The following is a 115,343-nucleotide window of genomic DNA, read 5'->3' as shown; positions in this document are numbered from 1 at the left end:
CCGGCCTGGACATCAGCATCATGGGCTACAACGAAGCCATCCGCGCCAGCATGGAGCGCCAGATTCGCGGCCAGGACACCATCTCGGTGACCGGCAACGTCCTGCGTGACTACCTGACCGACCTGTTCCCGATCATGGAGCTGGGCACCTCGGCCAAGATGCTGTCCATCGTTCCGCTGATGGCGGGCGGCGGCATGTACGAAACCGGCGCCGGCGGCTCGGCACCCAAGCATGTGCAGCAGCTGGTCGAAGAGAACTACTTGCGCTGGGATTCGCTTGGCGAATTCCTGGCCTTGGCCGTGTCCCTGGAAGAAACCGGGATCAAGACCAGCAACGCCAAGGCCAAGGTTCTCGGCAAGACCCTGGACCAGGCCACCGGCAAGCTGCTGGACAACAACAAGTCCCCGGCGCGCAAGGTCGGTGAAATCGACAACCGCGGCAGCCACTTCTACCTGGCCCTGTACTGGGCCCAGGCCCTGGCTGCCCAGGACGAAGACGCAGCCCTGAAGGCTCACTTCGCACCGCTGGCCAAGCAGCTCACCGAGCAGGAAGCCACCATCGTTGCCGAACTGGCTGCCGTACAGGGCAAGCCGGCCGACATCGGCGGCTACTACCGCTCCAACCCCGAGCTGACCAGCAAGGTGATGCGCCCCAGCAACACCTTCAACGCCGCTCTGGCCTCGCTGAACGCCTGATAAGGCTTGAGCGTGAAAAGAACCCCGGCCCCGTGCCGGGGTTCTTTTTTACAGCGCCCCCCTGCCCCTCAACACTTCCCTGTGGAGCCAACGACATGCAGTGGCAACCCCATATCACCGTGGCCACGGTCATCGAAGACCAGGGCCGCTTCCTCTTCGTCGAAGAGTTCAAGGCCGGGCGCCTGGTGCTCAACCAGCCTGCCGGACACCTGGAAGCCAACGAATCGCTGCGCGAAGCCGCGCTGCGTGAAACGCTCGAGGAAACCGGCTGGGACGTTGAGCTGACCGGCCTTCTGGGCATCTACCTCTATACCGCGCCAAGCAACGGCGTGACCTACCAGCGCGTGTGCTTCAGCGCCCGTCCGCTACACCATGACCCCGCGCGCGAACTGGACAGCGACATCAGCGGCATCACCTGGCTGAGCCGTGACGAACTGGCCGCACAACCCGAACGCTGGCGCAGCGAGCTGGTACTGCGCTGCGTGGACGATTATCTGCAGGGTGTCAGCGGTTCACTGGAGCTGCTGCGCGACTGACCGTCGCGGCGGCAACGCCAATCCCGCGCACGCGGCGCGTCGTCGTGTGGGGCGGACCAAGGCTTTCTGGTAGACTCGGCAGCTTTTCAGGCTTCACTCGCAGATTCCCATGCAAGCACCTAGCACCCAACGCGTGATCGTCGGCATGTCCGGCGGCGTCGATTCGTCCGTTTCCGCCCTGCTGCTGATGGAACAGGGCTACCAGGTCGAAGGCCTGTTCATGAAGAACTGGGACGAAGACGACGGTACCGAGTACTGCACCGCCATGGACGACCTGGCCGACGCCCAGGCCGTATGCGACCGCATCGGCATCAAGCTGCACACCGCCAACTTCGCCGCCGAGTACTGGGACAACGTGTTCGAGCATTTCCTCGCCGAATACAAGGCCGGACGCACGCCGAACCCGGACATCCTGTGCAACCGCGAGATCAAGTTCAAGGCCTTCCTCGACTACGCCCTGTCGCTCGGCGCCGACCTGATCGCCACCGGGCACTATGTGCGCCGCCGCGATATCGACGGCCGCACCGAGCTGCTCAAGGGACTGGACCCGAACAAGGACCAGAGCTATTTCCTGCATGCCGTCGGCGGCGAGCAGATCGCCAAGACCCTGTTCCCGGTTGGCGAGCTGGAAAAACCGCAGGTACGCGCCATTGCCGAGAAGTACGAACTGGCCACGGCGAAGAAAAAGGATTCCACCGGCATCTGCTTCATCGGTGAGCGCCGTTTCAGCGACTTCCTCAAGCAGTACCTGCCTGCCCAGCCGGGCGACATCGAAACCACCGACGGCCAGGTGATCGGGCGCCATCACGGCCTGATGTACCACACCATCGGCCAGCGCCAGGGCCTCGGCATCGGCGGCATGAAGGACGCCGGCGATGATCCCTGGTACGTGCTGCGCAAGGACCTGACGCGCAACGTACTGATCGTCGGACAGGGCAACGAACACCCCTGGCTGTTCTCCCGCGCCCTGCTCGCCTCGGAAATCTACTGGGTCAACCCGGTGGACCTGAGCAGTCCGCGTCGCCTGACCGCCAAGGTGCGCTATCGCCAGCGCGACCAGCTCTGCACCCTGGAGCAGAGCGAGAACGGCTACCGCGCCGTCTTCGACGAGCCGCAGCGCGCCGTCACCCCGGGGCAGTCCGTGGTGTTCTACGACGGCGAGGTGTGCCTCGGCGGCGGCGTGATCGAAAGCGCAGAAGCCTGGCACGAGGACGCCCGATGACCCCGCTTCAGGAGCAACTGGTTGCACTCGGCGCCGTGTTCGAAGCGGCCGTGCTGGCGGACAAGATCGCCCGCACCGGCCAGGTCAGCGAAGCCTCGATGAGCTGCATGCTCGGCAGCCTGCTGGTACGCGACCCGAAGAGCACGCTGGACGTGTATGGCGGCGACGACCTCAACCTGCGTGACGGCTATCGCGCCCTGATCAGCTCGCTGGAGCGCAATCCGGCCGCCTTGCAGCGCGAGCCGCTGCGCTATTCCCTGGCCCTCATCGGCCTGGAGCGGCAACTCGACAAGCGCGACGACATGCTGCAGATCATGGGCAGCCGTCTCGATCAGATCCAGCAGCAGGTGGAGCATTTCGGCCTGGTGCACGACAACGTCATCGCGGCCTGCGGTGGCCTGTATCAGGACACCATCAGCACCTTCCGCCAGCGCATTCAGGTGCATGGTGACATGCGCTTCCTGCAGCAGCCGAACAATGCCGCGAAGATTCGCTCCCTGCTGCTGGCCGGCATCCGCTCGGCACGCCTGTGGAGACAGCTGGGCGGACACCGCTGGCAGCTGGTATTCAGCCGCGGCAAGCTGCTCAAAGAACTCTATGAACTGATGCGCACCTGACCATGAGCCCAGCCAGCCGCAGCGTCAAACCCCTCCAGGGTGCCCTGCTGCTGGCGCTCTCGGCCCTGCTGTTCGCCTTTACCGGCGTCGGCATTCGCGAGATATCCGTCAGCGTCAACAACGAGTCGGTGGTGTTCTTCCGCAACCTGGTCGGCGTGCTGTTCTTCCTGCCCCTGGTCCTGGTCCGCGGCGTCACGCCGATGCGCACCACTCGCCTCAAGTCGCACCTGTGGCGCACCACCTACGGCCTGGCGGCGATGTACTGCTTCTTCTACGCCATCGCCCACCTGCCCCTGGCTGACGCCATGCTGTTCACCTACTCGGCGCCGGTCTTCACCCCGCTGATCGCCCATCTCTGGCTCAAGGAGCCGCTGACCCGGCGCATGCTGGTCAGCAGCCTCGTCGGCCTGTGCGGCGTGCTGCTGGTGGCCAAACCCAGTGCCGCGCTGTTCGAGGGTGCCGCCCTGATCGGCCTGGCCGCCAGCCTGCTGGCAGCCTTCGCCTTCGTTTCCATCCGTGAAATGAGCGACAGCGAGCCGGCCACCCGCATCGTTTTCTACTTCTCGCTGTTCAGCGCACTGTTTTCCGCCATTCCGCTGACCTGGAGCTGGCAGCCGCTGGACGCCACCCAGCTGGGCTGGCTCGTCGGCATCGGCCTGCTGGCCACCGCCAGCCAGATCATCATGTCCCGCGCCTACGGCCTCGCGCCGCCGGGACTGATCGGCCCCTTCGCCTACCTGGCCATCGTCTTCGGCGGCATCATCGCCTGGCTGCTCTGGGACGAGACGCCGGACACTCTGTCGCTGCTCGGCGCGGCGCTGATTTTCGCCGCCAGCCTGCTATCGGTCGCCAGACGCAGCACATAGGCGGCGAAGCGTTGGTTTTCATGTATGATATGCGCCCTTTTCTTCAGAGGTCGTCCTGGCGCACGAGCCAAGGCCCGTTTCACCCAAACAGGCCCGACGCAACGCGGCACCCGGACGGCTGATCAGCCCGACAGCCCGAGAACGCCCACATGCAGCTTTCCTCGCTCACCGCGGTTTCCCCCGTCGACGGCCGCTACGCCGGCAAAACCAGCGCCCTGCGCCCCATCTTCAGCGAGTACGGCCTGATCCGTAGCCGCGTACTGGTCGAAGTGCGCTGGCTGCAGCGCCTCGCCGCGCACGAAGGCATTCCGGAAGTGGCGCCCTTCTCCGCCGAAGCCAACACCCTGCTCAACGAGCTGGCGGAAAACTTCGCCGTCGAGCACGCCGAGCGTGTGAAGGAAATCGAGCGCACCACCAACCACGACGTCAAGGCCGTGGAATACCTGCTCAAGGAGCAGGCCGCCAAGCTGCCGGAGCTGGACAAGGTCAGCGAATTCATCCACTTCGCCTGCACCAGTGAGGACATCAACAACCTGTCCCACGCGCTGATGCTGCGTGAAGGTCGCGACGACGTGCTGCTGCCGCTGATGAAGCAACTGGCCGGCGCCATTCGCGAGCTGTCGGTGAAGTTTGCCGACGTGCCGATGCTGTCGCGCACCCACGGCCAGCCGGCCTCGCCGACCACCCTGGGCAAGGAACTGGCCAACGTCGTCTACCGCCTCGAGCGGCAGATCGCGCAAGTCGCCGCCGTACCGCTGCTGGGCAAGATCAATGGCGCCGTGGGCAACTACAACGCGCACCTGTCGGCCTACCCGAGCATCGACTGGGAAGCCAACGCCCGTCAGTTCATCGAAGGTGACCTGGGCCTGACCTGGAACCCCTACACCACCCAGATCGAGCCGCACGACTACATCGCCGAACTGTTCGACGCCATTGCCCGCTTCAACACCATCCTGATCGACTTCGATCGCGACGTGTGGGGCTACATCTCCCTCGGCTACTTCAAGCAGAAGACCATCGCGGGCGAGATCGGCTCCTCGACCATGCCGCACAAGGTCAACCCGATCGACTTCGAGAACTCCGAAGGCAACCTGGGCATCGCCAATGCGATCTTCCAGCACCTGGCCAGCAAGCTGCCGATCTCCCGCTGGCAGCGTGACCTGACCGACTCCACCGTGCTGCGCAACCTCGGCGTCGGTTTCGCCCACAGCGTCATCGCCTATGAAGCAAGCCTCAAAGGAATCAGCAAGTTGGAGCTCAATGCTCAACGTATTGCTGAAGACTTGGATGCCTGCTGGGAAGTGCTCGCCGAGCCGATCCAGACCGTGATGCGCCGTTACGCCATCGAGAACCCCTACGAGAAGCTCAAGGAGCTGACCCGCGGCAAGGGCATCAGCCCCGAGGCCCTGCTGGCCTTCATCGACGGCCTGGACATGCCGACCGCCGCCAAGGAAGAGCTCAAGCAACTGACCCCGGCGCGCTACATCGGTAACGCCGTGGCCCAGGCCAAGCGCATCTGAGCGACACCAGCCTCGAGGACGCCCGGCTGAGCCGGGCGTTTTTGTTTAAAGGTTTTTATCCATTTCAAGGGCTTACCGATGAATCCTGATACTCCGCTGCAATTGCTGGGTGGCCTCACAGCCCGCGAGTTCCTGCGCGACTACTGGCAGAAGAAACCGCTGCTGGTGCGCCAGGCCATCCCCGATTTCGAGAGTCCGATCAGCCCGGACGAACTGGCGGGGCTGGCGCTGGAAGAGGAAGTCGAATCGCGCCTGGTGATCGAGCATGGCGAGCGCCCCTGGGAACTGCAGCGCGGCCCGTTCAACGAAGACACCTTCCAGGACCTGCCGGAACGCGACTGGACCCTGCTGATTCAGGCGGTCGACCAGTTCGTGCCCGAGGTTGCCGAGCTGCTGGAGGACTTCAAGTTCCTGCCCAAGTGGCGCATCGACGACCTGATGATCAGCTTCGCCGCCCCCGGTGGTGGCGTCGGCCCGCATTTCGACAACTACGACGTATTCCTGCTGCAGGCCCATGGCCATCGCCGCTGGCAAGTGGGCCAGATGTGCGATTCCGACAGCCCGCTGCTCCCCCACGCCGATCTGAAGATCCTGGCCGAATTCGAACCAACTGAAGAGTGGGTGCTGGAGCCCGGCGATATGCTCTATCTGCCGCCGTGCCTGGCCCACAACGGCATTGCCGAGGATGATTGCATGACCTATTCCGTGGGCTTCCGCGCGCCAAGCGCTGCCGAAGTACTGACCCATTTCACCGATTTCCTCGGCCAGTTCCTGCCCGACGAAGAGCGCTACAGCGACGCCGACATCCAGCCGAGCGAAGATCCGAACCAGATCCAGCGCGACGCCCTGGAGCGCCTCAAGGCCCTGCTCAACGAGCACATGAGTGACGAGCGCCTGCTGATGACCTGGTTCGGCCAGTTCATGACCGAGCCCAAGTACCCCGAGCTGGTCGCAGGCATCGAGATCGGCGAAGAGGATTTCCTCGGCGCCCTGGAAGATGGCGCGATCATCATCCGCAACCCCAGCGCACGCATGGCCTGGTCGGAAGTCGGCGAAGACCTGGTGCTGTTCGCCAGCGGCCAGAGCCGCCTGGTCACGGCTCGCCTGCGCGAACTGCTGAAGCTGATCTGCAGCGCCGACGCGCTGCATGTCGAGAACCTCGGCGCCTGGCTGGCCGACGACGAAGGGCGTACCCTGCTCTGGGAACTGGTCAAACAGGGAAGCCTGGGGTTCGCCGATGAGTGAGATCACTGTCCGCGTGGCGGACTGGCATAAGGACAATGCCGAGCTGCGGCGGATTCGGGACACCGTTTTCGTCGCCGAACAGTCCGTTCCGCCGGAACTGGAGTGGGACGCCGAGGACGCCGATGCCGTGCATTTTCTCGTCGAGGAAGGCGACTACGCGGTCGGCACGGCGCGCCTGCTGCCCGACGGCCATATCGGCCGCGTCTCGGTGCTCAAGGACTGGCGCGGCCTCAAGGTGGGCGAGACGCTGATGCAAGCGGTGATCGCCGAGGCGGAAAAGCGCGGCCTGCGTCAGCAAATGCTCACCGCTCAGGTGCATGCCACGCCGTTCTATGAAAGGCTAGGCTTCAGGATAGTCAGCGACGAATATCTCGACGCCGGCATCCCGCACGTGGACATGGTGCGCACCAGCCAGTAGAGGAAGCGATGGACAACGAAGACGCCCCGGTCGATACGGACGATACGCAAGCGCCCAGCGAGCTGGCGGCTATCGAATTCGAGTCGCCGGGGCGTTTTGCCGTGCACAATCCCGAGCCCGTCACGCCAGATGCCGCGCAGTGGGAGCCGGCGCCCTTCATCCTCGGCCAGCACGAGCGCCTGGAGCGCTTCAGCCAGCCGCAGGAGGCCCGCGCCCACGTCCTGGCGCTGATCCAGCAGGCGCAGCGCAGCCTGTGCCTGTACAGCGACGATCTGGAGCCATGGCTGTATCACCACAGCAGCGTGCAGCAGGCCTGCACCCGCTTTCTGCTCTCCAGTCCGCGCGCTCGCCTGCGCATCCTGTTGCGCGACCCGACACGCGCGGTGAAGGATGGCCATCGCCTGCTCACCCTGTCTCGGCGGCTGTCGTCCAATCTGCATATCCGCAAGCTCAACCCCGACTACCCCAGTGATGAACTGGCCTACCTGATCGCCGACGACCGAGGCCTGCTCCTGCGCCCTGAGCTCGACCAGCAGGCCGGCTACGCGCTGTATGCCGACCCGGCACGCGTGCGCCAGCGCCAGGCCCAGTTCGATCAGGCCTGGGATACCAGCATCACCGATCCTGACCTGCGGAGCTTTCTGCTATGACCCTGCGCACGCTGCTCGCCACCCTGCTCCTTGGTCTGTGCCTGCCCCTGCATGCGGCGACGGAAGTGATCCCACTGAACTACCGCACCGCCGACGACGTGCTCGGCGTGGTGCAGTCGATGCTGGGCAACGAAGGCCGGGTCAGCGCCTATGGCAATCAGCTGATCGTCAACGCATCGCCGGGCAAGATCGGCGAAGTTCGCCTGCTTCTGCAGCAGCTCGACACCCAGCCTCGCCGGCTGCTGATTACCGTGGAGAGCAGCGACAGCAATTACCAGAATGATCGCGGCTACCGTGTCGACGGCACGCTCAGCGCCGGCAACGCCGAGGTCCAGGTGGGGCGCGGCGAGGTGAATGGTCGCGACCAGGTGCGCATCATCCGCCGCAGCACCGACAGCCGTGGCGGCGGCACCCAGCAGGTGCAGGCGACCGAAGGCTATCCGGCACTGATCCAGGTGGGCCAGAGCGTGCCGCTGACCACCACCAGCACCGGCCCCTACGGCCAGGTCTATCAGGACACCCAGTATCGCGACGTGACGCGCGGCTTCTACGTGACGGCCAGCCTGTCCGGCGAACTGGTGCACGTGACCATCAGCAGCCAGCGTGACCGTGTCAGTAGCAACCGCTCCAACGTGATCGACGTACAGAGCACCGACACCCGCGTCAGCGGTCGGCTCGGTGAGTGGATCACCCTGGGTGGCGTCAGCGAGGAAACCAGCTCCGACGGCCGCGACGTGCTGCGCCGTCACACCACGCAAGGCCGCGAAGACATGTCGCTGCGCCTCAAGGTCGAAGCCCTCGACTGACCCCCGACCAAAGTCGCATGCCCCTTTCGCCCTGCGTGGCATGGACAGTGCGCGCAGCCCGCGAAATGCCTGAAACGCCCGGCCCATGGGCTGCCATCAATGACCAGCCGGTCATCTACTGAATATGTAGTAGTTTTAAAAAACCACTACAAAACGTTTGACGAAGCATTTCACCAGAGGCATGATGGCCTCGCTCCCGCTAGCCAGGGGTCCTGAAAAGGATCTCCAGATCGCCCGCGAAGTACTTCGCGACGATCCGTGTCCCAACAGCCCACAAGGCCGTACGACGAGGTTGCGACTGGAACGTAGTTGTCCTGAGGGACGGGGAAGCGTTTAGCGTCAGACAGATCGAAAGCCCAGCAGGTGCCCAAGGTTTCCACGAGCCGACCCGCACTGGCGACGTCACCGAACTGTTAGCTGCATCTCCCCTCCTCGCGGTACATCCTCGCCCCAGCCGTTTTCTCGCCGTTCAAGTGGAAGCCTCCCGCAGCCGCTGCATCCGTGCGCGCATTGAGTGGGTAGTCGGTGCTCAACCAACACATTTTCTGAAGGATTGACCATGTCCGCATATCAAAACGACATCAAGGCTGTAGCCGCTCTGAAAGAGAAATTCGGCAGCAGCTGGAGCGCTATCAACCCAGAGTCCGTCGCCCGTATGCGCGCTCAGAACCGCTTCAAGACCGGTCTGGAAATCGCTCAGTACACCGCTGACATCATGCGCAAGGACATGGCCGAGTACGACGCCGATTCGTCCGTCTACACCCAGTCCCTGGGCTGCTGGCACGGCTTCATCGGTCAGCAGAAGCTGATCTCGATCAAGAAGCACCTGAAGACCACCAACAAGCGCTACCTGTACCTGTCCGGCTGGATGGTCGCGGCCCTGCGTTCCGACTTCGGCCCGCTGCCGGACCAGTCGATGCACGAGAAGACTGCCGTCTCCGACCTGATCGAAGAGCTGTACACCTTCCTGCGCCAGGCTGACAGCCGCGAGCTGGACCTGCTGTTCACCGCCCTGGACGCCGCCCGTGACGCTGGCGACCACGCCAAGGCTGCCGAGATTCAGGCGCAGATCGACAACCACGAGACCCACATCGTCCCGATCATCGCCGACATCGACGCTGGCTTCGGTAACCCGGAAGCCACCTACCTGCTGGCCAAGCGCATGATCGAAGCCGGTGCCTGCTGCATCCAGATCGAGAACCAGGTTTCCGACGAGAAGCAGTGCGGCCACCAGGACGGCAAAGTGACCGTTCCGCACGCCGACTTCCTCGCCAAGATCGCTGCCGTTCGCTACGCGTTCCTCGAGCTGGGCATCGACAACGGCGTGATCGTCGCTCGCACCGACTCCCTGGGTGCCGGCCTGACCAAGCAGATCGCCGTGACCAAAGAGCCGGGCGACCTGGGCGACCTGTACAACTCCTTCCTCGACTGCGACGAAATCTCCGACGCCGAGCTGGGCAACGGTGATGTCGTGATCAAGCGCGAAGGCAAGCTGCTGCGTCCGAAGCGCCTGCCGTCCAACCTGTTCCAGTTCCGCAAGGGCACTGGCGAAGACCGCTGCGTACTGGACTGCATCACCAGCCTGCAGAACGGCGCCGACATGCTGTGGATCGAAACCGAGAAGCCGCACGTTGGCCAGATCAAGGGCATGGTTGACCGCATCCGCGAAGTCATCCCGAACGCCAAGCTGGTTTACAACAACAGCCCGTCCTTCAACTGGACCCTGAACTTCCGCCAGCAGGTGTTCGACGCCATGGCCGCCGAAGGCAAGGATGTTTCCGCCTACGACCGCGCCAAGCTGATGAGCGTCGAGTACGACGAGACCGAACTGGCTCAGGTTGCCGACGAGAAGATCCGCACCTTCCAGCGCGATGGTTCCGCTCAGGCTGGCATCTTCCACCACCTGATCACCCTGCCGACCTACCACACCGCCGCGCTGTCCACCGACAACCTGGCCAAGGGCTACTTCGCCGACCAGGGCATGCTGGCCTACGTGAAAGGCGTTCAGCGTCAGGAACTGCGTCAGGGCATCGCCTGCGTCAAGCACCAGAACATGGCTGGCTCCGACATCGGCGACAACCACAAGGAGTACTTCGCTGGCGAAGCTGCTCTGAAGGCAAGCGGTAAAGACAACACCATGAACCAGTTCCACTAAGAACGGTTCTCTGCTGCGGACCACGCATCCGCAGCAGTTCTTTTGCCTAATCCGCCCCGGCCCTGCCGGGGCTTTTTTTATCCCCTGCGTTCAACCTGCCGGGCAGGCGCATGAGCGCCCTCTTCTGGCAGATTTGTGCGGCAGTGCGCAGGCACTGTCACGATTCCGTCGTTTTCCTTTATTAGCGTCATAGCTCCGTCGATCAGCCCAATCAAGGAGCCCACCGTGCGTATCGAACAAGAGCAAGACGTGCTATTCGGCAATGGCGATGAACCCCTCAGCAACGCCTCCAGCAACCCCCATATCAATGACCTGATCGAGGCCGGACTGAGCCGCCGCCAGGTGGTTGCAGGCGGTGCGGCACTCGGTGTCATGGGCTTCCTCGGCGTCGCCCTGCCCGGCAGTGCCGAAGCCGCCGGGAATCCGCTCAAGGACCTGCTCGAACGCCTGAAGAAACGCGGCAAGCGTCTGCCGTTCACGGCGGTGGCGGCCAACCGTGCCGATACCATCAGCGTACCGGCCGGCTACAAGGCCACGCCCTTCATTCCCTGGGGCACGCCCATTCGCGGCAGCTTCCCGGCATTCCTCGACAATGCCGGCAACAGCGCCGCCGATCAGGCCGATCAGGTGGGCATGCACCACGACGGCATGCACTTCTTCCCCATCGATGGTCAGCGCGGCGGCGGCCACAAGAGCGACCACGGCCTGCTGGTCCTCAACCACGAGTACATCGACGCCCCGCTGCTGCACCCCAACGGCCCGACGCTGGTCGACGGCAAGCGCAGCAGCGCCGACGAGGTCCGCAAGGAAATCAACGCCCACGGGGTTTCGGTGGTGGAAGTTCGTCGCAACCGCGGCCAGTGGGAGGTACTGCCCAGTGCCCGCAATCGCCGCATCACCGGCGCGACACCGATGCAGATCAGCGGCCCGGCGCGCGGCCACGCCCTGCTCAGCACCCGCTACAGCCCGGACGGCACCGCCACGCGCGGCACGCTGAACAACTGCTCCAACGGCTTCACCCCCTGGGGCACCTACCTGACCTGCGAGGAAAACTGGGCCGGCTACTTCGCCAGCGGCGACGCCGAGCGTCCGCGCGAAATGACGCGCTACGGGGTCGGCAGTGCCAGCCGCTATGGCTGGGATCACCTGGCCGGTGACGAATTTCAGCGTTTCAATGCCACCCGCCTGGCCGCCAACGCCAGTGGCGACTATCGCAACGAGCCCAACCACTTCGGCTGGATCGTCGAGATCGATCCCTTCGCCCCCGAAGCCGCACCGGTCAAACGCACCGCCCTGGGCCGCTTCGCCCACGAGGGCCTGGTGTTCGCCCCGACCAAGCCGGGGCGCCCGGTGGTCTGCTACTCCGGCGACGACTCGCAGAACGAGTACATCTACAAGTTCGTCAGCCGTGGCAAGTACGTTCCGGGGCGCAGCAACGGCAGCCTGCTCGACGAGGGCACGCTCTACGTGGCGCGCTTCAAGGCCAATGGCAAGGGCGAATGGCTGGCGCTGGACGTCCGCAACAAGGCCTTCCAGGCCGCCTGCAGGGCCGCCGGGGTCAGCTTCGCCGACCAGGGCGAGGTGCTGATCAACACCCGCCTGGCGGCCGACATCGTGGGCGCCACCAAGATGGACCGGCCGGAATGGGGGGCGATGAACCCGCAGAACGGCGACATCTATTTCACCCTGACCAACAACACCTCGCGCACCGTCGTGGACGCCGCCAACCCGCGCCCGGCCAACGCCTTTGGTCACATCATCCGCTGGCGCGAGCAGAGCCGCGACCATGCCGGCCGCGAGTTCGTCTGGAGCCTGTTCCTGCTGGCCGGGCCGGAAGACGACAGCCTCGACCCCAACGGCAGGCCGCTGACCGCCGACAATCGCCTGGCCAGCCCGGACGGCCTCTGGTTCGATAACGACGGTCGCCTGTGGATCCAGACCGACATGAGCGGCAGCCAGCTGGCCAGCGGCCCGTTCGGCAACAACCAGATGCTGGTGGCCGAGCCCGTCACCGGCGAGGTCAAGCGCTTCCTGGTCGGCCCGGTTGGCTGCGAGGTCACCGGCATCACCGCCACGCCGGACTTCCGCACGCTGTTCGTCAACATCCAGCACCCGGGTGAAGGCTCGACCTCGACGAACTTCCGCAGTACCTGGCCGGACGGTGCCGGTCGCCGTCCACGCTCGGCCACCGTGATCGTCACCCGCGACGACGGCAAGCCGCTGCTCTGACCCAGGCGCGCCCCTCTCGCGCCACCGCGCGAGGGGCGGCGCATGCAATCGACGCATGGAACAGGCAAGGCGCAGCCGCGGCTTCTAAGCTGGAACACACTCGACTCGCGCAAGGACCGCCCATGCCTCGCTCTTCCCTGCTGTTCGGCAGCTGCCTCGTATTGGGCAGCGTGACGCTCGCCTGGTACTGGCAGCGTCCTGATACCCCGCATTCCGCCACCCCGCAGCCCGCGCAGGTGCCCACAGCGCAATTCGCGCAAGCCGCGCAAGGCAGCCCCGCGCCAGCCCCTGCCGACCTCAGCGAGGAGCAGCTGCAACTGCTGGCGAAACCCGAAGTTCAGCAGCAGGAACGGCGTCTGGAGTTCCATCGGCGTTACCGAGGCTTCATCGAGCACGCCAGTGAACTCGACGCTGACGGCCGCGAGGCGCAAGCGCAGCAACTGAGTGAAGGCGTCGACTCACTGGAGCGCCGGGGCGAGCTGGCGCTGAGCGAAGCCTTGCTGCTGCAGATCGGCCTGATCAGGGCCGTCAGCACAGACGAGCAGGAACAGAAGCGCCGCGCCGAAGCCCTGATCAGGCGTTACCAGGCCCTCAGTGCAGAGCGCGAGGCCAGGCAGGCACAACGGGTCGACCCGAACTTCGCACGCTACAAGGCCGAGGAGAAGCGCATCGTCGAGGAAGTGCTGGCCCTGCAGAGCATTCCCGACGGCCTGTCCCGCGACCAGTACCTGCGCCAGCGCCTGCAGGAAGCGCGCGAACGCAACTATCGACAGCGCCCGGACAGCTAGCGCTGCGGCAGAGACGCCGCCGCAGCACTAGCCGATCATCCGTTCAGAGCAGTTGGTCGAGCAGGTAATACAGCAGATTGAACGGCTTGTTGCGGTCGGCCACGTCACTGCTTTCCGATGCCTCCAGCACTTGCCCGCTGCCGTCGAGCACGCTGCTGACGAAGTTGTCCAGTTGCAGGTTCTGCTCCTGGATATCGGCATTGGCGAACTCGATGATGCTGGTGCAGTGGCTTTCGTTGACGTCGCGAAACTGCGGGAAGTAGCCCCCGACATTCCCCAGGCTGGCCAACTGGCTGCGCAGGCGCGACGTATCGGTCGCCCAGCGTTGCTTGATCAGCGCTTCCTTGGTCGCCTGGTCCGGCGCGTTGACGATCTCCGGATAGAAGCGCTCGTAGGAATAGGCGGAGTAGTTCAGGTCCTGCCAGAAGTGCGTATGGCCCATGCGATCACCCGGCAGGTTGCTCGAGAGCGCCGGGTAGAGGCTGCCCAGGTCGCTCCTGTCGAAGCCGGGCAGGCGCGCCTGCAGGTACTGCAGTGGTCCCTGCTCGGCATCCAGGCCCCAGGCCTGACGAATGAAGGCTTGCAGCGGATAGGACGGGTAGCGCTGGTTGTCCCCCGCCAGGGCGGTGTAGACCGGCCCGGAGTCGTTGATCAGGTAGCCGCGACTGGGCGCCATGTCCTGGCGCAGGTTGGCATAGTTGGTCAGGCTGCCGGCGCCGCCGGCACTGCACCCCGTGGTCAGCATCTGCGTGGGGCGCGGCAGGTTGTCCTTGAGCCACCCCACCACGGCGCGCATGTTGCGCAGGCCGTTGTGATGCCAGACCAGGGGCTGCTGCTGCCCCTGCGGGTCGTCATACACCGCCACCTTGTCGCCGGAATAGATGTCGCCGGTGCAGTACGGCACGTAGACCATGTTCCAGTTCTGCGTCTTCACCCGCGTCCAGGGATGCAGGCGCACCACGAACGGGCTGACCAGGCTCGCCCCCGGGTTGAGCAGCGACATGTAGTCGTCGGCGATCCCGTCGGGGTTGCGCGCACCGCGAATGCCGGCCTGCCCGCTGCAGCTGGCGTAGTCCCAGCAGGCACCGCCGCCCTCCAGGTAGACGATGGTGTTGCGGGTATTCGGAACCCGGTTGATGAAGAACTTGTAGGGCGAGCCATTGCCACACACCGCGCCGGTTTCGGGCGCCATCTGGATGGTCTGCCAACCGTAGTAGTTGCCAGCATTGAAGCCACTGTTGAAGCCGCTCGGATTGGCCAGCAGCGGATAAGGCCCGACGCGCTGCGCCGGCGTGACCGGATTGTCGGCCCCAGGTGGGGAAACCAGATTGCTCAAGGTCTGCCAGAAGCTGTAGTCGCCCTGCTCGGCGCTGGCAGGCGCACTCAGGGCGAGTAGCAGAACGACAGGAACGATACGCGACAGGGACTGGGCGACAGGCATGGCAAAACCCCTCATCTTGTTATTCGTACGAAGGGTCGGCATACCCAGGCAGGGGCAACAGCGCAGACCCAGCGGTTGGTGGGCACTGCTCGATCAATGATGCATCGCGCTCCGGCGATTCATGCACGCTAGTACAAGATCGCGGGCGCAACACCCGAGAAGGCATATCGTTTAGTGATAATCGCGGCTTCTGCTTATACCTTTGCCCATGACACAGGCCTGCACCTGCTGCTTTCGCCCCAACACCAAAGTGGCAATGAATTGCTCATTTCGCGGCGGCTCATCCGGGACGGAAATAAGGCAGATTAGTCAGCTGAATTTGCTGCGCAAAGTTGCCAGCGAGGGGTTGCCAGCTATAGTTGCGGGGACGACGGGACGAGCGAAAGGCTCAAGAACGGCACTGCGGGCGCCTGTCAATCACAAGCTCGACAGAAATGATCAAACTGCGAGAATAATTTTTCTCTGAAAAATTTACTTACAGTTGGCGTGCACATAGTATTGTATACACACTTTGCGTCAGCGCCCTTGATGGCGTTAGGCGACTACTAAATTAAAAGCCGTTCCTTAATTTCAAGGAGTACCGGCATGCCTGATGCGGTAACGACCATGTCCCAGAACTGGGCTTTCGCTGTTTTCTTGCTGGGTGTCTGCGGGCTCATCGCCTTCATGCTCGGCGTCTCCAGCCTGCTTGGCAGCAAGGCGTGGGGCCGCAGCAAGAACGAGCCGTTCGAGTCGGGCATGCTTCCCACCGGCAGCGCGCGTCTGCGCCTGTCAGCCAAGTTCTATCTGGTCGCGATGCTCTTCGTGATCTTCGACGTTGAAGCCCTCTATCTCTTCGCTTGGGCTGTCTCGGTGCGCGAAAGCGGCTGGGCGGGCCTGATCGAAGCTACAGTTTTCATAGCAATTCTGTTGGCAGGTCTTGTCTATCTTTGGCGTATCGGCGCGCTCGATTGGGCACCGCAGGGACGTCGTGAACGGCAGGCGAAGCTAAAACAATGAGGCTTTGGCGATGCAATACAAACTTACTCGGGTCGACCCGGATGCGCCCAATGAGGCGTATCCGATCGGCCAGCGGGAGGTCGTCTCCGACCCGCTGCTAGAGGACCAGGTTCACAAGAACATCTACATGGGCAAGCTCTCGGACGTGCTGAACGGCGCGGTCAACTGGGGGCGCAAGAATTCCCTGTGGCCGTACAACTTCGGCCTCTCTTGCTGCTATGTGGAAATGACCACCGCCTTCACCGCACCGCACGACGTCGCACGCTTCGGCGCCGAAGTCATTCGTGCGTCACCGCGTCAGGCCGACTTCATGGTCATCGCCGGCACCTGCTTCATCAAGATGGCGCCGGTCATCCAGCGTCTCTACGAGCAGATGCTGGAGCCCAAGTGGGTCATCTCCATGGGTTCATGCGCCAACTCCGGCGGCATGTACGACATCTACTCGGTCGTTCAGGGCGTGGACAAGTTCCTCCCCGTGGACGTCTACATTCCCGGCTGCCCGCCCCGCCCGGAGGCGTTCCTGCAAGGCTTGATGCTGCTGCAGGAATCCATCGGCCAGGAGCGCCGCCCGCTATCCTGGGTCGTAGGCGACCAAGGCATCTACCGTGCCGAAATGCCTTCGCAAAAGGAACAGCGCCGCGAGCAGCGAATCGCCGTTACCAACCTGCGTAGCCCTGACGAAGTCTGAGCCGATGCTTGCCTGCGCAAGCCTCACGCCCACTTTCTACGTTGTTCGATAGCGACCGAGACCATGACTGCAGACACCGTTGTGTCCATACCGCCATACAAGGCTGACGACCAGGACGTCGTCGCCGAACTGCGCGCCCAATTCGGCGACGACAGTTTCACCCTGCAAAGCACCCGCACCGGCATGCCGGTTCTCTGGGTCGCCCGCGAGCGTCTGATCGAGGTGCTCACCTGCCTGCGCAAGCTGCCGCGCCCCTACGTGATGCTCTATGACCTGCACGGCGTCGACGAGCGCCTGCGCACCCAGCGTCGCGGCCTGCCGGATGCCGACTTCACCGTGTTCTACCACCTGATGTCGCTGGAGCGTAACAGTGACGTGATGATCAAGGTGGCACTGCGCGAGGGCGATCTCAACCTGCCGAGCGCCACCGGCATCTGGCCCAACGCCAACTGGTACGAGCGTGAGGTCTGGGACCTGTACGGCATCACCTTCACCGGCCACCCGCATCTGAGCCGCATCATGATGCCGCCGACCTGGGAAGGCCACCCGCTGCGCAAGGACTATCCGGCGCGCGCCACCGAGTTCGACCCCTTCAGCCTGACCCTGGCCAAGCAGCAGCTCGAGGAAGAAGCCGCGCGCTTCCGCCCGGAGGACTGGGGCATGAAGCGCGGCGGCGAGCACGAGGACTACATGTTCCTCAACCTCGGCCCCAACCACCCTTCCGCGCACGGTGCCTTCCGCATCATCCTGCAGCTCGACGGTGAAGAGATCGTCGACTGCGTGCCGGAAATCGGCTACCACCACCGTGGCGCCGAGAAGATGGCCGAGCGCCAGAGCTGGCACAGCTTCATCCCCTACACCGACCGCATCGACTACCTCGGCGGGGTGATGAACAACCTGCCCTACGTGCTGGCCGTGGAGAAGCTGGCCGGCATCAAGGTGCCGCAGAAGGTCGACACCATCCGCGTGATGCTCGCCGAGTTCTTCCGCATCACCAGCCACCTGCTGTTCCTGGGGACCTACATTCAGGACGTCGGCGCCATGACCCCGGTGTTCTTCACCTTCACCGACCGCCAGCGCGCCTACAAGGTGATCGAGGCCATCACCGGCTTCCGCCTGCATCCGGCCTGGTACCGCATCGGCGGCGTCGCCCACGACCTGCCTCGTGGCTGGGACAAGCTGGTCAAGGAGTTCGTCGACTGGCTGCCCAAGCGCCTCGACGAGTACGAGAAGGCGGCACTGAAGAACAGCATCCTCAAGGCCCGCACCATCGGCGTGGCGCAGTACAACACCAGGGAAGCGCTGGAATGGGGCACCACCGGTGCCGGTCTGCGCGCCACCGGCTGCGACTTCGACCTGCGCAAGGCGCGCCCCTACTCCGGCTACGAGAACTTCGAGTTCGAGGTGCCGCTGGCCGCCAACGGCGACGCTTACGACCGCTGCATGGTCCGCGTGGAAGAGATGCGTCAGAGCATCCGCATCATCGACCAGTGCCTGAAGAACATGCCGGAAGGCCCGTACAAGGCGGACCATCCGCTGACCACGCCGCCACCGAAAGAGCGCACGCTGCAGCACATCGAGACCCTGATCACGCACTTCCTGCAGGTTTCCTGGGGCCCGGTCATGCCGGCCAACGAAGCCTTCCAGATGATCGAGGCGACCAAGGGCATCAACAGCTATTACCTGACGAGCGACGGCAGCACCATGAGCTACCGCACCCGGATTCGCACCCCCAGCTTCGCCCACCTGCAGCAGATCCCCGCAGTGATTCGCGGCAGCATGGTGGCGGACCTGATTGCCTATCTGGGCAGTATCGACTTCGTCATGGCCGACGTGGACCGCTGATCATGAGCACGCTAATCCAGACAGACCGTTTCGTCCTCAGCGAAACCGAACGCTCGGCCATCGAGCACGAGATGCATCACTACGAAGACCCGCGCGCCGCCAGCATCGAGGCGCTGAAGATCGTGCAGAAGGAGCGCGGCTGGGTGCCGGACGGCGCCGCCGATGCCATTGGCGCGATCCTCGGCATCCCCGCCAGCGACGTCGAGGGCGTTGCCACCTTCTACAGCCAGATCTTCCGTCAACCGGTCGGCCGCCATGTCATCCGCGTATGCGACAGCATGACCTGCTACATCGGCGGCCATGAGTCGGTGCTCGCCGAGATGCAGCAACAGCTCGGCATCGGCCTCGGCCAGACCACCGCCGACGAGCGTTTCACCCTGCTGCCGGTGTGCTGCCTGGGCAATTGCGACAAGGCCCCGGCCGTGATGATCGACGACGACACCTTCGGCGACGTTCGAGCGGACGGCGTAGCCAAGCTGCTGGAGGACTACAAATGAAGACCCTCACCTCCATCGGCCCGGCCAACCGCATCGCCCGCAGCGAAGAGACCCACCCGCTGACCTGGCGCCTGCGCGACGACGCCCAGCCGGTATGGCTGGCCGAATACCAGGCGAAGAACGGCTATGCCGCCGCACGCAAGGCGCTGACCGAGATGGCCCAGGCCGACATCGTGCAGACCGTCAAGGAATCCGGCCTCAAGGGCCGCGGCGGCGCAGGCTTCCCCACGGGCGTGAAGTGGGGCCTGATGCCGGCCGACGAATCCCTGAACATCCGCTACCTGCTGTGCAACGCGGACGAGATGGAGCCCAACACCTGGAAGGACCGCATGCTCATGGAGCAGCTGCCGCACCTGCTGGTGGAAGGCATGCTGATCTCGGCTCGCGCGCTCAAGGCCTACCGTGGCTACATCTTCCTGCGCGGCGAATACGTCGACGCCGCCGCCAACCTCAACCGCGCCATCGAGGAAGCCAAGGCTGCCGGTCTGCTGGGCAAGAACATCTTCGGCTGCGGTTTCGACTTCGAGCTGTTCGTGCATACCGGCGCCGGACGCTACATCTGTGGCGAAGAAACCGCGCTGATCAACTCGCTCGAAGGCCGCCGCGCCAACCCGCGCGCCAAGCCACCCTTCCCCGCTGCCGTCGGCGTGTGGGGCAAGCCGACCTGCGTCAACAACGTCGAAACCCTGTGCAACGTGCCCGCCATCGTTTCTGGCGGTGTCGACTGGTACAAGAGCCTCGCCCGTCCGGGCAGCGAAGACCACGGCACCAAGCTGATGGGCTTCTCCGGCAAGGTGAAGAACCCCGGCCTGTGGGAGCTGCCGTTCGGCGTCAGCGCGCGCGAACTCTTCGAGGAGCATGCCGGCGGCATGCGCGACGGCTACCGGCTCAAGTGCTGGCAGCCGGGCGGCGCCGGTACCGGCTTCCTGCTGCCCGAGCACCTCGAGGCGCAGATGTACGCCGGCGGCATCGCCAAGGTCGGCACGCGCATGGGCACCGGCCTGGCGCTGGCGGTGGACGACTCGATCAACATGGTCTCCCTGCTGCGCAACATGGAAGAGTTCTTCGCCCGCGAGTCCTGTGGCTGGTGCACGCCGTGCCGCGATGGCCTGCCGTGGAGCGTGAAGATTCTCCGCGCCCTGGAGCGCAAGCAGGGTACCGCCGAAGACATCCAGACCCTGCTCGGGCTGGTCAACTTCCTCGGCCCGGGCAAGACCTTCTGCGCCCACGCACCCGGTGCGGTGGAGCCGCTGGGCAGCGCCATCAAGTATTTCCGTGAAGAGTTCGAGGCCGGTGTGGCCCAGGTGGCGAGCACGCCCCGCACGCCGGCGACCGCGAGCTGAACAGACGAATTCCCTTAGCCAGCCGCTTTAGCAAGCGGGTAAACGAAGACTCAAAGAAATGGCCACTATCCACGTAGACGGCAAAGATTTCGAAGTCGATGGAGCGGACAACCTGCTGCAGGCCTGCCTGTCCCTCGGCCTCGATATCCCCTACTTCTGCTGGCACCCCGCGCTTGGCAGCGTCGGGGCCTGCCGGCAGTGTGCGGTCAAGCAGTACAACGACGAGAACGACACCCGTGGTCGTATCGTCATGTCCTGCATGACGCCTGCCACCGACAACACCTGGATCAGCATCGACGACGAGGAATCCAAGGCGTTCCGCGCCAGCGTCGTCGAGTGGCTGATGACCAACCACCCGCACGACTGTCCGGTGTGCGAGGAAGGCGGTCACTGCCACCTGCAGGACATGACGGTGATGACCGGGCACAACGCCCGTCGCTATCGTTTCACCAAGCGCACCCACCAGAACCAGGAGCTTGGCCCGTTCATCGCCCATGAGATGAACCGCTGCATCGCCTGCTACCGCTGCGTGCGCTACTACAAGGACTACGCCGGCGGCACCGACCTGGGCGTGTATGGCGCGCACGACAACGTGTACTTCGGTCGCGTCGAGGACGGCACGCTGGAAAGCGAGTTCTCCGGCAACCTGGTCGAGGTCTGCCCGACCGGCGTGTTCACCGACAAGACCCATTCCGAGCGCTACAACCGCAAGTGGGACATGCAGTTCGCCCCGAGCATCTGCCATGGCTGCTCCAGCGGCTGCAACATCAGCCCTGGTGAGCGCTACGGCGAACTGCGCCGGATCGAGAACCGCTTCAACGGCTCGGTCAACCAGTACTTCCTCTGCGACCGCGGCCGTTTCGGCTACGGCTACGTCAACCGCGAGGATCGCCCGCGCCAGCCACTGCTCGGGAGCCAGCCGCTGGGCATCGATGCCGCGCTGGACAAGGCCGCCGAGCTGCTCAAGGGCAAGCGCGTGATCGGCATCGGCTCGCCGCGCGCCGGCCTCGAAGCCAACTTCGCCCTGCGCGAACTGGTCGGTGCCGAGCACTACTACAGTGGCATCGCGGCCGCCGAACTGGACAACATTCGCCTGATCCGCGACATCCTGCGCAACGGCCCGCTGCCGACGCCGACGCTGCGCGATGTCGAGCTGCACGACGCCATCTTCGTCCTCGGCGAAGACCTGACCCAGACCGCTGCGCGCCTGGCCCTGGCCCTGCGCCAGGCCGTCAAGGGCAAGGCCACCGAGATCGCCGCTGGCGCACGCATCCAGGACTGGCACATGGCAGCCGTGCAGAACGTCGCCCAGCACGCCCGGCATCCCCTGTTCATCGCCAGCGTCGGTGAGACCCGCCTGGATGACGTCGCCGCCGAGAGCGTGCATGCCGCGCCGGCCGATCTGGCCCGTATCGGTTTCGCCGTGGCCCACGCCATCGACCCCAGCGCCCCGGCCGTGGACGGCCTGGAAACGGAGGCGCGCGAGCTGGTACAGCGCATCGCCGCTGCGCTGACCAACGCCAGTCGCCCGCTGATCGTGTCCGGCGCCTCGCTGGGCGACAAGGCCCTGATCGAAGCGGCCGCCAACATCGCCAGCGCCCTGAAGAACCGTGAGAAGAACGGCTCGCTGAGCCTGGTGGTGCCCGAGGCCAACAGCCTGGGCCTGGCCCTGCTCGGCGGCGAATCCGTCGACGCCGCGCTGCAGGCCCTGAGCAGCGGCCAGGCCGATGCCGTGATCGTGCTGGAGAACGATCTGTACCGCCGCGCCGATGCCGCCAAGGTCGATGCCGCGCTGGCTGCCGCGCAGAGCGTGATCGTCGCCGACCACCAGCGCACCGCGACCAGCGAACGCGCTCACCTGCTGCTGCCGGTGGCCAGCTTCGCCGAGGGCGACGGCACCCTGGTCAGCCTCGAGGGCCGCGCCCAGCGTTTCTTCCAGGTCTATGAGCCGAGCTACTACGACAGCAACATCCTGATCCGCGAGGGCTGGCGCTGGCTGCACGCGCTGCACAGCACCCTGCAGGGCAAGGCTGTGGACTGGACGCAGCTGGACCAGGTCACCGACGCCTGCGCCGCCAGCAACCCGCTGCTGGCCGGCATCAGGGACGCCGCGCCGAGCGCCGCGTTCCGCATCAAGGGCCTCAAGCTGGCGCGCGAACCGCATCGCTACAGCGGTCGCACCGCCATGCGCGCCAACATCAGCGTGCACGAGCCGCGTCAGCCGCAGGATCAGGATTCGGCCTTCGCCTTCTCCATGGAAGGCTACGCCGGCAGCAAGGAAGACCGGCAGCAGATTCCGTTCGCCTGGTCGCCGGGCTGGAACTCGCCGCAGGCCTGGAACAAGTTCCAGGACGAGGTCGGTGGTCACCTGCGCGCCGGCGACCCCGGCGTGCGTCTGCTCGAGGCCGCTGGCAACGCGCTGCCCTGGTTCGCGGTGAACGCTGCGTTCAACCCGGCGGCTGGCACCTGGCAGGTAGCGCCGCTGCACCACCTGTTCGGCAGCGAGGAAAACTCCGCGCGCGCCAAACCCATCCAGGAACGCATGCCCGAGCCCTATGTGGCCCTGGCCCGCGACGAGGCGGCTCGCCTGGGGGTGAACGACGGTGCGCTGCTGGCTCTGCGCGTCAACGGCCAGGCCCTGCGCCTGCCGCTGCAGGTGCGTGACGACCTGGGCGTCGGCCTGGTCGGCCTGCCGGTCGGCTTGCCGGGCATTCCGGCGACGCTCGCCGGTGCCAGCGTGACCCTGCTGCAGGAGGCCGCACAATGAGCTGGTTGACGCCCGAACTGATCGAGATCGTCATCGCCGTACTCAAGGCCATCGTCATCCTGCTGGTGGTGGTGGTCTGCGGTGCGCTGCTGAGCTTCATCGAGCGGCGCCTGCTCGGCTGGTGGCAGGACCGCTACGGCCCCAACCGCGTCGGGCCGTTCGGCATGTTCCAGATCGCCGCCGACATGATCAAGATGTTCTTCAAGGAGGACTGGACGCCGCCGTTCGCCGACAGGTTCATCTTCATCCTGGCACCGATGATCGCCTTCTCGGCGATGCTGATGGCCTTCGCCATCATCCCCATCACCCCGACCTGGGGGGTGGCGGACCTGAACATCGGCATCCTGTTCTTCTTCGCCATGGCCGGCCTTTCGGTCTACGCGGTGCTGTTCGCCGGCTGGTCGAGCAACAACAAGTTCGCCCTGCTCGGCAGCCTGCGCGCGTCGGCCCAGACCATCTCCTACGAGGTGTTCCTGGCCCTGGCACTGATGGGCGTGGTGGCGCAGGTCGGCTCGTTCAACATGCGCGACATCGTCGATTACCAGGCGCAGAACCTGTGGTTCATCATTCCGCAGTTCTTCGGCTTCTGTACCTTCTTCATCGCTGCCGTCGCCGTGACCCACCGTCACCCGTTCGACCAGCCGGAAGCCGAACAGGAGCTGGCCGACGGTTACCACATCGAATATGCCGGGATGAAGTGGGGCATGTTCTTCGTTGGCGAGTACGTCGCCATCGTCACCGTCTCGGCCCTGCTGGTGACACTGTTCTTCGGTGGCTGGCACGGCCCGTTCGGCATCCTGCCGCAGATCCCGTTCTTCTGGTTCGCGCTGAAGACGGCCTTCTTCATCATGATCTTCATCCTGCTGCGCGCGTCGATCCCACGCCCGCGCTATGACCAGGTCATGGCCTTCAGCTGGAAGTTCTGCCTGCCGCTGACCCTGATCAACCTGCTGGTGACCGGCGCATTCGTGCTGGCCGCGGCCCAGTAAGGAGAAACGCAATGTTCAAATACATCTGGGACGTGCTGGTCGGCACCGCCACCCAGCTACGCAGCCTGGCCATGGTCTTCAGCCATGGTTTTCGCAAGCGTGACACCCTGCAATACCCGGAAGAGCCGGTCTACCTGCCGCCGCGCTACCGTGGCCGCATCGTCCTCACCCGCGACCCCGACGGCGAAGAGCGCTGCGTGGCGTGCAACCTGTGCGCCGTGGCCTGCCCTGTAGGCTGCATCTCGCTGCAGAAGGCCGAGACCGATGACGGTCGCTGGTACCCGGAGTTCTTCCGCATCAACTTCTCGCGCTGCATCTTCTGTGGCCTGTGCGAGGAAGCCTGCCCGACCACGGCGATCCAGCTCACCCCCGACTTCGAGATGGGCGAGTTCAAGCGCCAGGATCTGGTGTACGAGAAGGAAGACCTGCTGATCAGCGGCCCCGGCAAGAACCCGGACTACAACTTCTACCGCGTCGCCGGCATGGCCATCGCCGGCAAGCCCAAGGGCGCCGCGCAGGACGAGGCCGAGCCGATCAACGTCAAGGGACTGCTGCCATGATGCTGATGACACTCTCCCTGCCCCTCGCCCGCCACCGTGCGCGGGCTACCGTGAGGAGCCTGTAATGGAATTCGCGTTCTACTTCGCCGCCGGCGTGGCGGTGGCATCGACGGTGGGGGTGATCACCAACACCAATCCGGTGCATGCCCTGCTCTACCTGATCGTCTCGCTGCTGGCGGTGTCGATGGTGTTCTTCGCCCTTGGCGCGCCCTTCGCCGGCGCGCTGGAAATCATCGTCTACGCCGGCGCCATCATGGTGCTGTTCGTCTTCGTGGTGATGATGCTCAACCTCGGCCCGGCCGCTGCCGATCAGGAACGCAGGTGGCTGACGCCCAGCATCTGGATCGGCCCGGCCATTCTCAGCGCCCTGCTGCTCGGGCAGTTGCTCTACGTGCTGCTCAGCCATGTCAGCGATGCCCAGATCGGCCATACCACGGTCGAAGCCAAGGCCGTCGGCATCAGCCTGTTCGGCCCCTACCTGCTGGTGGTGGAGCTGGCCTCGATGCTGCTGCTCGCCGCCCTGGTCGCCGCCTACCACCTGGGCCGCCATGACGCCAAGGAGCCCACAGCATGACCGGTATACCCCTGGAGCACGGCCTGGCCCTGGCCGGCGTGCTGTTCTGCATCGGCCTGGTCGGGCTGATGGTGCGGCGCAACATCCTGTTCATCCTGATGAGCCTGGAAGTGATGATGAACGCCGCAGCGCTCGCCTTCATCGTCGCCGGCGCCCGCTGGGGTGCGGCTGACGGCCAGGTGATGTTCATTCTGGTGATCACCCTGGCAGCCGCCGAGGCCAGTATCGGCCTGGCGATCCTGCTGCAGCTGTATCGCCGCTTCAACACCCTGGATATCGACGCTGCCAGCGAGATGCGCGGATGAACCTTCTAGCCCTGACTCTATTCTTTCCGCTGCTCGGCTGGCTGCTGCTGGCCTTCTCGCGCGGACGCCTGTCGGAAAACACCAGCGCAGTGATCGGCGTCGGCTCCATCGGCCTGGCGGCTGCCAGCGCCGCCTGGGTGATCGCCGCCTTCCTCGGCAACCCACCGGCTTCAGGCGCCTACAGCCTGACCCTGTGGCAGTGGATGAGCGTCGAAGGCCTGGCGCCGAGCTTCACCCTGTACCTGGACGGCCTGTCCGTGACCATGCTCGGCGTGGTCACCGGCGTGGGTTTTCTGATCCACCTGTTCGCCAGCTGGTACATGCGTGGCGAAGAAGGCTACTCGCGCTTCTTCGCCTACACCAACCTGTTCATCTTCAGCATGTTGCTGCTGGTGCTCGGCGACAACCTGCTGGTGCTGTTCTTCGGCTGGGAAGGCGTGGGTCTGTGCTCGTACCTGCTGATCGGCTTCTACTACAAGCACGTGCCCAACGGTAACGCCGCGCTCAAGGCCTTCATCGTCACCCGCATCGGCGACGTGTTCCTGATGATCGGCCTGTTCCTGCTGTTCCTCAACCTCGGCACCCTGAACATCCAGGAGCTGATGGTGCTGGCACCGCAGCGCTACGTCGCGGGCGACACCTGGCTGTGGCTGGCCACGCTGATGTTGCTCGGCGGCGCGGTGGGCAAATCGGCGCAGTTGCCGCTGCAGACCTGGCTGGCCGACGCCATGGCCGGTCCGACCCCGGTGTCGGCGCTGATTCACGCGGCGACCATGGTCACCGCCGGCGTCTACCTGATCGCGCGCACCCACGGCCTGTTCCTGCTGACCCCGGAGATTCTCGAACTGGTCGGCATCGTCGGCGGCGTGACCCTGGTGCTGGCCGGTTTCGCCGCGCTGGTGCAGACCGACATCAAGCGCATCCTCGCCTACTCGACCATGAGCCAGATCGGCTACATGTTCCTCGCCCTGGGCGTCGGTGCCTGGGATGCGGCGATCTTCCACCTGATGACCCATGCCTTCTTCAAGGCCCTGCTGTTCCTGGCGTCCGGTGCGGTGATCCATGCCTGCCACCACGAGCAGAACATCTTCAGGATGGGCGGCCTGTGGAAGAAACTGCCACTGGCCTACGCCAGCTTCGTCGTTGGCGGCGCAGCCCTGGCCGCGCTGCCGCTGCTGACGGCCGGTTTCTACTCCAAGGACGAGATACTCTGGGAAGCCTTCGCCAGTGGCCACGGCGGCCTGCTCTACGCGGGGCTGACCGGCGCCTTCCTGACCTCGATCTACACCTTCCGCCTGATCTTCATCGCCTTCCACGGCGAGCAGAAGACCGAGGCCCATGCCGGCCATGGCATCGCCCACAACCTGCCGCTGCTGATGCTGATCGTGCTGTCGACCTTCATCGGCGCCTGGATCACCCCGCCGCTGGCCGGCGTTCTGCCGGAAAGCGCCGGGCATGCCGGTGGCGAGGCCAAGCACAGCCTGGAGCTGCTGTCCGGGCTGATCGCGGTCAGCGGCATCGTCATCGCCGCCCTGCTCTTCCTCGGCCAGCGTCGCTTCGCCAGTGCCGTGGCGCAGAGCGCGCCGGGCCGCCTGCTGAGCGCCTGGTGGTTCGCCGCCTGGGGCTTCGACTGGCTCTACGACAAGCTGTTCGTGCGTCCCTACCTGCTGCTCTGCCACCTGCTGCGCCGCGACCCGATCGACCGCAGCATCGGCCTGATCCCGCTGCTCGCGCGCGGCGGCAATGCCGCGCTGGTACGCAGCGAAACCGGTCAGGTGCGCTGGTACGCCGCCTCGATCGCCGGGGGCGCCGTGCTGGTGCTCGCCGCCATCCTTTTTTTGAGTTAAGGAAAACAGCCTGATGATTCTGCCCTGGCTAATCCTGATCCCCTTCATCGGCGGCCTGCTGTGCTGGCAAGGCGAGCGCTTCGGCCACGTCCTGCCGCGCTGGATCGCCCTGATCACCATGGGCCTGCTGTTCGGCCTGAGCCTGTGGCTGTGGGTCAGCGGTGATTTCACCCTGGCGCCAGCCCCGGACGGCGGCCCGCGCTGGGCCCACGAATTCGTCATCGACTGGATCCCGCGCCTGGGGATAACCATCCACCTGGCGATGGACGGCCTGTCGGTGCTGATGGTGACGCTCACCGGTCTGCTCGGTGTGCTCTCGGTGCTCTGCTCGTGGAACGAGATCCAGAACCGCGTCGGCTTCTTCCACCTCAACCTGATGTGGATTCTCGGCGGCGTGGTCGGCGTGTTCCTCGCCGTCGACCTGTTCCTGTTCTTCTTCTTCTGGGAAATGATGCTGGTGCCGATGTACTTCCTCATCGCGCTCTGGGGTCACAGCGGCAGCGACGGCCGCACCCGCATCACCGCCGCCACCAAGTTCTTCATCTTCACCCAGGCCAGCGGCCTGGTCATGCTGGTGTCGATCCTCGCCCTGGTGTTCGTGCACTTCAACCAGACCGGCGTGCTCAGCTTCAACTACGCCGACCTGCTGAAGACCGAACTGGCGCCAGGCCCCGAATACCTGCTGATGCTCGGCTTCTTCGTCGCCTTCGCGGTGAAGTTCCCGGTGGTACCGGTGCATTCCTGGCTGCCCGACGCCCACGCCCAGGCGCCGACCGCAGGCTCCGTGGACCTCGCCGGCATCCTGCTGAAAACCGCCGCCTACGGCCTGCTGCGCTTCGCCCTGCCGCTGTTCCCCAATGCCTCGGCGGAGTTCGCGCCGATCGCTCAGTGGCTCGGCGTGTTCGCCATCGTCTACGGCGCCCTGCTGTCCTTCGCGCAGACCGACATCAAGCGCCTGGTGGCCTACTCCAGCGTCTCGCACATGGGCTTCGTGCTCATCGCCATCTACTCCGGCAGCCAGATCGCGCTGCAGGGCGCGGTGGTGCAGATGGTCGCTCACGGCCTGTCCGCCGCGGCACTGTTCATCCTCTGCGGCCAGCTCTACGAGCGCCTGCATACCCGTGACCTGAGCCAGATGGGCGGTATCTGGGCGCGCATGCCCTGGCTTCCGGCCATCAGCCTGTTCTTCGCCGCCGCGGCGCTGGGCCTGCCGGGCACCGGCAACTTCGTCGGCGAGTTCCTCATCCTCATCGGCAGTTTCCCGAGTGCGCCCTGGGTCGTGGTACTGGCCGCCTGCGGCCTGGTGCTCGGCTCGGTGTATGCCCTGGCGATGATTCACCGCGCGTACTTCGGCCCGGTGCGGCAGGAGGCGGCATTGCCCGGTCTGAAAGCCCGCGAGCTGTCCATGGTGCTTGGCCTCGGGGCACTGCTGATTCTGCTTGGCGTCTACCCGCAACCGGTGCTCGACACCTCCGCTGCCAGCATGCATGGCGTGCAGCAGTGGCTGGCTGGCGCCCTCGATCAACTCGCCTCGGGCCGGTAGGGTAAGGATTAGAGACTCATGGAACATCACGCTGTCGAATTCACCCTGCAACACCTGATTGCCCTGCTGCCGCTGCTGGTGACCAGCCTCACCGTGGTGGTGGTGATGCTGGCCATCGCCGCCAAGCGCAATCACACCCTGACCTTCATCCTCTCGGTGGCGGGCCTGAACCTGGCGCTGCTGTCGCTGATTCCGACCCTGGAAGTCACACCGCTGGCGGTCACTCCCCTGCTGCTGGTCGACAACTTCGCCTGCTACTACATGGCGCTGGTGCTGGCCGCCAGCCTGGCCTGCATCACGCTGATCCACGCCTACCTGGGCGGCGAGTCGGGCAAGGGTTACCCGGGCAACCGCGAGGAGCTGTACCTGCTGGTGCTGCTGTCCGCTGCCGGCGGCCTGGTGCTGGTCAGCGCGCAACACCTGGCCGGGCTGTTCATCGGCCTGGAGCTGTTGTCGGTGCCGACCTACGGCATGATCGCCTACGCCTTCTTCAACAAGCGCTCGCTGGAAGCCGGGATCAAGTACATGGTGCTGTCGGCGGCAGGCAGCGCCTTCCTGCTGTTCGGCATGGCACTGCTTTACGCCGAGTCCGGCAACCTGGCCTTCGCCGACCTCGGCGTCAGCCTGGCACGGGAAAGCACCCTGCTGGTCCAGATCGGCATCGGCATGATGCTCATCGGCCTGGCGTTCAAGCTGTCGCTGGTGCCCTTCCACCTGTGGACGCCGGACGTCTACGAAGGCGCTCCGGCACCGGTTGCGGCGTTCCTCGCCACCGCCAGCAAGGTGGCGGTGTTCGCCGTGCTGCTGCGCCTGTACCAGATCTCGCCGGCCACCGCTGGCGGCTGGCTGAACGAGCTGCTGACGCTGATCGCCATCGCCTCGATCCTGTTCGGCAACCTGCTGGCGCTGCTGCAGAACAACCTCAAGCGTCTGCTCGGTTATTCCTCCATCGCGCACTTCGGCTACCTGCTGGTGGCGCTGGTCGCCAGCCAGGGCCTGGCCGTGGAAGCCATCGGCGTGTACCTGGCCACCTACGTGCTGACCAGCCTCGGCGCGTTCGGCGTGATCACCCTGATGTCCACGCCCTACAGCGGCCGCGATGCCGATGCCCTGTACGAGTACCGGGGCCTGTTCTGGCGCCGTCCGTACCTGACCGCCGTGCTCACGGTGATGATGCTGTCGCTGGCCGGCATTCCGCTGACCGCCGGCTTCATCGGCAAATTCTACGTGATCGCCGCCGGTGTCGAGGCGCAGCTGTGGTGGCTGCTCGGTGCCATGGTGCTGGGCAGTGCCATCGGCGTGTTCTACTACCTGCGGGTGATGGTCACGCTGTTCATGCGCGAACCCAACCTGCATCGCCACGACGCCCCATTCAACTGGGGCCAGCGCGCCGGCGGCATCATGCTGCTGGTGGTCGCCCTGCTCGCCTTCTTCCTCGGCGTGTATCCGCAGCCGTTGCTGGAACTGGTGCAACAGGCCGGCCTGGTCGCCCTGGCGCAGTAAGCCAAAGCCCCGCAGATGCGGGGTTTTTTCTTCTCAGGCTCGCAGGTAAACGTCACTGCGGCACTGCGGGCTTAGCCGCGACAGTCTGTAGCGCTAGCGCCGGGCCACCAGGAACAGACGCGGGAACGGCAACAGCACGCGCCCATCGGCCTGCTGCGGGTAGGCGTCGGCAATCGCCGCCTGGTAACGCTGCAGGAAGGCGGCCTGCTGCTCGGCATCCAGCGGCTGCAGGAACGGCCGCAGCGCAGTGGACTTGAACCACTCGACCACCGCGCTGGCGTCGTCCAGCACATGGAAGTAGGTGGTGCGCCAGATATCCAGCTCGCTGGCATGCGCGCCGAGGATGTCGTAATAGGCCTGCGCAGTGTGCCGCTCGGGGTGCTGCACATGACCGATACGCGCCGCCCATGGACCGTCGGCCGCCACTTCCCTGGCCAGGCGATGCGCCGGCTCCTGCAGGTTGTCCGGCGTCTGGATCGCCAGCCAGCCGCCCGGCGCCAGCTGGGCCAGCAGACGCGGGTAGAGCTGCGCGTGATCGTCCAGCCACTGCAGCGAGGCGTTGGCCAGGATCAGCTGCGGCGCGATGTCGGCCTGCCAGTGCTGGATATCCGCCAGCTGCACGCTGACCTGCGGCAGCCGTTCACGCGCTGCGCGCAGCATGTCCTCGCTGCTGTCGATGGCGACGATGCGCGCCTCGGGGGCATGCGCCTGCAGCACCGCGGTGGAATTGCCAGGGCCGCAGCCCAGATCCACGGCCTGCTCGATGCCCTCGCGGGGCACAGCCGCCAGGAGATCCTGAACAGGACGGGTACGCTGGCGTTCGAACAGGGAATACTGCGTGGCGGACCAACTCATCGGGACGCTCCTGGATGACAGAGGGAGCGGCAGAGAATAGCAGGGCTGCTCGACGCGTTGCGCACCGGCAAGTTTCCGCTGTGTCTTCCCGAGTACATGGCGGTTATCCGCCACATAATGTGCGCTGGATCACAGCCTTTTCACCATCCCAGGCACTCTGGCGGATATTCGCCACACTGGCATAAGCCTTGCCATGCAGGACTTCAACTCTGGTCGGGTATCGGGTACTGCCGCACCCCTTGCCGTCATTGCGTGCCAGAGTCGACCAACACAGGGCTGCCGAAACGAGCGCCCAAACCGACAAGAAGAAAAGGAAGCAGTATGTTCAATCCAGTCCGCGCCCTGGCCACCTGCGCCCTGGCGTTAGCCGCCTTCAGTGCCAACCCGGCACTGGCCGATGAACCTATCCTGATCAAGTTCTCCCACGTCGTTGCCGATGGCACGCCCAAAGGCCAGGGCGCACTGCTGTTCAAGCAACTGGTCGAGGAACGCCTGGCTGGCAAGGTAACGGTCGAGGTCTACCCCAATTCCAGCCTCTATGGAGACGCCAACGAGCTCGAAGCCCTGCAGAAGGACGAAGTCCAGCTGCTGGCACCGTCACTGGCCAAGTTCGAGCAATACACCAAGCAGCTGCAGGTTTTCGACCTGCCGTTCCTGTTCGACGACATCGAGGCGGTCAACCGCTTCCAGAAGCGCTCCAAGGGCCGCCAACTACTGCGCTCCATGGAAGATCACAACATCGTCGGCCTCGCCTACTGGCACAACGGCATGAAGCAGCTCTCGGCAACCCGCGCACTGCACTCGCCAGGCGATGCCAACGGCCTGAGCTTCCGCATTCAGCCTTCGGCGGTGCTGGAGGCGCAATTCCGCCAGATCGGCGCGAGCAGCCAGAAACTGCCCTTCGCCGAAGTCTTCAACGCGCTCAAGAGTGGCCAGGTACAAGGCGCCGAGAACCCCTGGTCGAACATCTACAGCAAGCAGCTGCACGAGGTGCAACCCTTCATCAGCGAAACCAACCATGGCGTGCTGGACTACATGCTGGTGAGCAACTCGCGCTTCTGGTACAGCATTCCGCACCACATCCGCACCGAACTGGAAGCCATCATCGACGAAGTGACCTACGTGGTGAACCAGCAGGCGGAGGCCGCCAACCAGACCGATCGCCAGCGCATCATCGACTCCGGCCGCAGCCAGGTGATCACCCTCACCGGCGAGGAACGCGAAGCCTGGCGCAACGCCATGCGCCCGGTGTGGCAGCAGTTCGAATCGGTGATCGGCAGCGACGTGATCAAGGCCGCACAGACCGTGAATCGCAAGCAGCACAAGTGATGCGAAAGTGGCGTGGCGGGTTTCCGCCACGCCTATTGGCAAACAGCCGCGCCATAAGAATGCAACATCATGGCAACGGCAGCGTCTCGCTCTTCGCAGTCACCGTCCGCCTCTGACTATGCAGGGGCAGAGCCATTCCAAGAAATAGATGACACAAAAAGGCGCCCGCTCTCGGCCGAGAACGGGCGCCTTCACATGCAGCAGCTGTTGCTGCCAGTTGGCCGCAATCACCGCATTCAACTGATCACGCTGTGTCTGCGTCAGTTCGATCTCGCCACCTGCTGGTGCACCGAAAGCAGCCATGGCGTTAACCAGGCTATCCACCTGATTCGCATACAGCGACGACCCACCAGCCTGGATCAGGTCAAGCTGCTGGGCTGGGTTGGTATACCAGTCCTGGATAGTGATGCTGTCCTCCGAACCCGACACATCGATCACCAGGTCGCTGCCATTACGTGACAGCCACAGATCCTCGCGGGCGATATCTTCGATGCTCAGTACATCAGTGTCGGTATCCGGGGTGTTGGACAGATTGTTGATCACATCCTGACCGTCCCCGAGAGCAAACATGTAGGTGTCGCTCCCGGCTCTACCGATCAGGTAATCGCTACCAGTGTTGCCACGCAGGATATCGTTGCCTGCACCGCCGTCGATCATGTCGTCATCGGATGAGCCGAGAACACGCTGGTCACCAGATTGCCCGGCCAACACGGTGCCGAACGCACGTTCGTCGGGCAGGTTCTGGTAAGCCGGCGAGCCAACTGGATCGGGGTTACTTAGGCCGAAAGCACCGAACAGCTGGGCAGCAGTGAGCTGTCCTCCCGAGGCAAAGGTGATCGTGTCCACTACATAGTCGCCACCAAGGAACCAGTTGCGGATCGTCACCTTGTCGCTACCGCCACTGACGTTGAGCACCAGGTCGTTGCCGGACTTCATCAGGCCGGAGGCCACCTGGTTGAAGGTGATGCCACCGGCGAACACCAGGGTGTCGGCACCACCGATCTCCTCGATCACATCCTGACCAGCGGTGTAGACATAGGTGTCGTCACCGATACCGCCGATCAGGGTGTCGTTGCCCGCCGCACCGTTCAAGGTGTCGTTGCCGGCGCCACCGAGCAGGATGTCGTTGCCTGCAGTACCAACCAGCAGGTCATCGCCACCCATACCCGCCACGGGCGGCTCTCCCGGCCCTCCCGGGTTGCCCGGATCGGTCGGTTCCCCTGGCCCTCCGGGCTCGCCTGGTTCCTCGCTGCCGCTACCATCGGGCAGCGCCGTGAGCTGGGCAGCGATCTGGGCGGTGGTCAGGTAGTTGCTACCATCCGGTTGCACGTAATCGATGGCGTAATCACTGCCCAGGAAGTGGTTGGTCACACGCATTTGCTGGCCGAGGTCACTGTCGACCAGGATCAGCAGATCATCGCCATCGCGGTGGAAGCTTAAGCGGCTGCGCGGCACGTCCAGGAAGAACACACCATCGAAGCCGCCACCGCTGTTGTCGACGATATCTACCTCACCATTCGCGCGGTAGTAGTAGGCATCGTCGCCGGCACCGCCGATCAGGGTATCGTCGCCATCCTCGCCGGCCAGGGTGTCGTTGCCCGCGCAGCCGATCAGCAGGTCGTTGCCCGAGCCGTTGTGCTGGCCGTTGCCACCCGACAGGTAGTCGTTGCCGTCACCCCTTCGATCTGGTCATCACCGCCCATGCCGAACAATGTGTCGTTGCCCGCCAGGCCACGCAGCAGGTCACGGCCGTCGTAGCCAGCCAATTGCTCGCCGGCGGCCGTGCCTTCGATCAACGCCTCGAAATCGCCCGCCACGCCTTGTGCAGCGACGATATGGGCGATGCGCTCGGCGGTCAGCAGGTAGCCGCCAAAGGGCTGCACGTAACTGATAGCCTTGTCGCCGCCCAGGAAGTGATCGAGCACGTGCACCGATTGGGCCGGGTCGCCATCGACCAGAATCAACAGATCGTCGCCGTCGCGACCGAAGGTGAGGCGATCCTGACCGATACCGTTGGTGAAGAACACACTATCGTAGCCACCGCCGCTGTTGTCGATGACATCTGCGCCGCCGTCCGGCGCATAGATGTACTTGTCGTCGCCCGTGCCGCCGACCAGCAGATCATTGCCAGCACCACCGTCGAGCTGGTCGTTGCCGCTGCCACCGAACAAGGTGTCGTTGCCGGCTTCGCCTTCCAGATAGTCGTTGCCACCTTCGCCATGGATCAGATCATTGCCAGCACGCCCCCAGGCCTTGTCATCGCCATCGCCCAGACGGATATGATCGTCGAGGTCGCGGTAGCCGATGAAACTGTCGACTCCGGAGGTGCCCTGCCAGATCACCCGATTCTCCACGTCAGCCTGACTCAGCTCACTGCCGTCGGCGAACAGGAAATGCTCCAGCTTGAAGTGGTCGGTGGGCTCCTGGAACCAGTTCTGCACTGTGATCGAGTCGCTGCCATTGGCATGCTCGATGATCAGGTCGTTGCCACGACGCACGAAACCCAGGTCGCCTGCGGCAATGCCGGCGCCGAAACTCAGGGTATCGGTGCTCGGTTCGATGTTGCTGTAGGCCTCTCCAGGTCGGCGCTCGATCAGCAGGTCGTGGCCGTCGCCCAGGTTGAAGATGTAGGTGTCGTCGCCGAACGAGCCATAGAGCGTATCGTTGCCGGTGCCACCTTCCAAGATATTGCTGCCCTGATTCCAGGCGTTGCTGTAGGCCTCCAGCACGTCGTCGCCGGCACCACCACGCAAAGTGTCGAAGCCCTGACCGAGCAGCGTGTCGTTGCCGGCACCGCCGAGCAGTTCGCCACTGCCTTCGAGCAGGTCGTCGCCATCACCACCGTCGAGCAGACCATGCCCCTGGAGGGTATCGTTGCCCGCACCACCATACAGCTCGTCAAAGCCACCGCCACCGATCAGCAGGTCGTGTCCTTCACCACCCTGCAGGGTGTCGTTGCCCCAGCCACCGTCGAGCTGGTCGTCACCAGCGCCGCCATCGATCAGGTCATCACCGTCGCCGCCGTAGAGCGTATCGGCGCCATCGCCGCCGTGAATCTCGTCGTTGCCATCCTGACCGTACACGAGGTCATTGCCAGCCTGCGCAGTGATCAGGTCATCGTCAGCGTGACCGTAGATGATGTCGTCCTGCCCAGTGCCTTCCAGCGCCTTGAGCTTGATCGCCTCGTAGTCCCAAGTGGTGCCACCGTCGAACACGAACTGCTCGATGGCCGTCGCCCCGGCCACACCGGCCAGGTAGGAGAACTGGCCCTGGATGCGCAACTGGTCGCCGCTGGTCTGGTTGAGCACCACCAGATCGACGCCATCGCGGCGCAGCAGCATATCGGCCGGCGCCACGCCGGTGAACTGCACGCTGTCGCTGCCTGCGCTGTCGATGATGAGGTCGCTACCCCAGCCTGCGGTGAAGTGGTACTGGTCGTTGCCTGCGCCACCCTCCAGCCGATCATTGCCGGTACCACCATCAAGCACATCGTCGCCACCACCTGCTTGCAGCGTGTCGTTACCGGCACCACCGTACAGGCTGTCGTCGCCCAGACCACCATCGAGCAAATCGTCTCCAGTGCCTCCGGCCAACAGGTCGTTTCCGTTACCGCCGTAGAGCGTATCGGCCCCCTCTCCGCCATGAATTTCGTCGTTGCCATCCTGGCCGTACACGAGATCGTTCCCGACTCCGGCCTCTATCGTGTCGTCGTCGGCGTGACCGTAGATGGTGTCGTGCTGCGCAGTGCCTTCCAGCGCCTTGAGCTTGATCGCCTCGTAGTCCCAAGTGGTGCCACCGTCGAACACGAACTGCTCGATGGCCGTCGCCCCGGCCACACCGGCCAGGTAGGAGAACTGGCCCTGAATGCGCAACTGGTCGCCGCTGGTCTGGTTGAGCACCACCACAAAAAAGAAAAAAGGGGACAGATTTATTTTCTAGACTAAAAATAGACCAAAAATAAATCTGCCCCCTTCTCCTTAAATACCCAAATAGGTCGTGTAGGCAATCTCCCAATCCTCATGAATGCGAACAGCTTGCAACTCTGCCGCATACCACTCCCGCCAGGCATCAGCAGAGTCAGGCCCCATCTTTATCGCAAACCATAGTTTTTGCCACGCATCCGACCCCACGGCCACTGCAGAAAGCGCGTATTGGTCGAGCGTGTCAACGCGCCATGAGCGCCGGTAATAGCTGTCCGCCTCCTCCGCCATAGCTCCCGCAATAGCGGTTGCGGAAATACCGAGGATACTAGCGACAGTATTGATCCCCGAAGAAACGCCTTGCCCGGAAATATACGCAAGCGTATCGGGACGGTATGTATCACCTTCACCGCTCAACACATAAGAAACTTGAAGTCCATTACCAAGCCCTTTTATATTAGCGAATAACTCTGCACATCCGAACAAACCATTGCGACTCAATTTGGCGCAAGGCACAGGTATCGCGCTCCACATCCGACGGCTCGTTGTTTAGCGTGGAAAATATGCGAGAGAGGTGATTTCTACCTAAATGATCAATAGGCCCAATCAGTTTGCCGTTTTCTATGCGCGGAACTACGGGCATAAAAACCAGATCCTTCCACACAATATTTTGGTAAAATCTCATATCAAGTGGCTGAATAGAAAGAGTGCGATACTGTGCCGATTCACGCCAATTGCTCAGCATACCCCTATCACGCTGCCGCGCCTCCAAAGAGTATGGCTCAGGCAGCCATGTTGGATATATCGGCGTAATATATCGCACTCCAGCTTGCTTCAAGAGATCAGGCGTATTGCCCAACTTCTCCCACTCACCATGCTCCTTACCAGGTGGCGGGACATAGTCTCTGTATCGACGCACCAACTCTTCTATATCTGCTCGACGCTGGTAGAAATAAGAAATTAATTCTTCATCAGGCGGTAAGGTATTGGTGCGAACAGGTGGAGGAGTAACGAATAGGAAACGCGAACCCCACAAAAACCAAAGTACTGACAAAACAATGCACAGAGCTACACCTACAAGCAGAAGATACTTACAAAGCCCCCCATAAGAGCTTGAAAAAAATTTCATTTGTCTTCCTCGTACCGCCCTACAGACAGCTGCTTCTATATATAAATAAGAGAACAAAATGGCATAAATCAGTACATATCCAACTCATCATTAGCCATCTCGAACAAAGCACAACCTCGAATACCCCAGAACTTCCTGAGAGTAATTACGGACAACATAACCAGTAGAGTAGGACTGCACAGCTATATAAGCAGCATCACGCAACCTCTTACTCCCTATATTACCTAGCCCCGACAGAATTAGCCTTGCAATCTCGTCTGGCTTGAAAAAAACCACTAGAAATTCGTTTCTATCATTGCGAATCACCTCGCGTACCGGCGCGCTATCGACAAAAAATGGGACCGACAAGAACAGATTTATTTTCTAGATCAAAAATAGACCAAAAATAAATCTGTCCCCTTTTCTTCTCCGCGGTTTTCGCCCATAGCTTCAGTTATCTCCCTAGCGCCCGACCGGACTGTTCAAAGTACAAAATCTCCAGCATCAATTGCTCTGTCAAATCCAGCCAATCTAGCTGTAATTTTTTTTCAAAAACAATATACAGTGTTAAGTTATCCGAATACGCAACGAACACCCTACATATGCGAACACTACAGCGAAGCATACGTAAAACTCTATTATCCTTTATCAAAAAGGAACGTCCGCCACTTGACTCTATTTCCCCACCGCCTTGCTTACCAGTCTTCTCCCAGGCGGATAGTCGCGGCCTGAAATACTGATAAACATTTCTATACCAGTACTTTTCGATCGCTTCCTTCGACCTCCGATCTGCACTGACAATTACTTCTGCCTCGCCACGCCCCTTTAATACGCGCAATCGAATAACAAAGCTATTCAACGCCCCATCAGATGCAACCCCATAGCTTTGAACATATCTCCCAGGCACTAAAAAAATTTTATCAGAGATAACAAACCTGTGACTCCCCAGAATATTTTCAGCGACAGGCAGCTTGTTGCCCGCGCCAGAAAATGCACCCAAATAGCAAGAATAACCAGCCAAAGTCACCACAGAAATAACAACAACCACAAGAGCTAAACGTATACCCCCCCGCAAAGAAACATTCATATCCAACTACCCCGGCCACATAATTAACAAAACACTCGCAGCCAACTATGACACCTGCCCCACCAGCAACCCATCCCCTCACTTGAGGTCAACTCCTTCCTTTCAGCTTATCAAGCTGCGATTTCTGCCTGAAACCCTAACCCCCCTGAATTACTTGTGCATAGACTCTACTTCGAATAAAAAAGGGGACATAAAAAAGCAAAAAAAGGGGACAGATTTATTTTCTAGATCAAAAATAAATCTGCCCCCTTTTCCTCTGAAGCCCATCCATAGCGAACTGGAAACAGTTCCTCCATGCCTAGAGATTGCCACGTCTCATAATCAGAAATCTGCATTTCAAGCTTATCAAGGACACCATCATCATCGCGAGCGATAGCACCCAAAGTGCCCGCAATAATTAGCGTGGAAAACTTATCTAGTGTTACATCATAATTTTCTTGATCAGTCAGCTTGGCGAGATAGTTTCCAACCATGGCCATTCCACCCCAAGTACCGCTATAGGTGGTAATTTGCCCTTGAATTAAAGCCTGGTATTCACCAGTCAGCCTGTAGCACTCCCAATAGAACCCACCTCGATCCCCATCGGCAAGTTTCTGTGCCAACCCGGCAACATCATCCAGTGAAAGTGCCATATCTTCGCCCTCATCTAATCACAAATAGAATGTTCCATGAATTCACGCACACGCGACTCAATACTCCCAACAATCTCAAGTACTGACTCGTCAAAATCAACTTTGTACCAAATGGCATCGCTATAGCGGGACTCCAACCTACACCTAGCCCCTTGGTTACACCCAATTACATGAGAGTAATCCGCGCGCCCCTCAGGCATTAAATAATATTCGTAATTCGCAGCCAATGGACTATCTGACACTAACCTAACGTATCCCCCCTCTTTACTTTCTTTCGCCCCTTTCATTCGCTCCCTCCAGAGCATATCGACAACCTCTCCTTTGTCCCGCAAGTAACCAATTTCCATATCGATTCTTTTTCTATTTACCTCCTTAACCTCCTTTTTTGATAAATTTTTTTTATTCTCATAAAAATCGATGCGTTCCAAGTAAACATTCCATGGCTCAAGACCTTCAAGTTCTGCAGCCAAAATAAGCCCAACATTCGAGCCAGGATGAAGAGAATTGGAAAAAACGAAATAGGATTTTGCAACACAGAAACCCGTGTCACCAACAGAGACTCTATGCTCACGCATACTCGTCGAGTGATTGAACACCAATCCCCCGCCATAAAAAGAGATCACAACCCGGTCACCATAGAACAGCACCAAACCCACCATTAATGCCACAATAGCCAGTACAAATAACCCTAACTTCTTGCCATTCTTCATCGCCACTTATTTCTCCAAGCTATCGCCTAATTTCAATATACAGCCAATTCACCATCAGCCATCTCGACCAAAGTACAAACTCGAATGTTTTCCAGGACTGTATGAACGTAATGACGGGTTCCATACTCAGTGGAGTAGGACTGCGCAGCGATATAAGCAGCCTCACGCAACCTCTTACCCCCCCCTGAATTACCCAGCCCCGACAGAACTCGACTAGCAATCTCGTCTGGTTTGAAAAAATCCACTAGAAAGCCGTTTTTCTCATCACGAATCACCTCGCGTACCGGTGCGGTATCGGAAGCGACGATCAAACAACCACTAGCCATGGCTTCCAGTAGCGACCAAGACAGCACAAAGGGATAAGTGAGGTAGAGATGCACGGCAGAAATCTGCAGCACTTTCTTATAGGTGGCGTAAGGCACTTTTCCAAGAAAATGCACCCGACTCAAATCCACCTGATTCTCGCGCAACATCTTGGTACGCCAATTAGGGGCATCTTTGGGTTTACTGCCGTAGCTCACGTCATCGCCACCGATGACCACCACCTGACAAGTGGGATGCGCCGCAAGAACACCAGGATGCGGTTGGCGTCGCGCACCGCACTCAGGCGGTGAGCGATGATGATCACCGTGCGACCCTTGCAGATGGCCTGCATGTTCTGCTGGATGATGCGTTCGGACTCGTAGTCCAGGGCGCTGGTAGCCTCGTCGAAGATCAGGATGCGCGGGTTGCCCATCAGTGCGCGGGCGATGGCGATACGTTGGCGTTGCCCCCCGGACAGCGAGGCGCCGTGTTCACCGACCACGGTGTCGTAGCCCTCCGACAGCTCCAGGATGAATTCATGGGCGCCGGCCATCTTCGCCGCCTGCATCACCTGCTCGATCGGCGCACCGGGGTCGGTCAGCGCAATGTTCTCGCGGATGCTGCGGGCGAACAGCATGTTGTCCTGCAGCACCACACCGATCTGTCGGCGCAGGGAAGAGACATCGGCCAGGGCCAGGTCCATGCCGTCGACCAGCACCCGGCCGCGTTCAGGCGTATAAAGGCGCTGCAGCAGGCGAGTCAGGGTGCTCTTGCCCGAGCCGGAGCGACCGACCACGCCGATGACTTCGCCAGCCTGAATGTGCAAGCTGATGCCGCGCAGAATCTCCGAGCCATCCGGGCGGTAGCGGAAGTGCACCTGATCGAACTCGATCTGCCCTTTCAGCGGTGGCAGCGCGCTACGGGTGGCCTGGGACAGCTCGGTACGGGTATTGAGGATGTCGCCCAGGCGCTGCACCGAGACGCCGGTCTGCTGGAAGTTGGTCCACAGCTGGGCCAGGCGCATGATCGGCTGTGAGACCCGCCCGGCCAGCATGTTGAAAGCGATCAACTGGCCGACCGTCAGGTCGCCCTCGATCACCAGGCGCGCGCCCAGCCAGAGGGTGGCCACGGTGACCAGCTTGCCGATGAAACCAACACTTTCATTGGCCAACATGGAAAGGTTCTGCGTCTTGAAACTCGCAGCTACGTAGCCCGCGAGCTGGTTGTCCCACTTGCGGTTGATCTGCGGCTCGACCGCCATGGCCTTGAGGGTATCGATGCCGTTGACCGTTTCCACCAGAAAGGCCTGGTTCTCCGCGCCCCGAGAGAAACTCTCGTTGAGGCGCGCGCGCAGGACCGGGGTGATCAGCAGAGACACCAGGAAATACAGCGGCAGCGACAGAATCACCACCAGGGTCAGCCAGCCGCTGTAGTAGAACATCACCGCGATGAACACCACGGAGAACAGCACGTCGAGGATCAGCGTGATGGCATTGCCGGTGAGAAAGCTGCGGATGTTCTCCAGTTCACGCACCCGCGCCACCGAATCCCCCACCCGACGGGCCTGGAAATACGCCAGCGGCAGGGTCACCAGATGGCGGAACAGCTTCGACCCCAGCTCCACATCGATGCGGCTCGCGGTATGCGCGAACACATAGCTGCGCAAGCCCGACAGCAGAGTCTCGAAGATCATGATGCCGAGCAGGCCGATGGCGATCACATCCAGAGTCGACAGGCCACGGTGCACCAGCACCTTGTCCATCACCACCTGAAAGAACAGCGGCGTGAGCAGCGCGAAGATCTGCAGCACGAACGACACCAGCAGCACTTCGCCCAGCAGTTTGCGGTACTTGACGATGGCGGGAATGAACCAGGTGAAGTCGAAACGCGACAGCTCGCCCGCCAGGGAGGCTTCGGAGCGAATCAGGACCAGCTCGCCCGCCCAGCGCGCCTGCAACTGTTCGAACGAAAGGACCTCGGGGCGCTGCGCCTGCGGGTCGTGAATCAGAACCTGGCTCTTGCCTTCATCGATACGGGCGATGATGAAGTAGCGGCCATCCTGATCAGCCGCGATTGCAGGCAACGGGACATGCGGCAGGCGCTCGATGGAACTGCGTGCGGACTTGGCCTTGAGGCCGAGCTTCTTCGCCGCGAGCAACAACTCGGCACGACCGAAAGCACGGCCATCTTCGGCGAATTCATGAGCAAGTTGCTCCGGGGAGGCCGCTACATTGTGGAAGCGTGCCAGCATGACCAGGCTCGCAAGCCCTGAGTCCAGCTCACTGTCAGCCTTGGAGTTCGAATCGTCACTGGCCATGGTTTCATCCCTGAAACGGCTGTAGACATGACCAGCGTCTGCATGGCCAAGATTTTCTACTTAGAGCAGCATTTGCGATCTCGTCAACCTTTCCATCGAAGAATGTGACCCAGATAACGCAAATAAATGACCTGAGCAGGTCGACTGAACGCTGATCAAGCACCGCGCCCTGCCTACATGCGAAGCAGGAACATGGCCTAACGCAGCGCCTCTCCGCGGGAGCTGATGGGCGCAGGACTATCTAGCTGCTCGACCTGCCAGCCGCCGCCCAGTGCCGCGATCAGTTGCACGCTGGCCAGCAGGCGATTGCCCAGTAGCGTGAGGTTCGAGCGTTCGTTGCTCAATGCCGTCGCCTGCACGGTGACCACGCTGTTGTAGTCCACGGTACCGGCACGGTACTGGTTCTCGATCAGGCGCAGCGCTTCGCGCGCGGCATCCAGCGCCTCCTGTTGCACCCCGCTCTCCTGCTCCAGCACGCGCAGCTGCACCAGGTAGTCCTCCACTTCGCGGAAGCTGTCCAGCACGGCCTGGCGGTACTCGGCCACGGTCTGGTCGTAGGCGGCCTCGGTGCGTTCCAGCTCGGCCTGCCGTGCGCCGCCGTCGAACAGGGTCAGTGCCAGCTGTGGACCAAGCGACCAGAAGCGGTTGGGTACCTCGATCCAGTCGGCGAAGCTGCTACCGCGATAACCGCCCGTGGCGGAGAGGCTGAGATCGGGAAACCAGGCTGCTTCGGCCACGCCGATCTGTGCGTTGGCGGCCATCACCCGGCGCTCGGCGGCCGCCACGTCCGGACGACGCTCCAGCAGTTGCGAGGGCAGCGCCAGCGGTATCGCCGGCAAGGCCGGCAGGCTTTCGCGCGGCGCGATCGACAACTGCGCCGGGCTGACACCCACCAGCACGGCGATCGCATGCTCCAGCTGCGCGCGTTGCCATTGCAGGTCGATGGCCTGGGCCTGGGTACTCTTGAGCTGGGTGGTGGCCTGGCTCACGTCGGATTTCGGCACGATGCCGGCGCGGTACTGGTTCTCGGTCAGGCGCAACGAGCGTGCATAGGCGGCGACCGTGGCATCGAGCAGGCGCGACTGCTCGTCGAGCACCCGCAGTTGCAGGTAGTTCTGCACCAGCTCGCTCTGCAGGCTCAGGCGCGCGGCGGCGAGATCTGCGGCACTGGCCTCGAACTCGGCACGACTGGCCTCCAGGCCACGGCGCAGCTTGCCCCAGACGTCCAGTTCCCACGCCGCGCTGAGGCTCAGGTCATAGCTCTTGCTGATGCCCGATGCGCTGGTGCTGCTGTTCGTTCCCGAGGCGCCCTGCCCCGAACGCGTCACCCCGGCGCTACCGGACAGTGTCGGGTAGAAGCTGGCCCGGGCGCCGCGCACCAGTGCGCGCGCCTGGCGGTACTGAGCCTCGGCTGCCGCCAGGTTCTGGTTGGACAGCTGCAGGCGCTCGACCAGCGCGTTCAGCTCGGCATCGCCGTACAGGGCCCACCAGTTGCCGCGCGCCAGGGCATCGGCCGGGGCCGCCGAGGTCCAGCCCTCGACCTGCTTGAACTGTACCGGCGTGCTCAGTTCGGGGCGCTGATAGTCCGGGCCGAGGGCGCAGCCCGCCAGCAGCCCGAGCAGCAGGATCAGGCTGCAGGAACGCGGCAGGCGCCCGGCCCGGAGCGCACGAGCAGGAGGAAAAACATCTGGGAACTGGACGGGTTTCATAGCGGATTATCCAACGAAGCATCGGTACGCACGCCGCGCCAGCGATTGACGCGATGGCGCAGGCGGTCGAAATAGAGGTAAACCACCGGGGTGGTGTAGAGCGTCAGCAGCTGGCTGAGAACCAGGCCGCCGACGATGGTGATGCCCAGCGGCTGGCGCATCTCCGCGCCTTCGGCGCTGCCGAGCACCAGGGGCAAGGCACCGAGAATGGCGGCGAGCGTGGTCATCAGGATCGGCCTGAAGCGCAGCAGGCAGGCCTGGCGGATGGACTCCTGCGGGCCGAGCCGTTCGCCGCGCTCGAGCTGCAGCGCCAGGTCGACCATCAGAATGGCATTCTTCTTGACGATACCGATCAGCAGGAACAGCCCCAGCAGGGAGATCAGGCTGAATTCCATCCCCACCAGCTGCAACGCCAGCAAGGCCCCGACACCGGCGGAAGGCAGCGTGGAGAGGATGGTCAGCGGATGCACGTAGCTCTCGTAGAGCACGCCGAGGACGATGTACACCACCACCAGCGCCAGCAGGATCATCAACGGCTGATTGCCCTGGGTCTGCTGGAAGGCGGCGCCCGTACCGCCCATGGTGCCCTGCACCTCGGTGGGCAGGCCGAGCCGCGCCACCGCATCGTCGATCGCCCGGCTGGCCTGGTCCAGGCTCACGCCTTCGCTCAGGGCGAAACCGATGTTCTCGGAGGCGAACTGGCCCTGGTGGTTGACCCGGTCTTCCTCCAGGCTGCGTTCCCAGTGGGCGAAGGTGGACAACGGCACGCGCGCGCCGTCGGCGGTGATCAGCTGGATCTGATCCAGCGCCTCGGGGTACTGCGCATAGCGCGGGTCGATTTCCATGACCACGCTGTACTGGTTGAGCGCTTCGTAGATGGTCGACACCTGGCGCTGGCTGAAGGCATTGTTGAGCACCGAGGTGATCATGACCATGTTCACGCCCAGGCGTTTAGCCGTCTCACGGTCGACTACCAGGCGGATCTGCTGCGCGCCGTCATTCTCGCTGGCATCGATGTCAGTCAGCTCGGGCAGCGCCCGCAACGCATCGCGCACCTTGGGCAACCACTCGCGCAGCGCATCGAGGTCATCGGAGAGGAGCATGTACTCGGTCTCCGAACTGCGCCCTTCCCGACCGCCGATCTGCAGATCCTGATCCGACATGAGGAACATGCGGCCACCCGGCACCTTGGGCACTTCCCTGCGCAGACGGTTGATCACCTCCTGCGACGACAGCCCGCGTTCACCGATGGCCTTGAGCCGCACGATCATGAAGGCATTGTTGATGCCACCGCTGCCGCCGATGAAGCCGGCCACGCTGTCCACCGCCGGGTCGGCCAGCACGGCCTTGCGGAAGGCCTCCATCTTCGGCTGCATGACCTGGAACGACAGGCCGTCGTCGCCACGGATGAAACCGATCAGTTGGCCGGTGTCCTGCTGCGGCATGAAGGTCTTGGGAATGCTGACGAACAGGTAGACGTTGAGCGCGATGGTGGCGATGAAGCTCAGCAGCATCAGCAGCGAATGGCGCAGGGCCCAGTCCAGCGTACGCCCGTAGACAGCCAGCACCCGGCTCTGCACGCGGTCGCCCCATTGCTGCAGGCGGCTGCGCGACTGTTCGTCTTCGGCCCTGAGCCAGCGCGCGCAGAGCATCGGCGTCAGGGTCAGCGACACCAGCAGGGAGATCACCACCGCCACCGCGAGGGTGATGGAGAACTCACGGAACAGGCGCTCGACGATGCCGCCCATGAACAGGATGGAAATGAACACCGCCACCAGCGACAGGTTCATCGACAGCAGGGTGAAACCGACCTCGCGCGTGCCCTTCAGGGCCGCCGCCATGGGTGTTTCGCCATCGTGGATGTGGCGGGCGATGTTCTCCAGCACCACGATGGCATCGTCCACCACCAGGCCGGTGGCGATGATCAGCGCCATCAGCGACAGGTTGTTGAGCGAAAACCCCAGCAGGTACATCGCGGCGAAACTGCCGATCAGCGAAACCGGTACCGCCAGCGCCGGGATCAGCGCCGCCCGCCAGCGCCCGAGAAACGCCAGCACCACCAGGATCACCAGGCCGACGGCGATCAGCAGGGTCTGCTCGGCTTCATGCAGGGTCGCGCGAATCACCGGCGAACGGTCCATCGCCACCTGCAGCTCGACACTGGCGGGGATCACCTCGCGCAACGCCGGCAGTTGCTCGCGGATATCGCTGATGGTCTGCAGGATGTTCGCCCCGCTCTGCCGGTTGATCACCAGCAGCACGGACTCGCGGTTGTTGTAGAAGCCGCTGTTGTAGCGGTCCTCGACGCCATCGGTCACCGTGGCCACGTCGCCGAGGCGCACGGCGGCGCCATCCTGATAGCGAATGATCATCGGGATGTAGTCGGCGGCCTTGGCCAGCTGGTCGCTGGCCTGCACCTGCCAGCGACGCTGCTCGTCCTCCACCGCCCCCTTGGGGCGCAGCGCGTTGCTGGAGGCGATGGTCTGGCGCACTTCGTCGAGGGCGATGCCGTAGTGATCGAGCAGGCGCGGCTCCAGCGACACGCGCACGGCAGGCAGAGAGCTGCCGCCGACCTGGACTTCGCCCACGCCACCGACCTGCGCCAGCTTCTGCGCGAGGATGGTCGAGGCCACATCGTACAGCTGGCCCTTGTCGAGGTTCGGGCTGGTCAGCGAAAGCACCATGATCGGTGCCTGCGACGGGTTGATCTTGCGGTAGGTGGGCATGGTACGCATGCCGCTGGGCAGCAGGTCGCGGGCCGCGTTGATCGCTGCCTGCACTTCGCGGGCCGCGGTATTGATGTCCTTGTCCAGGTCGAACTGCACCATGATCCGCGTGCTGCCCTGGCTGCTGCGGCTGTTCATCTGGCTGATGCCGGAAATGCTGCCGAGCGAGCGCTCCAGCGGCGTGGCCACGGTGGAAGCCATGATCTGCGGGCTGGCGCCAGGCAGGCTGGCCTGCACGGTGATGGTCGGAAAGTCCATCTGCGGCAGTGGCGCCACCGGCAGCAGGCCGAAGCTGACACCACCGAGCAGCATGATCGCCAGGCTCAGCAGCAAGGTCGCCACCGGGCGACGGATGAAGGGGGCAGAAAGATTCATAGCACGAAGCCACACGCTTCAAGCTGCAAGCGAGAAGCAAACGCCTGGCAGCGGACCGTCTTCAACGTGCGGCTTGCCGCTTGAGGCTTGTCGCTCATACCGACACCCCGGCACCGCTGCGCCCGCTGACGCGGCGCGACAGCCGATCGAAGTACAGATAGATCACCGGCGTGGTGAACAGCGTCAGCACCTGGCTGAGCAGCAGACCGCCGACCATCACCAGGCCCAGCGGCTGGCGCAGCTCGGCACCGGAGCCCGAGGCCAGCATCAGCGGAATGGCACCGAACAGCGCCGCCAGGGTAGTCATCAGGATCGGCCGGAAACGCAGCAGGGCCGCCTGGTAGATGGCGTCCTGCGGCGCCATGCCCTGGTTGCGCTCGGCCTCCAGGGCGAAGTCGATCATCATGATCGCGTTCTTCTTGACGATGCCGATCAGCAGGATGATGCCGATGATCGCGATCAGCCCCAGGTCGTTGCCGGTGAGCAGCAGGGCCAGCAAGGCGCCGACCCCGGCCGACGGCAGCGTGGAGAGAATGGTGATCGGGTGGATGTAGCTCTCGTAGAGCACGCCGAGCACGATGTACATGGTGACGATGGCCGCCAGGATCAGCAGCAGGGTCGATGACAGCGACGCACGGAACGCCTCGGCCGCCCCCTGGAACTGGGTGTTGATGCCGCCTGGCAGGCCGATGTCCTGCTCGACGCGCTCGATCACCGCCACGGCTTCGCCGAGCGAAACGCCGGGCGCCAGGTTGAACGACAGGGTCACGGCGGGGAACTGACCGATGTGGTTGACCAGCAGGCTGGCCGGACGCTCCTCGATGTGCGCCAGGGACGACAGCGGCACCTGCAGGCCATCCGTGGTGGGCACATGGATCTGGCGCAGCGCGGCCAGGCCGATACGCCCGCCGTCACGGCTTTCCAGGACCACGCGGTACTGGCTGGCCTGGGTATAGATGGTGCTGATCTGGCGCTGGCCGAAGGCGTCGTACAGCGCATCGTCGATATCGCCGACGCTGATGCCGAGGCGCGCGGCGGCGTCGCGGTCGATATCCAGGTATACCTGCAGGCCACGGTTCTGCAGGTCGCTGGCGACGTCGGTCAGCGCTTCCTCTTCACGCAGCGCCTCGACCAGGCGCGGTGTCCAGGTTTCCAGCAGGTCGTTGTCCGGCGACTCCAGGGTGAACTGGAACTGGGTCCGGCTGATGCGATCCTCGATGGTCAGGTCCTGCACCGGCTGCATGTACAGCTCGATACCGGGGACCTTCGCCAGCTCCGGACGCAGCCGCTCGATCACCTCGCTGGCGGTGACATCGCGCTCGGCATGGGTCTTCAGGTTGATCAGCAGGCGCCCGCTGTTGAGCGTCGGGTTGTCGCCGTCCACGCCGATCGACGACGACAGGCTGGCCACCGCCGGATCACGCAGGATCACATCGGCCAGGCGCTGTTGGCGCTCGCTCATGGCAGTGAAGGACACCGACTGCGGCGCCTCGGAGATGCCCTGGATCACGCCGGTGTCCTGCACCGGGAAGAAGCCCTTGGGCACCGCCAGGTAGAGCAGCACGGTCAGGCCCAGGGTCGCCACGGCCACCAGCAGGGTCAGCGCCTGATGCCGCAAGACCCAGGACAGGCCCACCCCGTAGCGTTCGATCATGGCATCGATGAAGCCGCCCGCCAGGTGGTAGAAGCGCCCTTCCTGCTCGGGCCGTTCCACCTTGAGCAGGCGCGCGCACATCATCGGCGTCAGGGTCAGCGACACCACCAGGGAAATCAGGATCGCCACCGCCAGGGTGATGGCGAACTCGCGGAACAGGCGGCCGACGACATCGGCCATGAACAGCAGCGGAATCAGCACGGCGATCAGCGACAGGGTCAGCGAGACCAGGGTGAAACCGATCTGCCGGGCCCCCTTGAGCGCGGCGTTCAGTGGCGTCTCGCCCTCCTCCAGATGGCGGGCGATGTTCTCCAGCATGACGATGGCATCGTCGACCACGAAACCGGTGGCGATGGTCAGTGCCATCAGCGTCAGGTTGTTGATGGTGAAACCGGCCAGGTACATCACCGCGAAGGTGCCGATCAGCGACAGCGGCACGACGATGGACGGGATGATGGTCGCCGACAGCTTGCGCAGGAACAGGAAGGTCACCATCACCACCAGAGCGATGGCCAGCAGCAGTTCGTGCTGCACGTCGCGCACGGCGGCGCGGATGGTTTGCGTGCGGTCGGTGAGCACCTTGACTTCGACGCTCGCCGGCAGGCCTTCGGTGAGGTGTGGCAGCAGCGTCTGGATGCGGTCGACCACGTCGATCACGTTCGCGCCGGGCTGGCGCTGGACGTTGACCAGCACCGCCTGGTTGCGATTTGCCCAGGCCGCCAGGCGCTCGTTCTCGGCGCCATCGACGATCTCGGCGACGTCCTTCAGGCGCAGCGCGGCGCCGTCCTGGTAGGTGAGGATCAGCTCGCGGTACTCGTCCACCGACTTCAACTGGTCGTTGGCGTCGAGCTGCGAAACCCGCGTCGGCCCGTCGAAGTTGCCCTTGGGCTGGTTGACGTTGCTGGCGGTGATCAGCGTGCGCACGTCGGCCAGGCTCAGGCCATAGGCCGCCAGCGCCTCGGGATTGACCCGGATGCGCACCGCCGGACGCTGCCCGCCGGCCAGGGTCACCAGGCCCACGCCGCTGGTCTGCGCCAGTTTCTGCGCCAGGCGGGTATCGACCAGGTCGTTGATCTGCGGCAGCGGCAGCGTGGTCGAACTGACCGCCAGGGTCAGCACCGGGGTATCGGCGGGGTTGACCTTGTTGTACACCGGAGGCGCCGGCAGGTCGCTGGGCAGCAGGTTGCTCGCCGCGTTGATCGCCGCCTGCACCTCCTGCTCCGCCACCGCCAGCGACACTTCCAGGTTGAAGCGCAGGGTGATCACCGAGGCGCCGCCGGAGCTGGTCGAGGACATCTGCTTGAGGCCGGCCATCTGCCCGAACTGGCGCTCCAGCGGCGCCGTCACCGCGCTGGTCATCACGTCCGGGCTGGCGCCTGGATAGAGGGTCAGTACGCGGATGGTCGGGTAGTCCACTTCCGGCAGGGCCGACACCGGCAACAGGCGATAGGCGATCAGGCCGCTGAGGAAGATCGCCACCATCAGCAGCGTGGTGGCGACCGGCCGCAGGATGAACGGGCGCGAGATGTTCATGCGTCGTTCCGCGCTGCGGCCTTGCCCGGTTTGCCCTTGCCTGCCCCGTCGCCGGCCTGCGTGGCGCTGGCGTCGATCACCTCGACCTGGCTGCCGTCGCGCAGGCGGTCGGTACCCTCGAGCACCAGGCGCTCGCCGGGCTGAACGCCTCCAGCCACCATGCTGCGCTCGGCATCGCTGGCGGCGATCGTCACCTGGCGCACACTGACCTTGCTGTCGCTGTCGACCACGTAGACGAAGGTGCCCTGGGTACCGAACTGCACGGCAGCCGACGGAATGATGGTGGCGGCCTCGCGGGTCTCCACGCGCAGGCGCACGTTGACGAACTGGTTGGGGAACAGCATCTGCTCGGCGTTGGCGAAACGCGCCTTGAGCTTGACCGTACCGGTGGCGGTGTCGATCTGGTTGTCCAGGCTCTCCAGCACGCCCTCGGCCAGGCGCAGGCGCTCACCGCGATCCCAGGCTTCGACGGCCAGGGTCGCGCCTTCGTTGCGACGCTTGAGCACCGCCGGCAGACCCCCTTCGGGAATGGTGAAGATCACCGCGATCGGGTCGGCCTGGGTGATCACCACCAGCGGCGTGGTATCGCCGCTGCTGACCAGGTTGCCGAGGTCCAGCTGGCGCAACCCCAGGCGTCCAGCGATGGGCGCGCGGATCTGGGTGAAATCCAGGTTCAACCTGGCCGTGGCCACGTCGGCCTGGTTACTCTGCAGGCTGCCACGATACTGGTTGACCAGCGCCTGCTGGGTATCGAGGGTCTGCTTGGCGATGCTGTCTTCGGCGTAGAGCCCCTTGTAGCGCTGCAGGTCCAGTTCGGCATTCTTCAGTTGCGCCTGGTTTTCCTGCAACGCGCCTTGTGCCTGCTGCAACGCCACCTGATAAGGACGCGGGTCGATCACTGCCAGCAGGTCGCCAGCCTTGACCTGCTGGCCCTCCTCGAACAGCACCTTGACCAGCTCGCCGTCGACGCGCGAACGCACGTTGACCGTGTTGTAGGAGGTCACCGTGCCGAGCGCCTTGAGCTCGATGGCGAAGTCACCCTGCACCACCGGCGCCACCCGCACCGGGACCGGTCCCGTGTCACCGAAGCGGCCCCGCCCCATCTGCTGCTTCTGTGGCTCGCTCGGCCAGAACCACCACAGCAGCACGAGCGACAAAGCGAGCAGTGCCAGGCCGATCAGCCACTGGCGAGAGGTATTCGAGGAGGATGGAGAAACGTTCGACATGGCAGGCGTGGGATCACTTTTTCTGGGAGTCGGAACGATAAGCACTCGCCCGCGTCAAGCAAAGCCCATTTACCGGCTATTTACGCTGCGCTTACGTAACCAACTGTTTGCGCCCGGCCCTGCTGGAGATTGGCCAGCACGGCGGACACCTTTTGCGGCAGCAACGAAAACGGCCTGCAGAGCAGGCCGTTTTCAGGTGACGCCTGGCGACTTACTTCAGCACGGCCAGGGCAGCGGCATAGTTCGGCTCGTCGGCGATCTCGCCAACCAGCTCGCTGTGCAGCACCTTGTCGTTCTCGTCGAGCACCACCACGGCGCGCGCGGCCAGGCCGGTCAGCGGACCGCTGGCGATGGCCACGCCGTAATCCTTGAGGAAGCCGGCACCGCGCAGGGTGGACAGGTTGACCACGCTTTCCAGGCCTTCTGCACCGCAGAAACGCGCCTGGGCGAACGGCAGGTCAGCGGAGATGCACAGCACCACGGTGTTGTTCAGCTGGCTGGCTTCGGCGTTGAAGGTGCGCACGGAGGTCGCACAGGTCGGCGTGTCGACACTCGGGAAGATGTTCAGCACCTTGCGTTTCCCGGCCAGGCTGGCCAGGGTGACGTCGCTCAGGTCGCCTGCGACCAGGCTGAAGGCCGGAGCCTGTTGGCCCGCTTGCGGCAGCTGACCGTCGACCTGCACCGGGTTGCCTTTGAGAGTGACTTGCGCCATGGGAATTTTCCTTATCGTTCAGGGAGTTGAAGGGCGGATAGGTGACTTGGGCGGCACGCTGACGAGCGCCCTGTCGAATGGCAGGTCACGGCCCGACCATCCGTCCAGACTAGCGCAGAAGCGCGGCCGATACACCTGCGAGCATGTAGGGATATAGCAAAAATCAGAAGTCTCGCCGGTAGAACAGGTCCAGCGAGCTGGCCAGGCCACTGGCCGCCTCGAGATACAGGCGGCGGGTCAGCTCGTAGCGCAGCGCGATGGTGTTGGCCGGCTCGAACACCCCCACGCCATAGCGCAGGCTGAGGCGGTCGGTGAGGTTGCCGCTGGCCACCACGCTGGTGGTCAGGCCGCTGCCCTCGGTATCCAGCTGGAAGTCCTTGATGCCCAGGCTGCCTGCCAGGCTGGTGGTCAGCGAACTGCTACCCGCCAGGCCCAGCGCCAGGGCCGCCTGACCAAGCATGTTGTTGTCGCCGCTGCCCTGCCCCATCGGCCGCCCCAGCACCAGATAGGACAACGCCTGCTCCTGGCTCATGGCCGGCTCGGCGAATACCGTGGTGCTGGGTTGTTCGGCACTGCCGGACAGGCGAATGCCGGCCACCACGTTGTCCACGCGGCGAATCGCCTCGACATCGAGGAACGGCTGGTCGATCGGCCCGGTGAACAGCAGGCGCGCGCGGCGGATGGTCAGGCGCTGGCCGTAGGCGCGGTAGCGACCATTGACCAGGTCCAGTTCTCCACGGGTGTCGAGGTCGTCGCCGATGTGCACGCGGCCGCGCAGATCGGCACTCAGGCCAAAGCCGCTGAAGGCCAGTCTGTCCTGGCCGACCTCGACGTCGACGTCCATGGCGATGCCCAGGCCCTGCTCGGCCAGCGGTTCCTCGCGACCGACCACCCGGGCATCGCCGGACAGCTTCACCGTGGACGGCGGCAGTTCACGCACGCTGATCAGGCCACGCGGCACGCCCACCTTGCCGCTGACCGCCAGATGCTGCTCGCGCAACTGCAGGCGCAAGTCGGGCTCGACCTCCAGCTCGGCGTAGGGCTCCACCTTGACCGGCAGGCGCTGGCCCTGCAGGGTCAGCTCTGCGCTCAGCCCGGCGGCCCAGTTCAGTTGCCCGTTGAGCTGGCCACTGCCCTGCTCCCCACTGCGCCAGTTGCCGGACAGCTGCACCTGCTCGCCGGCAATCAGCGCCTGCACCTGTAGCGCCTCGAGGCTCACCGGCAACGCGCTGCCGGACAGCGCACCGCCCTCCAGACGCAACTGGCCATCGATCTGCGGCGCCAGCAATCCGCCCGCCAGCCTGCCAGCGCCCTGCAGGCGGCCTTCGAGTGTTTCCGCCATCGGCACGAAGGGGCGCAGCACGGCCAGGTCGAAGCCGCTCAGGCGGAACTCGCCGCTGATCGGCTTGCTCTGCGGCCGTGGGTCGATCCGCGCCTGCAGCGACAGCTCACCCAGGCGCTCGCTGAGGAAACGCAGCTGGCTGTCGACCCGTTGCGGGCGCAGGCTGCTCTCCAGACGCAGGCTGTCATAGGGGAAATCCAGCCACTGCTCCTGCTCCGGCTGCCGGATACGCAGGGTGCCGGCACCGGCGTCGAGGGTGATCTCGCCATTGGGGCCGCTTTCGCGCAGATCGACCTTGAGCCGGCCGTCCAGCTGCCCTTGCCAGGCAAAATCCTCGGGCAGCCAGGGTTGCAGGCTGGCCAGTGGGAAGTCCTGCAGGCGCCAGTCGAGACTGGGCTGCGGCATCAGCCGCTGCTGACCACCACACAGGCTGGCCGCACCGGACTGCCAGCAGTGTGCACCCAGGTTCAGCCGGCCACTGGCCAGGCGCTCCAGGCTGGCGGCCTGTTGCAGCTGCCAGTCCTGGCCACCGCTCTGGACACGGCCGCTGGCGATACGCCCTCGCCAGTCGCCCTGTTCACCGAGTCGGCCGTCCAGCGCCAGCGCCAGTGTCAGCAGCGGCCCTTGCAGGTCCACCTGCAGCGCCTGGCGTTGCAGGTCGCCACGCGCTTCGGCCTGCAAGCGCCCAAGCAAGGTGTCGCCAATGCGGATACCCCGCAGGTTCAAGGCGATGTCCGCCTGCTGCCGGGCATCCAGCGTCGCATCCAGTTGCAGGCGACGCACGCTGGGCTCGCCGAATGCCAGCCGTTCCCCGGTCAAGGCCAACTGCCCCTGTGCAGCCTGCCGGCTGCCGGCCAGCGCCAGGCGCCCCTGCAACTGCCCCTGCAGGCCGGGCCAGAGCTGCCCGAGACGTGGCAGCGCCAGGTCCAGCTGGCCACGCAAGCGCTGCTCGAGCGCGCCCTGGCCGCTGATGCGGTTGTCGCCCACGCGCACCGACAGCCGATCCAGCTGCCAGTGTTCGCCCCCCCCTGCACCCTGCACCTGGAGCTGCGCAGGCTGGCCGCGCAGACGGCCATTGAGGTCGATATCGGCGCGCGCCTGCAATACGTCCGCGGCGAAGCGCCCCGAGGTGTTCAGCGGGCCAGCCAGCGTGCCCGGCATCTCCGCCAGCCAGTAGCCAGGGTCTAAATCGCTGAGCTGCAGCATCGCCTGCCAGTCGATGCCCGTGGCGAAGCCAAGCCTGACCACACCTTCCGCTCGTCCCTGCCCGGCCACCAGCTGCAACTGAGGCAGACTGACCTGGCCAAGATCGCCGCTGACCGGGCTGCTCAGGCTGAACTCACCGGCCGGCCCCTGCAGCTGTGCGCTGAAGTTACCCAGGTAGTTGCCCTCGCTGAAACTCATCTCGGCCTGCAGGCGGTGCAGCGCCACCGGTGGCGGCTGGTCCAGCGGGTAGAGGCGCTGCCAGGGAAAGTCCTGCCAGTCCAGCCGCGCATCGATGCTGAACACGTCGCTCCAGTCCAGTGTGCCGTCGAGCTGCACATGCTGCTCCTCGGCCTGGATGCGCAGCACGTCGATCTTCGCCCCCCGGGCATCGACGCGGCCGCTGAGCTGCACCGGCATGGGCGCCTGCTCGGCCGGCAGGCTGGCCGTGCCGTCGATGCGATAGCCGGCAGCCAGGTCGCCCCTGGCCTGCAGGTCCAGGTCGCGCAGCTGCAGGGTCGCCGGCAAGGCGCTGCTGGCCTGGAACTCGCGACTGCTCAGATGCAGTTCCGCCGGCAGCTGCTCGGCCAGCGCCTGCACCTTGCCCTGAATGCGCGCATCCAGGTAGCCGCTGCTGTCCGCGCTGAGTTGCAGGGTGCCCTGCAGCTCGCCCGCCACCTGCAAGGCGACCTGCCAGGGCCTGTCATCGATCTGCGGCAGTTGCAGACGACCACTCAGGGTCAGCGGCCAGTCGCCCTGTGGCGTCAGTTGACCGCTGACCTCCAGCTGCAGGTCGTCACGCTGCAAGGTCAGGCGCTGCAGATCGACGCCCTGCTCGTTCCAGTTGCCGATCAGTTGCACGTCCGTCAATTGCGACTGCCCGTCCAGGCGCAGCTCACCCAGACGGATATCTCCGAGCTGCAGGCGCAGGGGCAACTTCAGGCTCGGCAGGCGCAGCGGCGCGTCGCTCGCCTCGCTCGGCGGCACGCTCAGCGCGGCCTGCTCGAGATACACGCGGTCGAGGCACAGGGTCAGGCGCAGCAGGCAGGAAGGTGACCAGGCGAAGTCCACTCGCTGCAACTGCAGCTGCGTATCCGCCTGTTGCCAGCGCACACGTTCAGCCTGCCAGGCGCCACCCAGACGACCGCTGAAGTGCTCGACCTCTAGCCCCGGCACCTGGGCCAGCAGCCAGCGACTGCCTCCCTGCGTACCGAGCAGCCCCGCCAGCGTGGCGCCCAGTACCAGCAGCAGCCCCAGTGAAGCGGCCAGCAGGCCTTTCAGCAGGCGCCGCGTCATAACTCGGGCCCCATGGAGAAATGCAGGCGGATGCCGCCATCGTCATCCAGGGCGTGGGCCAGGTCCAGGCGCAGCGGCCCGACCGGCGACACCCAGCGCACGCCGAAGCCGACCCCGGTTTTCAGCGTTGGCAGTTCCAGTGAATTGAAGGCATTGCCCTGGTCGATGAAGGTCGCCAGGCGCCATTTGTCCGTGAGGCTGTACTGGTACTCGGCGCTGACGGCGAACAGGTAGCGGCCGCCGATCTTGTCGCCCTGGTTGTTCTCCGGCGACAGGGTCTGGTAGTCGTAGCCCCGCACGCTCTGGTCGCCGCCGGCGAAGAAGCGCAAGGACGGCGGCACGGCGGTGAAGCCGTCGGTTTCGGTGCCGCCGAACTGCACGCGACCGAGCAGGCGATGGTTGTCGAACAGCGTGGTCAGCCCCTTGAGCATGACGTTGCCGTGCAGCACATTGGCGTCGGACAGCACCCCGTCCACGGCACCACGCAGATCGAACTGCAGGCGATAGCCCTGGTTCGGATCGAGCCGGTTGTCGCTGCGCAGCAACGAATAGCTGGCGCCCGGCATCAGCAGGGTACTGAGGCCGGAATCGTCGCCCAGGCGATACTCCTCGCGCTGCCACTTGACCGAGAGCACCCGCTGCCAGCCTCCGGAGCGCTGGCTGTGCCATTCCGGCCCCAGGGTGAGCAGGCGGCTGAGGCTGTCCTTGCTGGCCAGCTCCTCGTACTGATAGCCACCCGCCAGGCGCAGCTTGTCCGTCAGCGGCGGATCGCCCGGTATGTCGTACCACAGCCCGACGTTCTGCCGTGGCGCCGACAGCTCGCTCTCTATGCCATAGCTATGCCCTTGCGGGTTGCGCCAGTGGCGTGTCCAGTTGGCCCGCAGGCGCGGCCCGACGTCGGTGGAGAAACCCAGGCCCAGCCCCATGGTGCGCGGCTCGCGCACCTGCAGCGCCACCGTGACGGGAATGCGCTGCTGATCGGCCTGCGTAGGGATGGCATCGACCCGTACCGACTCGAAGTAGCCGCTGGATTGCAACGCCTGGTACAGCTCGGCGATCAGTTCGGAGTCGTAGGGCGTGTCCGCCTCGAACGGCGCCATGCGCCGCAGCAGCGCTTCGTCGAAGGGGACATCGCCGGTGAAGCTGAGATCACCCAGGCGGTAGCGCGGGCCGCTGACGAACACCAGCTCGATATCGGCCACCCCGGCGTCCGGGTCGATCAGCAGGCTCTGCCGGGAAAAACGGCCATCGAAGAAGCCATAGCGCGAGGCCTGGTTCTGGATCAGGCGCTTGGCATCCTCGTAGCGCCCATGGTTGAGCACGGCGCCCGGCTGCAGACGGCTGGCGCTGGGCACGCGAAAGGCCGCCAGGTCACTCGCCGGGCCCTCGATTCGGATATCGACGGTGCGCAGGCGTACACGCTCGCCGGGCTCGACCTCCAGCACCAGGCGCGGCGGCTCACCTTCGTCAACATGGCTGCGGATACGAGCCTGGTAGTAGCCCAGCGCCTGGGCGGCCTTGTCGGCCTCGCCCTCGACGATGCGCCGCAGACGGCGCAATGCCTGCCGGTCGCGCCCGTCCAGGCTGCCGACATAACCTTCGATATTGGCTTTCAGAGCGGCGTTGCTCGGGGTAATCCGTACGTCCAGTTCGTTCGCGGCGAAAGCCCCCGAACTGATCAGCAACAGCGCCAGGCTGCGCCTGATATGTCCATATACACTCATGGCGGGGGATGCTACCACGGAGCAGAGCCCCAGCCAGAGCCGTCGCGCACCGGGCAGACAGCCGGGGTTCAGGCGCTGGCGCGCACCACCGGCTGCGGGTTGGGATGAAAGAACACGTGCTCCACCACCGGGCCGAGCGCCAGTTCACCGATTTCCTCGTAGCCCTGGCGGCGATAGAACTCCAGGTGCCTGGCGTTCCCGGTATCCAGCACGACGCCCTGCGACCCGCTGTCCTGCGCGCACCAGTCATGCAGCGCCTCGAGTAGTTGCTCACCACGGTGCTGGCCCTGGAACTCGGGATGAACGCCGAGCAATGGCAATACGTGGTAGGGACCCGGCGGCAGGCAGGCGAGCACGGCATCGTGGTAGTCGAGATAGCGACGGGTGCAGCTGAAGCCGGTGGTCAGCAGCATGCGCAGGCGCCAACTCCAGCTTTCGGTGATGTCCAGCCGCCGCTGCGGCGGTGCGATCAGGGCCGCGCCGATCAGGCGATCGTCGATCAGCAGGCCGATGGCCGGCAGGTCCTCGGCAAAGTGCTGCTGCACCAGCTCGCGAATCGTTGCGCGAACACGCTGATCGAACCCCGGCCGATCCGCGTCGAACAGATAGCCGAAGGTGGGTTCGTGGCGGTAGGCATGGTAGAGCAGCGAGCGCACCTCACGGGCGTAACCACCATCGAGCATGCGCACTTCTGCAGGAGCGTTGTGGGGCATGGCGGACCTCTGTTGTTATAGGTTGTGGGCCAGATGGTTCTCGGATGACTCAGGCGCTGTCCGTTCCGGCCTGTTGATGCACGGCTCGGACTTCGCCCGCTGACTTTTCGTACAGACCCTAGCACCGCCATGCCATGCTCGCCAGGCGCTGGCCGCAGCCGTTAAGGATCGGCTAGCATCGCCTTTTGCCCAGGACCCGCTGCCCATGAAAATCGTTTCTTTCAATATCAATGGCCTGCGCGCGCGCCCTCACCAACTGCAGGCGCTGATCGAGAAACACCAGCCAGACGTGATCGGCCTGCAGGAAACCAAGGTGTCCGATGAACAGTTCCCGGAGGCCGAGATCCGTCAGCTCGGCTATCACGTGCACTACCACGGGCAAAAGGGCCACTACGGCGTCGCCCTGCTCTCGCGCCAGGAGCCGCTGAGCCTGCACAAGGGTTTCCCGGGCGATGACGAGGAGGCCCAGCGACGTTTCATCTACGGCACCTTCGCCGACGCCGCAGGCAAACCGGTCACGGTGATGAACGGCTACTTCCCCCAGGGCGAAAGCCGCGACCACCCCGTGAAGTTCCCGGCCAAACAACGCTTCTACGCCGACCTGCAGCAGCTGCTGACGGAAGGTTTCGATCCGCAGCAGGCGCTGGTGGTGATGGGTGACATCAACATCAGCCCCGAGGATTGCGACATCGGCATCGGCGAACCCAATCGCCTGCGCTGGCTGAAGACCGGCAAGTGCAGCTTCCTGCCGGAAGAGCGCGAGTGGCTGGCAACCCTGAAGAACTGGGGACTGGTGGACAGCTTCCGCCACCTCAACCCCGAGGTGAACGACCGTTTCAGCTGGTTCGACTATCGCAGCCGCGGTTTCGAGGACGAGCCCAAGCGCGGCCTGCGCATCGACGTGATTCTCGCCAGCCAGGCGCTGCAACCACGCCTGCTCGACGCCGGTATCGACTACGAGCTGCGTGGCATGGAGAAGCCTTCGGATCACGCGCCGATCTGGCTGCAGATTGCTGAATGATCCACGCAGGCTAGGCTAATTCGGTAACGCCATCATTTTCTCCGGTGGCGATCTCGAGGGTCCGGCCATGAGCAGTTCCGCCACCTCACCTCCCGACGCCCGCCACTGCGCAGCGGGCGTTGCAGCCCTGGTTTGCCTGCTGGTACTCGGTGCTTGCCTGCTGGGTATCCTCACCCGCCCGATCGGCCACCTGGCGGCGCTGTGGCCGGCCAACGCCGTGCTGCTCGGTGCCCTGGTCCGGTTTCCCCGCCTGGCTCGTCCGGCAGGCTGGTGCGGCGCGCTGTGCGCCTATCTGCTGGCCGATCTGCTGGCCGGCAGCAGCCTGCAGCAGACCCTGCTGCTGAGCGCCGGCAACCTGTCGGGGGTGATCGTCGGCTTCCTCCTGCTCAGGCGCCTGCACGCCGGTCATCGCAGCCTGCGCACGCCCGCCTCGGTGCCTTACCTGGTGCTGGCCATCGTCGCGGCGGCCTCTGCCTCCGGCTGCTTCGGCGCAATCACCGACCCGCTGCTGTATGGCGGCAAGCCGATGGGCGGCTGGGTGTTCTGGTTCATGACCGAGCTGGTCAACTACATGCTGTTCCTGCCGGTCATGCTCACCCTGCCCGCATGCCGGGCCGTGCGCACCGAGCGGCGCCGCCGCCCGCTGTGGACGGCCGAACAGGCGCGCAAGCTCCTGCCACTGCTCGGGCTGCTGGTCTCCGCGGCGCTGTGCCTGCTGATCGGCGGCCCCGGCGTGGTCGCCTTCCCGGTGCCGGCGTTGCTGTGGTGCGCCCTGAGCTACCGACTGTTCAGCACCGCCTTGCTGACGTTCCTGGCCAGTGGCTGGGTGCTGGTGTCGATCGCCCTGAACGGCCTGTCGCTGGCGCCGCTGGACGTCAACTCACGGCCGGTGCTGCTGTCGCTGCGCCTGGGCGTGTCGCTGATCGCCCTGGCACCGCTGACCGTGGCCAGCGTGATGTCGGCGCGCAACGAGCTGCTGCAACGCATGCGCTACCTGGCCAGCCATGACCAGCTGAGCAGCCTGCTCAACCGCTGGGCCTTTCGTGAGCAGGCCAGCGAACAACTGAGTCTGCTGGCTCAGCAACAGCGCCCCCTGGCCTTGCTGATGCTGGACATCGACCATTTCAAGCGCATCAACGACAACCATGGCCATGCCGCCGGCGACCAGGTCCTCAAGGCCTTCGCCAACCTGGCGGGCAGCGGCCTGCGCAAGGACGAACTGCTGGCGCGCATCGGTGGCGAGGAATTCGCCCTGCTGCTGCCCGGCTGCGACCTCGAACAGGCACGAGAAATCGCCGAACGCATTCGCCAGCGCTTCGGCGACACCCAGGTGCAGCTGGACACGCAGACGATCAGTTGCACCCTGAGCATCGGGGCAGTGGTCGCCTGGCCCCCCTTCGGCGACCTGGACGGCCTGCTGCTGGCGGCCGACCGCATGCTCTACCAGGCCAAGGCGCTTGGCCGCAACCGCTGCGAGATCACCTTTCTCGGCGGCGCCTCGGAGCCCGGTGCAGAGCCACCCGGCAGCCCGCTGTAACCTGACTGTCATTCAATCGACTTATTCTGCGCGACACTTTCTCCCACCCACTAGAAGGTGCCTGCCGCATGCCGCGCGCCCTGTCCTACGCTGATCGCGACCTCTGGGGTCGTACCCTGTCCCTGCTGCTCATCGGTTTCATCTGCTACGCCCTGCCCCTGTCGGTGTTCGCCGCCCTGCCCGCTTCCCAGGGCAACCAGCCGGTCCTGCGCATCCAGGGCTCCAACACCATCGGTGCCAAGCTCGGTCCGGAACTGGTCAAGGGCCTGTTCGAGGCCCAGGGTCTGCGCGACATCCGCAGCGAAGCCGGCGCCCGGGAAAACGAGCAGCGCATCGTCGGCCGTCAGGCCAACGGCCGCAGCGTGATCGTCGAGGTGGCGGCCCATGGTTCCGGCACCGGCTTCGCCTCGCTGCAGAACGGCAGTACCGACCTGGCCGCCTCGTCCCGCCCGATCAAGGACAGCGAAGCCGCCAGCCTGGCGAGCCTGGGCGACCTGCACAGCCCGCAGAGCGAACAGATCATCGCCATCGACGGCCTGGCGATCATCGTCCACCCCGGCAACCCGATCAGCGCCCTCAGCGTCGAGCAGATCGCCCAGCTGTTCTCCGGCGAGATCAGCGACTGGGCCGCCCTCGGCGGCAAGCCGGGCAAGGTGCAGGCCTATGCGCGTGACGACAACTCCGGCACCTACGACACCTTCAAGGAACTGGTCCTGGCGCCAGGTGGCCGGACGCTGGCCGCCAGCGCCCGGCGCTTCGAGTCCAGCAACCAGCTCTCCGACCTGGTCAGCGGCGATCCCAACGGCATCGGCTTCATCGGCCTGCCCTACGTTCGCCAGGCCAAGGCCATCGCCGTGGCCGCGGGCGAATCGCATCCGATGCTGCCGAGCACCTCGCTGATCGCCACCGAGGACTACCCGCTCGCACGCCGCCTGTTCATCTACAACGATCCGCAACTGGAAAACCCCTGGGCCCGCGCACTGATCGACTTCGCGCACAGCCCTCGCGGCCAGGCGATCGTCGACAGCGCCGGCTTCATCGCCCAGACCGTGCAGGCGATCAAGGTCGCCCCGGAAACGCAGATGCCGAGCGACTACCGCCAGCTCGCCGAGCAGGCGCAGCGCCTGTCGGTGAACTTCCGTTTCCAGGAAGGCAGCGCGACCCTGGACAACAAGGCCTACCGTGACCTGCAGCGGGTAATGGACTACCTCAAGCAGCACGACAAGCTGCGGAACAAGGTGGTGCTGGTCGGCTTCGGCGACCCCAAGAGCGACCCGGAGCGCGCCGCACTGCTCTCCAAGCTGCGGGCGATGGCCGTACGTCGGGAACTGGCCAAGCAGGGCGTACTGTTCCGCGAGATCACCGGCCTGGGCAGCGAACTGCCGGTAGCGGCCAACGACCAGGACAGCGGGCGCATCCGCAATCGCCGCGTCGAGGTGTGGGTCTACTGACCACGCCAACAATCCTCGTCAGGGGGCTTGGCAGTTTCTCGGCGCAGCGTTAGCCTTTGCTCCGCGTGACGCCGGGCCCCTCTGGCGGTGAGCTGCTCACCGTGATGTCGGAGTCACTGAGTCGATTTCTTTCAACTCAGGCAGACACAGGGAGGGCTCATGGACGCTCTACTCGCCTTTTTGACATCCCCACTCTTCGGCACACCTGGCTGGTTCTGGCTGGCCTTCCTGCTGCTGATCATCGCCCTACTGGTACTCGACCTCGGCGTGCTGCACCGCGACCAGCATGAAATCGAGGTGCGTGAAAGCCTGCTGCTGTACGCCGGCTACTTCAGCGTCGGCGTCGCCTTCGGCGGCTGGATCTGGTGGCAGCTCGGCGGCACCAAGGCCATGGAGTACTACACCGGCTTCCTGGTGGAGCAGTCGCTGTCGATGGACAACGTCTTCGTCATGGCGATGATCCTCGGCTACTTCAACATTCCCCGCCGCTACCAGCACCGCGTGCTGTTCTGGGGCATCCTCGGCGTCATCGTGCTGCGCGCGCTGATGATCGGCCTGGGCACGGCGCTGGTGCAGCAGTTCGACTGGATTCTCTACCTGTTCGGCGCCTTCCTGCTGTTCAGTGGCGTGAAGATGCTGCGCAGCAACGATGAAGAGGCGCACCCGGACCTGGCGCAGAACCCGCTGCTGCGCTTCGTGCGCACGCGCATCCGCGTCACCGACGACCTGCACGGCGGCCGCTTCCTGGTGCGCCTGAAGGATCAGGCCAGCGGCAGAGCCCTGCTCTACGCCACGCCACTGCTGCTGGCGCTGGTGCTGATCGAACTGGCCGACCTGGTGTTCGCTGTCGACAGCGTGCCCGCCGTCCTGGCCATCTCGCAGGACCCGTTCATCGTCTACACCTCGAACATCTTCGCCATCCTCGGCCTGCGCGCGCTGTACTTTGCCCTGGCCGCACTGATGCACCGCTTCATCTATCTGAAGTACGCCCTGGCGCTGGTGCTGATGTACATCGGCGGCAAGATCTTCCTGCATGACCTGGTCAAGGTTCCCGCCCTGCTCTCACTTGGCGTAACCTTGGGCTTGCTGGCCGGCGGCGTGTTGCTTTCCCTGCTCAAGACACGCGACCGGAAGGCCATCGACTAGCCAGGAGTCGCGATGCCCGACGTCTGCATAGAACTCATCGAACGCCAGGGCCAACGCCTCTGGCAGGTACGCCTCGGCCGTCGCGCGCTGACGTTCCAGGACGAGCTGGCAGCCCGTCATTTCGCCGCGCAACTGCACATGCGCCTCGGCTGGCTGGGCCAGCCCCAGCCAGCCGAAGACCGTCTGCCCTGAGGCGCAAACGCAGAGGCCCGCAGGATGCGGGCCTCTTCATCTACAGCGGCTGATTCAGCGGCTGGCTTTCATCATCTCGCGCGGCACGTACTTGCCGATCTCGTACTTGCCGATCGCCGCACGGTGCACTTCATCCGGACCGTCCGCCAGGCGCAGGGTACGCTGCATGGCGTACCAGTAAGCCAGCGGGAAGTCGTTGGAGACCCCGGCGCCACCGTGCATCTGGATCGCCCGGTCGATCACCTTGAGCGCCACGTTGGGTGCGACCACCTTGATCTGGGCGATCTCGCTGGCGGCGATCTTGTTGCCCACCGTGTCCATCATGTAGGCCGCGTTCAGCGTCAGCAGGCGCGCCTGGTTGATCTCCATACGCGAATCGGCGATGTGATCGATGTTGCCACCCAGGCGGGCCAGCGGCTTGCCGAACGCCGTACGGCTCACGGCGCGCTTGCACATCAGTTCCAGGGCGCGCTCGGCCATGCCGATCGAACGCATGCAATGGTGGATACGGCCCGGGCCGAGGCGGCCCTGAGCGATCTCGAAGCCGCGCCCCTCGCCCAGCAGCACGCTGTCGTAAGGCACCCGCACGTTCTCGAACAGCACCTCGGCATGGCCGTGCGGGGCGTCGTCATAGCCGAACACCGGCAGCGGCCGCAGTACCGTCACGCCGGGCGCGTCCATCGGCACCAGGATCATCGAGTGCTGCTGGTGGCGCGGCGCGTCCGGGTTGGTCAGGCCCATGAAGATCATCACCTTGCAGCGTGGGTCGCAGGCGCCGGACGTCCACCACTTGCGCCCGTTGATGACCCACTCGTCGCCCTCGCGACGCGCATTGGCCTGCATGTTGGTGGCGTCCGACGAGGCCACCCCCGGCTCGGTCATGGCGAACGCCGAGCGGATCTCGCCGGAAAGCAGCGGCTCCAGCCATTGCCGCTTCTGCGCCTCGCTGCCGTAGCGCACCAGGACTTCCATGTTGCCGGTGTCCGGCGCCGCGCAGTTGAAGGGCTCCGGGCCGATCAGCGAACGGCCCATGATTTCCGCCAGCGGTGCGTATTCGGTGTTGGTCAGGCCGGCGCCGTAGTCCGACTCGGGCAGGAACAAGTTCCACAATCCCTCGGCCTTGGCCTTGTTCTTCAGCTCTTCCATGATCGCGGTCGGCTGCCAGCGGTCACCTTCGGCCACCTGCTGCTCGAATACCGCTTCGGCCGGATAGACGTGCGCTTCCATGAATGCGCTGACGCGCTCACGCAGCTCTTGAACCTTCGGGGAATAGGCGAAATCCATGGGCAATACCTTCTGGCGGATCGGGTGTGATGTCGGTGTGGAAATGATGCTAGAACAGCGCTTAAGATTTATCTAACCTATTTTCAGCGTGTATGAACATTCATAACCGATATATGATCGATTGATATCGACAGCCCTGGAGTGCTTGCGGCATGAACTTGACCAAGGTGGATCTCAACCTCTTCATCGTCTTCGACGCCATCTACACCGAGGCCAATCTGACACGTGCCGGACAGATCGTCGGCATCACCCAGCCGGCGGTTTCCAACGCCCTCGCCCGCCTGCGCGAAACCTTCAACGACCCGCTGTTCGTGCGCACCGCCCAGGGCATGGTGCCCACGCCGATGGCGCAGAACATCATCGGTCCGGTGCGCAACGCCCTGCAGCTGCTGCGCGTGTCGGTGCAGGAGAGCCGCACCTTCAACCCGCAGCAGGCCGGCAAGACCTACCGCATCAGCATGACCGATCTCTCCGAGCAGATTCTCCTGCCGCCGCTGTTCCAGCGCCTGCGTCGCCTGGCGCCGAGCGTGTGCATCGAGAGTTTCCTGGCCAAGCGCCGCGAAACCACCAAAGAGCTGGCCGCCGGGCGCCTGGACTTCGCCGTCGACGCCCCGCTCAACACCGACCCGCAGGTGCGCCACGTCAAGCTGCTGGATGACCGCTACGTCTGCGCCATGCGCCCTGGCCACCCGCTGGCCAAGGAGAAGATCAGCCTCGACGAATACCTGTCGCTGACCCACATCCACATCTCCAGCCGCCGCAGCGGCCTCGGCTATGTCGACCTGGCCCTGGGCAAGATGGGGATTCAGCGCAAGATCGCCCTGCGCTCGCAGCACTACCTGATGGCCAGCAGCGTGATGCAGCAGACCGACATGGTGATGACGGTGCCGGAGCGCTTCGCCCGCCGCCACAACCTGCACCATGTGACCTTGCCAGTGGGCGACGTGCCGGCACTGGAAACGCACCTGTACTGGCACGAAAGCACCGACCAGGACCCGGCCAACCGCTGGATGCGCGAGCAGATGATCGAGCTGGCGCAGCAGGTCGCCGCGCAGGAGAAGAAGGCCGAGCAAGCGCCGGCAGCATGATCGCCCGGCGCTGAACGCAAGAAGGCCCGCATTGGCGGGCCTTCCTGTTGCTGCGGAAGCGAATCAGCCAGCGATCTTGCCGTCGACCGACAGCTTGCCGGCACCTTCGAACACCAACGCGATGCTGATTGCCAGCAGCGCCAGGGCGAACTCGTAGCCGTTGTTGCTCATGAAGAAGCCGTTGGCCAGGTGCACGCTGAAGATCGCCACCAGCATGGTCACCGCCAGCACCGCAGCCGCCGGACGCACCAGCAGGCCGATGATCAGTGCCACACCGCCGAAGAATTCGGCGCTACCGGCCATCAGCGCCATCAGGTAGCCCGGCGCCAGACCGATGCTTTCCATCCACTGCGCGACACCGGCCAGACCATAGCCGCCGAACCAGCCGAACAGCTTCTGCGAACCATGCGCGGCGAAGGTGAGGCCAGCGATCACGCGCAGAATGGTGATACCCATGCCGGCCTGGCTGGCGGTGATGCTCTTGATCAGGTTGTTCATTGCAAGGCTTCCTTTGATGTGTGAGGTAGATGGCGCACAGAATATCCAATTTATTCGATTTAAAAATCGCAAAATACCGCTAACGATAATCGAAAAAATAGATACCTATTTAACCGTCAGACGCTGTCCTTGCGGTTCGAGCAAATAGCGCTCGCGGTCATAAGCAAGGTAGTACTTATTCACCGAGTTCACATAGCTCACGACCCCCATCCCCATCTGTTCCATGGCCACCCGCTCGACCTGGAAGAACCACTGATTGGGATTGAGGCCACGCCGACGCGCCTCCGCCCGCAGACTCTGCACCCGTTGCGGCCCGAGGTTGTATCCCGCCAGGACGAAGGCCATGCGCTCACGCTCGTTGAGCTGCGGGCTGTTGAAGAAGTTGCGCCGGATCATCGCCAGGTACTTGCTGCTGGCCTGGACGTTGGCGTCGACCTGCGTGATGTTGCTGACGCCGACGCTGCGCGCCGCCGCCGGCGTGATCTGCATCAGCCCGGTCGCCCCGCTGGCACCGCGTGCCGCAGGATTGAGGGTCGACTCCTTGAACGCCAGCGCCGCCAGCAGCAGCCAGTCGAAGCCCTGCTGCTCGGCGTGTTTCTGCAATACCGGGCGCACCTTCTCCAGACGCTGGCGCTCGGTTCGCCCCAGGGGTGAATGCACCTTGTAGAGGCGCCGATAGACGCGCTGGAAGGCACTGTCCTGATCGGCCGGGGCCTGATAGCTGCTGAAGAAGCGGTCGATGCTGGCGCGCAGCATCGGCGCGTCGGGGCGCACGAACCACTTCATCTCGCCGTCACGCGCCAGCACCAGGTGCTTGTCGACGCGCAGCCTGGGCATCACCTTGACCCAACGCTCGGCGATCGGCAGCTCCACCGCCGTGCGTTCGAAGATGCCGGCCTGGACCATTTCCAGAACGTCCTCGACCGCCAGGCTGGGGTCGACCCATTCGACCACGATGGGCGGCAGCTTGCGCTCCGCCAGCTGCTGATTGATCCGCCGCAGTGCCTCGCCGACCGCGCTGCCCGCTGGCAGCGAAAGACTGCGCCCGGCCAGTTGCTCGAGGCTGCGGTAGTGCCGGTTGCCCTGCTTGGACACCAGCACCAGCGGTACCTGACGGCGAATCGCGGCACTGGCGCTGACGTCATGACCGGCGCGCACACTGAGCAGCTCCCCGGGGGCGACGAGATCGCCCTCGCCGCGCTGCAGGGCGCCGAGCAACTGGTCCTTGGCCTTGGGGATGATCTTCAGGGTGATGCTGCGCCCGTCGCGGGCGTTGCGATTGAGGTACTGCTCGAACGCGCGCAGACGGTGGTACTCGACACCGATGCTCTGCCCTTTCACCAGGCCCGAGCTGTTGCGGCTCTGATTGACCAGGACGCGCAGCTCGCCGCTGGCGCGAATCGCCGACAGATCACGGGCGCTGCGCGTCTGGCTGCCAACCTCGGGCGGGCCTGCCAGGCGTGCGCTGACCGGCAGCGGCAGCGCGACCAGCAGGCACAGGATCAGCAGCAATCGCGACATCGACTCTCCAACAATGGCAGCAGGCCGGCGAAGCCTCGCGGGGGTGCTTGATCTGCTGCTCGCGGATGCGCGCCAGACGGCAACTGACTGCGAAGCTGCCAAACAAGTTCCCTGGGCCGACACGGGGGCGCGGAGATTGGCACAGGCGAGCCCCGCCACGCCAGCCCATGCCCCTCCGCCGGTCCTGAAAACAACTACCAAGCCGTTGTTTTCAATCGACTTCCTGACGAACGGATGGCGTCTGCTATTCTGCCCCCCTCGCGCTAACCAGGTGGCACCATGCAACTCGTCGACATCGCCGTCAATCTCACACACCCCAGCCTGGCCGCCCAGGCCGAGGCGCTGCTCGAGCGCGCCTATGCAGCCGGCGTCTGCCAGATGGTGCTGACCGGCACCAGTCTGAACGAAAGCGAGACCAGCCTGGCGCTTTGCCGACAGCTGGACGCCAGCGGCCAGCGACTGTTCAGCACGGCCGGCATCCACCCGCACGATGCCAGCAGCTGGGGCACGGCCAGCAGCACCGCCCTGAAAGCACTGCTGAACGAGCCCGAGGTCCGTGCCGTCGGCGAATGCGGCCTGGATTTCGACCGCGACTTTTCACCCCGCCCCATCCAGGAAAAGGCCCTGGAAGAACAGCTGGCGCTGGCGGTGGAACTGCAGATGCCGGTGTTCCTGCACGAGCGCGAGGCCAGCCAGCGCCTGCTGGATATCCTGCGCGGCTATCGTGACCAGTTGCCCGCTGCGGTGGTGCACTGCTTCACCGGCGAGCGCCGTGCCCTCTATGCCTATCTCGACCTCGACCTGCACATCGGCATCACCGGCTGGGTCTGCGACGAACGCCGTGGCACCCATCTGCATCCATTGCTCAAGGACATCCCTGCCGAGCGCCTGATGCTGGAGACCGATGCCCCCTTCCTGCTGCCACGCAGTCTGCGGCCCAAGCCCAGGAGCGGGCGCAACGAGCCGGCCTACCTCGGCGAGGTCCTGCGCGAAGTGGCACTGCATCGTGGCCAGAGCGAACAGCAGCTGGCGGCACAGTCGACGGCATGCGCACGGGCATTCTTCGCCATGCCGACCATACTGGAGAGTGGCAGCACGGACTCTTGATTGACGTCAAGACTCTGACCTTGCCCCAAGGCATACTACTGGCACATAGCCAATAGTGAACGCAGCGAAACGGATAACGACAGCATGGGCGCCTGGATCAGCGATCTTTCTCTCAAGTACAAATTCTGGGCGGTCAACGCCGTCGCATTCGTCATCAGCCTGATGCTGGTGCTGTTCGCCCTGCACACCGAGCAGGCGGCCCGCAGCCTCGATGCGCGCCAGGCAGCCAGCGCCCAGGCACGCCTGCTTCAGCAGTGGCCGCAGCAGGCGACACTGCCCAGCTCCGGCAATGTCCAGGTACTGCAAGGCGATGCCTCCCTGGCGAATGCCCAGGGTGCGGCCGATGCCAGCGGCTGGCAGGTGCTGAAACACGACGCCTGGTTCGACAGCATGCCGGCGGTTGGCGCGCAGCGGGTTTCGCTCGCCGACGGACGCAACCTCGCCGTCGTGGCGCGGGCACCGAGCCTGTTCGACCTGTTCACCGAGCACGCGCTGTCCTATGCCCTGGCGGTGGCGGTGCTCATGCTGCTGTTGCTGGCGGCCTCGCAGTTGCTGATCCGCTTCCTGCTCAGCCACCTCAACACCCTCAAGGACGTGATGCTGCAGGCAGAACGCAGCGGCGACCTGTCATTGCGCGTACCGCTGGACAGCCGCGACGAGGTCGGCCAGATGGCTGCCGCCTTCAACGCCATGCAGGCCGGCTACCAGCGTGTGGTCGGCACCGTCGGCCAGGTCGCCAGCGAACTCGACAGCGGCACGCGCAACATGGCCCAGCGCATGGGCGCGGTGCGCCAGGGCATGCTCAGCCAGCAGAGCGAGACCGACCAGGCCGCCACGGCGATCAACGAGATGTCGGCGACCGTGCAGCACATCGCCGATCACGCCGGCACGACCCGCGACCAGTCGCTCAGCGCCGACCAGCTGGCACGCGCCGGCCAGCAGGTGGTCGAACGCGTGGAGCAGTCCATCGCCGCCCTCTCCCAGGGCGTGCGCCAGAGCGCCGGCAGCATCGAGCGCCTGGCCGAGGACAGCCAGCACATCAGTCGCGTGGTCGGCGTCATCCATGGCATCGCCGAACAGACCAACCTGCTCGCCCTCAATGCGGCCATCGAGGCCGCCCGCGCTGGCGAAATGGGTCGCGGCTTCGCCGTGGTCGCCGACGAGGTGCGCAACCTGGCCAAGCGCGTGCAGGACTCCACCGACGAGATCACCCAGATGATCGGCAACCTGCAAGGCGGCACCCGTGACGCCGTGGAATTCATGCGCGAGAGCTCGGAGAACGCCAACCAGTGCGTGCAGCTGGCACAGGAAGCCGGAGAATCACTGGAAGCGATCACCGCCGCCGTGGCCCTGATGCGTGACAGCAACACGCAGATCGCCGTGGCAGCTGCGCAGCAGAGCCAGGTGGCCGAGGAAATGAGCCGCTCGGTCGTCGGCATCCGCGACGTCACCGAGCAGACCGTTGGCCAGACGCTGGAATCGGCAGCCACCAGTCAGCAGCTGGCCACATTGGCGGCCCAGCTCAACCAGGCGATCCGCCAGCTCAAGCTGTAGGGTCGCTGGAGGCTATGCCGGTCATAGCCAGAAACGATTCGTCGCCCGTGCCGGTGCGCTCATAGACTGGTTGCAACCCTCCGAGGAATGCAACATGAGCGCCCTTCTGCTTGACCCGTACAGCACCGCCCGCGCCATTCAGCAATTGGCGGCGTGCCTGCTGCTGCTCGCCGTGGCCCTGCTGGTGACGGCCGCCTGCCAGCCCAGCGCGCTGGCCCTGGTCCTGGCCGGCATCGGCCTGCGCGCCGCCTTCGTCCTGCGTCGCCATGCCGGCGCGAGCCACGCAACGCCCTGAATCCGCGCGCCTCCGTTCGTCGGGCCAATTCAGGCGCCCAGGCTAAACCACGATAGCATCGACAATATATTGACCGATGGCAGCCGTATGTCGATGTCACGACATTTTATTGTCATGTATTGCGTGACGTTTTTCTGTCTGACCGCGGTCAAGGCAGAGCCTGTTCCCTATCCGCAGGACCGGACGGCGCTGCGCCTGTACCTGGCCGACGGCCGCCAGCAGAGTTTCACCCTGCACCAGTTGCAGCGTTTCCCGCAAAGCACGATCCGCCTGCGTGACGCCACGGGCAAGGAACAGGTGTGGGTGGGCGTGTCCCTGCCGTGGCTGCTGCAATCCATGGATGAAGAAACGCACGACAGGCCGGTGTACACCCGCTCGCTCAATCACTATTCGGTGGTGATCCCGGCGGTCGACATCCGGCGCTACCAGCCGTTGATCGCCTACCAGCGCGACGGCCAGTTCCTCTCCATCCGCGACCACGGGCCGCTGTACCTCATCTATCCGCTCGACGACTACCCCGAACTGCACCAACAGGTGTTCTACAACCGCTCCATCTGGCAGCTCAGCGAGATTCACGTCGAATGAGTTCGATTGCAACGCCCCCCGTTTCGCCCTCCCGTCACCGCCTGAAACTGTCCGCCCTGATCACCCTGGTGCTGGCCATGGCGCTGGTCACGCTCGGCTCGCTCTGGCTGGTGCAGGAGCAGGCACGCCAACTCGCCCTGCCGACGCTGCACAACGAGCTCTGGCAGGCGTACCAGATCGACAACGAGATGAACCACTTGCTCGACGCGGCGCACAGCCTGCGCAAGGGCGAGCTGGACAGCGACGATCTGGTGGTGCGCATCCAGGTGCTGCGCAGCCTGACCCAGTCATTGGAACGCCACCATCTGTTCGACTTCCTGCCCGAGTCGCAGTCGATCACCCAGGGCACGCTCGACCAGATCATCGGCCTGAGCCGCGACTGGGATGCACGCGCGCGCTGGGGTGACCCGCAGGGTGTCCGGCAACTGGCCGAAGAAATCCATCAACGCCTGCCGCAGCTGCTCAAGCCGATGCACGAGGTGATGGTGGCCAGCAAGATTTCCCTGGCCAACAAGATCGACGCCAAGCGCCAGCTCCTGCACCGCTGCTTCATCGGCCTGGGCTGGACACTGCTCGGTCTTCTGCTCGGCGGCGCCCTGCTGGTGTCGCGCCTGGTCAGCGACTACCGCAAGGCGCGCATGCTGTCGCACAACCTGGCCGAGCTGAACCAGCACCTGGAACAACGCGTCAGCGAACGCACCGCCGAGCTCAGCGAGGGCCAGGCGCTGCTGCGGCAGATCCTCGACGCCAGCCCCAGTGACGTGGCGCTGATCAGCGACGACGGCAAGCAGGTGCATTTCGTCAACCAGCGGCTGCGCCAGCGCCTGGAACTCGATGCCAGCAGCGACTTCTCGCTGAGTCGCCTGTTCAGCAACGCCCGCGAGGCCCTGCACTTCAGCGAGGCCTTGCAGGCCCGCCAGCGTCTGGACGGCTGGGAGACCCAGCTGGCCGGAACCGAACCCTACTGGGGCGTGGTCTCGGGACGCGTGCTGGAGTATCACGGCAGGCCTGCGCTGCTGATCTGGAGCTACGACATCAGCCTGCGCAAGCAGATGGAACAGGAGCTGCTGGTGCTGGCCACCACCGATGCGCTCACCGGTCTGAACAACCGCCACGCGTTCCTGCAGCGCGCCGGCGAGCTGTTCAAGAGCGCCGAACGCTTCGACCAGCCCTGCACCCTGCTGATGCTCGACATCGACCATTTCAAGGCGATCAACGATAACCACGGCCACCAGAGCGGCGACGAGGTCCTCGCCCGCCTGGGCGAGTTGCTGCGCCAGGTACTGCGTGAAGTGGACATCATCGGCCGTCTCGGCGGCGAGGAGTTCGCCGCCCTGCTGACCCAGACCGACCGTTGCGATGCCCTGCAGGTGGCCGAGCGTCTGCGCCTGAGTGCCGAGGCCCTGGCGCTGAACGGCGCCGACGGCCAGCAACTGGGCATCACGCTGAGCATCGGCCTGGCCGAGCGCCGCCCGGCGGAGCCCCTGGAAGGCGTGCTCGCGCGCGCCGACAGCGCGCTGTACCGGGCCAAGGCGGAGGGCCGTAACCGCACCGCCCAGGCCGCCGACTGAGGCCGCTCAGCCGAACACCGTCACCGTCTGCCGGCTCAGCGCCAGCAGGTCGCCCGCCGGGCTCCACATGGCTGCGGCGACATGCCCATAGCCATCGCGTGCATGCTCGATCTCGGCGCGGTACAGGCACCACTGCTCGGTAGTCAGCGCCTGCAAAGGCTGGACGAACTCGATCGTCCAGGTCAGCGAGCTACCGGGCGCCGGGCTGCTCAGGTGTGGCAGCACCGCCGGCGGCCAGGCGTCGACCAGCGCCAGCAGGTAGGCCTCGTCCAGCGGCTGGGCCGCCTGCTCGCCGCGCAGGCGCACCCAGCCGCCCATCTGCCGCGAAGGATTGTTGCTGAACGGCATGCCGCCAATGCCCCAGCGCATGGCCAGGTAACGGGTGAACTCCGGCGTCACGCCCGGCACGTAAGGCAACTCCTGGCACTGCTCGACCGGCGTGATTTCCGGGGCTGCCAGCGCCGCCACGTCGACCGCGGAGGCACGCGACGCACCAAAGCTGCCCTGCACCACCGTCACCACCTGGCCATCCTGGACCGCGCGCAGGAACATCTGGCTGACGGCCTTGCCCTCGCGCAGCACTTCCGCCTGGAAGCTCACCGGCACGTGCGGGGCGACGGGGCCGACGAAGGTGATCGCCAGCGAACGCACCGGGCGCCCTTGCGGGACCTTGGCACGCATGGCCTCGAACGCCAGGGCGGCGATCAGGCCACCGAAACTGGCACGCCCCTGGCCCCATTCGGCTGGTATCACCACGGCATCGGGATCGCGGCGCACCGCGTCGAGCAATTGCAAAAGCGTCATACGGACCTCGCGCGTCATCAAGGGCGATGATCTTAGGGGATGGCGCAGCCTGGAAGATAGGCCGGCAAGATGCCGATTCGGTCATATTGCCGGCGAAAATGTCGCCTCATTTGCTCAGGGGAAAGTCGCCGAACAACGCGATCAGGGCGCCGTCCGCACGTTCCTCGGCAGCCAGCTGCCCCTGCAGCCAGGCCTCCCGGCAAGGATGCAGCGCCTCGATCACCTCGCTCTGCGCCAGCCACTGCAGGTGGTCGTGCCAGTCGCCCAACGCGCTCTGGGCGCGCTTGAGCCGCGCCAGCGCCGCCCTGTCCAGGCCGCTCTGCAAGGGATAGGTCTCGCCCGCGTAGCGCACCCGCTTGATCAGCAGGCGCAAGCGATGGCGGTCGTGCGCAGGATCACGCAGGGCCTGCGCCAGCTGCACCTGCTGACGCCGCAGGCGACGCTGGATGCGTTTGCTGGCGCTACGCAGCTGGCCACGCCGTGCTGCCTCGCGCCAGGCAACCGGCCAGCTGTCGAGCAAGGCGATCAGTTCGGCCAGTTCACGACTGCTGGCCACTGCCGCAAAAGCCCTGGCATGCGCCTCCTGGTCAAAGGCGAGCAAGCAGCTCAGGCCCATGCGTTCGAGTTCGGCCATCAACACCTCGCGATCACGCAAGGGACCGGTCAGCCGGCCGAGTACCGCGGCGGCCTGCTCCAGGACATCCACCGTCGTCAGGCCGCGCATGGGGCGCAGCAGGCTGCGCAGCTGGCGCAAGGTGATGCGCAGGTCGTGCAACGCCTCGGCGTCGGTGAATCCGCCCAGGCGGGCCTGGCAGGCATAAAGCCGTACCTGCAAGGCCAGCACACGCTGCAGGCTACGCTCGATCAGATCGCTCATGCTCGCTACTCCTTGACGCTCAGGGTGACGACCAACAAACCCGTCGCGCCCGAAAAATCCTAATTCAGCCAGCGCCAGGGCAACGCCTGGCGCAACTCACCCAGCGCCTGACGCAGCGCGGCCGGCGCCACGGCCTGGCCGGCGTACTGCTGGCGCTCGAAACACGCGGCGAACGCCTGGATCTGCGCCGCCTGCGCCGGCAGTTCCTGGCTGGCGCGCCGGGCGAAGGCACGCATGCCCTCGCCGGCCTGCCGATGCACGCCATGCCGCGCCAGCAGACGCTCGAACCGTCGCAGCACCTGACGCAGAGGGTCACGCCGCTGCTGCCAGGGCTTGAGCAGCCACAGCGCCAGCAGGCCGAGCAGCGCCGCACCACCCCCGACCAGCGCCAGGGCGAGACGCTGCCAGTCGAGACTGCCGAACCAGCTCTGCAGCAGGCTGAGCTGTTGCTCCCCCTGATAACCCAGCACCCAGCGCTGCCAACCGTAGTTGAGACGCTCCCAGCTCAGGCGCAACTGGTTGAGCCAGGCCAGTTCCCGGTAACGCAGCGGCGAGAAGGGTTGGTCGTCGAGAAAACCGTCCTCTTCGCTCAACGCCTCCTGCAGGCCCTGTTCGATGCGCTCGGGAGCGACCTGGAAGGTCGGGTCGACGCTGCGCCAGCCGGTCCCGGGTTGCCAGTACTCGACCCAGGCATGGGCATCGAACTGGCGAACCTGAATGTAGTTGCCCGAGGGGTTTAGCTCTCCACCCTGGTAGCCGGTCACCACGCGCGCCGGGATGCCGGCGGCACGCAGGACGAAGGTCATGGCCCCGGCGTAGTGGGCACAGAAGCCACTGCGGGTGTCGAACAGGAATTCGTCGACGCTGTTCTGACCCAGCGTTTGCGGACGCAGGGTGTAGGCGAACGGCTCACGATTGAAATGCCGCAACAGCGCGTCCACCAGCGCATCGGCCTGCGGGTACTGGCGCTGCAGTTGGGCGGCCCAGGCGCGACTGCGCGGATCGCCCTGCGCCGGCAGCTGCAGGGCATGGCGCAGCGTCGAGGGTTGCGCATCGGCCTCGCGCAGGGCCTGCGGCCAGGAACGCACCTGGTAGAGCAGGCTGCGGTCCACGGGGCGTCGGTTCTGCCAGCGGAAGTCGCTCATCATGCGCGTGCCATCCTGGGCGACCTCGCCGACATCGAGCGCGAACAGCCAGGGTTTGCCGCTGGGTTGCATGATGATGCTGTAATCCAGCGGTTGCCCGGCCTTGCTCCACTGCGGCGCCCTGGGCAGCTGCGCCAGGCTCGATTGCGACCAGCGCCGACCATCGAATCGGTCCAGCGTCAGTGCCCGCCAGTACAGCTGGTTGCGGGGCGGCACGGCGCCTTCGAAACTGGCGCGAAACGCCAGCTCCGAGGAGCGGCTGAGCTCGGCGATATCGGCTGGTTCCATGCTGTCGGAGAGGCCGGTCCGGCCCTTGTCGCTGGGCATCGGCAACGACCACAGCGGCCCCATGCGCGGAAAGAACACGAACAGCAGCAGCATCAGCGGCAACGCCTGCAGCAGCAGGCCGCCGGCAAGACGCAGGGTGGGCCAGGGCCGCTCGGCAAAGCCGCTCTGCTGCAGACCGACCAGGGCAGCCAGCAGCGCCGTGACCGGCAGCAGGCTGTAGAGCGCGGCGACGATGCCATCCTCGAACAGGTAGGCAGTGACCACGCAGAAGAAGCCAAGGAAGACCAGCAGCAGCGCGTCACGCCGCGTGCGCATCTCCAGCAGCTTGAGGATGAAGGTGGCGATCAGCAGCACCACGGCGGCATCCAGCCCGACCAGGGTCCCCCGCGAGAACAGGATGCCGATCAGGACCAGCAGCACCAGGCCGCCCTTGACCCAGCCACCGGGATAGCGCGCACGCATGCGGAAGATCTGCACCCGCCAGCTCGCAGCGCCCAGCCACAGGGCGATCATCCACATGGGCAGATGCATCAGGTGCGGCACGATCACCAGCGCCTGCGCCACCAGCAACCAGGTCAGGGCAATGCGCGGAATGCCTGGCTGCCGACTCATGGATGTTGCCCGAACAGCGCCAGGGCGCGCAGGCAGGCATCGCGATGCGCCTCGCCAACGTCCGCAGCGATCGACGTGCCCGGCAACTGCAGGCCGAAGGGCTGCTGCCGCGCGGAGAACTGCAGCACCCAGTGGCACAGCAGTGACAGACGCATTTCGCTGTCGCCAGCCAGGCTCTCGTAGTCGAGCCACAGGTCCCGCCCACTGAGCATGGCGAAGTCCTTGACCAGCAGCCCCTGGCCGCGCGAATAGGCCTTCCAGTCCAGCCGCCGCTTGGAGTCGCCCGGCTGGTAGTCACGCAGCCCCTGGAAGTCATCGGCACCCTGGCCACGCGCCCGCATGCCTTCGTCGTCGTCCTCGCCGAGACCGGCGGACACGGGCAGATCGCCTTCCAGCGGGCGCGGATAGACCAGTACCGCCTGGTCCAGGTCGACCCAGCTCCACGCCACCAGCAAGCCCAGCGGGAAGCGGCTCTCGACCCGCAGACGACCGGGCCGCAACCAGCCACGTCGCCGCGCCGGCAGGCTCACCTCCACCTCGCACTGGCCTTCGCGCGGCACATCACGCAGCACCAGCTCGGCCGGTGGCCAGCCCAGGGCCACGGCCTGGTGCTCACGCCCGCGACTCTCCAGGCGCACGCGAAAGACGGCCTGCTCACCCACGAACACCGCCCCGCCGCCGCCCGCCTTCAGCACCAGCCCGGCAAGATTGCGATAGGTGTGCAGGATGGCGACGACGAACACCGCCATCAGCAGGAACGTCAGGCCATACGCCAGGCTGTTCTGGTAGTTGATGGCGACCAGCAGCATCAGCACCAGGGCGACGGCGAAGGCCGCCCCGACCCGACTCGGCACGATGAAGATGCGCCGCTGATTGAGGCGAACGCTGGCCGCAGGCGGGATGCGTCGAGCCAGCCAGCGTGCCCAGAGGGGCCTCAGCGCCGTGCGCATCAGAGCGCCGGAACTTCGCGCAGCAGCCACTGCACCAGGCTGCCGCCGCCATGGCCGGCCGGATCGGCGCGTTCGCGCAGGCGGTGACCGACCACAGCGGGCAACACCGCCTGCACGTCCTCGGGAATCACGTAATCCCGCTCGGCGAGCAGCGCCCAGGCCCTGGCCGCAGCCAGCAGCGCCAGGCTGGCACGGGGCGACAGGCCCCAGGCGAACTGCGGCTGGCTGCGGGTAGCCTCCACCAGGCGCAGTACGTAGTCGATCAGGGCATCGCTGGCGCGAATCTTCGGCACCTCGGCCTGCAGGCGCGCCAGTTCGGCATGGTCGAGCAGCGGCTCGAGCTTGGGCAGGATGTCGCGCCGCGCATCGCCAAGCAGCAGCGCGCGCTCTGCCGCCTGGGCCGGATAGCCGAGCGACAGGCGCATGAGGAAACGGTCGAGCTGGGATTCGGGCAGCGCGAAGGTGCCGCCGCTGCTGACCGGGTTCTGCGTGGCGATGACGAAGAACGGCTCGGGCAACGGCCGGGTCGCCCCCTCGATGGTGACCTGCCCTTCCTCCATGGCTTCGAGCAATGCGCTCTGGCTCTTCGGCGTGGCGCGGTTGATCTCGTCCGCCAGCACCAGCTCGGCAAAGATCGGCCCCTGGTGAAACACGAACTGCCCGGTGTCCTTGTCGAACACGGAGGTGCCGAGAATGTCGCCCGGCAACAGGTCGGAAGTGAACTGGATGCGCTGGAAACTCAGCCCCAGCACCCGTGCCAGGGCATGGCTGAGGGTGGTCTTGCCCATGCCGGGCAGGTCCTCGATCAGCAGGTGACCACGCGCCAGCAGACAGGTCAGCGCCAGACGCACCTGCGCCTCTTTGCCCAGTACCACCTGATTGACCGAGTCGAGGCAGGCATCCAGTTTGGTTCGCATCGTTTGCTCCTTGTACGGACTGCCGATGCTACTGGGCCACTCGGCCGGGGCAAAGCGCCATGTAACCTTTGCTCACGAAACTGTGAATGGCCGTCCAAAGTGCGCCGCAGGCGAACAGCGCGGCCTCACAGGCGGAAGTGCCCCGCCATGCCCTGCAGTTCGCGCCCCAGTTCGGCCAGCTGAATGCTGGACGCCGCCGTCTCGTCCATCGCCGTGGCCGACTGATCGGCGATGTCGCGGATCGAGGTGACGCTGCGGTTGATCTCTTCGGCGACGGCCGTCTGCTGCTCGGCCGCCGCGGCGATCTGCTGGTTCATCTCGGAAATCAGCGTCACCGCCTCGGCAATGGCCACCAGGGCGACTTCGGTCTGGCTGGCGTCGTCGACGGTCTTCTCCACCAGCCCGGCGCTCTGCTCCATGTCCGCCACCGCACGCCGGCTGCCCTCGCGCAAGGCGGAGATCAGCGACTCGATCTCCGCCGTCGATTGCTGGGTACGCTTGGCCAGCGCCCGCACCTCGTCGGCGACCACCGCGAAGCCGCGGCCCTGCTCGCCCGCACGGGCCGCCTCGATGGCGGCATTGAGGGCAAGCAGGTTGGTCTGCTCCGCGACGCTCTTGATCACCTCCAGCACGGCGTCGATACGCTGGGTATCCTGGCTCAGGCGCTGGATGCTGGCGGTCGTGGTGTCCATCGCCCGGGCCAGCTGTTCGATGCGCTGCAGGGTCTGGCGAACCACCTGGCTGCCATTGCCCACGCGCTGGTCGGCCTGCTCCGTCGAAGCGGCTGCCGCCTCGGCGTTGCGCGCCACTTCGTGCACGGTGGCGGTCATCTCGCTCATGGCCGTGGCCACCTGATCGGTCTCCAGTTTCTGCCCGTTGACGCCCTGGCGGGTCTGCTCGGCGGTCGCCGAAAGCGACTGAGCCGAGTTGGAAATCTGCGCCACGCCACCCTGCAGGCGGCCAACCATGTCGCGCAGGTTGCCGGCCATGCGCTGCATGGCGGCGAGCAGCTGGCCGATCTCATCGCGGCGGTCCTGTTCGAGGTGCACGCTCAGGTCACCGCCGGCGACCGACTCGGCCAGCGCGATGACGCGCTTGAGCGGCCTGACGATGACCAGGCTGATGATGATCGCCGCCGCAAGGCCGAAGAGCAGCGCCAGCGCCGCAGCCACCACGATCAGGCCACTGCTGGCCTTGCGCTCCGCCTGCATGGCCTGCTGCTGCGCCTGCAGTGCCTGATCGACACGCTGCAGCAACAGTTCGACCTGGGCGACGAGCTGGGCGTAGACCGCCTTCTGCTGCTGCAACTGGCTGGCGTACTCCTGCAGGCGTTCGTTGAACGAGTCGACGTTGACCACCACCTCACCGAGCACGGCGGAGTAGCCGGGGTCGTCGAGCGCATCGCGCAGCTCTGCCGCCAGGGCCTGCGCCTCGCCCGCCTGGGCGATCTCCGCCTGTTCGGTGGTGTCCGCACGGCGGCTGGCTTCCAGACGCTGGCGCGCCTGATCCAACGCCTGCAGCAGCAGCTGGTGGATCTTGCCGACCTGCCCCGCCTGCAGCACCGAGTCGCCGCCCCGCTCGCCCTGGGAGCTTTTCAGCAGGTCGACGCCATCCTCGGACAGCCCCTCCTGCAGCAGGTCCAGGCTGTTGGCCGCAGCGACCACCAGCCAGTCGGCAGCCTGCAAGGACAGCTGCATGTTGTCGGTCAGTTCGACATAGCGCGCGAAGGCCGTGCGGTAGTCGGCCAGGGCCGGCTCGACCTGCGCCAGGATCGCCGCGCTGTCGCTGTCCAGCTCGCCCTGCAGCGCCTGGCTGGCCTGGAGGATGGCATCGGCCTGCTCCTCGAGCCGTTCTGCATGCTGACTGTCGCCGGCCAGGGCGAAGGCCTGCTCGCTCTGGCGCATGCGCAGCACCTGTTCACCGAGAGCGCTCATGCGCTGCTGCAGCTCGGCGCCGGCGCTGACCTCGCGCAACGCCAGCAGGCCGGTGGCGGCCACCAGCGCGGTCAACAGCAGCACCAGGGCGAAGCCCAGCATCAGTTTGCTGGCCGTACTCAAGCTGGCCAGCCGCTTGGTCAATGAGCTACCCATGACATCCCCCTGCCTACTGCAGCCAGCCCAGAATCCTGAAACATAGGAGCACCGCCCTGCTGGCGACAAGCCAGCAGGCGGCAGGATGGCCGGAACAGTTAACTGGAGGTCGTTTTCAGAACGAATTCAAGGGCGTTGCATGTTGAAGACATCGCGCGTGCGGCAATAGGCGCTGCCGCCGAGGCGACCGACCAGATCGAGCTGCAGCGGGTCGAGACGGCCCTGCTCGGTCAGCAGCGCGTCGTCGATATGGGCCAGCAGCACTTCGGCGAAGATCAGGTGACTGTTGGGCTGCTGCGCGGGGTACGGCTGGATCTGCGCGACGCGGCACTCGAAGGTCACCGGGGCGCCGACGACACGGGGCACGTCGATGCGCTCGCAGGGCACGCTAGCGATGGCGCAATGCTCGAACTCGCTGACCTCGTGGGGCAACACCGCGGCGCTGGCATTCATGGCTTCGGCCTGCGCGAAGCTCACCAGCTGAATCGCCAGTTCGCCACTGGCCTGGGCGTTGCGCAGCGTGTCCTTGAGACTGCCGTCGTCACGGGTGTTGACGTTGACCAGCAGCGTGGGTGGATTGTCGCTGATCACCTGGAAGAAACTGAACGGCGCCAGGTTGGCGACGCCCTCGGGCGAACGACTCGACACCCAGGCGATGGGGCGCGGCGTGACGCTGGACGCCAGCCAGCGATAGGCATCCAGAGGGCTCAGGGCAGAGAAGTCGAGCTGCATCAGCGCCCCGCTCGCGATTCGCGGATGTAGAAGCGCGCGCGCTCGGCCTTGCTGGTACAGCCTTCGTAGGCCTCGAACTGCTGCTGGGTCTTGGCAGCCGTCAGCAGCGACAACGCCTTGGAATAGCTCACGGTGCCGGCGAAGCCTTCGGCCTCGGCGATGCTCAGCTCCTTCCAGGCGGCATCCAGCTGGTTGGCGCAGGTATCGCGGTAAACCGTCTTGCCGGCACAGCCGGTCAACGCTACCGCGAGCAGCGGCAAACAGATCCAGTGTTTCATCAACCACACTCCTCGAACGGACATGACTACGGATTGGCCCAGTCTATGACGCTAAGGCCGGGCGAAAGTGCCCGGTTCAGCGTTCGCTGCGACTGCGCAGGTACTCCACCACTGCCTGCTGCTCGCCCGCGAACTCGATGCGCCCGGACTTGCTTTCACGTTGGAACACATACATAGGATCGTAGTACTCAACCAGCAAAGCTTCGATCCAACCGCGATGGCTGTCGACCACGCCATCGTTCTGCTGCTCGTGCAACGCCTGCTCCATGATCGCGGCCAGGCGCTGATAACGCTCGCCGCCCAGGCGCCGGGTGATGTTGGCCAGGCTCTCGCGCAGCCGCGCGGCGAATGCGGGAAATCCCTCCTCCGCCCCCTGCACCGCGACGAACTCGGCGCACAGTTCGACGACATAGGCCTGCAGGATGCGCTCGATGCGGTTCTCCAGGCTGTCTTCCAGCCACACCAGGGGGTAGTTCTGCATGGCCTGGTGCAGCGACAGCGGCAAGGAGCAACGACCGATCAGGCGTGCCTCGTCCTCCAGCACGAACTGGCGCTGGCCAGTCGCCTGGCGCTTGAGCAGATCGATGGCCAGGGCGTTCTCGAAGTCGATCTGCGCCGGCTGGCCGCTGGCGCGCTTGCCGAAGCTGGAGCCGCGGTGATTGGCATGTGCCTCCAGGTCGAGGCTGTTGCCCAACTGGCTGATCACCTCGGTCTTGCCGGTACCGGTCATGCCGCCCACGAGGACGAAATCGCACTCTTCCACGGCCTGTTCGGTGATGTGCAGGAGGTAGTTGCGCATCGCCTTGTAACCGCCGACCACGCGCGGATAGTCGATGCCGGCCTCGCTCTTCAGCCATTGCTGGACGATCTGCGAACGCAGGCCGCCGCGAAAGCAGTACAGGTAACCTTCGGGGTTGGCCTTGGCGAAGCGGGCCCAGGCCTCGATGCGTTCGTCCTTGCTGCGCCCGCTGACCAGCTGGTGACCCAGCTCGATGGCGGCCTGCTGGCCGTGCTGCTTGTAGCAGGTGCCGACCTTCTGCCGCTCCACATCGTTCATCAGCGGCAGGTTGATCACACCCGGGAAGGCGCCCTTGTGAAATTCGACCGGCGCACGGGCATCCATCATCGGCCGGTCGTGCAGGAAGATGTCGCGGTAATCGGTGCAGTTGTCACGCATTACAGCACCTCGACCGCGTAACGCTGTCGCTCGACCATCTCGCCGATCGGCGCCAGGTCCAGCCCCAGTTCGGCGGCGACGGCGAGGAACTGCGCCTCGCCCTCCAGCGCCACGGCCACCAGCAGCCCACCGCTGGTCTGCGGATCGCACAGCAGCAGCTTGCTCAGCTCGGGCAGTGGTGCGATCCGCTCGCCGTAGCTGTCGAAGTTGCGCAGGGTGCCGCCCGGCACGCAACCTTCCTGCAGGTAGTATTCCGCGCTCTCCAGCCGCGGCACGCGGGCGAACTCGATGCGCGCGCTGAGGTGGCTGCCGTCCGCCATCTCTACCAGGTGGCCAAGCAGGCCGAAGCCGGTGACATCGGTCATCGCCCGCACGCCTTCCAGCTTGCCGAAACGGCTGCCAGGCTTGTTCAGCGTGCACATCCAGTCACGCGCCAGGCCGATATCGGCGTCGCGCAGCTTGGCCTTCTTCTCGGCCGTGGTGAGGATACCGATGCCCAGTGGCTTGGTGAGGTACAGCTTGCAGCCGACCGTCGCGGTGTCATTGCGCTTCATGTTGCCCTTGCTCACCAGCCCGGTGACGGCGAGGCCGAAGATCGGCTCGGGGGCATCGATGGAATGGCCGCCGGCCAGTGCGATTCCGGCTTCATCGCAGACCGCGCGGCCGCCACGGATCACCTCGCGGGCGACTTCGGGCGCCAGTACGTTGACCGGCCAGCCGAGGATGGCGATCGCCATCAGCGGGTCCCCGCCCATGGCGTAGATGTCGCTGATGGCGTTGGTCGCGGCGATACGGCCGAAGTCGAACGGATCATCGACGATCGGCATGAAGAAGTCGGTGGTCGACACCACTCCGCGCTCCTCATCGATGGCATACACCGCGGCATCGTCGCGCGATGCATTGCCCACCCACAGCTTGGGGTCGAGATTCTGTGCGCCACTGCCGGCAAGAATCACCTCGAGCACCTTGGGCGCGATCTTGCAGCCGCAACCGGCACCGTGGCTGTACTGGGTCAAACGAATGGGTTCGCTCATGCTTCTCTCTCACTGCGACGACTGGCGACGGATTCTAGCAAAGACCGCCTTGGCGCAGCGTCATCGCGCGAGTAAGGTCGTGGCTTGGATGGGGGATTTTTCACATGAGCAAGAAAGTGGCGCTGGTACTGGGCTCGGGGGGAGCGCGTGGCTATGCGCACATTGGCGTGATCGAGGAGCTGCAGGCACGCGGTTACGAAATCGGCTGCATCGCGGGCTGCTCGATGGGCGCAGTGGTCGGCGGCATCTTCGCCGCCGGCAAGTTGCGCGAATACCGCGAGTGGACGGAGAGCCTGGACTACCTGGACGTGCTGCGCCTGCTCGACGTCAGCTTCCGCCTCGGTGCGATACGCGGCGAACGGGTGTTCGGACGCATCCAGGAGATCGTCGGCGAGGTGGACATCGAGAACCTCGACATCCCCTTCACCGCCGTCGCCACCGACCTGACCAACCAGCAGGAAATCTGGTTCCAAGAAGGCTGCCTGCACCAGGCCATGCGCGCCTCGGCGGCGATTCCCAGCCTGTTCACCCCGGTGGTCCAGGGCAAGCGCATGCTGGTCGATGGCGGCCTGCTCAACCCCTTGCCGATCGTGCCGGTGGTCTCCAGCCACTGCGACCTGATCATCGCGGTCAACCTCAATGCCACCAACCATACCCATTACCAGCTGCCGGTGATCGAACGGCCGGCCGCCCTCAAGGGGCGCATCGACCAGATGATGAGCAGCCTGGGCTCGCGCCTGCCCAGCTTCCGACGCAAGAGCGAGGATGAAGTCCTGCTGCTGGCCGAGGGGCAGCAGCAGGCCGATGACATCAGCCCGGCCGCGGCACCGATTCATGACGATGACGAAGCGGCGCCGAAATCCGCCAGCGGTTCGCACGTGGCGGAGTTCAGCGGGCCCGCCTCGCTGCTGGAGCTGGTCAACCAGAGCTTCGAGGTGATGCAGACCTCGCTGGCGCAGTACAAGATCGCCGGTTACCCGCCGGACATCCTGATCAACGTGCCCAAGCGCGTGTGCCGCTTCTTCGAGTTCTACAAGGCGCCGGAGCTGATCATGCTCGGCCGGCAGATCGCGCGCGACACCCTGGACAAGTACGAAAGCGAGCGCGGCTGACGATCAACCGCGCGTCTCCTCGTCCGCCTGCGGCTTGTCCACCAGGTTCTCGGCAGGCGGCGCCCGGTCCGCCACCCAGTCGCTGAGCAGGCTGTAGGCCACGGCCAGCAGGGTCGGGCCGAGGAACAGCCCCATGAAGCCGAAAGCGAGAATGCCGCCGAACACCCCGAGCAGCACCACCACCAGCGGCAGGTTGCCGCCGCGGCTGATCAGGTAGGGTTTGAGAATGTTGTCCACGCCGCTGATGACGAAGAAACCCCAGACCCCGAGGAAGATCGCCATGCCGATCTCCCCCTGCCAGACCAGCCAGGCCACGGCCGGCCCCCAGATCAGCGGCGGGATCATGATGAAACTGAAGGCGAAGGTGAGCAGCCCCAGCACCAGCGCACCCGGCACCCCGGCGATGACGAAACCGATATAGGCCAGCACCGCCTGCGCCGCTGCCGTGCCGATCACCCCATTGACCACGCGCTGCACCGTGCCGGCGACCAGCTCCAGGTAGTGATCGGCGCGGTCACCGATCAGGCGCTCCAGCAGGCTGTGCACGAACACGGCCAGGCGCGGGCCGTCACGGTAGAAGAAGAACACCAGCACCAGGCTCAGCGCCAGCTCGACCATGCCGCCGCCGATTTTCGCACTGCGCGCCACCAGCCAGTTGCCCACCTGGCCCAGGTAGGGTCGCACGGTGTCGAAGAACGCCGCGCCCTGCTGGTCGATGGTGTGCCACATCTCCACCAGGCGCCCGCCCACCAGCGGTATCGCCTCCAGCCAGGTCGGCGGTGGCGGCAGGCCTTCGACCTGCAGGTCCTTGACCAGTGCATTGGCGTCCTTGATGTGATCGGCAAGGTTGAACCCCAGCCAGACCAGCGGCACGGCCACCAGCACCACCCAGACCCCGGTGAGAATCCCGGCGGCCAGCGACATGCGGCCGTTCAGCAGTTGCGTCAGCAGACGCATCAGCGGCCAACTGGCGAACGCCAGCACCGCCGCCCAGAACAGCGCCGACCAGAATGGCGCCAGCACCCACAGGCTGGCCGCCAGCAAACCGAGCAGCAGAATCTGCACCAGCAGACGATCATTAGTGGCCATCAATCGAAACTCCATTCGACGAAACGACAAAGCGCCCGAGATGGGCGCTCTGCAAACTTCCCCCGGTACGCCCCTGCTTAACGCAGCAGCCGCACATTCAGCGCATCGCCTTCGTCCTCGCCCAGTTCGAGCCTGGCCTCGCGCACACGCTGCGCCATCAACGCTTCGCGCCAGGCCGGCGCCTGGCCGCCGGACAGGCTGACGCGCAGAGTGCTGTCCAGATTCAGGCTGCGCGCCAGCACCTCGACCCAGGCGCTGTCGGCCTTGGCATCCACCGGCAACTGCAGTTGCCCATCGCTGCGCAGTTGCCGCAACAGGGTCGCAGGCGTCGGCAGCAAGGCACCCAGCGGCGCATCGGCATCCAGCTGCTCGGCATGCAGGTAGGCCCGACGGTTACCGCGGGTGATGCTGTACAGCGCCAGCAGGCTTTCGTGATTCGGCTCGGCCAGGCGCAACAGGGCATAGGCCTGCTGGTCATCCGAACCGTACAGGGTGGAATTGCCGAACACCGCATTGGCCCACAGGCTGCTGGAGCCACACTCACGCCCCTGGCACCAGTACAGCAGCTCGGCGCCCTGCTTCAGCAGAGCCTCGCGCGATGCGCTGAAGACCTGGTCGGCGCTGTGGGTGCCCGGCAGCTCGTAGGTCACGGCCTGATGCCGGCCCTGCGCCAGGATTTCGCGCTCGTAGCGCAGGCGTCCGCTGATGCGCCGGACCGAGCCCTGCGGATAGATGCGCTCGGCCGCGGGCTCCTGCGCGAAGGCCACGATGTGGCTTGCAGGAAAGCGCGGCAACGCCTCGAGGTCACGGCTACCGGACACATCGGCAGCGGCGGCGAGCAGCGCGCCGCTGAAGACGCTGACAAACAGCGCAGAGAACAGCTTCATGCCTCCCCTCATCGAGTGAACATCCTCTGAGGGAAAACGGTAGACGGTCTTGCTGAACAATGAGTGGCGACTTCGAAAGAGTCGATCATGCGATCCTCCATGGCAGACCGCCACACCTTTCCCCAGGAGCCGCCGGCAAGTCAAGGCACGCGCAGGAATGGATTGAAACAATCCGCTACGAGTTGCGCCCCCCGTTCGTCGTCGAGGTGCAGGTGGTGACCGCCCGGCAGCGTGTGCACCTCGAACGGCAGGTCCTGAAGCAAGGCCCTGACCGCAGGTTGCGCGCCCATCATGCCCTGCTCCGCCAGCACCAGGCTGACCGGGCATTGCAGCGCGCGGACGAAGGCCTGCGCATGCGCCCAGCTCAGGCGCAATGGCGACGGCAGGGTCAGGCGGCTGTCGGTGCGCCAGGTGTAGCCACCCGGCACCGGCATCAGGCCACGCTGGGCCAGCAGCTCGGCGGCCTCTCGGCTGACCGCGCCGACGCCCTTCATGCGTGCCTCCACGGCACGCGAGACCTCGGCATACACCGGCTTGCGCTTGTCACTGAGTTGTTGCCGGGCACGCAGCGCCTCGCCGAGCTTCTCCGGGGCCTGCTCGGCCTCGCCGGTATAGGGCACCAGGCCATCGATCAGCGCCAGGCGCGCGACCCGCTCCGGCAGGGCTGCTGCCAGCAGCACGGCGGTAATCGCGCCCATGGAATGGCCAAGAATGGAAAAGCGCGACCAGCCGAACTGTTCGGCCACCTGCAGCACATCGAAGGCATAGTCCCACAGGGCGTAGCCGGCACCTGCCGCACGGTGCTCGGAATGGCCATGCCCGGCAAAGTCCAGAGCGACGATGCGCAACCCTTCGAGCCTGGGCGCCAGGCGCGCGAAGCTCGCCGCGTTGTCCAGCCAGCCATGCAGGGCCAGCACCGGCACGCCATCCTCGGGGCCATACAGGTGCGCCGCCAGTTCGATGTGCGGCAGGCTCAGGCGTACTTCTTCGAAACCGCTGTTCATGCTCTCTCCTCCTGGCCGCCGGCCCAGCGCAGGAACAACTCGCGCAACAGCTCGGCAGTCGCCTGTGGCCGCTCAAGAGGGAACATGTGCCCTCCGGGCAGGCTGTGATATTCGGCCCGCGGCATGCTGCGCAGCAGGCGTGCGTGGTGCGGCAGGACCACACGGCTATGACGGCCGCGCACCATGGCCAGCGGCACCGCCAGCTGCTGCGGTCGCCCGGGCGAGGTGTGCGGCACGCTGCGATAGATGCTGATCTCGGTAGCCGGATCGAAACGCAGGCGCAGACCCTGCTCGTCAGCCTGCAAGCCGTGGTTGACATAGGCATCGAGGCATTCGGGATCGAAACGGCGGAACAGGCTCTTGCCGGCGAAGTAGTCACGCGCCTCGTCCGGGTCGGCGAATGCTTCACGCCGCCCCAGGGTACGCCCGGCGGGCGTGATGCGGTCGATGAAGCCAAAGCGCTTGGCCGCACGGATCACCATGCGATCGGCCAGCGTCAGCACTGGCGAGTCGAGCATCACCACGCCGCGATACAGCTCCGGACGGAGCAAGGCGGCGTGATAGTGCAGCACCCCGCCCAGCGAGTGGCCCACGCCCCAGACCGGCTCGTCGCTGCGCTGCAGGTGATGGATCAGCTCGTCGACCAGATTGGACCAGTTGTCATTCACCGGGAAACGCGGGTCGTGGCCGTGCTGCTGCAGGTGCCGAACCTGGAAGTCCGGCGCCAGGGCTGCGAACAGCTTGCCGTAGGTCGCGGACGGAAAGCCGTTGGCGTGAGCGAAGAAAAGCGGCTGCGGCATGCATGAAACCCGAGGAAGTCAGTACCAGCGCGATTCTCCGGCAGCCCGCCAGGTACGACAATGACCGTAACCGCCATTGATGGCGGCGCAATGGTCAGGACTATAACAACAGGCGGCCGACGATACTCGCCGCCACCAGCAGGAACACCAGGCCGCAGACGAAATCGATGGTCGGCGCCACCTGCAGCAGGCGCTGGCGCATCAGCGGCCGGCTCAGGGTCATGCCGAGCAGGCTGAACCAGAACAGGCTGAGGCCGAACAGCAGCGCCGCGCAGGCCATCTTGCCGGGCAAGGACATGTCCGCGGGCACCAGGCTGGTGAGCAGCGCGAGGAAGAACACCAGCGCCTTCGGGTTGCCCAGGTTGGTGAACACGCCCCGCAGCCAGGGACCGAACACCGAGGGCGCCAGTTCGCCGTCCAGGCGCCGATTGCCCGGGGCCCCGCGCCACCAGGCCTGCACCGCACCGACACCCAGCCAGGCCAGGTACAGCGCCCCGCCGACCTGCAGCAGGTCGAACAGCCACTGCGTGCGACTGAGCAGCAGCGCCACGCCGCTGAGCACCAGGGTGCCGTGCAGGAGAATCCCGCAGGCCAGGCCCAGCGCGCTGAGCAACCCGGCGCGCTGCCCCTGGTGCAGCGCCGTACGCACGACCAGCGCCACATCGGGGCCGGGACTGATGAGCGCTACCGCGAACACGGCAGCCAGCGACAGCAAGACGGACGTCTCCTGCATGGTGAACTCCACGAGATTGAAGGGATGAATCGGGGCGGCTGGGCTCAGCGCTGACGCAGTCGCGCGGGTGGCAAGCCGTAGGTGCGACGGAACAACCGCGAGAAATGCGCCTGGTCGTAAAAGCCCAGGCGCAGGGCGATGTCGCTGAGCGACTCGCCCGCCAGCACCAGCGGCAAGGCGCGCTGCAGGCGCAACTGCGTCAGCCACTGATGCGGCGGCAGGCCGGTGTGCTGGCGAAAACGCCGCAGCGCCTGCCAGGGGCTCATCGCGCAGAACGAGGCGATTTCCTCCAGCGAAGGCGGATCGTCCAGGCGACTCTCCAGCCATTCGCGCAGCTGCTGCCAGGTACGGCTGTCGAATACCCGGTCGGGCTCGCTGACACGCAGGGTCGAGCCCATGTCCAGCAGATGGGCCAGTGCTTGCCAGAGTGCACTTTCCTGCGCCAGCGTCGAACCTTCGAGCATGGCCGCATGAAAACGTTGCAGATGCTGCGACAGCAGCGGATGACGCAGGCTGGTGGTGGTCAGCCTGGGCGCACCCTGGCGCCCATCGCTGAGGGTCCGGCTGGCCTCGTCGAGCCAGTGCGGGTCGAAGGCCATCACGCGGATGCGATAGCTCTCTCCCTCCAGACACGCTCCATCGTGGATTCCCTCCGGCGCCATCAGCAGCACATCCCCTGCCCCGACCTGGCGCCGCTCGCCGCGATAGGCATAGCGATGCTGCCCCTGGATCAACAGGCCAACGTGGTACTCCAGGTGGAAGTGCCGGGGGAAGGCAAAGCGGCGGTACTCGGCATCGATCAGGCGAACGCCGGGCAAACTGCTCTGGATGTGAGTGATCTGGTCCATGGCGCCTACTCTAGCGCCATGGGCCGGGTAAATCTTGGATGAAATTGCAACCTCGGCACCCGCTCAAGGGCGCCGCTGCCGGGTTCGCAAAGGCTGCTCACGATCTCGACGGCGTAATCACCCGAAGACGCGCGGTTCAGCTGCTGTAGATGCGCATCTTGAGGGGAGTTTCAACACCGTTTGGCCGACGCGCAGCAAATCGTCGACAGGCGATCAGGCCTTCGGCGGCTGCTCCCCCAGGGGCACGATGGCCATGGTCAGGCGCGAGATGCAGCTGGGCTTGCCATCGTCACCGCTCAGGCGGATATCCCAAACGTGCGTGGTGCGCCCCAGGTGCACCGGGCGGGCCACGGCATGCACCCGGCCACTGCGCAGGCCGCGCAGGTGGTTGGCGTTGACCTCCAGCCCGACGCAGTAGAAACGCTGGTTGTCGATGCACAGGTAGCTGGCGGTGGAACCCAGGGTTTCCGCCAGTACCACCGATGCCCCGCCATGCAATAGGCCGTAGGGTTGATGGGTACGCGCGTCGATCACCATGCTGGCGCTGATGGAGGCGTCGTCGAACGACTCGAAGCGAATGCCCAGCACTTCACCGACGGTGTTCTTCAGGGTCGCGTTGAGTTCATCGAGATCGGGAGTTCGTTGCCACAGGCCCATGCAGGTAGTACCTCACGTCCACTGGAGACCGGGCCGGCATGAACCGGCCCACCCTGTTCAGTCGTGCCAGAGCACCGCTTCGCTGCGCTCCTGCCACTCGGCGAAACGCTCGCCGTAGGTGCCCTCGATCACCGCCCGCTTGATCTTCAGGGTCGGGGTGAGGAAGCCGTTCTCCACCGCCCAGACCTCCTTGACCAGGACCAGCCCCTGCAAGCGCTCATGCTGATCGAGACGGCCGTTGACCTCGCTCAGCAGGGCCTTGAGGCTGCTCTCCAGATCGCTGCGGCTGTCATTGGCCGCCTCCTGCCGCCCCATCTCGGAGAGCACGCACAGGGCGATGGGCTGCGGCAGCCCGTCGCCGACCACGCAGACCTGCTCGATGCGCGAATGTTCGCCGATGCGGTTCTCGATCGGCGCGGGCGCCACATACTTACCCTTGCTGGTCTTGAAGATTTCCTTGATCCGCCCGGTCAGGCGCAGATTGCCCTCGGCGTCCTGCTCGCCCTTGTCACCGGTGCGCAGGAAGCCGTCGTCGGTCAGCGCTTCGGCGGTCTTGATCGGGTCCTTGTAGTAGCCCTGCATCGTGGCGCCACTGCGCACCTGTACCTCGCCGTCCTCGGCGATGCGCACCTCGACGCCCGGGTTGTTCTGGCCGATCCAGCCCTGCTTGAAACTGCCGGGCCGGCATACATGCGAGTAGCCGCAGTTCTCGGTCATGCCGTAGACCTCCTGGATTTCCATGCCCAGACGGCGATACCAGTTGAGCAGCGCCTCGGGGACGGGCGCCGCACCGGACAACGCGTAGCGGATGGCATCGAGCCCCAGCCCGGCGAGCACCTTGCGCCCGACCAGTCGGCCGATGATCGGCAGCCTGAGCAGACGGTCGAGCTTGTGTGCGGGCATCTTGCCGTACACGCCCATCTGGAACTTGGTCCAGATCCGCGGCACGCCGAACATCACCGTCGGCCTTGCGCGCTTGAGGTCTTCGAGGAAGGTGTCCAGGCTCTCGGCGAAGAAGATCGTCTGCCCGGCATAGAGAGACGCCAGCTCGACGAACATGCGCTCGGCAACGTGACACAGCGGCAGATAGGAGATCAGGCGATCGTCCTCGCCCACGCCGAACAGCGCGGTGGCGTGGCCGGCAGCGAAGCCGAAGTTGGAGAAATTGTGCATCACCCCCTTGGGCATGCCCGTGGTGCCGGAGGTGTAGATGATGGTGGCCATCTGATTGGCCGCCGGCTTGGGGTCGTCCTGGATCGGCGTGCTGCGCTGCAGGTCGTCCCAGCTGTAGTCGAAGTCGCCCGGCGCATGCAGTGGCAGGCTGATGGTCGGCAGGCCCTGCGGCACGCCCGGTGCCATCGCCGCCCAGTCATCGAGCTTGCCGACGAAGGCCAGCGCCGCTTCGGAGTGCTCCAGCACCTGTCGCATCGACTCGGCGGTGAGGTTGGGATACAGCGGCACGGAGACATGGCCGGCCATCCAGATCGCCAGATCGCTGATGATCCAGTGCGCGCAGTTCTTGGAGATGATGGCGATGCGGCTGCCCTGCGGCAGTTCCCGGCTGCGCAGCCAGCTGGCAGCCCGGCGCGCCTGGTCGCCGACATCGGCCCAGCTCAGTTCCAGCAGCTGACCGCCACCCAGCGGCTGCACCATGTAGCGTTTGTTCGGGTGCCTTGCTTCACGTTCGTAGAACAGCTCGAGCGGCAAACGGATTGCATCAGCCACAGGGCTTCCTCCTTGTTGTTTTTGTAGGAATCAACCAAGCACTTGCTTGGTCGACTATTCCACGCAGACACAGGAGGCGCAAGTTAAGAAATGTTTCTCGACAGGACACACTTCGCCAGGGCTCGCGTCAGTCCGCAGCCCTGGCGGATCAGTGCGGATGGATCAGCGCGAGCAGCTCCATCAGCCCCGCAGCCGGGATGTCGCCTTCCAGCTCGGCCAGGCTCGCGGTACGCATCGGCAATGGATCCTGGCGGTGCCCATGGACCAGCAGGCCACCCAGCGCGCCGATCAGGGGCTGGTGACTGACCAGCAGCACCTCGGCTCGCTCGCGCTCGTCGAGGTACTTCAGCACGTCACGCGGGTCGCTGTCGGGCGTCAGCCAGGGCACGGTGTTCACCTTGCCAGCGAAGCCGAGCGTCTCGCGCACCAGCTCGGCCGTCTGCTGAGCGCGCACGTAAGGGCTGGCGACGATGGCTGTCAGTGGCCGGCCAGCGAGCTGGGCGGCCGCCTGCAGCACCTCGTTGCGGCCATGGGCGGTCAGCTCGCGAGCGGCATCGCTCGCGGCCCGAGGCTCGGCCTCGCCATGTCGCAACAGCCACAGCCTCACAGCTTGGGCTCCTCGTCGCGCACCGGATGCGCAGCGGGGGGAATGCTGTGTGCGGCCTCGCCTTCCGGCGCCCGCGGCGTCGGCCAGTCGGCGAACGGCCAGGGCTTCTCGTCGCTGTTGAAGGTGCCGAAGCGACCGATCTGCGCCAGGTACTGGCTCAGGCTGTCGCCAAAGCCCAGCAGGCTGGCGTTCGGTGCACCGTAGAACAGGCGATAGCCTAGTTGCAGCAGCACCACGGCGCCGAGCAGCAGCTCGGCCAGTTGCCAGACGATGACGAAGATCACCATCCATAGAATGCGCAACAGAATCGACTCGCGCTCAAGCTCCTGTTTTTCATCGCTCATGCTTCAACTCTCCTTGATTGACTTAGCGCTGCTAGAAACCTGCGGTGGGAATGAAGTCGACGTCGGTCTTGGGTTCACCGGCCATCAACAGTTCGATCACCTGAGCCAGCGTACGCCCCTCGAAGAGAATGGCATGCAGGCCCGCGACCAGCGGCATGTAGACGTCGAGTTCCTCGGCACGCGCCTTGAGGACCTTGAGCGTGTTGACCCCTTCGGCCACCTCGCCCAGGCGCTCCACCGCCTCCTGCAGGCTGAGGCCCTCGCCAAGGGCGAAGCCGACCTGATAGTTACGGCTTTTCGGTGACGAGCAGGTGACGATGAGATCGCCGACCCCTGCCAGCCCCAGGAAGGTCATGGGGTTGGCGCCGAGCTTGACGGCAAAGCGGGTCATCTCGGCCAGGGCACGGGTGATCAGCATGCTCTTGGTGTTCTCGCCCATGCCCAGCGCGGCGGCCATGCCGGACATGATGGCGTAGACGTTCTTCAGCGCACCGCCCAGCTCGACACCGAAGCGATCGGCGCTGGCGTAGACCCGGAAGGTCCGGCCATGCAGCGCCTGCTGCACGCACAGGCACAGCGCCTCGTCTTCGCTGGCGATCACCGTGGCGGTCAGTGCGTGGTCGGCGACTTCCTTGGCCAGGTTCGGGCCGGACAGCACGCCGATACGCGCCTGCGGGGCGATCTCTTCGAGGATCTGGCTCATCAGCTTGAAGCTCTTGGCCTCGATGCCCTTGGTGGTGCTGATCAGCATCTTGTTCGCCAACTGCCCGGCAACGGGCTGCAGGGCGTCGCGCAATGCGCTCGACGGCAACGCCACCAGCACCAGCTCGGCCTGCTGCAGCACGCCGGCCAGATCGCTGGTCGGCTCGATCCCGGGGTGCAGCTTCACGCCCTTCAGGTAGCGCGGGTTCTCGCCACTCTGGCGCATCTGCTCGGCCTGTTCAGGGTCACGCATCCACTGCAGGACACGCTGGCCATTCTCTGCCAGCAGATTGGCCAGGGCGGTACCGAAGCTGCCGCCACCCAGGACGGCAATGGGTTGAAGCTCTGTCATATGTCTTCCGAATGAGGCCATGGGTGATGGCGGTCTGCGCTCATTATACGGAGCCGAGAGTACCCGGCCAGGGCAAAAGTTCAGCACGGACGGGCAGATAGATGGCACAAACGCGAATTACCGCAGAGTGCGCGCGCCTGCCACTGGTAAAGCCCGGCAGCTGCGTTAACATGCCGGATCGACGTCAGTTGCCAAGGACAATTCGTGCCAACAGGCAAGCCTTTGCCCGAGCCCTGCCCGCCACGCTCAGACGCGGCAGCGCCACATCCAACCAGGGACGGTAGGGCCTCGAGGCAACGCCGTGGCTGGAACATTCATACCCGCACGCAACTGATCAGCGTTGGCCCGGCGCTGCTGCTGACCCTGTTGCTGACGGGCTTTCTCACGTTCACGCGCCTGCAGGACCTGCGCCAGGAGCAGGGCCACACCGGCCAGCTGATCGCCAACCAGCTGGCGCCAGCCACCGAGTACGGTGTGCTCAACGGCGACCTGAGCATCCTGGAAAACCTCCTGCGCTCCACCCTGAGCACGCCCGACGTGCGCTTCGCCGAAGTCCGTGATCGCGACGACAACATCCTGGTGTACGTCGAACGCGCCAAGGAACAGGGGCAGAGTACCCCGCAGGTGGAAGTCTTCCAGGCCGCGATTCGCCTGCACGCCTCGCAGACCCGCGAACAGCTGCCGCTGGGCAAGGTGCTTGGCAACGGTTACCTGGGGCGCGTGGTGATCGGCATGTCCAACGACACCTTCAATGCCCGCCAACAGGAAATCCTGCTCAAGGCCGGCGTGCTCTCGCTGGTCGCCCTGCTGCTGACCTTCCTCCTCGCCAGGCGCCTGGCCAGACGCCTGGCTCAGCCGCTCAGCGCCATGGGTCAGGCGCTGGAGCGCATCCAGAGCGGCGACTACCGACCGGCGCTGGTCGAACGCGGCAACGACGAACTGACCGACCTGGCCCGCCACATCAACAACCTCGCCTGTGCGCTGGAACAGAGCGGCCAGGAACAGCAGCAGGCGATTGCCGAGCTGATCCAGGCACGCGAGGAATCCGAACAGGCCAACCGCGCCAAATCGGACTTCCTGGCGATGATGAGCCACGAGCTGCGCACCCCCATGAACGGCGTGCTGGGCATGCTGCAGCTGCTCGAGACCACCAGCCTCAGCGACGAACAGGCCGAGTACGCGGCGCTGGCCACCGAATCGACCGAGCACCTGCTCAAGGTGATCAACGACATCCTCGACTTCTCCCGCATCGAGCGCGGCGCGCTGGAGCTGGAAGCTATACCCTTCAACCTGCTGGAGTTGCTGCAGAGCTCAATCCAGGTGTTCCAGCACAGCGCCCAGCAGCGCGGCCTGCAGCTGCTGCTGGAGAAACAGGCCGGCCTGGAGCAACTGGAAGTGCGCGGCGACCCGACACGCATCCGGCAGATTCTGGTCAACCTCATCGGCAACGCACTGAAATTCACCGAAGAAGGCCACATCCGCGTCGAGACCCACTGGCAGCCGCTGGATGAGCAGGTGCTGTGGTTCACCTGCGCCGTCCACGACAGCGGCATCGGCATCGACAGCGAACGCCTGGAACACATGTTCGACGCCTTCCAGCAGGCCGACACCTCGATTTCCCGACGCTACGGCGGCACCGGCCTCGGCCTGCCGATCGCCAGGACCCTGGCCGAGCGCATGGGCGGCACCCTGCGGGCAGACAGCCAGCTGGGCAGCGGCTCGGTGTTCACCCTGGAAATTCCGCTGCCATTTCGCACCTACAGCGAACGGCCGCATGACCATGAGAACCTGCCCCTCGGTCAGGACGCAGGCGATGGCCAGGCCGTGCTGCTGGTGGAGGACAACCCGGTCAACCAGACGGTGATCGAGGCCATGCTGCGCAGCCTCGGCTATCAGGTCAGCCTGGTCGGAGACGGCCAGCAGGCGGTGCAGAGCTGCACGCAGAACGACTATGCGGCGATCCTGATGGACTGCCGCCTGCCCGTCATGGACGGCTACGAAGCGACCCGACAGATCCGCCAGCTGCAACAAGGCCAGGATGTGCCGATCATCGCCCTGACCGCCAATGCCCTGCAGGGCGACCGCGAAGCCTGCCTGGCGGCCGGGATGAACGATTACCTGGCAAAGCCGTTCAAACGTGCGGATCTGCAGCGCATTCTGCAGCGCTGGCTACCGGTGCGACCTTAGGCCAGTAGCCCTGATGACGAACACGGGTTACAAGGAGAAATTGCAGGGTCTGTGACATTGCGCGGCCAGCGGAGTACAACTGTACTCACTGCGCTGTGACTTTCACCACAACGCAACAGTCTATGACTAGGCTGCCGGCATATGCCCACCGGGCGTGGCCGGCCAGGACGATTCGCCCAGCCTTAGAAGCGTGGGGACAATTGAGGAGCTCGCATGACAAAACAAAACGCCTACACCCGGGAAGACCTGCTCGCCTGCAGCCGCGGCGAACTGTTCGGCCCGGGGAACGCGCAACTGCCCGCCCCCAACATGCTGATGATCGATCGTATCGCTCACATCAGCGAAACCGGCGGCAAGTACGGTAAAGGCGAAATCGTCGCTGAGCTCGATATCAACCCGGACCTGTGGTTCTTCGGCTGCCACTTCGAGGGCGACCCGGTCATGCCCGGTTGCCTGGGCCTCGACGCCATGTGGCAGCTGGTCGGCTTCTACCTCGGCTGGCAGGGCAACCCCGGCCGCGGCCGTGCCCTGGGCAGTGGCGAAGTGAAATTCTTCGGCCAGGTACTGCCGACCGCCAAGAAGGTCACCTACAACATTCATATCAAGCGCACCATCAGCCGCTCGCTGATCCTCGGCATCGCCGACGGCAGCGTCAGCGTCGATGGTCGCGAGATCTACAGTGCCGAAGGCCTGCGTGTCGGCCTGTTCACCTCCACTGACAGTTTCTGAAGGACTTGCACATGCGTCGTGTCGTGATTACCGGTCTGGGCATCGTTTCCTGCCTGGGCAGTGACAAAGCAAGCGTGGCCAGCAGCCTGCGCGAGGGTAAATCGGGTATCCGTTTCAACCCTGCCTACGCCGAAATGGGCCTGCGCAGCCATGTCTCCGGCTCGGTCAACCTGAACCTGGAAGAGCTGATCGATCGCAAGATCATGCGCTTCATGGGGGATGCCGCCGCATTCGCCTACCTGTCCATGGAACAGGCGATCAAGGACTCCGGCCTGACTCCCGAGCAGGTTTCCAACCCGCGTACCGGCCTGATCGCCGGCTCCGGCGGCGCTTCCACCTTCAACCAGATGGAAGCTCTGGACACCCTGCGCGAGAAAGGCGTCAAGCGCATCGGCCCATACCGCGTCACCCGCACCATGGGCAGCACCGTTTCCGCCTGCCTGGCCACGCCGTTCCAGATCAAGGGCGTGAACTTCTCCATCTCCTCGGCCTGCGCCACCAGCGCGCACTGCATCGGCCAGGCCATGGAACAGATCCAGCTGGGCAAGCAGGACGTGGTCTTCGCCGGCGGCGGTGAAGAGGAGCACTGGAGCCAGAGCTGCCTGTTCGACGCCATGGGCGCCCTCTCCACCCAGTACAACGAGACCCCGGAAAAGGCCTCGCGCGCCTACGACGCCAAGCGTGACGGTTTCGTCATCGCCGGCGGTGGCGGCATGGTCGTGGTCGAGGAACTGGAGCACGCTCTGGCCCGTGGCGCGAAGATCTACGCCGAAATCGTCGGCTACGGCGCGACCAGCGACGGCTACGACATGGTCGCCCCGAGCGGTGAAGGCGCCGTGCGCTGCATGCGGCAGGCACTGTCCACCGTCGACACCCCGATCGACTACCTCAACACCCACGGCACCTCGACGCCGGTCGGTGACGTCGCGGAAATCCGTGGCGTACGTGAAGTGTTCGGCGACAAGGCACCGAAGATCAGCTCGACCAAGAGCCTCTCCGGCCACTCGCTGGGCGCCGCCGGCGTACAGGAAGCGATCTACTGCCTGCTGATGATGGAGAACAACTTCATCGCCGGCTCGGCCAACATCGAAGAGCTCGACCCGGAAGTCGCCGACCTGCCGATCCTCTGCAAGACCGAGGAAAACGCCAAGGTCGACACCGTGATGAGCAACAGCTTCGGTTTCGGCGGCACCAACGCCACCCTGGTGCTCAAGCGCTGGAACGGCAAGTGATCGCCACCCGGCTGTAAGCAGAACGGCGCCCCAGGGCGCCGTTTTCTTTTGCCGGCTGCGCTCAGACCTTGAAGCGCGCCACCAGGCCGTTGAGGTCCACCGCCAGGCGCGACAGCTCCTGGCTGGCCGCGCTGGTCTGGTCGGCGCCGGCCGAGGTCTGCATCGACAGATCGCGGATATTGACCAGATTGCGGTCGACCTCGCGCGCCACCTGCGCCTGCTCCTCGGAGGCGCTGGCGATGACCAGGTTGCGCTCGTTGATCGAGGCGATCGCCTGGGTGATCTGTTCCAGCGCTACCCCGGCAGCCTGTGCGACCTCCAGCGTGGAGCGCGCACGCCCGTTGCTGCTCTGCATGGAGGTGACGGCGCGCTCGCTGCCGTCCTGGATGCCACCGATCATCTGCTCGATCTCCTGGGTCGACTGCTGGGTGCGGTGCGCCAGCGCCCTCACCTCGTCGGCGACCACGGCGAAACCGCGCCCGGCTTCCCCGGCACGAGCAGCCTCGATGGCGGCGTTGAGCGCCAGCAGGTTGGTCTGCTCGGCGATGGAGCGGATCACGTCGAGGACCTTGCTGATCTCGCGTACACGTTCGGCCAGCTGCTCCACCTCGGCCGCCGTGGTGCCGACGTCGTCGCTGAGCTGGCTGATCGAGTCGACGGTCTGGCGCACCTGTTCGCGCCCCTGCTGCGCGGTGACATTCGACTCGCGCGAGGCCTCCGAGGTGCTGACCGCATTGCGCGCCACCTCCTCCACGGCGGCGGTCATCTCGTTCACCGCGGTAGCGGCCTGCTCGATCTCGGTATTCTGCTGGTGCAGGCCGCGGGTCGCATCCTCGGTCACCGCATGCAGCTCCTCGGAGGCCGAGGCCAGCTGGTTGGAGGAATCGGCGATGCCCTGGATGGTGCTGCGCAGGCTCTGCTGCATGCTGCGCAGCGCCAGCAGCAGGCGCGCCGGTTCATCCTTGCCCTCGGCCTCGATGTTCCGGGTCAGATCGCCCGAGGCCACGACCTCCGCCACCTGCACCGCCTCGCTCAGCGGCGCGACGATGCTGCGGGTCAGCAGCATGGCCAGCGCGACGGTGATCAGCGCCGCCACCAGCATCATCACGATGCCCCAGACTCGTGCCGACTCGAACACCGCGATCGATTGCGTGGCGGCATCGGCGGCGCCGCTGCGATTGAGCGCGGCGAGCGCCGTCAGTGCCCGGGAGATGTCATCGGCATGCTGATTGATCGTACCGCCCATGACCCCCTTGGCCTGCTCGAAATCGTCCTGGCGGACGAATGCGGTGATCTTTTCCTGCTCGCCCAGGTAGCCCGTCTTCGCCTGCTTGAAGCGGTCGTAGAGCGCGCGTTCCTCATCGCTGGAGATCAGCTTCTCGTAGTTGGCTTCGGCCTGGCCGAGCTTGGCCCGCAGCTCCTCGACGGTACGCAGGCTGGCCTGTACCGTCGCCGCATCCTGGCTGACCAGCATGCGCAGGGTGAGTGCGCGCAGACGCTGAGAGTCCTGGCTCAACTCCCCCAGCGCCATGACACTGGGCAGCCAGTTGCTGTCGACCGCAGCGGACTGCTTGCGCATTTCGGACATCTGCAGCAGGGAGAACATCCCGAGCAGGATCACCAGCAACGCCACCAGGCCGAAGCCCAGGGCTGCTCTAGGTGCAATGGACAGATTACGCAGCGACATGTGGCGAAACTCCTTTTACGCACGGAAATCGAGACCTCCGCCGCGTGATCCGGCGGGGGACCTGGGGAAACTGAAGCCACTCCCTGCGTAACTATCGGCACGGCGCGCCAACGCTTGATAGCGAACCTGCGCTAACGGCGCAGCGCGCTGGCCATCGCCTGATCGACCTGGTGACGCCACTCCCGGTCACTGCGCTGCTGATCCCGCGCCCAGCGCCAGTCATCGGCATGTTGCACCTGCTCGCACTGGCGAAAACCGTCATCCCAGCCCTGCGCATACAGCGGCTCCCGCTGATAGCGTAGCGGGGCTTTGTCGAACCCGCCCAGCGGGCCGACCGTCGCTCGTCCGGAGCTGCAACCGGCCTCGAAGCCGTCCACGTAGGTCGGCGGATAATCGGCTGCGAGCAACTGCTCGCGCAGGCTGGCGCAGCCGCCCAGCAGCGCCAGCGTCAGGATGCCGCCGAGCAGGCGCGATGCACCCACCTCACACGCCCTCGACCAGCGACGTCAGCTTCGCCTTCAGTGCGCAAAGTGCCCAGGGGGTGGTGCTGCAGGCACCGCTTTCGAGAGCGATGCGCAGCGCGCCGACATCGGCCCCGCGGATATAGCGTTCGGCATCGCCCATGCGATCCTCGCCACCGAAGCCTGCACCGGCCATCTCCGCCAGCGCCTGCTCCTTGCTCCAGCCCTGGTAGATCACCCGGTACATGGCGGCGATCAGTCCCGTGCGGTTCTGTCCGTGCTTGCAGTGGATCAGCACGGCCCCACGACTTTCGCCCTCGCGAATGCTGCGCAGCGCGGCGATCACATCACTGTCGTCGACACGATCGGTATGCATCGGCAGGTGCACCTGGGTGACCTGCGGATCGCGCAGCCATTCAGCGTCGCTGTGCTGGTAGAAGTTGACCACCGTGGTCACGCCCAGCCGTTGCAGGGCCGGCCAGTCAGCGGTCTTCGGCAAGGCGCTGCGGTACAGCCCCGGCCCCATGCGGTACAGGTTCAGTCGCGGTTCCAGAGATTGCGCCCAGCCCGCCGGGTGAGCCGGTTCGAGTGGCAGCGCGCTGCTGGCGCCCCAGGCCATGCTCAGTGGCAGCGCCAGCAGAGCGCCGAGGAACACCAGTGCGGCAAGACCCAGTCGAGCCAGTTGCAGATAACCTGTCATTGAAGCTGCCCTCCCATCACCAATCGAGCATCCGCGGAGTGAACGGCCGGCGCGCGGTAGAGCACGAGCCGGTAGGTGACCAGGCAGATGACCCAGTCGATCAGCAAGGTCCAGACGTTGTGCGAGAGGAAGTGCGCGCCTTGCAGCATGCGCCCGAGCGAGAACAGCGAACCCAGGCCCAGCGCCACGGCCAGGGCAACGCGGGCGGCCCGTGGGCGGCGATCACGCAGGACGAAGAACAGCGCCAGCAGCGAGAAGCCTGCCGAGGCATGCCCGCCCGGCCAGCAGCGCCCGGGCTTGGCCGTGGGGGCCCGCTCGGCGAGCAACGGGGTGAACTGCTCCTGGCCGCCGAACTCGGTGAGACTCCAGGGGCAATGCATGCCGGTCAGGGCCTTCAGCGGTGTCACCACCGCGGTCGACAGGCCCAGCGCCAGCACCAGATAACCCAGCGGCCGGCGCCATGCACGCAGCCTCGTCGGCAACAGGCTGAGGACGAAGCCGACGATCGCCAGCACACCGACGACGATCACGGCCTGCTTGGCGCGGTCATGCAGAATGTCCTCCAGCCAGAAGCTGTGGCGCCCGATGAAGCCCTGCCCCGGTTCGTAGAACAGGTTGGCCAGGGCGAAGTCCAGCGGGGCCGGGTCGATCAGCAGCAAGGCCGCCATCAAGGCCAGGGGGATGCCCAGGGCCAGGCGAAAGTCCAGATAACGCGAAGTCATTGAGGTCTCCTCGGCGGCACTAGCGCTGGCTGACATGCTGCGAATCTTCGCTGTCGGCCTGCCAGGCGATCAGGCGCTTCTGGAAGGCATGGCTGGCCCCCTGGTAGTAGGCGATGTCACGGCGCAGCAAGGGGTCGGTGGTGTCGACACGCGCCTCGTGGCTGAGCCCCAGGGCGTCTTCGTGGCGACGCATGCCCTGCTGCGGGCTGAGGATGGCCAGGTCATGCCCGTCGAACAGCCCCAGGTGCTGGTAGTTGCCCAGCAGGGCGCGGCCCGGCGCGTGGTCCTCGCGCAGCACGTTGCGACCGAAGAAGGTGGACACGTAGTCGAGGTTGAGCAGGCCCATCAGCGTTGGCGCCACGTCGATCTGACTGACGACGTCGGTGTACTCGGCCGGCTTGACGTGCTTGGGCGAATAGACGAACAGCGGGATGTGGTAGTTGGCCACCGGCAGGTCCTCGCGCCCGGCGCTGCCGGCCGTGTGGTCGGCGACGAAGACGAACAGGGTGTCGTCGAACCAGGGCTTGCTCCGTGCCTCGGCCAGGAACTGGCCGATGGCGTAGTCGGTGTACTTCACCGCGCCTTCGCGCCCCTCCCCCGACTTGATATCGATACGCCCATCGGGATAGGTGTAGGGACGATGGTTGGAGGTGGTCATCAGCTGCAGGAAGAAACGCTTGCCACTGGCATGATCGGCGTCGGCCACCTTCATGGCCTGGCGATAGAGATCCTCGTCAGCCATGCCCCAGGCGTTCTGGAAGCTCATGTCGGCGTCGGCGACGCTGCTCTGGTCGACGATGCGGTAGCCGTTGCCGCCGAAGAAGGCGTTCATGTTGTCGAAGTAGCCGCGCCCGCCATAGACGAACACGCTGTCATAGCCCTTGGCGCCCAGTTGCTGGCCCAGGCTGGCGTAACCGGACTCGCGGCCGATGCGCTTGACGATCGACCGCCCCGGGGTCGGCGGAATCGACAGGGTGATCGCCTCCAGGCCGCGATCGGTGCGAGTGCCGGTGGCATACAGGTTGGTGAACACCAGGCTGTGCTTGCGCAGCTCGTCGAGGTTCGGCGTCAGCCCGCGAGTGTCGCCGAAGCTCCCCAGGTACTTGGCGCTGAGGCTTTCGATGGTCACCAGCACCACGTTCAGCGGCTTGGCCTTGCCGGGGTTGTCGATGACCCGGCGGATGTCTTCCGGGTCGCGACCGATGAAGCGCGCATTGGGTTCGCTGACTTCTTCGCGCAGCAGCCCCGCCACCGCGCCGTCCGACAAGGTGGCGTAGAACTGCCGGTAGTCCAGCTCGTTGTTGCGGAAAGCGGCGAAGAACTGATACGGGCCGTTGCTCGCCAGCTCACGCTGATAGGTGTTGCCGCCCAGGCCGCGCGGTGCGTCCTGGCCGACCAGGCCACTGCACAGGCCGACCAGCAGGGCCAGCATCAGCACGCCATAGAGCGACCGGCTGAACGGCAGGCGCGGAGCCTGCAACGCGGCGTGCAGGGTGCGACGCAGGGCGAAGGTCAGGCCGATGGCCACGACCGCCAGCAGCGACAGCAGCGGATAGATCGGATAGGACTCGAGAATGTTGTTCACCACCTCCTTGGAGTACACCAGGTAGTCGACGGCGATGAAGTTGAAGCGCACCCCGAACTCGTCCCAGAACAGCCACTCCGCCACGGCGGTGAAGAACATCACGAACAGGCTGACCGCGACCACGCCGACCAGCATGCGCTGGTGCCAGCGCCGGCGCCACAGCCAGGCCGGGCACAGCAACAGGTACAGGGTCATGGGGATGGCGGCGTAGACCAGGAAGCTCAGGTCATAGACCAGGCCGACGCCGTACAGCCCAAACAGGTCCGTCAGGGACACGCTGGCGTCGCCCAGGTGGCTGAGCAGCAGCACGCTGCGCGTCAGGAAGAAGACCGCCAGCCAGGCCAGCAGAATGATCGACAGATAACGAAGTTGCGCGTAATGGAGCCGAGGCATCGTATGATCCTTGTGGGATGAACGAGCCGAAGTCTGCTCAGTGCGCCGTGAGCCGTTCGTCAAAGCCTTGTGAAAAATTCGTCAAACCCAGGACTATTCGCCGATGCGCATTCTCGTCATCGAAGACAACCGCGACATCCTCGCCAACGTGCTGGACTACCTGCAGCTCAAGGGTTTCAGCGTCGACTGCGCCCAGGACGGCCTCAGCGGCCTGCACCTGGCCAGCACCGGGCATTACGACCTGATCGTGCTGGACATCATGCTGCCGGGCATCGATGGCTACCAGGTGTGCAAGCGCCTGCGCGAGGACGGCCGCAACGAGGTGCCGATCCTCATGCTCACCGCCCGCGATGCGCTGGACGACCGCCTGCAGGGCCTCAACGCCGGGGCCGACGACTACCTGATCAAGCCGTTCGCCCTCTCCGAACTGGTGGCCCGCATCGAGGCCATCCTGCGGCGCAGTCAGGGCACCCGCAAACGCCAGCTGCAGATCGCCGACCTGCTCTACGACCTCGACACCCTGCACGTCAGCCGCGCCGGCCAGCCGCTCAAGCTCAACCCGCTGGGGCTGAAGCTGCTGGCCATCCTCATGCAGCGCAGCCCGGCCGTGGTGCGCCGCGAAGCGCTGGAGGAAGCCCTGTGGGGCGACGACTGCCCCGACAGCGACAGCCTGCGCAGCCACGTCCACCAGTTGCGCCAGGTGCTCGACAAGCCCTTCCCGAGCCCCTTGCTGCACACCATCCACGGCGTGGGTTACCGCCTGGCGGAGAACGAGCATGCTGGCTAAGCAGCCCTTCGAACGGCGCATCCTGATCGCCTTCGTGCTGATGACCGTGATGGTCAGCGGCCTGTTCTCGCTGAGCATCGTCGCCGTGGTGCACTTCATCGAGGAGCACCTGGTGTCACAGGAGATGAGCCGCGAACTCGGCGAAACGCTGAACGAGGACATCCACCACGGGCGCCCGCCGCGTCTCGACTCGAGCACCCGCTTTTTCTCCTCGAGCAACCCCGACTACGCCATCCCGGCCGAATACGACGGCCTGGCGGAAGGCTTCAACGAGGTCGTCAGCGGCAACGAGGCGCTCTATGTCTACGTGCAGGAGATCAATGGCCAGACCTACATGCTGGTGCAGGAACAACAGGAATTCGAAGCCCGCGAAAATGCCCTGTTCAACGTCGTGCTGGCGGGTTTCCTGCTCACCGTGGTCGCCGCCTGGGGCCTGGGCCTGATCACCGCGCGCAAAGTGATGGCTCCCGTCACCCGCCTGGCCCAGCAGGTGCGCCATCGCGACCAGCTGCATCCACTGGCTCCGCCCCTCGCCCCGGACTATCCGGATGACGAGATCGGCCAGCTGGCCGCCGCCTTCGACAGCACGCTGGGCCAGGTGCGCCAGTCGCTGGAGCGCGAACGCCTGTTCACCAGCGACGTCAGTCACGAGCTGCGCACGCCGCTGATGGTCATCGCCACCTCGTGCGAACTGCTCGCCGAAGCGCCCCTGGCGCCGCGCGAGAAGGAGCAGCTGGCACGCATCACGCGGGCGACCGAGGAGATGCGCGAGCTGGTACAGACCTTCCTCGAACTGGCGCGCGACAAGTCCAACGAGGCGGTGCTCATGGGCACCCGTCCGCTGGCCACCATCGCCCAGGAGCAGGCCAGTCGCTGGGGCGCACTGATGAAGGAAAAAGGCCTGGACTTCCAGCTGATCGAAGAAGGCCAGGACGACGGCCGCTACAACACCACCTTCCTCGCCACGGTGATGGCCAACCTGCTGCGCAACGCCCTGCACTACACCGAACGCGGTAGCGTGCGCCTGATCCTGGAACGCGGCGCCTTTCGCATCGAGGACAGTGGCGCGGGCATTCCGCCCGAGCAGCACGAGCGCATCTTCCAGCCGTTCGTCCGTGGCGCCCAGGCGCGCGGTGAAGGGCTCGGCCTGGGGCTGTCGCTGGTCAAGCGCATCTGCGCCAAGCAGGGCTGGAGCGTCAGCCTGCAGAGCGAACCGGGCGATACCCGCTTCCGTGTGGCCCTGAGCAGCGAGGCTTGACGTTTTTTTCACATCTCTTTGACATTGCCTTGATGCCGCGACGCCTAGGGTGACGAACGTATCCATCAGCGGACGTTCGTCATGCCCAAGCCAAGCCCCATCGAGCTGGAATTCTCCCGCAAGTACGATCTCGACCACGCCCAGCACTACCTGCACAAGCATCGCGACGGCCTGGCCCGTCGCCTGTCGCACTGGCGCGACGTACAGGTGGCACGCCATGCCCTGAAGCTGGCCGATGAACCCAATCTGGTACTCGACCTGCCCTGCGGCGCCGGGCGATTCTGGCCCATGCTCTGCGAGCAGCCCAACCGGGTGATCCTCGCGGCGGACAACTCCGCCGACATGATCGCCACCGCGCGTGCCGCGCAGCCGCCCGAGGTGGTGGCCCGGATCAACAGCTTCCGCACCTCGGCCTTCGATATCGACCTGGGCGCCAACGCCGTGGATTGCATCTTCTGCATCCGCCTGCTGCACCACATCGAGTCCGCCGAGCACCGCGTCGCCGTGCTGCGCGAGTTTCACCGGGTCAGCCGCGACAGCGTGATCGTCTCGCTCTGGGTCGATGGCAACTACAAGGCCTGGAAGCGTCGCCGCCTGGAAGAACGCCGGGCGGCCGAGGGCCGTGCCACGCAGAACCAGAATCGCTTCGTCGTACCGCGCGCAGTGATCGAAAGCGAATTCCGCCAGGCCGGCTTCGAGATCATCGGCCACCTGGACTTCCTGCCGGGCTATGCCATGTGGCGCACCTACGTGCTGCGCAAGGAGGCCTGAGATGAGCATCCTCACCGAGAAGGCCATCGGCGCCCTGCCCGCCACCGAGTTCGATCGCTGGTGGCACAGTCCCGGCGAGTGGGTCGAGCCGGCCAATCAGCGCCGTGGTGGCGAAAGCGGCGTGCTGCTCCTGCAGAGCCGGGACAACGCCCGGCCGCCGCTGTACTGCAAGCGCCAGAACGGCCACATCCATCGGTCACTGCGCCATCCCCTCGGGCGCCCGACCATCCTGCGCGAGCTGCAGGCCTACCGGGCCCTCGCCCGCCTCGGCATCCGCACGCCCAACATCGTCTACTGCGCGGCACGCCGTCAGGCCGGAGACTGGCAGGCGCTGCTGGTCACCGAAGCCCTGCAGGGTTTCATCAGCCTGGAGCAGTGGTATGCCCAGCAGATGCCCACCGCGCTGACCCGGGAGATGCTGCGCCAACTGGCCCTGACCCTGGCCCGCATGCACCTGGGCGGCTGGCAGCATGGCTGCTGCTACGCCAAGCACATCTTCGTCAAGATACGCGGCGCCGACGATGTCGATATCGCCTTGCTGGACCTGGAAAAGGGGCGCCGCCGCTGGCGCGTCGCCAGTGCTTCCCGGCACGACCTCGGCCAACTGCAACGCCACCGTGGCGACATGCCTGACGGCGACGTGCAGTACCTGCAGCAGGCTTACCAGCACGCGCTCAACAACCCCTGGGGAGTGCTGCAGCCATGAGTGAGGCTCCCGACCTCGACGCCCTGTCGTTCAAGGGCCGCAGCGGCCTGACGCGGATCCTCAATGCCACCGGTTACTCGCTGGCCGGCCTGCGCGCGGCCTATCGGGGCGAAGCCGCGTTCCGCCAGCTGGTGTGGCTGAACCTGGTGCTGCTGCCGCTGGCCTGCCTGCTGGATGTCAGCCGCGTCGAACGCGTCCTGCTGATGCTGACGCCGCTGCTGGCACTGGTGGTGGAGCTGCTCAATTCGGCGATCGAAGCGGTGGTCGACCGCATTTCGCTGAACCTGCATCCGCTGTCGAAGCAGGCCAAGGACATGGGCAGCGCCGCGCAGTTGCTGGCGCTGCTGATCATTGCCCTGACCTGGGCGCTGATCCTGCTCTGATCAGCGGACCTGGAAGCGCTGCTCGGCCAGCTTGCGATCGCCCTGATAGACGATGAAATGCCACTCGCCGGGCACCACCTCGTGGTGCTCGGTGAACTCGAATGCCATCACGTCCTGCGGCGCCCCGACCACCAGTTTCTGCTGCACTTCGAACTTGTCGTGACGCTGGCCATCCGGGGTGACCACGCCAGGCGTCAGGTACAGCAGGGTCAGCGGCAGATCACCCTCGCGCTTGCCGGCCAGGCTGTAGCGCATGCCGAACTTGGTGCCGAGCCTGGCGGGAATCTCCTCGGTACGCTCGATGTCCTGATTGCTGCGCGTCAGCACTCGCTCTCCAGGCTGGAAATCCTTGTACTGGCTGCTGAAAACGCCGTATTCGACCGGACCTTCCACACGCACATCGGCCTGGACCAGGCCGGAGCAGGCCAACAGGCCGGCAATCAGAGTCATTCGGGTGTGATGCATGACGCGCTCCTCGTTGAAATGAGCGCGAGCCTATGACGCCCGAATGACAGGTTGATGACAACGGATCAGGGGTCGAGCTCGGCCTGCACCCTGCGCGGCAGCACAGAGAGGAAATTGTCGCGCGCGACCTTGTGCGCCACGTCCTCGGGAAGCGCGTCGAGGAAGGGGTCGAAGCCCGTCATGTAGTCACCCAGGCTGTCGAAGCGCCCCACCACGTCCGAGCCGATCATGAAACGCTCCGGGTAGCTGCTGACCAGGTGGACCCAGTCCGGGTCCGGCTTGCCGTCCGCATCCAGCAGATACGGGCGCAGCATGGTCCAGGACAGGTCGATGTACAGATTGGGGTACTGGCCGAGCATGCGTTCCAGGGTGTCGAGGAGAAAGTCCAGCTTCTGCTGGTGACGGTGAATCTCCGCGCTGGTGCCGGCATGCGCCCAGATGAAGCGCACATGCGGATGATTGCGCAGCGGTGCCTCGATCTCCTCCAGGTACAGCGGTTCCCGCTCGCGCTTGGAGGTGACGTTGGAGTGCAGCATCACCGGCAGGTCGTACTCCGCCGCCAGGTGAAACACGCGGGCCAGGGCTTCGTTGTCGGCGCGCGGGGCGCTGCCGTGAATCAGCGCGGTCAGGTCGTCATGCCGGGTGAACACCTCGCCGATGCCCTGCCACAACCCCGGGTCCAGTTCGAGCATGCGGCGGATATGCGCATCCGCGTTCTTGTCGTTGGGGTTGAAGCCGGAGAGAAAGGGATGGAAGCGTTTGCGCTGCTCGGCCGGCAGGCGCTTGTAGGCGGCGGCGATGAACACGTCGGTGGCGCTGTACCAGTAGGCGTTGGCATCGTCACCGGCGTAGTAGCGCGGACGCTTGGGCTCGTCCTCGTCCCATTTCTTGGCCACCGGAATACCGGAAAACATCACATGCTCGACATTGTTCTCGGCCATCTTCTCCAGCAAGGCATCCATGCCGGCGCTTTCCTGGAAGAAGTCGACATAGTGCAGGTGAGCATCGCTGTAACGGTAATCGCGCGCCTCGGCGCTGCAGGCAATCGCGGCACTGAGCGCGACTATCCATGACATCTTTCGGCGTATGAGCACGTCGAGTCCTCCTGACGGTACGAGCACCATAGACCCGCGGCAGGTGGGGCAAGTTCGCCGGCCTCTTCCCGTTCGCCGCACCCCGCTGGAGCGGCCGGCACGACCGGCGCACCAGATTCGCCCGCCGCCACCCGGCACCGCCCGCAGTCAGGGCCATGCGGGCGGTGCTGAATGATGGCACCTGGCTTGCAGTGCGTCGGGTAGACCGAAGAGGGGAACCATCATGCTGCAGTTGCTGCGCAAGCCCGCCCGCAAAGCCAGGGACGAGGCCGCACTGGATGCCTTGTTTCAACAACACGATCTCACCATCCGGTTGCCGGAACACTATCAATGGATGACGCGCCTCAACGATTTCAGCGCCGGTCTCCAGCAGCGCATTCGTGCCAGCCTGGGCGCCGCCGTCGGCATCGCCGCGCATGCCCCGCAACTGGCCCGCATCGCCGCAGCCAACCAGCAGAGCGGCCAGACCCTGGCGCAATCGTCGGAGCTGATCGCCAGCGCCAGCGAACAGGTCACCACCACCCTCGACGCGGAACTGGTGCCGGGTGCCGGCGCGGTCGCGCGCCTGTCGGCGGAGGTGTCCGCGACCCTGCACCAGTGCCAGGAAAGCGGCCAGGCCGTGCTGAGACAGGTCGAGGTGATCGACGCCAGCGAGGCGCAGCTGGCCCAGGTCATCCAGCGCCTGGCCGGGCAGCTCGACGAGGTGAGCAAGGTCATCGGCGTGATCGCCAGCATTTCCCAGCAGACCAACCTGCTGGCACTCAATGCCGCGATCGAGGCCGCGCGGGCCGGTGAGCATGGCCGAGGCTTCGCCGTGGTCGCAGAAGAGGTTCGACGCCTGGCAGGCCACACCACCGACGCCACCGGCCAGGTCAGCGACATCATCGAGCGCTTCCGTGAAGGCATGCAGCAGCTCGGCGATGCCGGGCAGCACATGAACCAGGCGGTGGCCGACGGTCGCGCCGGTATCCTCGCCGTCAGCGACGGCCTGGGCAGCACCCGCCAGGCCATGGACCGGCTGGATGCCCAGGTCGGCCAGATCGCCGCAGGCACCGAGCAGATCGGCCAGGCGGTGCGCTCGATCAACGGCGACGTGCAGAACATCGCCCAGGTCGCGGGTGAACTGCTGGGCAAGGCCGGTCAGGTACTGCACCACAGCAAGGCGGTGCGTGAGGATGGCGACCGCCTGCTCGCCGGTCTGGGTGACTTCCGCCTGGAAATCCACAGCGCGGTACGTGCCAGCGTCGAACAGCTGGCCAGGCAAGCGGCGCTGTCAGGGGATGTGGCGGCTGCCGAACGCCTGCTCGGCGAAACCCTGGCACGCGATGCGCGCTTCGAACTCTTCTACCTGGTCGACAGTCGCGGCGTGCAGATCTCCGAGAACGTCTTCGCCGCCGACATCGCACAAGGCAGCGCGGCCAGTTGCCGGGGCCGGGACTGGAGCCAGCGGCCCTGGTTCCGCGCTGTGGCCGAGCAGATGCGCAGCCACATCACCCAGGTCTATCGCTCGTCGGCGACCGACGACTTCTGCTTCACCGTGTCGGTACCCATCGTCGATGCGCAGGGCCGCCTGCTGCGTGTGCTGGGCGCCGATGTACGGCTGTCGGCACTGGTGTGATCCTGCTGCACTGGGCTAGGCTGGCGGACATTGCCGTACAGCCTCGCATCCTAAGGAAGAGCCATGATCCGCATCCATCACCGCAAGGGCCTGCAACAGGCGATCGAAATCGGCTCGCACCAGCTCCTCGGGGACGTCGCGCCCGAGCTCGGCGGAGAAGGTGCCGGCCCCGACCCGCATGACCTGTTCGACGCCTCGCTCGGTACCTGCAAGGCCATGACCCTGCTGCTCTATGCGCGCCAGCGTGGCCTGCCGCTGGAAGGCATCGACGTCAACGTCGAGCGTGACGACAGCGAGGAGCGCGAAGGCAACTACCGCCTGGTCGTCGAGCTGGCGCTCAGGGGGCCGCTGGACGATGCCCAGCGCCAGCAGCTGCTGCGCGTCGCCGACAAGTGCCCGATCCACAAGCTGATGACCAGCACCGACATCCAGGTCGAGACCCGTCTGGCAGGAGCACTGGCATGAGCGAGCTGCAGCTGATCCGGCCACGTGCCGAGGACATTTCCGGCCAGCCGATCCTGCGCCCCCTGCCCTCGGCACGCTTTCGCAGCATCGGTCCATTCGTCTTCTTCGATCACATGCTGGAACAGGCGTATCCCGCTGGCAGCGGCATGAACATCGCCCAGCATCCGCACATCGGCCTGTCCACCCTCACCTACCTGTTCGAGGGCCAGCTGCAGCACAAGGACAGTCTCGGCTCCGATCAGTTGGTCGAGCCCGGCGACGTCAGCTGGATGACTGCCGGCGATGCGGTCGCCCACGTGGAGCGCACCCCGCAGGCGCAGCTCGGGCAGAACAAGCGCCTGCACGGGCTGCAGGTGTGGCTGGCGCTGCCGGAGGCCGAGGAGCGCTGCGCGCCCAGCTACAGCCACCACCCTGCGGCCTCCTTGCCATGCAGCGACGCGCTTGGCGTGCGCATCACCCTGATCGCCGGCAAGGGCTTCTGCCTCGAATCCCCTGTCGCGGTTCGCTCGCCGACCCTCTATGCCGAGCTGCGCCTGGCCGCCGGCGCCAACCTGGTGATTCCGGCCGAGCACAGCGAGCGCGCCCTGTACCTGATCGACGGCGACGCCGAACTGGATGGCGAAGCGCTGCCAGCCCGCGCCATGGCCGTCATCCCTGCCGGAGAAACCCCACTGCTCGGGGCCTGTGGCGAATGCCACCTGGCCCTGATCGGCGGCGAGCCCATCGGCCCACGCCGGATGAACTGGAACTTCGTCGCCAGCAGCGCGGAACTGATCGACCAGGCCCGCCAACGCTGGGCGGCCGGCGACTGGCCACAGGTACCAGGCGAAACCGCGCGCATCGAACTGCCGCGCTGAAAACACCCAATCACCGGCAGGCAGCAGCGGCTGCCTGCCGACCCGCAAAGGATTGCCCGCATGCCCCGACTCCACTCATTGGCCTGGCTGCTGTTCCTGCCCGCCTGTGCCCTGGCCGAGCTGCCTCGCTTCGAACCGCAGAACGGGTTGCAGGCCCAGGTACTGCAACAGGGCGACGGCTACGTTCTGCAGCAGCCCGACGGCAGTCGTATCGAACTGAGCATTCCCGAGGGTAACGAGGTGGACGCCACGCCCGGCTTCGAGGTCGACGACTACGACTTCGACGGCCATCCCGACCTCGCCATACGCGTGCCCGTGGGCATGGTCAACTCGAGCTACCACCTCTACCTCTATCGCCCCGACCGGCAGGGCTTCGAGCGCCTGCACATGCCCGAGACCCTGCTGGACCGCGCCAACTGCGGCGAGCTGTCGGAGTTGCAGGCCAAGCCGGCCGAACGCGCCCTGTACAGCCACTGCCGCAGCGGCCCACGCTGGTATTACGACGCCTACCGGTTCGATGCCTCCGGCACGCCCTGGCTGTACAAGACGCTGCAGGTGCGTCACCACGACCCGGACGCGCCGGTGTTCTTCCACATATTCGAAAGGACCCTCGACCCGTACGGCAAGGTCATCGCCAGCCGCGCCCTCGACGACGGTGATCAGCCCGTGAGCTGGACCGTCCCCAGCGCGCGCCTGTATCTGCATGCGCGACCGACCGCCAGCAGCCGGAGCAAGGCGTACCTGATCGCCGGTGACGTCTGCGAGGTGCTGGACCAGCAAGGCGACTGGCTGATGATCCGCTACCTCTCGCGCAAGGGCCCGCTGGAGCGCTGGGTCTCGCTCGACGAGGCCTACAGCCGCCCCTGAGGCGGCCTTGCGAAGTTTTTTATTGCCTGGCGATGATCCAGTCGTCGTGCTGGCGGGTATAAGCTGCAATGAGGATTTCTCAGGCCGACGGACACCCCATGGCTGCGCGCGAATTCGACTATGAAAGTACCCTGGAGGCCTGTGCCCGCCGAGACGAGCGCGCCTTCCAGGCCCTCTACCGCCAGGAAGCCGGGCAACTGCTGGGGCTGGCCATCAGCATGCTCGGCCGTCGTGATGTCGCCGAAGACTGCCTGCACGACGCCTTCGTGCGCATCTGGCAGCACGCCGCACGCTACCGGCGAGAGCTGGGCAGCGGTCGTGCCTGGGTGCACAGCATCCTGCGCTACCGGGTGCTGAACGCGCTGCGCAACGGCACCCGCCACATCGAGATGGACGACGGCTTCATCGAGCGCGTACTGGACGACGCTCCCCAGGCCGAAGCACAGGCACTGGAACGCTCCGAGCGACGCCTGCTGCGCCATTGCCTGCAGCGCCTGGAACGGCCACGCCGTCAGCCGATCCTGCTGGCCTTCTATCGCGGCCTGACGCACGAACAGATCGCCCAGCGCCTGAGCACCCCTCTTGGCACCATCAAAGGCCGTATCCGCGCCGGCCTGCGCGCGCTGCAGGAGTGTTTGCA

At 65.0% G+C, this 115,343-nt stretch carries 102 protein-coding genes (2 of these 102 running past the window's edge); 52 read left to right on the top strand and 50 right to left on the bottom strand.

Annotation, left to right across the window (positions count from 1 at the left end; translation table 11 throughout):
- The 13 genes from EWH21_RS12375 to EWH21_RS12315 form a co-directional block, all read left to right on the top strand.
- Positions 1-695, top strand: partial view of an NADP-dependent isocitrate dehydrogenase gene (locus EWH21_RS12375; protein ID WP_277698443.1) — the 3' portion only. Its footprint begins 1,534 nt before the window's first position; the window shows 695 of its 2,229 coding nt (coding positions 1,535-2,229); its start codon lies beyond the left edge, outside the window; the stop codon is at positions 693-695.
- A gap of 95 nt (positions 696-790) precedes the next feature.
- Positions 791-1,231, top strand: coding sequence for an NUDIX hydrolase (locus EWH21_RS12370; protein WP_134675875.1), 441 nt, complete (start codon positions 791-793; stop codon positions 1,229-1,231).
- 109 nt (positions 1,232-1,340) lie between these two features.
- A complete protein-coding gene (mnmA, locus tag EWH21_RS12365; protein ID WP_037055900.1) occupies positions 1,341-2,453 on the top strand; it encodes a tRNA 2-thiouridine(34) synthase MnmA in 1,113 nt (370 codons plus the stop codon).
- Positions 2,450-3,070: a high frequency lysogenization protein HflD gene (hflD, locus tag EWH21_RS12360; protein WP_037055898.1), complete on the top strand. Its 621-nt coding sequence runs from the start codon at positions 2,450-2,452 to the stop codon at positions 3,068-3,070. Before mnmA ends, hflD begins: the two co-directional genes overlap by 4 nt.
- 2 nt (positions 3,071-3,072) lie before the next feature.
- A complete protein-coding gene (locus EWH21_RS12355; RefSeq protein ID WP_277698442.1) occupies positions 3,073-3,936 on the top strand; it encodes a DMT family transporter in 864 nt (287 codons plus the stop codon).
- 149 nt (positions 3,937-4,085) lie between these two features.
- A complete protein-coding gene (purB, locus tag EWH21_RS12350) occupies positions 4,086-5,456 on the top strand; it encodes an adenylosuccinate lyase (RefSeq protein ID WP_277698441.1) in 1,371 nt (456 codons plus the stop codon).
- A gap of 78 nt (positions 5,457-5,534) precedes the next feature.
- The gene (locus tag EWH21_RS12345) at positions 5,535-6,701 is read left to right on the top strand and encodes a cupin domain-containing protein (protein WP_179554136.1); all 1,167 of its coding nucleotides are present in this window, start codon (positions 5,535-5,537) and stop codon (positions 6,699-6,701) included.
- Positions 6,694-7,119, top strand: coding sequence for a GNAT family N-acetyltransferase (locus tag EWH21_RS12340; protein WP_037055889.1), 426 nt, complete (start codon positions 6,694-6,696; stop codon positions 7,117-7,119). The genes EWH21_RS12345 and EWH21_RS12340 overlap by 8 nt, the downstream gene beginning before the upstream one ends.
- Positions 7,120-7,127: 8 nt before the next feature.
- Complete coding sequence (locus EWH21_RS12335) at positions 7,128-7,769, top strand: hypothetical protein (protein WP_037055887.1); 642 nt, start codon at positions 7,128-7,130, stop codon at positions 7,767-7,769.
- Positions 7,766-8,575 carry a secretin N-terminal domain-containing protein gene (locus EWH21_RS12330; RefSeq protein WP_277698440.1) on the top strand — a complete coding sequence of 270 codons (810 nt, stop codon included), beginning with the start codon at positions 7,766-7,768 and terminating at the stop codon, positions 8,573-8,575. Before EWH21_RS12335 ends, EWH21_RS12330 begins: the two co-directional genes overlap by 4 nt.
- Positions 8,576-9,134: 559 nt before the next feature.
- Positions 9,135-10,730: an isocitrate lyase gene (locus EWH21_RS12325; protein ID WP_152488666.1), complete on the top strand. Its 1,596-nt coding sequence runs from the start codon at positions 9,135-9,137 to the stop codon at positions 10,728-10,730.
- Between the two features lie 225 nt (positions 10,731-10,955).
- On the top strand, positions 10,956-12,959 hold the full coding sequence (locus tag EWH21_RS12320; protein ID WP_277698439.1) for a PhoX family phosphatase: 2,004 nt from the start codon (positions 10,956-10,958) through the stop codon (positions 12,957-12,959).
- Between the two features lie 122 nt (positions 12,960-13,081).
- Entirely contained in the window at positions 13,082-13,747 is a 666-nt protein-coding gene (locus EWH21_RS12315; protein WP_277698438.1) for a hypothetical protein, read from the top strand.
- Positions 13,748-13,790: 43 nt separating this feature from the next.
- Here the strand turns inward: EWH21_RS12315 and EWH21_RS12310 are convergent, their stop codons facing one another.
- Positions 13,791-15,188 carry a pectin acetylesterase-family hydrolase gene (locus tag EWH21_RS12310; protein ID WP_277698437.1) on the bottom strand — a complete coding sequence of 466 codons (1,398 nt, stop codon included), beginning with the start codon at positions 15,186-15,188 and terminating at the stop codon, positions 13,791-13,793.
- 585 nt (positions 15,189-15,773) lie between these two features.
- Here EWH21_RS12310 and EWH21_RS12305 point away from each other — a divergent pair.
- The 13 genes from EWH21_RS12305 (at position 15,774) to nuoN (ending at position 30,648) form a co-directional block, all read left to right on the top strand.
- Positions 15,774-16,187 carry an NADH-quinone oxidoreductase subunit A gene (locus EWH21_RS12305; RefSeq protein WP_037055877.1) on the top strand — a complete coding sequence of 138 codons (414 nt, stop codon included), beginning with the start codon at positions 15,774-15,776 and terminating at the stop codon, positions 16,185-16,187.
- 10 nt (positions 16,188-16,197) lie between these two features.
- Positions 16,198-16,875, top strand: a complete 678-nt coding sequence (locus EWH21_RS12300) for an NADH-quinone oxidoreductase subunit B (protein WP_037055875.1) — start codon at positions 16,198-16,200, stop codon at positions 16,873-16,875.
- 63 nt (positions 16,876-16,938) lie between these two features.
- Positions 16,939-18,720, top strand: coding sequence for an NADH-quinone oxidoreductase subunit C/D (nuoC, locus tag EWH21_RS12295; protein ID WP_037055874.1), 1,782 nt, complete (start codon positions 16,939-16,941; stop codon positions 18,718-18,720).
- A complete protein-coding gene (gene nuoE, locus EWH21_RS12290; RefSeq protein WP_175252955.1) occupies positions 18,717-19,217 on the top strand; it encodes an NADH-quinone oxidoreductase subunit NuoE in 501 nt (166 codons plus the stop codon). The genes nuoC and nuoE overlap by 4 nt, the downstream gene beginning before the upstream one ends.
- A complete protein-coding gene (nuoF, locus tag EWH21_RS12285) occupies positions 19,214-20,560 on the top strand; it encodes an NADH-quinone oxidoreductase subunit NuoF (protein ID WP_150609529.1) in 1,347 nt (448 codons plus the stop codon). Before nuoE ends, nuoF begins: the two co-directional genes overlap by 4 nt.
- A gap of 58 nt (positions 20,561-20,618) precedes the next feature.
- On the top strand, positions 20,619-23,327 hold the full coding sequence (gene nuoG / locus EWH21_RS12280; RefSeq protein WP_277698436.1) for an NADH-quinone oxidoreductase subunit NuoG: 2,709 nt from the start codon (positions 20,619-20,621) through the stop codon (positions 23,325-23,327).
- The gene (nuoH, locus tag EWH21_RS12275; protein ID WP_037055871.1) at positions 23,324-24,316 is read left to right on the top strand and encodes an NADH-quinone oxidoreductase subunit NuoH; all 993 of its coding nucleotides are present in this window, start codon (positions 23,324-23,326) and stop codon (positions 24,314-24,316) included. The genes nuoG and nuoH overlap by 4 nt, the downstream gene beginning before the upstream one ends.
- Positions 24,317-24,327: 11 nt before the next feature.
- Positions 24,328-24,876 (top strand): NADH-quinone oxidoreductase subunit NuoI, encoded by a 549-nt coding sequence (gene nuoI / locus EWH21_RS12270; RefSeq protein WP_037055870.1) that lies wholly within the window; start codon positions 24,328-24,330, stop codon positions 24,874-24,876.
- 64 nt (positions 24,877-24,940) lie between these two features.
- A complete protein-coding gene (nuoJ, locus tag EWH21_RS12265; protein WP_277698435.1) occupies positions 24,941-25,450 on the top strand; it encodes an NADH-quinone oxidoreductase subunit J in 510 nt (169 codons plus the stop codon).
- On the top strand, positions 25,447-25,755 hold the full coding sequence (gene nuoK / locus EWH21_RS12260) for an NADH-quinone oxidoreductase subunit NuoK (RefSeq protein ID WP_037055867.1): 309 nt from the start codon (positions 25,447-25,449) through the stop codon (positions 25,753-25,755). Before nuoJ ends, nuoK begins: the two co-directional genes overlap by 4 nt.
- On the top strand, positions 25,752-27,602 hold the full coding sequence (nuoL, locus tag EWH21_RS12255; protein ID WP_277698434.1) for an NADH-quinone oxidoreductase subunit L: 1,851 nt from the start codon (positions 25,752-25,754) through the stop codon (positions 27,600-27,602). The genes nuoK and nuoL overlap by 4 nt, the downstream gene beginning before the upstream one ends.
- 13 nt (positions 27,603-27,615) lie before the next feature.
- Positions 27,616-29,145, top strand: coding sequence for an NADH-quinone oxidoreductase subunit M (gene nuoM, locus EWH21_RS12250; RefSeq protein ID WP_277698433.1), 1,530 nt, complete (start codon positions 27,616-27,618; stop codon positions 29,143-29,145).
- An 18-nt stretch (positions 29,146-29,163) separates the two neighbouring features.
- Positions 29,164-30,648, top strand: a complete 1,485-nt coding sequence (gene nuoN / locus EWH21_RS12245; protein ID WP_277698432.1) for an NADH-quinone oxidoreductase subunit NuoN — start codon at positions 29,164-29,166, stop codon at positions 30,646-30,648.
- 93 nt (positions 30,649-30,741) lie between these two features.
- Here the strand turns inward: nuoN and tam are convergent, their stop codons facing one another.
- Positions 30,742-31,503 carry a trans-aconitate 2-methyltransferase gene (tam, locus tag EWH21_RS12240; protein ID WP_277698431.1) on the bottom strand — a complete coding sequence of 254 codons (762 nt, stop codon included), beginning with the start codon at positions 31,501-31,503 and terminating at the stop codon, positions 30,742-30,744.
- Positions 31,504-31,824: 321 nt separating this feature from the next.
- Here tam and EWH21_RS12235 point away from each other — a divergent pair, with 321 nt between their 5' ends.
- Positions 31,825-32,832, top strand: coding sequence for a TRAP transporter substrate-binding protein (locus EWH21_RS12235; RefSeq protein ID WP_152488657.1), 1,008 nt, complete (start codon positions 31,825-31,827; stop codon positions 32,830-32,832).
- A gap of 99 nt (positions 32,833-32,931) precedes the next feature.
- Here EWH21_RS12235 and EWH21_RS12230 read toward each other — a convergent pair whose 3' ends face one another.
- The 17 genes from EWH21_RS12230 to EWH21_RS12150 form a co-directional block, all read right to left on the bottom strand.
- A complete protein-coding gene (locus EWH21_RS12230) occupies positions 32,932-34,302 on the bottom strand; it encodes a calcium-binding protein (RefSeq protein ID WP_277698430.1) in 1,371 nt (456 codons plus the stop codon).
- Positions 34,303-34,442: 140 nt separating this feature from the next.
- Positions 34,443-36,731, bottom strand: coding sequence for a calcium-binding protein (locus EWH21_RS12225; RefSeq protein ID WP_277698429.1), 2,289 nt, complete (start codon positions 36,729-36,731; stop codon positions 34,443-34,445).
- A 78-nt stretch (positions 36,732-36,809) separates the two neighbouring features.
- Complete coding sequence (locus EWH21_RS12220) at positions 36,810-37,169, bottom strand: hypothetical protein (RefSeq protein ID WP_277698428.1); 360 nt, start codon at positions 37,167-37,169, stop codon at positions 36,810-36,812.
- Positions 37,170-37,209: 40 nt separating this feature from the next.
- On the bottom strand, positions 37,210-37,881 hold the full coding sequence (locus tag EWH21_RS12215; RefSeq protein ID WP_277698427.1) for a hypothetical protein: 672 nt from the start codon (positions 37,879-37,881) through the stop codon (positions 37,210-37,212).
- A gap of 433 nt (positions 37,882-38,314) precedes the next feature.
- Complete coding sequence (locus EWH21_RS12210) at positions 38,315-38,947, bottom strand: hypothetical protein (protein ID WP_277698426.1); 633 nt, start codon at positions 38,945-38,947, stop codon at positions 38,315-38,317.
- Positions 38,948-39,171: 224 nt separating this feature from the next.
- Positions 39,172-39,579, bottom strand: coding sequence for a hypothetical protein (locus EWH21_RS12205; RefSeq protein ID WP_277698425.1), 408 nt, complete (start codon positions 39,577-39,579; stop codon positions 39,172-39,174).
- 14 nt (positions 39,580-39,593) lie between these two features.
- Positions 39,594-40,295: a hypothetical protein gene (locus EWH21_RS12200; protein WP_277698424.1), complete on the bottom strand. Its 702-nt coding sequence runs from the start codon at positions 40,293-40,295 to the stop codon at positions 39,594-39,596.
- Positions 40,296-40,321: 26 nt separating this feature from the next.
- Complete coding sequence (locus EWH21_RS12195; RefSeq protein ID WP_277698423.1) at positions 40,322-40,810, bottom strand: glycosyltransferase; 489 nt, start codon at positions 40,808-40,810, stop codon at positions 40,322-40,324.
- Positions 40,807-42,909 (bottom strand): type I secretion system permease/ATPase, encoded by a 2,103-nt coding sequence (locus EWH21_RS12190; protein ID WP_277698422.1) that lies wholly within the window; start codon positions 42,907-42,909, stop codon positions 40,807-40,809. The genes EWH21_RS12195 and EWH21_RS12190 overlap by 4 nt, the downstream gene beginning before the upstream one ends.
- Before the next feature lie 197 nt (positions 42,910-43,106).
- Positions 43,107-44,618 (bottom strand): efflux transporter outer membrane subunit, encoded by a 1,512-nt coding sequence (locus EWH21_RS12185; protein WP_277698421.1) that lies wholly within the window; start codon positions 44,616-44,618, stop codon positions 43,107-43,109.
- Entirely contained in the window at positions 44,615-47,719 is a 3,105-nt protein-coding gene (locus EWH21_RS12180; protein WP_277698420.1) for a multidrug efflux RND transporter permease subunit, read from the bottom strand. The genes EWH21_RS12185 and EWH21_RS12180 overlap by 4 nt, the downstream gene beginning before the upstream one ends.
- Before the next feature lie 94 nt (positions 47,720-47,813).
- Positions 47,814-50,906, bottom strand: a complete 3,093-nt coding sequence (locus EWH21_RS12175; RefSeq protein WP_152488655.1) for an MdtB/MuxB family multidrug efflux RND transporter permease subunit — start codon at positions 50,904-50,906, stop codon at positions 47,814-47,816.
- Positions 50,903-52,132: an MdtA/MuxA family multidrug efflux RND transporter periplasmic adaptor subunit gene (locus tag EWH21_RS12170; RefSeq protein ID WP_277698419.1), complete on the bottom strand. Its 1,230-nt coding sequence runs from the start codon at positions 52,130-52,132 to the stop codon at positions 50,903-50,905. The genes EWH21_RS12175 and EWH21_RS12170 overlap by 4 nt, the downstream gene beginning before the upstream one ends.
- Before the next feature lie 211 nt (positions 52,133-52,343).
- Complete coding sequence (tpx, locus tag EWH21_RS12165; RefSeq protein ID WP_037052072.1) at positions 52,344-52,844, bottom strand: thiol peroxidase; 501 nt, start codon at positions 52,842-52,844, stop codon at positions 52,344-52,346.
- Between the two features lie 163 nt (positions 52,845-53,007).
- Positions 53,008-56,685 (bottom strand): translocation/assembly module TamB domain-containing protein, encoded by a 3,678-nt coding sequence (locus tag EWH21_RS12160; protein WP_277698418.1) that lies wholly within the window; start codon positions 56,683-56,685, stop codon positions 53,008-53,010.
- Complete coding sequence (locus EWH21_RS12155; RefSeq protein ID WP_277698417.1) at positions 56,682-58,409, bottom strand: autotransporter assembly complex family protein; 1,728 nt, start codon at positions 58,407-58,409, stop codon at positions 56,682-56,684. Before EWH21_RS12155 ends, EWH21_RS12160 begins: the two co-directional genes overlap by 4 nt.
- 68 nt (positions 58,410-58,477) lie before the next feature.
- The gene (locus tag EWH21_RS12150; RefSeq protein ID WP_210391056.1) at positions 58,478-59,122 is read right to left on the bottom strand and encodes a GNAT family N-acetyltransferase; all 645 of its coding nucleotides are present in this window, start codon (positions 59,120-59,122) and stop codon (positions 58,478-58,480) included.
- Between the two features lie 205 nt (positions 59,123-59,327).
- Here EWH21_RS12150 and xthA point away from each other — a divergent pair, with 205 nt between their 5' ends.
- The 5 genes from xthA to EWH21_RS12125 all read left to right on the top strand — a co-directional run bounded on the left by xthA (position 59,328) and on the right by EWH21_RS12125 (position 64,469).
- Complete coding sequence (xthA, locus tag EWH21_RS12145) at positions 59,328-60,143, top strand: exodeoxyribonuclease III (protein ID WP_152488650.1); 816 nt, start codon at positions 59,328-59,330, stop codon at positions 60,141-60,143.
- A 67-nt stretch (positions 60,144-60,210) separates the two neighbouring features.
- Positions 60,211-61,680 carry a sensor domain-containing diguanylate cyclase gene (locus EWH21_RS12140; RefSeq protein WP_277698416.1) on the top strand — a complete coding sequence of 490 codons (1,470 nt, stop codon included), beginning with the start codon at positions 60,211-60,213 and terminating at the stop codon, positions 61,678-61,680.
- A gap of 68 nt (positions 61,681-61,748) precedes the next feature.
- Positions 61,749-63,131, top strand: a complete 1,383-nt coding sequence (locus EWH21_RS12135) for a substrate-binding domain-containing protein (protein WP_277698415.1) — start codon at positions 61,749-61,751, stop codon at positions 63,129-63,131.
- 159 nt (positions 63,132-63,290) lie between these two features.
- A complete protein-coding gene (locus EWH21_RS12130) occupies positions 63,291-64,277 on the top strand; it encodes a TerC family protein (RefSeq protein ID WP_037052064.1) in 987 nt (328 codons plus the stop codon).
- 12 nt (positions 64,278-64,289) lie between these two features.
- On the top strand, positions 64,290-64,469 hold the full coding sequence (locus tag EWH21_RS12125; protein WP_277698414.1) for a hypothetical protein: 180 nt from the start codon (positions 64,290-64,292) through the stop codon (positions 64,467-64,469).
- 54 nt (positions 64,470-64,523) lie between these two features.
- Here EWH21_RS12125 and EWH21_RS12120 read toward each other — a convergent pair whose 3' ends face one another.
- A complete protein-coding gene (locus tag EWH21_RS12120; RefSeq protein WP_134675898.1) occupies positions 64,524-65,753 on the bottom strand; it encodes an acyl-CoA dehydrogenase in 1,230 nt (409 codons plus the stop codon).
- Between the two features lie 152 nt (positions 65,754-65,905).
- Between EWH21_RS12120 and EWH21_RS12115 the strand changes: the two genes are divergently transcribed.
- A complete protein-coding gene (locus EWH21_RS12115) occupies positions 65,906-66,841 on the top strand; it encodes a LysR family transcriptional regulator (protein ID WP_037052061.1) in 936 nt (311 codons plus the stop codon).
- Positions 66,842-66,904: 63 nt separating this feature from the next.
- Here EWH21_RS12115 and EWH21_RS12110 read toward each other — a convergent pair whose 3' ends face one another.
- Positions 66,905-67,339, bottom strand: a complete 435-nt coding sequence (locus EWH21_RS12110) for a DoxX family protein (protein WP_134675899.1) — start codon at positions 67,337-67,339, stop codon at positions 66,905-66,907.
- Between the two features lie 105 nt (positions 67,340-67,444).
- Positions 67,445-68,860, bottom strand: coding sequence for a transglycosylase SLT domain-containing protein (locus EWH21_RS12105; RefSeq protein WP_277698413.1), 1,416 nt, complete (start codon positions 68,858-68,860; stop codon positions 67,445-67,447).
- Positions 68,861-69,139: 279 nt separating this feature from the next.
- Between EWH21_RS12105 and EWH21_RS12100 the strand changes: the two genes are divergently transcribed.
- The 5 genes from EWH21_RS12100 to EWH21_RS12080 all read left to right on the top strand — a co-directional run bounded on the left by EWH21_RS12100 (position 69,140) and on the right by EWH21_RS12080 (position 73,972).
- Positions 69,140-69,967, top strand: coding sequence for a TatD family hydrolase (locus tag EWH21_RS12100; RefSeq protein ID WP_277698412.1), 828 nt, complete (start codon positions 69,140-69,142; stop codon positions 69,965-69,967).
- An 84-nt stretch (positions 69,968-70,051) separates the two neighbouring features.
- A complete protein-coding gene (locus EWH21_RS12095) occupies positions 70,052-71,521 on the top strand; it encodes a methyl-accepting chemotaxis protein (RefSeq protein WP_175252881.1) in 1,470 nt (489 codons plus the stop codon).
- A gap of 94 nt (positions 71,522-71,615) precedes the next feature.
- Entirely contained in the window at positions 71,616-71,816 is a 201-nt protein-coding gene (locus EWH21_RS12090) for a hypothetical protein (RefSeq protein WP_206596897.1), read from the top strand.
- Between the two features lie 123 nt (positions 71,817-71,939).
- On the top strand, positions 71,940-72,401 hold the full coding sequence (locus tag EWH21_RS12085) for an oxidoreductase (RefSeq protein ID WP_277698411.1): 462 nt from the start codon (positions 71,940-71,942) through the stop codon (positions 72,399-72,401).
- Positions 72,398-73,972 (top strand): GGDEF domain-containing protein, encoded by a 1,575-nt coding sequence (locus EWH21_RS12080; RefSeq protein ID WP_277698410.1) that lies wholly within the window; start codon positions 72,398-72,400, stop codon positions 73,970-73,972. The genes EWH21_RS12085 and EWH21_RS12080 overlap by 4 nt, the downstream gene beginning before the upstream one ends.
- 6 nt (positions 73,973-73,978) lie before the next feature.
- On the opposite strand, the gene EWH21_RS12075 is transcribed toward EWH21_RS12080, so the two are convergent.
- The 10 genes from EWH21_RS12075 to selD all read right to left on the bottom strand — a co-directional run bounded on the left by EWH21_RS12075 (position 73,979) and on the right by selD (position 84,876).
- Positions 73,979-74,776 (bottom strand): thioesterase family protein, encoded by a 798-nt coding sequence (locus EWH21_RS12075; protein WP_277698409.1) that lies wholly within the window; start codon positions 74,774-74,776, stop codon positions 73,979-73,981.
- 106 nt (positions 74,777-74,882) lie between these two features.
- Positions 74,883-75,653, bottom strand: a complete 771-nt coding sequence (locus tag EWH21_RS12070; RefSeq protein ID WP_277698408.1) for a CHAD domain-containing protein — start codon at positions 75,651-75,653, stop codon at positions 74,883-74,885.
- Between the two features lie 59 nt (positions 75,654-75,712).
- Complete coding sequence (locus tag EWH21_RS12065; protein ID WP_277698407.1) at positions 75,713-77,698, bottom strand: DUF3488 and transglutaminase-like domain-containing protein; 1,986 nt, start codon at positions 77,696-77,698, stop codon at positions 75,713-75,715.
- Positions 77,695-78,648, bottom strand: coding sequence for a DUF58 domain-containing protein (locus EWH21_RS12060; RefSeq protein ID WP_277698406.1), 954 nt, complete (start codon positions 78,646-78,648; stop codon positions 77,695-77,697). Before EWH21_RS12060 ends, EWH21_RS12065 begins: the two co-directional genes overlap by 4 nt.
- The gene (locus tag EWH21_RS12055; protein WP_277698405.1) at positions 78,648-79,565 is read right to left on the bottom strand and encodes an AAA family ATPase; all 918 of its coding nucleotides are present in this window, start codon (positions 79,563-79,565) and stop codon (positions 78,648-78,650) included. The genes EWH21_RS12060 and EWH21_RS12055 overlap by 1 nt, the downstream gene beginning before the upstream one ends.
- Positions 79,566-79,690: 125 nt before the next feature.
- Positions 79,691-81,655 (bottom strand): methyl-accepting chemotaxis protein, encoded by a 1,965-nt coding sequence (locus tag EWH21_RS12050; protein ID WP_277698404.1) that lies wholly within the window; start codon positions 81,653-81,655, stop codon positions 79,691-79,693.
- A 126-nt stretch (positions 81,656-81,781) separates the two neighbouring features.
- On the bottom strand, positions 81,782-82,387 hold the full coding sequence (locus tag EWH21_RS12045) for a flavin reductase family protein (RefSeq protein ID WP_037052027.1): 606 nt from the start codon (positions 82,385-82,387) through the stop codon (positions 81,782-81,784).
- Positions 82,387-82,665, bottom strand: a complete 279-nt coding sequence (locus EWH21_RS12040; protein WP_037052024.1) for a hypothetical protein — start codon at positions 82,663-82,665, stop codon at positions 82,387-82,389. The genes EWH21_RS12045 and EWH21_RS12040 overlap by 1 nt, the downstream gene beginning before the upstream one ends.
- A gap of 76 nt (positions 82,666-82,741) precedes the next feature.
- On the bottom strand, positions 82,742-83,842 hold the full coding sequence (mnmH, locus tag EWH21_RS12035; RefSeq protein ID WP_210391045.1) for a tRNA 2-selenouridine(34) synthase MnmH: 1,101 nt from the start codon (positions 83,840-83,842) through the stop codon (positions 82,742-82,744).
- Positions 83,842-84,876: a selenide, water dikinase SelD gene (gene selD, locus EWH21_RS12030; RefSeq protein WP_277698403.1), complete on the bottom strand. Its 1,035-nt coding sequence runs from the start codon at positions 84,874-84,876 to the stop codon at positions 83,842-83,844. Before selD ends, mnmH begins: the two co-directional genes overlap by 1 nt.
- Positions 84,877-84,980: 104 nt before the next feature.
- Between selD and EWH21_RS12025 the strand changes: the two genes are divergently transcribed.
- Positions 84,981-85,988: a patatin-like phospholipase family protein gene (locus EWH21_RS12025; RefSeq protein WP_037052017.1), complete on the top strand. Its 1,008-nt coding sequence runs from the start codon at positions 84,981-84,983 to the stop codon at positions 85,986-85,988.
- 3 nt (positions 85,989-85,991) lie between these two features.
- Here EWH21_RS12025 and EWH21_RS12020 read toward each other — a convergent pair whose 3' ends face one another.
- From EWH21_RS12020 to EWH21_RS11970, 11 genes are all read right to left on the bottom strand, one after another.
- Positions 85,992-87,077 carry an AI-2E family transporter gene (locus EWH21_RS12020; RefSeq protein ID WP_037052014.1) on the bottom strand — a complete coding sequence of 362 codons (1,086 nt, stop codon included), beginning with the start codon at positions 87,075-87,077 and terminating at the stop codon, positions 85,992-85,994.
- Between the two features lie 77 nt (positions 87,078-87,154).
- A complete protein-coding gene (locus tag EWH21_RS12015; RefSeq protein ID WP_277700580.1) occupies positions 87,155-87,964 on the bottom strand; it encodes a DUF4892 domain-containing protein in 810 nt (269 codons plus the stop codon).
- A gap of 140 nt (positions 87,965-88,104) precedes the next feature.
- The gene (locus tag EWH21_RS12010) at positions 88,105-88,968 is read right to left on the bottom strand and encodes an alpha/beta fold hydrolase (protein WP_047584469.1); all 864 of its coding nucleotides are present in this window, start codon (positions 88,966-88,968) and stop codon (positions 88,105-88,107) included.
- Positions 88,965-89,768: an alpha/beta hydrolase gene (locus EWH21_RS12005; RefSeq protein WP_277700579.1), complete on the bottom strand. Its 804-nt coding sequence runs from the start codon at positions 89,766-89,768 to the stop codon at positions 88,965-88,967. The genes EWH21_RS12010 and EWH21_RS12005 overlap by 4 nt, the downstream gene beginning before the upstream one ends.
- A 100-nt stretch (positions 89,769-89,868) precedes the next feature.
- Entirely contained in the window at positions 89,869-90,501 is a 633-nt protein-coding gene (locus EWH21_RS12000) for a LysE family transporter (protein WP_037052004.1), read from the bottom strand.
- 44 nt (positions 90,502-90,545) lie between these two features.
- A complete protein-coding gene (locus EWH21_RS11995) occupies positions 90,546-91,349 on the bottom strand; it encodes an AraC family transcriptional regulator (RefSeq protein ID WP_277700578.1) in 804 nt (267 codons plus the stop codon).
- 213 nt (positions 91,350-91,562) lie between these two features.
- Positions 91,563-92,006: a hotdog fold thioesterase gene (locus EWH21_RS11990; protein ID WP_277700577.1), complete on the bottom strand. Its 444-nt coding sequence runs from the start codon at positions 92,004-92,006 to the stop codon at positions 91,563-91,565.
- 57 nt (positions 92,007-92,063) lie between these two features.
- A complete protein-coding gene (locus tag EWH21_RS11985; protein WP_179554106.1) occupies positions 92,064-93,731 on the bottom strand; it encodes an AMP-binding protein in 1,668 nt (555 codons plus the stop codon).
- Between the two features lie 148 nt (positions 93,732-93,879).
- The gene (gene sixA, locus EWH21_RS11980) at positions 93,880-94,338 is read right to left on the bottom strand and encodes a phosphohistidine phosphatase SixA (protein WP_150609465.1); all 459 of its coding nucleotides are present in this window, start codon (positions 94,336-94,338) and stop codon (positions 93,880-93,882) included.
- Positions 94,335-94,682: a DUF4389 domain-containing protein gene (locus tag EWH21_RS11975; RefSeq protein ID WP_037051991.1), complete on the bottom strand. Its 348-nt coding sequence runs from the start codon at positions 94,680-94,682 to the stop codon at positions 94,335-94,337. Before EWH21_RS11975 ends, sixA begins: the two co-directional genes overlap by 4 nt.
- A gap of 31 nt (positions 94,683-94,713) precedes the next feature.
- Entirely contained in the window at positions 94,714-95,736 is a 1,023-nt protein-coding gene (locus tag EWH21_RS11970) for an NAD(P)H-dependent glycerol-3-phosphate dehydrogenase (RefSeq protein ID WP_134675915.1), read from the bottom strand.
- A 312-nt stretch (positions 95,737-96,048) separates the two neighbouring features.
- On the opposite strand from EWH21_RS11970, the gene EWH21_RS11965 reads away from it, so the two are divergent.
- The 3 genes from EWH21_RS11965 to fabB all read left to right on the top strand — a co-directional run bounded on the left by EWH21_RS11965 (position 96,049) and on the right by fabB (position 99,884).
- Positions 96,049-97,923: a response regulator gene (locus EWH21_RS11965; RefSeq protein WP_277700611.1), complete on the top strand. Its 1,875-nt coding sequence runs from the start codon at positions 96,049-96,051 to the stop codon at positions 97,921-97,923.
- A gap of 213 nt (positions 97,924-98,136) precedes the next feature.
- The gene (gene fabA / locus EWH21_RS11960) at positions 98,137-98,652 is read left to right on the top strand and encodes a 3-hydroxyacyl-[acyl-carrier-protein] dehydratase FabA (RefSeq protein WP_037051983.1); all 516 of its coding nucleotides are present in this window, start codon (positions 98,137-98,139) and stop codon (positions 98,650-98,652) included.
- Positions 98,653-98,663: 11 nt separating this feature from the next.
- A complete protein-coding gene (gene fabB, locus EWH21_RS11955; RefSeq protein WP_277700576.1) occupies positions 98,664-99,884 on the top strand; it encodes a beta-ketoacyl-ACP synthase I in 1,221 nt (406 codons plus the stop codon).
- 61 nt (positions 99,885-99,945) lie between these two features.
- Here the strand turns inward: fabB and EWH21_RS11950 are convergent, their stop codons facing one another.
- From EWH21_RS11950 to EWH21_RS11930, 5 genes are all read right to left on the bottom strand, one after another.
- Positions 99,946-101,571: a methyl-accepting chemotaxis protein gene (locus EWH21_RS11950; RefSeq protein ID WP_277700575.1), complete on the bottom strand. Its 1,626-nt coding sequence runs from the start codon at positions 101,569-101,571 to the stop codon at positions 99,946-99,948.
- A 131-nt stretch (positions 101,572-101,702) separates the two neighbouring features.
- Positions 101,703-102,053, bottom strand: a complete 351-nt coding sequence (locus EWH21_RS11945; RefSeq protein ID WP_277700574.1) for a hypothetical protein — start codon at positions 102,051-102,053, stop codon at positions 101,703-101,705.
- A 1-nt stretch (position 102,054) separates the two neighbouring features.
- Positions 102,055-102,732 (bottom strand): tyrosine-protein phosphatase, encoded by a 678-nt coding sequence (locus EWH21_RS11940; protein WP_277700573.1) that lies wholly within the window; start codon positions 102,730-102,732, stop codon positions 102,055-102,057.
- Complete coding sequence (locus tag EWH21_RS11935; RefSeq protein ID WP_152488626.1) at positions 102,729-103,454, bottom strand: phosphatase PAP2 family protein; 726 nt, start codon at positions 103,452-103,454, stop codon at positions 102,729-102,731. Before EWH21_RS11935 ends, EWH21_RS11940 begins: the two co-directional genes overlap by 4 nt.
- A 19-nt stretch (positions 103,455-103,473) precedes the next feature.
- Positions 103,474-105,432: an LTA synthase family protein gene (locus EWH21_RS11930; protein WP_277700572.1), complete on the bottom strand. Its 1,959-nt coding sequence runs from the start codon at positions 105,430-105,432 to the stop codon at positions 103,474-103,476.
- Positions 105,433-105,535: 103 nt separating this feature from the next.
- Here EWH21_RS11930 and EWH21_RS11925 point away from each other — a divergent pair, with 103 nt between their 5' ends.
- The 5 genes from EWH21_RS11925 to EWH21_RS11905 all read left to right on the top strand — a co-directional run bounded on the left by EWH21_RS11925 (position 105,536) and on the right by EWH21_RS11905 (position 109,337).
- Complete coding sequence (locus EWH21_RS11925; protein WP_047586466.1) at positions 105,536-106,219, top strand: response regulator transcription factor; 684 nt, start codon at positions 105,536-105,538, stop codon at positions 106,217-106,219.
- Entirely contained in the window at positions 106,209-107,477 is a 1,269-nt protein-coding gene (locus EWH21_RS11920) for a HAMP domain-containing sensor histidine kinase (RefSeq protein WP_277700571.1), read from the top strand. Before EWH21_RS11925 ends, EWH21_RS11920 begins: the two co-directional genes overlap by 11 nt.
- Positions 107,478-107,558: 81 nt before the next feature.
- Positions 107,559-108,248 (top strand): class I SAM-dependent methyltransferase, encoded by a 690-nt coding sequence (locus tag EWH21_RS11915; protein WP_277700570.1) that lies wholly within the window; start codon positions 107,559-107,561, stop codon positions 108,246-108,248.
- Position 108,249: 1 nt separating this feature from the next.
- Complete coding sequence (locus EWH21_RS11910) at positions 108,250-108,954, top strand: lipopolysaccharide kinase InaA family protein (protein WP_277700569.1); 705 nt, start codon at positions 108,250-108,252, stop codon at positions 108,952-108,954.
- A complete protein-coding gene (locus tag EWH21_RS11905; RefSeq protein WP_047586472.1) occupies positions 108,951-109,337 on the top strand; it encodes a diacylglycerol kinase in 387 nt (128 codons plus the stop codon). Before EWH21_RS11910 ends, EWH21_RS11905 begins: the two co-directional genes overlap by 4 nt.
- Here EWH21_RS11905 and EWH21_RS11900 read toward each other — a convergent pair whose 3' ends face one another.
- Both EWH21_RS11900 and EWH21_RS11895 read right to left on the bottom strand, forming a co-directional pair.
- Positions 109,338-109,802: a DUF3859 domain-containing protein gene (locus EWH21_RS11900; protein ID WP_037051948.1), complete on the bottom strand. Its 465-nt coding sequence runs from the start codon at positions 109,800-109,802 to the stop codon at positions 109,338-109,340. It abuts the gene before it with no gap.
- Positions 109,803-109,867: 65 nt separating this feature from the next.
- Positions 109,868-110,878, bottom strand: a complete 1,011-nt coding sequence (locus tag EWH21_RS11895; RefSeq protein WP_047586474.1) for an amidohydrolase family protein — start codon at positions 110,876-110,878, stop codon at positions 109,868-109,870.
- Between the two features lie 241 nt (positions 110,879-111,119).
- Between EWH21_RS11895 and EWH21_RS11890 the strand changes: the two genes are divergently transcribed.
- The 5 genes from EWH21_RS11890 to EWH21_RS11870 all read left to right on the top strand — a co-directional run.
- Entirely contained in the window at positions 111,120-112,514 is a 1,395-nt protein-coding gene (locus tag EWH21_RS11890) for a methyl-accepting chemotaxis protein (protein ID WP_179554097.1), read from the top strand.
- Positions 112,515-112,577: 63 nt separating this feature from the next.
- Complete coding sequence (locus EWH21_RS11885; protein WP_037051940.1) at positions 112,578-112,979, top strand: OsmC family protein; 402 nt, start codon at positions 112,578-112,580, stop codon at positions 112,977-112,979.
- Positions 112,976-113,836 carry a pirin family protein gene (locus EWH21_RS11880; RefSeq protein WP_047587296.1) on the top strand — a complete coding sequence of 287 codons (861 nt, stop codon included), beginning with the start codon at positions 112,976-112,978 and terminating at the stop codon, positions 113,834-113,836. The genes EWH21_RS11885 and EWH21_RS11880 overlap by 4 nt, the downstream gene beginning before the upstream one ends.
- Positions 113,837-113,896: 60 nt before the next feature.
- A complete protein-coding gene (locus EWH21_RS11875; protein ID WP_277700568.1) occupies positions 113,897-114,703 on the top strand; it encodes a hypothetical protein in 807 nt (268 codons plus the stop codon).
- Positions 114,704-114,801: 98 nt separating this feature from the next.
- On the top strand, positions 114,802-115,343 hold the 5' portion of the coding sequence (locus tag EWH21_RS11870) for a sigma-70 family RNA polymerase sigma factor (protein ID WP_277700567.1). 7 nt of this gene lie beyond the right edge of the window; the window shows 542 of its 549 coding nt (coding positions 1-542); its start codon is at positions 114,802-114,804; the stop codon falls past the right edge of the window.

Origin of the sequence: Pseudomonas sp. REST10 (assembly GCF_029542605.1) — a bacterium.
Taxonomy (GTDB): domain Bacteria; phylum Pseudomonadota; class Gammaproteobacteria; order Pseudomonadales; family Pseudomonadaceae; genus Aquipseudomonas; species Aquipseudomonas khazarica.
Note: the sequence above shows the minus strand (reverse complement) of the source record. Positions and strands in the feature narration are given on the sequence as shown.

Excerpts from the sequence above, each read along its gene's own strand:
- EWH21_RS11915 (WP_277700570.1), top strand. The coding sequence starts at position 107,559 with ATGCCCAAGCCAAGCCCCATCGAGCTGGAATTCTCCCGCAAGTACGAT.
- EWH21_RS12025 (WP_037052017.1), top strand. The coding sequence starts at position 84,981 with ATGAGCAAGAAAGTGGCGCTGGTACTGGGCTCGGGGGGAGCGCGTGGC.
- EWH21_RS12150 (WP_210391056.1), bottom strand. The coding sequence starts at position 59,122 with ATGCCCCACAACGCTCCTGCAGAAGTGCGCATGCTCGATGGTGGTTAC.
- mnmA (WP_037055900.1), top strand. The coding sequence starts at position 1,341 with ATGCAAGCACCTAGCACCCAACGCGTGATCGTCGGCATGTCCGGCGGC.
- EWH21_RS12005 (WP_277700579.1), bottom strand. The coding sequence starts at position 89,768 with ATGCCGCAGCCGCTTTTCTTCGCTCACGCCAACGGCTTTCCGTCCGCG.
- EWH21_RS12335 (WP_037055887.1), top strand. The coding sequence starts at position 7,128 with ATGGACAACGAAGACGCCCCGGTCGATACGGACGATACGCAAGCGCCC.
- tam (WP_277698431.1), bottom strand. The coding sequence starts at position 31,503 with ATGAGTTGGTCCGCCACGCAGTATTCCCTGTTCGAACGCCAGCGTACC.
- EWH21_RS11975 (WP_037051991.1), bottom strand. The coding sequence starts at position 94,682 with ATGAGCGATGAAAAACAGGAGCTTGAGCGCGAGTCGATTCTGTTGCGC.
- EWH21_RS11875 (WP_277700568.1), top strand. The coding sequence starts at position 113,897 with ATGCCCCGACTCCACTCATTGGCCTGGCTGCTGTTCCTGCCCGCCTGT.
- nuoF (WP_150609529.1), top strand. The coding sequence starts at position 19,214 with ATGAAGACCCTCACCTCCATCGGCCCGGCCAACCGCATCGCCCGCAGC.
- EWH21_RS12055 (WP_277698405.1), bottom strand. The coding sequence starts at position 79,565 with ATGCGAACCAAACTGGATGCCTGCCTCGACTCGGTCAATCAGGTGGTA.
- EWH21_RS11970 (WP_134675915.1), bottom strand. The coding sequence starts at position 95,736 with ATGACAGAGCTTCAACCCATTGCCGTCCTGGGTGGCGGCAGCTTCGGT.
- EWH21_RS12140 (WP_277698416.1), top strand. The coding sequence starts at position 60,211 with ATGAGCAGTTCCGCCACCTCACCTCCCGACGCCCGCCACTGCGCAGCG.
- nuoL (WP_277698434.1), top strand. The coding sequence starts at position 25,752 with ATGAACCTTCTAGCCCTGACTCTATTCTTTCCGCTGCTCGGCTGGCTG.
- fabA (WP_037051983.1), top strand. The coding sequence starts at position 98,137 with ATGACAAAACAAAACGCCTACACCCGGGAAGACCTGCTCGCCTGCAGC.
- EWH21_RS11940 (WP_277700573.1), bottom strand. The coding sequence starts at position 102,732 with ATGACAGGTTATCTGCAACTGGCTCGACTGGGTCTTGCCGCACTGGTG.
- EWH21_RS11925 (WP_047586466.1), top strand. The coding sequence starts at position 105,536 with ATGCGCATTCTCGTCATCGAAGACAACCGCGACATCCTCGCCAACGTG.
- EWH21_RS11910 (WP_277700569.1), top strand. The coding sequence starts at position 108,250 with ATGAGCATCCTCACCGAGAAGGCCATCGGCGCCCTGCCCGCCACCGAG.
- EWH21_RS11995 (WP_277700578.1), bottom strand. The coding sequence starts at position 91,349 with ATGGACCAGATCACTCACATCCAGAGCAGTTTGCCCGGCGTTCGCCTG.
- EWH21_RS11935 (WP_152488626.1), bottom strand. The coding sequence starts at position 103,454 with ATGACTTCGCGTTATCTGGACTTTCGCCTGGCCCTGGGCATCCCCCTG.
- nuoK (WP_037055867.1), top strand. The coding sequence starts at position 25,447 with ATGACCGGTATACCCCTGGAGCACGGCCTGGCCCTGGCCGGCGTGCTG.
- EWH21_RS12325 (WP_152488666.1), top strand. The coding sequence starts at position 9,135 with ATGTCCGCATATCAAAACGACATCAAGGCTGTAGCCGCTCTGAAAGAG.
- xthA (WP_152488650.1), top strand. The coding sequence starts at position 59,328 with ATGAAAATCGTTTCTTTCAATATCAATGGCCTGCGCGCGCGCCCTCAC.
- EWH21_RS12065 (WP_277698407.1), bottom strand. The coding sequence starts at position 77,698 with ATGAGTCGGCAGCCAGGCATTCCGCGCATTGCCCTGACCTGGTTGCTG.
- EWH21_RS12015 (WP_277700580.1), bottom strand. The coding sequence starts at position 87,964 with ATGAAGCTGTTCTCTGCGCTGTTTGTCAGCGTCTTCAGCGGCGCGCTG.
- EWH21_RS12000 (WP_037052004.1), bottom strand. The coding sequence starts at position 90,501 with ATGCAGGAGACGTCCGTCTTGCTGTCGCTGGCTGCCGTGTTCGCGGTA.
- EWH21_RS12095 (WP_175252881.1), top strand. The coding sequence starts at position 70,052 with ATGGGCGCCTGGATCAGCGATCTTTCTCTCAAGTACAAATTCTGGGCG.
- nuoI (WP_037055870.1), top strand. The coding sequence starts at position 24,328 with ATGTTCAAATACATCTGGGACGTGCTGGTCGGCACCGCCACCCAGCTA.
- EWH21_RS12355 (WP_277698442.1), top strand. The coding sequence starts at position 3,073 with ATGAGCCCAGCCAGCCGCAGCGTCAAACCCCTCCAGGGTGCCCTGCTG.
- EWH21_RS12185 (WP_277698421.1), bottom strand. The coding sequence starts at position 44,618 with ATGAAACCCGTCCAGTTCCCAGATGTTTTTCCTCCTGCTCGTGCGCTC.
- hflD (WP_037055898.1), top strand. The coding sequence starts at position 2,450 with ATGACCCCGCTTCAGGAGCAACTGGTTGCACTCGGCGCCGTGTTCGAA.
- EWH21_RS12110 (WP_134675899.1), bottom strand. The coding sequence starts at position 67,339 with ATGAACAACCTGATCAAGAGCATCACCGCCAGCCAGGCCGGCATGGGT.
- EWH21_RS12330 (WP_277698440.1), top strand. The coding sequence starts at position 7,766 with ATGACCCTGCGCACGCTGCTCGCCACCCTGCTCCTTGGTCTGTGCCTG.
- EWH21_RS11905 (WP_047586472.1), top strand. The coding sequence starts at position 108,951 with ATGAGTGAGGCTCCCGACCTCGACGCCCTGTCGTTCAAGGGCCGCAGC.
- EWH21_RS11900 (WP_037051948.1), bottom strand. The coding sequence starts at position 109,802 with ATGCATCACACCCGAATGACTCTGATTGCCGGCCTGTTGGCCTGCTCC.
- mnmH (WP_210391045.1), bottom strand. The coding sequence starts at position 83,842 with ATGCGTGACAACTGCACCGATTACCGCGACATCTTCCTGCACGACCGG.
- EWH21_RS12135 (WP_277698415.1), top strand. The coding sequence starts at position 61,749 with ATGCCGCGCGCCCTGTCCTACGCTGATCGCGACCTCTGGGGTCGTACC.
- nuoH (WP_037055871.1), top strand. The coding sequence starts at position 23,324 with ATGAGCTGGTTGACGCCCGAACTGATCGAGATCGTCATCGCCGTACTC.
- EWH21_RS12155 (WP_277698417.1), bottom strand. The coding sequence starts at position 58,409 with ATGAGTGTATATGGACATATCAGGCGCAGCCTGGCGCTGTTGCTGATC.
- EWH21_RS12340 (WP_037055889.1), top strand. The coding sequence starts at position 6,694 with ATGAGTGAGATCACTGTCCGCGTGGCGGACTGGCATAAGGACAATGCC.
- EWH21_RS12190 (WP_277698422.1), bottom strand. The coding sequence starts at position 42,909 with ATGGCCAGTGACGATTCGAACTCCAAGGCTGACAGTGAGCTGGACTCA.
- nuoM (WP_277698433.1), top strand. The coding sequence starts at position 27,616 with ATGATTCTGCCCTGGCTAATCCTGATCCCCTTCATCGGCGGCCTGCTG.
- EWH21_RS12020 (WP_037052014.1), bottom strand. The coding sequence starts at position 87,077 with ATGGCCACTAATGATCGTCTGCTGGTGCAGATTCTGCTGCTCGGTTTG.
- EWH21_RS12010 (WP_047584469.1), bottom strand. The coding sequence starts at position 88,968 with ATGAACAGCGGTTTCGAAGAAGTACGCCTGAGCCTGCCGCACATCGAA.
- EWH21_RS12370 (WP_134675875.1), top strand. The coding sequence starts at position 791 with ATGCAGTGGCAACCCCATATCACCGTGGCCACGGTCATCGAAGACCAG.
- EWH21_RS12050 (WP_277698404.1), bottom strand. The coding sequence starts at position 81,655 with ATGGGTAGCTCATTGACCAAGCGGCTGGCCAGCTTGAGTACGGCCAGC.
- EWH21_RS12060 (WP_277698406.1), bottom strand. The coding sequence starts at position 78,648 with ATGCGCACGGCGCTGAGGCCCCTCTGGGCACGCTGGCTGGCTCGACGC.
- EWH21_RS12160 (WP_277698418.1), bottom strand. The coding sequence starts at position 56,685 with ATGACGCGGCGCCTGCTGAAAGGCCTGCTGGCCGCTTCACTGGGGCTG.
- EWH21_RS11885 (WP_037051940.1), top strand. The coding sequence starts at position 112,578 with ATGATCCGCATCCATCACCGCAAGGGCCTGCAACAGGCGATCGAAATC.
- EWH21_RS12120 (WP_134675898.1), bottom strand. The coding sequence starts at position 65,753 with ATGGATTTCGCCTATTCCCCGAAGGTTCAAGAGCTGCGTGAGCGCGTC.
- EWH21_RS11920 (WP_277700571.1), top strand. The coding sequence starts at position 106,209 with ATGCTGGCTAAGCAGCCCTTCGAACGGCGCATCCTGATCGCCTTCGTG.
- EWH21_RS12045 (WP_037052027.1), bottom strand. The coding sequence starts at position 82,387 with ATGCAGCTCGACTTCTCTGCCCTGAGCCCTCTGGATGCCTATCGCTGG.
- EWH21_RS12130 (WP_037052064.1), top strand. The coding sequence starts at position 63,291 with ATGGACGCTCTACTCGCCTTTTTGACATCCCCACTCTTCGGCACACCT.
- EWH21_RS12090 (WP_206596897.1), top strand. The coding sequence starts at position 71,616 with ATGAGCGCCCTTCTGCTTGACCCGTACAGCACCGCCCGCGCCATTCAG.
- EWH21_RS12210 (WP_277698426.1), bottom strand. The coding sequence starts at position 38,947 with ATGAATGTTTCTTTGCGGGGGGGTATACGTTTAGCTCTTGTGGTTGTT.
- EWH21_RS11930 (WP_277700572.1), bottom strand. The coding sequence starts at position 105,432 with ATGCCTCGGCTCCATTACGCGCAACTTCGTTATCTGTCGATCATTCTG.
- nuoG (WP_277698436.1), top strand. The coding sequence starts at position 20,619 with ATGGCCACTATCCACGTAGACGGCAAAGATTTCGAAGTCGATGGAGCG.
- EWH21_RS12100 (WP_277698412.1), top strand. The coding sequence starts at position 69,140 with ATGCAACTCGTCGACATCGCCGTCAATCTCACACACCCCAGCCTGGCC.
- EWH21_RS11890 (WP_179554097.1), top strand. The coding sequence starts at position 111,120 with ATGCTGCAGTTGCTGCGCAAGCCCGCCCGCAAAGCCAGGGACGAGGCC.
- EWH21_RS12235 (WP_152488657.1), top strand. The coding sequence starts at position 31,825 with ATGTTCAATCCAGTCCGCGCCCTGGCCACCTGCGCCCTGGCGTTAGCC.
- EWH21_RS11880 (WP_047587296.1), top strand. The coding sequence starts at position 112,976 with ATGAGCGAGCTGCAGCTGATCCGGCCACGTGCCGAGGACATTTCCGGC.
- EWH21_RS12175 (WP_152488655.1), bottom strand. The coding sequence starts at position 50,906 with ATGAACATCTCGCGCCCGTTCATCCTGCGGCCGGTCGCCACCACGCTG.
- EWH21_RS12310 (WP_277698437.1), bottom strand. The coding sequence starts at position 15,188 with ATGCCTGTCGCCCAGTCCCTGTCGCGTATCGTTCCTGTCGTTCTGCTA.
- purB (WP_277698441.1), top strand. The coding sequence starts at position 4,086 with ATGCAGCTTTCCTCGCTCACCGCGGTTTCCCCCGTCGACGGCCGCTAC.
- EWH21_RS12305 (WP_037055877.1), top strand. The coding sequence starts at position 15,774 with ATGCCTGATGCGGTAACGACCATGTCCCAGAACTGGGCTTTCGCTGTT.
- EWH21_RS12080 (WP_277698410.1), top strand. The coding sequence starts at position 72,398 with ATGAGTTCGATTGCAACGCCCCCCGTTTCGCCCTCCCGTCACCGCCTG.
- EWH21_RS12205 (WP_277698425.1), bottom strand. The coding sequence starts at position 39,579 with ATGGCACTTTCACTGGATGATGTTGCCGGGTTGGCACAGAAACTTGCC.
- selD (WP_277698403.1), bottom strand. The coding sequence starts at position 84,876 with ATGAGCGAACCCATTCGTTTGACCCAGTACAGCCACGGTGCCGGTTGC.
- EWH21_RS12345 (WP_179554136.1), top strand. The coding sequence starts at position 5,535 with ATGAATCCTGATACTCCGCTGCAATTGCTGGGTGGCCTCACAGCCCGC.
- EWH21_RS12075 (WP_277698409.1), bottom strand. The coding sequence starts at position 74,776 with ATGACGCTTTTGCAATTGCTCGACGCGGTGCGCCGCGATCCCGATGCC.
- EWH21_RS12040 (WP_037052024.1), bottom strand. The coding sequence starts at position 82,665 with ATGAAACACTGGATCTGTTTGCCGCTGCTCGCGGTAGCGTTGACCGGC.
- tpx (WP_037052072.1), bottom strand. The coding sequence starts at position 52,844 with ATGGCGCAAGTCACTCTCAAAGGCAACCCGGTGCAGGTCGACGGTCAG.
- nuoC (WP_037055874.1), top strand. The coding sequence starts at position 16,939 with ATGACTGCAGACACCGTTGTGTCCATACCGCCATACAAGGCTGACGAC.
- EWH21_RS12315 (WP_277698438.1), top strand. The coding sequence starts at position 13,082 with ATGCCTCGCTCTTCCCTGCTGTTCGGCAGCTGCCTCGTATTGGGCAGC.
- EWH21_RS11950 (WP_277700575.1), bottom strand. The coding sequence starts at position 101,571 with ATGTCGCTGCGTAATCTGTCCATTGCACCTAGAGCAGCCCTGGGCTTC.
- EWH21_RS12215 (WP_277698427.1), bottom strand. The coding sequence starts at position 37,881 with ATGAAATTTTTTTCAAGCTCTTATGGGGGGCTTTGTAAGTATCTTCTG.
- EWH21_RS11895 (WP_047586474.1), bottom strand. The coding sequence starts at position 110,878 with ATGTCATGGATAGTCGCGCTCAGTGCCGCGATTGCCTGCAGCGCCGAG.
- nuoN (WP_277698432.1), top strand. The coding sequence starts at position 29,164 with ATGGAACATCACGCTGTCGAATTCACCCTGCAACACCTGATTGCCCTG.
- EWH21_RS12170 (WP_277698419.1), bottom strand. The coding sequence starts at position 52,132 with ATGTCGAACGTTTCTCCATCCTCCTCGAATACCTCTCGCCAGTGGCTG.
- nuoJ (WP_277698435.1), top strand. The coding sequence starts at position 24,941 with ATGGAATTCGCGTTCTACTTCGCCGCCGGCGTGGCGGTGGCATCGACG.
- fabB (WP_277700576.1), top strand. The coding sequence starts at position 98,664 with ATGCGTCGTGTCGTGATTACCGGTCTGGGCATCGTTTCCTGCCTGGGC.
- EWH21_RS12300 (WP_037055875.1), top strand. The coding sequence starts at position 16,198 with ATGCAATACAAACTTACTCGGGTCGACCCGGATGCGCCCAATGAGGCG.
- EWH21_RS11990 (WP_277700577.1), bottom strand. The coding sequence starts at position 92,006 with ATGGGCCTGTGGCAACGAACTCCCGATCTCGATGAACTCAACGCGACC.
- EWH21_RS12180 (WP_277698420.1), bottom strand. The coding sequence starts at position 47,719 with ATGAATCTTTCTGCCCCCTTCATCCGTCGCCCGGTGGCGACCTTGCTG.
- EWH21_RS12115 (WP_037052061.1), top strand. The coding sequence starts at position 65,906 with ATGAACTTGACCAAGGTGGATCTCAACCTCTTCATCGTCTTCGACGCC.
- EWH21_RS12125 (WP_277698414.1), top strand. The coding sequence starts at position 64,290 with ATGCCCGACGTCTGCATAGAACTCATCGAACGCCAGGGCCAACGCCTC.
- EWH21_RS12105 (WP_277698413.1), bottom strand. The coding sequence starts at position 68,860 with ATGTCGCGATTGCTGCTGATCCTGTGCCTGCTGGTCGCGCTGCCGCTG.
- EWH21_RS12070 (WP_277698408.1), bottom strand. The coding sequence starts at position 75,653 with ATGAGCGATCTGATCGAGCGTAGCCTGCAGCGTGTGCTGGCCTTGCAG.